Origin of the sequence: Eikenella sp. Marseille-P7795 (assembly GCF_916618725.1) — a bacterium.
GTDB lineage: Bacteria > Pseudomonadota > Gammaproteobacteria > Burkholderiales > Neisseriaceae > Eikenella > Eikenella longinqua.
Window position 1 is genome coordinate 283,560 of sequence record NZ_CAKAJZ010000002.1, and the last position, 109,106, is coordinate 392,665.

The window sequence follows — 109,106 nt, forward strand, 5'->3', positions numbered from 1 at the left end:
TGATTGAACGCCTGCAACAAATCCGCCGATTCGCGCAGCGGATTTTTCAGCTCAAACACCACCAGCGGCAAGCCGTTTACAAAGCCGATAATATCGGGAATCCGCTTGCCGCCTTTACGACTGCGGATTTCCAGCTGATTGACCATCACAAAGCGGTTGTTCGTTACACACTCAAAATCCACCAAACGCGCTACATCAAATTTCTGCTCACCGTTTTGCTGATATTCCACCTTTACGCCATCACGCAACAGCTGATAAAACGCCTGATTTCGCCCAACCAGCTCGCCGATTTCGCTTTTGGTCGCCAAAGCCACCACCGAATCCACCGCATTTTCAGGTAGCCTCGGGTTGAGCTTGCGCACCGCCGCACGCAGCTGCGCTACAAACACCACCCCGCCCAAATCGCCACGGGCAAAGTCGCCTTCGGCAACGGATAAGTCTTTGCCGTAGTGGTGTTCCCAGCCGAGTTTTTCTAAACGTTTTAACGTTAGTTGTTCAATATCGTTTTCGTTAATCATAGATATTCCTGTTAAATCTTTGACGTATTGCACACGCCCTGTTAAACACGTTCTATAAATCGTTATTTAATAATCTAGGCAACAATAAATCCCTTGTGTTTTGAAGATTGATATTTTCCAATCTGTTCAATACGATTTTTTCCAATAAATTTCCGATTGTGTTATTTGCTAATAACTCATCATTTGGCACAACACACATTGCGCCTGACAAATGCTCACGCTTAATATGTCCCATTGTTACCGCTTTATCGTAAGCGATACGTTGAAATTCGGCTAAATGATGTTTGGTGTAAAAATAATAGAACCATTTAGGGTATGTTTCAGATGTAACTTTAAATAAATGCTGATTTAAAGCCGCTTTACCGCCACACCAAATATCAACCAATAAACTGCCAGACCAAGAAAAAACAATATCGCCGTTATCAATAATACATTCAGGTTTAATACTTGCTTTGGCTTTTTCTTCACCGTCAGCATAGCCTTGTCTTAATTGGGTAATTTTCACAACAGGTAAAAATGGTTCATCACCCTCTGGGCGGAATTTTTGCAATGCCAAGCCATTTTGATAATTGGCAATTTCATCTAGGGATTTAACCTCCCACCCCCTCGGCACTTCCACCCCATCAACTTCCCCCATCTCATTCGGAAATGCTGCCGCAATCTCTGCCAATTCCGCATAACGTTCAGGCTCAAATGCGGTGAGTTCTTCCGCTGTTTTTCCGCTGATTGCCGACATTGCGGCAAGTTCTGCTTCGGCTTGGGTTTTGCCGTCACGAAGGGCGGCGGTTTTGGCGCGGACGGGGTCGAAATCCACAAACCAGCTTTTGAAAATCGCTTGGGCGATGTGTTCCAGGGTTTGGTTGATTTGGGTGTTGAGTTGGATTTTTGCATCAAGGCTACCAAGAATATTAGCTATTTCTTTCTCTTTATCTATACCTAAATCTGAAATTAGAATACTAGATAAATGATTTCGATTTAATGTGGGTACACCAGTTCCAACATTAAAACTTGTAAAATCAATACTTTTTAGTAAGTAATAGATAAATCTTGGATAATGTCCTTTAAAATCTTTTACATATAGCGTTGTATTTAATGGGAAAAAATCTTTTTCAATATATTGTCCACCTCCAATACTTCCGCTTCTTCCAATTACGACGCCTGGTGCTTTCACTTTTATCTCATTGTGATAACCAGCAATTCCTGTTGAAGCTACAACAGGAACATTTCCCGCAATTCTTTTGCTACTCGGTAAATCAAAACCACGTTGTAAAGTTATAAATTCATTTAATGGAATTTTACTCATACCCCAATCCCCCCAAATTCTTCTTAATCTCCGCTTCCAATTCCGCGCTTTTTGCAAACTGTTCTTTTAAAAGAGCGGTCAGATTTTGCATTTTTTCTGCAAATGGCACGCCGTCGTCTTCTTGTTCTGCTGTGCCGACGTATCTGCCCGGGGTTAGCACAAAATCGTTGCCTGCGATTTCTTCCAAGGTGGCGGATTTGCAGAAGGCGGGCTTGTCTTCATAGCTGTCGGATTTTTGCCATGCGTGGAAGGTGTTGGCGATTTGGGCGATGTCCTCAAGCGTGAAATCACGCAATACGCGGTCTTTCATATAGCCGATTTGGCGTGCATCGATAAACAGTACCTCTCCTTTGCGTGCTTTGTTGCGGTTTAAGAACCAGATGCACGCGGGGATTTGGGTGTTGGTGAAGAGCTGACCGGGCAGGGCGACCATGGCTTCTACAAGGTCGGCTTGCACGATGGCTTTGCGGATTTCGCCTTCGTTGTTGGTTTGGCTGCTCATCGAGCCGTTGGCGAGCAGGAGAGCCATTTTGCCGTTGGGCGAGAGGTGGTAAATCATATGTTGCAGCCACGCGAAGTTGGCGTTGCCTTTTGGCGGTGTGCCGTATGCCCAGCGCGGATCGTCGGCGAGGGATTCGCTCCACCAGTCGCTGCTGTTGAACGGCGGGTTCGCCATGATGAAGTCCATTTTTTTGTCGAGATGTTGCGGTTGGGCGAAGCTGTCGGCGTTGTGTTTGCCGAAGTCGTAATCAATGCCGCGAATTGCCATATTCATGGCGGCGAGTTTCCAAGTGGTCGGGTTGAACTCTTGCCCGTAGATGGAAACTTGGTTGATGTTGCCTTGGTGGGCGGTGATAAAGCGTTCGGTTTGCACGAAGAAGCCACCGCTGCCCATGGCGGGGTCGTACACGCGCCCTTTGTAGGGTTCGAGCATTTCGACGATGAGGGAAACGATAGATTTTGGGGTGAAATACTGCCCGCCGCGTTTGCCTTCCGCTTGGGCGAATCTGCCGAGGAAGTATTCGTAAACGTGCCCGAGTATGTCTTTCGCGCCTAAATGCACGGGTTCGCCGTTGTAGGTGGGCGCGGTGAAGTTGGTGTCGGAGAAGAGGATAATCAGCCCGCGCAAGGTGTCTTCATCCACCGCATAGCCGCTGATGCGTTGCAGTACGCCTTTGAGTTTTTCGTTGTCTTTTTCAATGGCGTCAAAGGCGTCGTCAATCAGCCGTGCCACGCCTGCGAATTTCCCGCCCCAAGGGAGTTCTGCGCCTGTGTTGAGAATCGAGACTTCCTGCAAGGCTTGCCAGCGCGCAGAGACAGGCACCCAGAACACGTTGTCGGCGGTGTAATAATCGCGGTTTTCCAGTTCAGCATTAAGGGCTTTTTGGTATTCCGTCTCGGTGTCGTAAAAAGTGCGGTCAAGATAAAGTGGATTTTCAGGATCAGTGAGTTCCGCCAAGATTTTGGCTTGCTGGGCGGTGAAGCTGTCGGAGATGTATTTTAAGAAGATAAGCCCGAGAACGATATGTTTATAGTTCGCGGCATCGAGCTGCTGACGGAGGCGGTCGGCGGATGACCAGAGTTTTTCGTCGAGGTCGTTAAGGAAGGCTTGTTGGATAGATACAATTTGTTTGTTTGATGTCTGCATCATATTGAAATCCTTAATAAATTTTATAAACCGATAGACTATGATTTTGTAAATTTTTGTTATATCAGGCGAATTATAGCCGTGCCTGATTGGACTGTCATTTTTCTACCCTAGAAAAAGGCTACCTGAAAACTCTTAGCTTTGCAGAAACTCATCCTTGCTTCGCAATACTTTATTTTCAGGTAGCCTTTCTAATTGTGCTTTGCCTAATACTAACGCTTCAGCCAAGCCCGTTTCAGCATCAGCCACCAATCTTTCGCGCCGAGCACGGGGCGGCGGGTGAACACGTCGTAGCGGTTGGCTTCCAGCTTGCGCAGGATGGTTTGCCCGCCGAGGATGATCAGGCGCAGCTCGAAGCCGATGCGGCCGGGCAGGGTTTTGCCCAGCGGGGAGCCGGCTTTGAGCATTTTGTGGACGCGCTCGCATTGGTGCGCCATCAGGCGTTGGAAGGCGGTGTCGGCCTGGCCGGCGGCGATTTGCGCTTCGCTCACGCGGAATTTTTGCAGGTCGTCTTGCGGTAGATACACGCGGCCTTTCTGCCAATCCACGGCCACGTCCTGCCAGAAGTTGATGAGCTGGAGGGCGGTGCAGATGCCGTCGCTTTGGGCGAGGCTGAGCGGGTCGGTGTGGCCGTAGAGGTGCAGCAGCAGGCGGCCGATTGGGTTGGCGCTGCGGCGGGCGTAGTCCACCAGCTCGCCGAAGTGCTGATAGCGGGTTTTCACCACGTCTTGGCTGAAGGCGGAGAGCAGATCGTAGAAGGGCTCGAGCGGGAGGCTGAAGGGCTGCACGGCTTCGTGCTGGAGCCGCTGCATGAGCTCGGTGTGCGGGCTTTGGCTGGCAGCGATGCGGCCGAGCTCGGCGCACAGGCTGTCGAGCCGGCGCAGGCGTTCTTCGTTGGGCAGGCTGCCTTCGTCGGCCATATCGTCGGCGGTGCGGGCGAAGGCGTAGATGGCGTGCACGGGGCGGCGCAGGCGGCGCGGCAGGGCCAGCGAGCCGACGGGGAAGTTTTCGTAGTGTCCGACCGACATAGGTGTCCTTGTGTGTGTCTAAATGATTTTCAGGTAGCCTCAAGCGGCTTGCCGGCGCTTATTTTTCAATCAGGAATAGGCCGTTAAACGTTTTCCGGGCGAAGAGCTCGGGCAAATCGGCCAGCGGGATGGAGGCGGGCTGGTGTTTGTCGGGGTTTAAATCGGCGTGATTATCGTTGATGAAGATAAACAGCACGGGCTGCACGCAGGGGTGGCGCAGGCGCTCGGCGATAAATTGCGATAGCTGCTGCGGCAATTCGGAACCGGGTCGATAAACGGCCGATGCCGCGCCCCAGCCAAATTCCCAAGCCGCGATGCTTTTCCCCTTGCGCCGCAACGTGATGGGCGAGGCTTCAAACGCTTCGGGAAGGCGGAAGCGGTTTACTTCGCCGTATCCGGCGTAATCGGCCGAGGGCCGGTTTTCTTCAAAATATAGGATGCTCACGCTCATGATGCAGGCCGATGCCGTGGCGGGAAGAGGCTACCTGAAAAATTTTGGCTGCGCAGAAACTCAGCTTGGGCTGCGCCCAAACCTCGTTTTAACTGCGTTGAAGCTTCGCTTTCAGGTAGCCTTTTGCCTGCCGCGCTATTTCTGCCAATAGGCTTTCACGTTCACAAATTCATACAGCCCGAATTCGGAAAGCTCGCGCCCGAAGCCGGAATCTTTCACGCCGCCGAAGGGCAGGCGCAAATCGCTGCTGGTGTGGCGGTTGATGAACACGCTGCCGGCTTCAATTTGCTGGCCGAGCTCCCAGGCTTTGTCGAGGTTGGCGGAGTAGATGCTGGCGCCGAGGCCGAAGGGGTTGTCGTTGGCCAGGCGCACGGCGTCGGCGGCATCGCGGGCGTGGAAGATGCCCACGGCGGGGCCGAACACTTCTTCGCGGTACATGCGGCAGGCGGGGGTGATGTTGTCCAGCACGGTGGCGGGGTAGAAGGTGGTATCGGCTTCGTTGGGCAGCTCGCCGCCGAGCAGGAGCTTGGCGCCGTGTTCGAGCGCGTCTTGCACTTGTTCGTGCACTTGCAGCTGGAGGTCTTTGCGGTGCAGCGGGGCGAGGGTGGTGTCGGGATCGAGCGGGTTGCCGCGGGTGAGGCGGCGGCAGTGTTCGAGGAAGAGATGGGTGAATTCGGCGGCGATGCCGCTGGTGAGGATGATGCGTTTGCCGGCGTTGCAGGATTGGCCGGCGTCGCGGAAGCGGGCGTAGCAGGCGTCGGCGGCGGCTTGGGCGATGTCGGCGTCGTCGAGCACAATGAAGGCGTTGCTGCCGCCGAGCTCCATCACGGATTTTTTCAGGTAGCCTCCGGCGTAGGCGGCAAGGCGGCGGCCGACATCGGCGGAGCCGGTGAAGGCGAGCGCGTTGGTGTGCGCGATGGCGTGCTCCACGTCTTCATGGGCGAGCCAGGCGGGGCGCCAGGGCAGCTCGCTGCCCACGGTGTCGAACAGGGCGGCGGTAACGCGGGCCACGCTGGGCGCGGGTTTCACCAGGCAGGCGTTGCCGGAGCAGAGGGCGGGCACGGCAAAGCGGATAATCTGCCACACGGGGTAGTTCCACGGCATCACGGCGAGCACCACGCCGAGCGGCTCGAAACGCACTTGGCTGAGGCTGGCCTGGGTGGCGATGGTTTGGTGTTGCAAAAGCTGCGGGGCGAGCTTCACATAATAGCGGATGAGGGAAACGGACTTTTCCATCTCGGCTTCGCACTCGCGCAGGCAGCGGCCGACTTCTTGGCAAATCATGCGGGCGAGGCGGGGTTTTTCGGCTTCGAGGCGGTCGGCGAAGGCGGCAAGCATGGCCACGCGCGCCTGCACGCCGGCGGCGGCAAAGCGGCGCTGGGCGGTGCGCATTTCGGCCAGGGATTGGCCGAAAGCGTCCATACTGTCGGCGGGGCGTTCGTATAGCAGGGTGTTGCTCACGACGTCGCGGCTGTAAAACATGGCGGGTTCCTTTCTCTATTGGCTTTGGATTAACTGGTTTGCAGGTGGCCTGCCATGCGGAAGGCTACCTGAAAATTGATGTGCGGGTTTTTGTTGTTTTAATTTTTGTTCCCTACCGGGATGGGGCTAGGCTTTTTCGGCCACGGCAAAGGCCACCACCGTGCCGTTGTCGTCGCTCAAGCTCAGGTGCACGCGGGCGATGCCCTGCTCATCCAGCCAGGCCTGCAAGGGCGGCTCGGCCACAAACTCGGGGCGGCCGAGCTTGTCGTGGGCGATGGAAATGTGGTGCAGCGTAACCGGCGCGCGCAGGCCGGTGTGCACGGCTTTGGCAAAGGCTTCTTTGGCGGCAAAACGCTTGGCCAGGAAGTTGGTTTTGTTGCCGGCGGTGCGCCATTCCAAAAGCTCGATGCGGCTGAGCAGGCGCTCGGCCAGCGCGTGGCCGTATTTGGCGTGCAGCTTTTCGATGCGGCTGATGGAGAGGATGTCGGTGCCGATGCCGTAGATCATGTGCGCTTCCGTGGGCGGGTGGTGGGTAGGGCGCATTGTAGCGCATTTTAGTGCGGCTCTTCATGGGGGAGCGGGCGGTTTGGGCGCGATGCCGTTGCGCCATATTTAAGAACAATGCTGCGCCGGCTCGCCTTGCCTCATCCTTAAATGGGAAACGGCTCATCAAACAGGCTCCCTGAAAAAACACAGCGCCGCGAAGTTTCTGCGCAGCCAGAATTTTCAGGTAGCCCGAAGCCTTCCCCGCCATTACACGATCAAACAAGCATATCCGCTATAGCGAACCAACTTAACTTTCGCTACGGCGTTAGCTCGCCTTGCCGTACTCCTGTACTGCCTGCGGCTCGCTGCCTTGTATCGAAAGCTAATTTGATTCGCTATATAATGCCGCTTTCCCCATTTTCCCGCCTGCCATGGACTACGCCGCCCAACTGGCCGCCCTCGCCGCCGCCCAAACCGCCACCATCGCCCGCCACACCCTCAGCAACGGCGAAACCGTGTGGCTGCGCAAAGCCGCCCCGCGCCAAGCCGCCTGGCGCTACAGCCTGCTCAACGGCCTAGGCAAAATCCTCCGCCTCGGCGTGCTCACCCCCGTGCCCAACCCCGGCGGCAACGCCGGTATCGCCATCGAAGCCGGCCGCCTGCGCGAGTTGGCCGCCGCCGGCATCACCGCGCCCCGGCTTCTCGCCGTGCAGGAAAACGCCCTTTTGATGAGCCATGTGGGCGAGCAAACCCTGCTCATCGCCATCGAAAAACAAATCGAAACCGGCAGCCTCGAAGGCTGGCTGCAAGGACTGCACGCCATCGAAGCCGTGCACCGCCAAGGGCAATACCTCAGCCAGGCCTTCGCCCGCAATATGGTGCTCACCGCAGAAGGCGGCATCGGCTTCATCGACTTTGAAGACAACCCCGCACTCGTGCTCAGCCTCCCGCTCTGCCAAGGCCGCGACTGGCTGTGCTACCTGCAATCCACCGCCGACAACCTCCGCCGCCAAGGCCTGCTTGACCAAGCCGCCGGCTTGTGCAAAACCTGCCTGAGCCGGCAAAACCCCGCTATAATCCGCACCTTGCAGCGCAGCGTGCGCCCCCTATCCTGGATGCGCGGCATCCAATCCGAACGCTGGGGCTGCGACACCCTGCGCCTGGCCGCCCTGGCCGACCTGTTTTACCGTATGGGCAAAATCTGAAGACAGGCTTCAGGCGGCCGCACCGCAAAAGGCTACCTGAAAGCGTAGCTTCAACGCAGTTAAAACGAGCAAAGCGAGTTTTGCTAAAACAGGCCAAACGCCGCACCGCCAAACTCAGCCAAACCGCCCGCCCATTTTCAGGTAGCCCGCCCCACCCGCAACAACACACCGAACCATGAACAACCCCCGCCTCCTCCTCTGCACCGGCACCCTCCTCGCCGCCGCCCAGTCTGCCGCCCAAACCGTGCCGCAGCCCGCCCTCGCCTGCACCCAAATCAGCGACCCCGCCGCCCGCCTCGCCTGCTACGACCGCACCCTCGGCGCCCAGCTACCCCCCACCCAAGCCCTGCCCGACTCCGCCGAAGCCAAACCCGCCATCGACTTGGAAAAAAGCATCGAGCAGAGCCAAGAGCAGCGCAGCCGCAAATCGTGCTCACCAATCCCCGCCGCCCCCACCCAGCCTCAAGCCTACACCCCCCTCAGCCTCGCCTACGACCTCGACGTCAACCACGAAACCGGCATCCTCACCGCCCGCGCCCACCGCCCCATGTACCTCCTGCCCGGCTGGTACAACAGCGCCCCCAACCGCAATCCGTCCTCCCCCGAGCACACCTCCGCCATCAAAGAGCAGCAAAACCAAAACCATATCGAAGCCAAGATGCAAATCTCCTTCAAAACCAAGCTGCTGCAAGACCTATTCGGCACCAACGCCGACCTCTGGTTCGGCTACACCCAAGTTTCCCACTGGCAGGTATACCAAGGCTCCATGTCCTCCCCCTTCCGCAACACCGACTACGAGCCCGAAATCTTCCTTACCCAGCCCGTGAAAGCCTCCCTGCCCGGCGGCGGCAGCCTACGCATGCTCGGCATCGGCGCCGTCCACCAATCCAACGGCCAGAGCGACCCCATCTCCCGATCCTGGAACCGCGTCTACGCCATGGCCGGCATGGAATGGGGCAAACTCACAGTCATCCCCCGCCTCTGGTGGCGGCTACCTGAAAAAAGCGGCGACGACGACAACTCCGACATCAACCGCTACATGGGCTACGGCGACCTCCAGCTGCACTACCGCCTCAACAACCGCCACAGCCTGGGCGCCCTCGCCCGCTACAACCCCTCCAGCGGCCGAGGCGGCCTCCAGCTCGACTACACCTTCCCCATTGCCGGCCGGCTCAAAGGCTACGTGCAAGGCTTCCACGGCTACGGCGAAAGCCTGCTCGACTACAACCACAAACACAACAGCATCGGCATCGGCGTCATGCTCAACGACTGGGACGGCCTGTAAGCCCGCCCGCCGCCCAAATTTTCAGGTAGCCTCCACCAGCATACAGGCTACCTGAAAATTTATAGCTGCCTGAAAACGCATCCCCAAGCATAGTGAAACCAACATCCAAAGAACACCCATTCCCGCCAAACACAAAACAGGAAAGGCCACCTGAAACCCTCCGATATTTTCAGGTAGCCTTTCCCACAAACCATATCGCCACATTTCACTCAACTCAGCTTAATTATCCCCACACCACCTGCAAGCCGCCGCCTGATTGGCACACAAGCCCATGCCCCACCGTCCTGTCGTATATTTAATTTCCGCTGCTCTTTCAGTCCGCTAGCCACCCGTTTTCACACTTACTTACAATCAAGAAAAAGCAGGTTAAATCATAGTATTAGCCTTGCCCACCCCCGCAAGCCCCCGTATAATTCGGCCTCGTTAGGTAGCCAGGAATGACTGCTTAACAAGTTTCTCCTCTATTTCTCCTTTGTAGATTTGGCGCATATTTTTATATGCGCCGCTTTTTTCGCCCCTTATCCGCCGGTTTTTGGCATTTTCAGCCACTCGGCCGCCCAATCCGGCTCGCCGGCAAAGTATAGTGAATTAAACTGCGTTGGCTCGCCTTGCCGTAACGCGTGCACTGCCTACGGCCCGCCGCCTTGTCCCATTCTTATTTTCATCCGCTATTAGTGCCGCAAACGCAGATTGGCTTATACTGCCGCCGTTTCCGATCAAACAAACCGATTCACCCATGTCCGCCCACACCGTTTTCTACGTTTTCCTCGCCTTCACCGCCCTATCCACCCTGCTGCAACTCTATTTGTCGCTGCGCCAAAGCCGCGCCGTACTGCTGCACCGCCACCGCGTGCCGCGCGATTTCAACGCGGTGGTTACGCTAGAAGAACACCAAAAAGCCGCCGACTACGCCCTGGCCAAACAGCGGCTTGCACGCTGGCAGATTCTCTACGACACCCTGCTCCTGCTGCTCTTCACCCTCGGCGGCGGGCTAAACCTGCTCGCGCAAGCCGCCGCCCGCCTCAGCGCTTCGCCGCTCACCCAAGGCGTGCTGCTGATTGTGCTGTTTTCGCTGGCCAGCAGCCTTCTGTCGCAACCCTTCGCGCTCTACCGCAGCTTCCGCTTGGAAGCCGCCTTCGGCTTCAACAAGATGACCTTGGCCACCTTCTTTGCCGACCAAATCAAAGGCCTGCTGCTGGGCGCGCTCATCGGCATCCCGCTGCTGTATGCCGTGATTTATCTGATGGGCGCGGCCGGCGCGCTGTGGTGGCTGTGGGTGTGGCTGCTGTGGCTGGGCTTTTCCCTGCTGATGCTGTGGGCGTTCCCCAAGTGGATTGCCCCGCTGTTCAACCGCTTCGAGCCGCTGGCCGACGAAGCGCTGCAACAGCGCATCACCAACCTGCTCTCGCGCACCGGCTTTGCCAGCAAAGGCATTTTCGTGATGGACGGCAGCAAGCGCAGCGGCCATGCCAACGCCTATTTTACCGGGCTGGGCCAAAACAAGCGCATCGTCTTCTTCGACACCCTGCTGCAAGGCATGCAGCCGCAGGAAGTGGAAGCCGTGCTGGCGCACGAGCTCGGCCATTTCAAACACCGCCACATCGTGAAGCAGATTGCCGTGCGCTTCCTACTCGCGCTGTTGGTGCTGTTTGCCCTCGGGCAAATCATCCACTTCGCCGCCGTGTATCACGGGCTGGGCGTGGCCTACCCCAGCCACGCCATGGCGCTGCTGCTGATGATGCTGGTGCTGCCCGTGTTTGCCTTCCCGTTCACGCCCTTGGGCAGCTTCTCCTCGCGCCGCAACGAATTCGAAGCCGACCGCTTCGCCGCCGCACACACCCACGCCGAAGACCTCGTTTCCGCCCTCATCAAGCTCTACCGCAGCAACACCGCCAGCCTGGTGAACGACCGCTGGTATGCCCGCTGGTACGACAGCCACCCCAACGCCCGCGAACGCATCGCCGCCCTGCGCCAAAGCCAAGTAGAGGCTACCTGAAAACGAAGTTTCTGCGAAGCTAAAACGCCCGCCAAGCCGCCGCATCATAAGAAGGCTACCTGAAAATCCCCGTTTTTCAGGTAGCCTTCTTCATCGAAACGCACCTTCCGCGCTGCCCATAAAAATTCCTTGCAAACAGAAATAGTTCGCATTAATATACCGCCCCATCATGCAAACCGAAAACCGCTTTTTCTCACCGGCCGTGTTGTTGTTCGTGATCGCCGCCCATGTCCTGCTGTATTGGCTGCTGGTCTCGATCAAACCGCCAGAACTGCCCGCCCAGCCGCCCGGGCTGAGCTTTGTCGATCTTGGCATGCTCGGCGGCGGCGGTGGCGGCGGCCAGGGCGGCGATGTGGTGGTGGAAGAAGAGCCCGCGCCCTCCTCCGGCCAGCCCGAGCAGCCGCCCGCCCCGCAAGCGCAGCCGAAGCCGGACACACCCAAGCCCGTTCAGCCCAAGCCCGCGCCAGAGCAGCGCGCCCAAATCAAGCCGGTGGAACGCAACGACCGCCCGGCCGACATCGTTCAGCCCAAACCTCAGCCCGAAGCCAAACCGGTGCGCCCCGAGCCCAAACCCGAGCCGCGCCCCGAAACCAAACCCGTGGCACCCACCAACCATCCGCCGGCCAACGCGCCGTCTAACACCGCCGGCGGCCACAATGCTGGTGGCAGCGGCGGCCAAGGCCACGGCGCGCCCTCTGCCGGTTCGGGCGGCGGCAGCGGTGGCGGCCAAGGCACAGGCGTCGGGCCCGGCCAAGGCAGCGGCCGCGGGCCGGGTTCCGGCTCCGGCGAAGGCGGCGGCCACGGCAGCGGTCGAGGCACGGGCAACGGCCCGGGTACGGGCGGCGGTGGCGGCGACAGCAACCCCTCCCACCTCGGCGGCTACCTGAACAACCCGAAACCGCCCTATCCGCCGCAGTTGGAAGAAGAAGGCATCAGCGGCACTGTGCGCCTGCGCGTGATGGTGGAAGCAAACGGCAAGCCCTCCAGCGTGGAAGTGCTGTCCGCCACCCATCCGCTGTTCGGCCGTTCTGCCGAGAAAACTGTGCGCGAGCGCTACACCTTTACCCCGGCCAAACGCAACGGCCAGCCGGTGCGCGCCAGCTACACCTTCACCCTCCGCTTTACCGCCCCCTAGGCGGCAGCCCGATTTCCCGCATTTATCATATAAACAACAGCATCATTTAGGAGCATCATGAACTTAGGACACGTTTTCGCCCAAGGCGACATAGTATTGATCAGCGTCTTCATCATCTTAGTGCTGATGAGCGTCGCCACCTGGTGGATCATCATCGTGCGCGGCATCCGCCTGCACCAAGTGCGCCACGCCAACCGCGGCACCATCGAAGCCGTGGCCACCGTCTCTTCCATGGAAGACATGCTGCGGCTGGCCAAAGCCCATCCTTCCCCGCTGAGCGAGCTCACCGAATCCGCCATCCGCGCCGCGCGCCAATACCGCGCCAACCCCGCCAGCCCGCTCACTACCATTCCGCTGGGCGACTACCTGGTGCAGCACATCCGCAACACCCTGAACATCGCCAAGCGCGGCCTCAACGGCGGGCTCACCATCCTCGCCTCCGTGGGCGCCACCGCCCCGTTTATCGGCCTGTTCGGCACGGTGTGGGGCATTTATCACGCGCTGGAAAACATCAGCCTGCAAGGCCAGGTAAACATCGCCACCGTGGCCGGCCCCATCGGCGAAGCGCTGGTGGCCACCGCCGTGGGCCTGTTTGCCGCCATCCCCGCCGTGCTTTCCTACAACTTCATCGTGCACGGCAACCGGCAAGTGGCGCAGGATATGGACGCCTACGCCTACGACCTGCACGTGAAAATCATGAACGACAAGGAGTAAGCCATGGCATTCGGCTCGATGAACAGCGGCGACGACGCCCCGATGGCCGACATTAACGTTACCCCGCTGGTGGACGTGATGCTCGTGCTGCTGATCGTATTCATGATCACCATGCCGGTGATGACCCACTCCATCCCGCTGGAGCTGCCCACCGCCTCGGCCAAACAGGTGGCGGAAAACGCCGCGCAGCCCAAAGACCCGCTACGCCTCTCCATCTCCGCCGACGGCAGCTACCACCTGGCCGAAGGCGAGCAGATTTCCCTGCAGGCGCTGGAAAGCCGGCTGCAAGAGCTGGCCAAAACCAACCCCGACCAGGTTATCGCCATCGCCGCCGACAAAAACGCCCAGTTCGACTACGTGGAGAAAGCCCTCAGCGCCGTGCGCGATGCCGGCCTGAGCAAAGTCGGCTTCGTAACCGAAGAGCCGGAGCGGCCGGCGCAGTAAACCCATCCGCCGCGCTTAAAGGCTACCTGAAACGCCATGCAGCTAAGTTTTCAGGTAGCCTTTCCCTTTGTGTTTCCATACGGCACACAGGCTACCGGAACACCAAAAGGCTACCTGAAACCGGCAATCCCGCTTTCAGGTAGCCTTTTGCGCCAAATCCTTATAAAATCGGCGGCTTGTTTTCCTTATCCTTCCAACCGCAGCGCAGGCCGTCTGACCCCGCCTGCCAAACCGAGACCACCATGACCGACTACTCCCAAACCGTAAACCTCTACGAATCCCCCTTCCCCATGCGCGGCAACCTTGCCAAGCGCGAGCCGGCATGGGTGAAGCAGTGGCAGGACGAAAAACGCTACCAGAAGCTGCGCCAAATCGCCGCCGGCCGCCCCAAATTCATCCTGCACGACGGCCCGCCCTATGCCAACGGCGACATCCACATCGGTCATGCGGTCAATAAGATTTTGAAAGACATCATCATCCGCAGCAAAACGCTGGCGGGTTTCGACGCGCCCTATGTGCCGGGCTGGGACTGCCACGGCCTACCGATTGAGGTGATGGTGGAAAAACTGCACGGCAAGGAAATGCCGCCTTCCAAATTCCGCGAGCTGTGCCGCCAGTATGCCGCCGAGCAGATTCTGCGCCAGAAAAAAGACTTCATCCGTTTGGGCGTTATCGGCGATTGGGACGACCCCTACCTCACCATGGACTACCAAACCGAAGCCGACACCGTGCGCACGCTGGGCGAGATTTACAAAGCAGGCTACCTGTATCGCGGCGCGAAGCCCGTGCAGTTCTGCTTGGACTGCGGCTCGTCGCTGGCCGAAGCCGAAGTGGAATACAAAGACAAAGTGTCGCCCGCCATCGACGTGGCCTACCGTTTTCAAGACAACGCTGCGCTGGCCAAGGCTTTCAGGCTGCCTGAAATTTCGGGCGACGCCTTTGCCGTGATTTGGACGACCACGCCGTGGACGCTGCCCGCCAGCCAGGCCATTTCCGCCGGCGCAGACATTGTGTACCAATTGATTGACACGCCGCGCGGCAAACTGGTTCTCGCCAAAGATTTGGCCGAAGCCGCACTGGAACGCTGCGGTTTTTCAGGTAGCCCCATCCTTGCCGAATGCACCGGCGCGGATTTGGAAAACCTGAAAGCCGAACACCCCTTTATCGAGCGCGACATCCCGATTCTGAACGGCAGCCACGTTACCACCGATGCCGGTACCGGCCTCGTGCATACCGCCCCCGCGCACGGTTTGGAAGACTACGCCGTCTGCAACCAATACGGCATCGAGCTCTACAACCCCGTGAACGCGCAGGGTAAATATATCGCCGAAGTGCCGCGCGTGGCCGGCATGAGCGTGTGGGAAGCCAACCCCGTGATTTTGGAATGGCTGCAAGAAAACGGCCGCCTGCTCGCCAGCGAAAAAATCACCCACAGCTACGCCCACTGCTGGCGGCACAAAACCCCGCTGATTTACCGCGCCACCGGCCAATGGTTTATCGGCATGGACAAAGCCGGCGCAGACGGCAAAACCCTGCGCGACAAAGCCCTCAAAGCCGTGGACGACACCGAATTCTTCCCCGCATGGGGACGCGCGCGGCTGGAAGCCATGATTGAAGGCCGCCCCGACTGGGTGGTGAGCCGCCAGCGTTTCTGGGGCACGCCGATGACCTTCTTCGCCCACAAGGAAACCGGCGAGCTGCACCCCGATTCCGCCGCGCTGCTGGAAAAAATCGCCCTGCTCATCGAGAAAAAAGGCATCAACGCCTGGTTCGAGCTCGACAAAGCCGAGCTGTTGTCGCCCGAAGACTGCGAACACTACGACAAACTGCCCGACACCATGGACGTGTGGTTCGATTCAGGCAGCACCCATTTTTCCGTGCTGAAACAACGCCCCGAGCTCGCCTGGCCGGCCGATTTGTATCTGGAAGGCAGCGACCAGCACCGAGGCTGGTTCCAATCCTCCATGCTCACCGGCTGCGCCACACTCGGCCGCGCGCCCTACAAACAACTGCTCACCCACGGCTTCGTGGTGGACCAAAACGGGCGCAAAATGTCCAAATCCATCGGCAACGTGGTCGCCCCGCAGGAGGTGTACAACGAATTCGGCGCGGACATCCTGCGCCTGTGGGCGGCCGCCACCGATTACAGCGGCGAATTGGCGATTTCCAAAGAAATCCTCAAACGCGTAACCGAAAGCTACCGCCGCATCCGCAACACGCTCAGCTTCCTGTTTGCCAACCTCAAAGACTTCAACCCGATTGAAGATGCCGTGCCGCAGGCCGATATGGTGGAAATCGACCGCTACGCCCTCGTGCTGGCGCGGCAGTTGCAGGAAAAGGTTTCAGGCAGCCACTACCCGCGCTACGCCTTCCACTTCGCCGTGCAGGACATCGTGCAGTTCTGCTCCGAAGACTTGGGCGCGTTCTATCTCGACATCCTGAAAGACCGCCTCTACACCACCAAAAAAGACGGCCACGCCCGCCGCAGCGCGCAAACCGCGCTCTACCACATCACCCGCAGCCTCGTGCTTTTGATGTCGCCCATCCTCTGCTTCACCGCCGAAGAAGCGTGGGACATCATCGGCGGCGGCGAAGAAGACAGCGTGCTCTACCACACCCTGCACGACTTCCCGCCCATCCCCGCCGCCAGCGAAGCCGCGCTGCTGGAAAAATGGACGGCCGTGCGCGAAGCCCGCGCCTTGGTGAACGCCGCCATCGAGCCGCTGCGCGCCGACAAAACCGTCGGATCGTCCCTGCAAGCCGAAGTCGATTTAAGGCTGCCTGAAAAGCTATACCGCCCCTGCGCCGCCTTGGGCAGCGAACTGCGCTTCGTGCTGCTCGTCTCGTCCGCCGCGCTGCAAAACGGCGGCGAAGCCGAAGCCCAAATCAGCGTGCGCCCCAGCCAATCCGCCAAATGCGAACGCTGCTGGCACTATGTGGACAGCGTAGGCAGCGTGGCGCACCACCCGACCCTGTGCGCCCGCTGTGCGGAGAATGTGGACGGCAAGGGCGAAGAGCGGGATTACGCTTAAGCCGGTTGAGGCTACTTGAAAACAAAGTTTCCACAGGAAGCGGAGTTTCTGCGAAGCTAAACCGTCAGCTTCAACGAAGTTAAAATATCCGCAGCAATAAGGTGGGCAATGATGCCCACCTTTTTTCAGGTAGCCTGGAAATACATAAGGATCAAACACATGACAAGCCTCTCTTATTTAGACCTGCAACAGGGCAATGTGGAAAGCTGTTGCATGATGGTGTCCAAAGCAGAAGTGCCGCAATGGTACAAGCAAGGCTGGCTGCCGTATTACGCCGTCGGCCTGTCGCGCCGCGAGGCCAACCGCGCCTATATGGTTTACGGCTTCATGCGCTTCAAGCGCGATGTGCTGCTGTTTAGCCGCCCCGAATATTTGGCAGCCAAATCCCCCATCGGACGCAAAATTGTTGGCTTCTGCACCCATCTGGGCACTTACGGCATGGGCGGCCCCGGCTTTTTCGGGCTGCTGTTGGACACAGACGAATACTTGGTTTACACAGCATGGCACGCAGGATACAACACGCTGCTAGACAACCGTGCAGTAGAAATTTACCCATGCGGCCACACCGCCGCACGCGGTTGGGTCGGCAGCTTGAACGGAGCCGAATGGGACGAACTCTCTCCCCTGCTCACCGGCTGCGAAATCACCGACTGCACCCTTACCGAGCACCGCTGCACCTTGCAGCTGCAAAAAGACGGCCAAACCCATTTATTGGAATTCGTGCGCCAAGACGAACGCATCCCGCGTACCCCTGATCAAGAATCCCGCCTGGCATACGAAGACGGGGAAATCGCCGACTATTTGATGTATCAGCATAAAAAGGCTTGGCTGGTAGTGTAGGTAGGCTTGTCTATGCGGCAAAAGGCTACCTGAAAACCATTTTTTAGTTTTCAGGTAGCCTCCCCATTTCCGACCATACTTGACACCGAGTTAAACAATTTTTACAATGCGCATCTTCCATTCGGGTCGTTAGCTCAGTTGGTAGAGCAGCGGACTCTTAATCCGTTGGTCGAGCGTTCGAGCCGCTCACGACCCACCAGAATAATCTAAACTAATCAGCAATTTAGATTAGATTATTTTACCCTCCAAGGTTTGCTTATTTGAGACTTTGACAAAACTTTGGAGTAAACCGATTCCGGGGGCAATACCGGAATCAATCAATCGGGCGTGTTGTGATAAGTGTTCCGGGGCGAGGTGGGCATACCTCTGCACCATTTCGACACTTTCCCAACCGCCCATTTCTTTTAGGGCTGCCAGGGGTGTGCCCTGCTGGACGAGCCAGCTTGCCCATGTGTGCCGCAGATCGTGCCAGCGAAAATCCGTTATCCCCGCTTTCTCCAACGCCTCACGCCACACACGGCTGCTGATGGATTTAACCCGTGCGCCTTTGCTATGCGTAAACACATAATCGCTGACGCGCGGCCTGTCCATCAATACCTGCATGGCGGTGTGGTTGAGCGGTACGCCTATCGCTTTCCCGGCTTTGGCTTGGTCGGGATATATCCAGGCCACCTGCCGCCGTAGGTCTATCTGCTCCCATTTGAGATTGAGCACGTTGGCTTGCCTCAATCCGGTGGCGAGCGAGAAGATGACCAAATGCTGCATATACGGCAGGCCGTCTAGGGCATTGACCAGCCGTTGTGCTTCTTCCGGATACAGCCACCTGATGCGTTTCTTCGGCTCTTTGTGGAGTTTGAGCTTAGGGGCTTTGTCCAGCCAGTCCCATTCGTTCACGCATTTGTTCAGGATGGCGCGTATCAGGGCGAAGTATCTGTTCTTGGTGCTGCTGGAACAGTTCTTCTGATTCACGACTTGATGGATAAAATCGCGGGTCAGGTCGCTAAGCAGTACGCCGCGCAATTCTGGCAATAGGCGGATTTTGTCTTTGTCTCCGTCTAAGCTTTTCTTGTCTTGGTTTTCCTGCAACCAGCGGACACATGCTTCATCCCACAGGTGCTGCGGCTTCTCCCCTAGGTTCTCATCACGCCAAAGCTCGTGCTTCAGTTTGTCGTGCAGCTCTTGCGCTGCCCGTTTGTCCCTCGTGCCAGTAGTGCGTCTAAGTCTTTTGCCGCCTGCTGAGCATATGGATATTTGCCATATCCCGTAGTCGTTGAGATAGATTGACATTTTTCTTTACTCCTTCTGCCAATCACCGCTTGCTCGCGTTCATTTTGCTTCGCGGCGATGTAGTTTTCAAGTGCGGACTCTGTAATGACCCACGCCCTACCCGCTTTGAATGCCATAATTTCCCCGGACTTGCACATCTGCCGGATGGAGACGGGGTGGCATTTCAAGATGCTGGCTGCCTCGTGGATGTTGTAGGTTTGCAGGATGTTCCCCTGCTTAAATAATAATCTTGATGATGGACTGTTCGCCGTCCACTTCTTCCAGCCCGTCCAAATCCTGTAGCCCTTGCATGGCTACCTCGTATAGGATCTGGCTAAGGTTCTCACGGGTTACGCCTTCGCTCGTTATCCTTGCTTCGCGGATTTCGTATTCAGGCTTGCCGTGTAGCTTCAGCCAAATCTCGAAGCGGTATTTGCGCGGCTTGTCGAAGATGCGCTTGCGTTTCACAGGGTCGGCAAAGTCGCCGAACATCTCCGCCGTTTCCTGAAACTCGCGGTAGGTATCTGCACCAACCAAGGGGAAGGTGCAGTACCCGCGATAGGGTTTGGACGGTTTCCGTTTTCGGTTTCGGCTCACGTCTCAATCTCCAAACTAAAGACCGCCCGAAGGCGGCCTAGTTAATCAATATCCCCACGGCAGATGTCGTACTGCGGTGGTTGCTTTATAACTTAGATAAATACTAAATCATGAAATCCACTCTGCGGATTCCTTTAATAAATAAAATCTTCTTTTTGTCTCGCTAAGTAAATAATAAACTGTCTCTTGGTAACTCTTCATTTTTATATCTTTCATATAAAAACTATTAAAAACAAAATACTTTAAAACCAAAAGTATCGGCCACAATATAGTGAGGCCACTTAACCAAGAAATAAAATGCAGCCCGATAAGTAATAACCTTATTAGAAAGAAAGCTGCATCCATCATCAGCAAAGGACTCACTAATAAAAATAACCAGAAATATACTGAAGGCTTTTTAAATTTCATACGCGAATCTTTCATTGTGTCTTTGCAGCATCAAGACTGCTAAAGCCGCATTACGCGGCGGGGTTTGTGGTGGGCGGGGCGGGGAACGGTTGCCAATGCGTGATTTCGTCAGTACGGCATACTCCTAACCACATCCCTCTTTCTACGCTGTAATAGGCAGTAACGATTTGCATGTAGAAAGAACTGAAGGTTAAATATCTTTTGCTGCTTTCAGGCAGCCTATCCTTCACACTTATCCATTCTGGTCGAGCTGCTTTGGCTTGCCAGCCTTCCCATTTGTACTGCGTGCCGAGGCGGCTGTATTCGTCGCCTACTCGTTCCGTCTGCGGATTGGTTGGATATAGCTCAGCCATCCATGCCTCAAACGCCTTGCGTTCTTCGATTCTTTCGGGTGTCATTGCACATCCTCCTCTTTCACGAATATGCCGTCTTTCATCACGCCGCGCCGGTCTTTGATTTCGTCATAGGCTTGGGCGATGCAGTCCTCAATTTTCAGGCCGTTCTGTGCCGCCAGGATAGTCAGCACGACTACGCAATCGCCGATGCTGTCAGCGATACGGCGGCGCGGGCGGCCACGGGAAATATCGGCGGCCAGTTCGCCGGTCTCTTCTACGAGCTTGGCCAGCTGTCGGAAACTGTCGCTGCCTGCGATAAGGTTGCGGGTTTCTGCCCATTCGCGGATTTGGGTAAATGTTTTCATGGTTGCTCCTTATGCAACGAATAAATCGCCCTGTTTGGATGCGTTGGCTAAATTCTGCACAGCTTGATTGAAATAGCTTTCTTTCAATTCCGCGCCGATAAACCTGCGCCCCATCTCTAAGGCTACAAAGCCTTCTGAACCAATGCCGACAAATGGGGATAGCACGATATCGCCGGGGTTTGTCCATAAGTCCACGCCCCTGCGGATTACGTCTAATTGCAGTGGGCAGATATGCCTTTCATCGTCATGCTCTCTTGCGCTGCGATATTGCAGCGTGTCAGATGGGTCAATGTCCATCCATATCGGGCTGGCGACTTTTTGCCATTTATCCACGGGGTATTGTTCTGGGTTGTGGATGACTTTATCGGTGATGTCGCCGGGGGTGCGCATGGTAATCAGATAATCAGGGATGCCTTGGCGGCACATGCTGGCATTCGTGCGCACGGTTTTATGCAGCAGCCCGAGTGCTTTAGTGCGCTGCATGGCGGTAACGGGGTCTTTCCAGATGACGACTTCGCTGGCATAGATAAAGCCGTGCTGTTGGAAGCAGCGGATTAACTCGCCTCGGAAGTCTTTCAACCCGATATAGCCATCCCGCTCCTTGCTGGTGGGGAGCTGCATGCAGTGGAATGACACGTTTCTGCCCGGCTTCATCACCCGCGCCAGCTCGGCTACGAGGTAGGAAAAATGCTCGAAGAACTCGGCATCGCTGCGGCAGTTGCCCATATCGCGCTGGCTGTTGCTGTAGGTGTAGAGGCTGGCAAACGGGGGGCTGAAAATCGAATAGTCGATGGATTGGCTCGGCAGCCCGCTGACTACCTCTACGCAGTCGCCGTTGTACAAGCTCCAGTTATCGCCTGATTGTTGTTTGATGATGTCCATGTTTGGTTCTCGCTGATTAACCAGCCCGGCAGCCGCATGGCTTCGTTGCGCTGGTATGGATTAAAAATTCGTTGTTGCCCGATGACGGATTCTTTCACCGCCTCTCCGGTGGCGGCTGAAAGCTCGTCTGCCATAGCTTTGGCATCGCGCTCTTTGCGCTTGATGTTGGCTACCACGCTGCCTTCTTCTTCGCTGGCGATGATGTGGACAAATACCTCTTTGCTTTGCCCAAAACGCCAACAGCGGCGCACGGATTGATAATAGGCTTCGTAGCTGTCGGTTACGCCGACAAATGCCATATTGCGGCAATGCTGCCAGTTCATGCCGAATCCGAAGATGCTGCCTTTGGATAACAGCACTTGGGTTTCGCCAAGCCGCCATGACTGCTCTAATTCCAGCCGCTCTTCTAGGTCGGTGCTGCCGCGAATCGATGCCACGCTGATACCGGCTTGCTGGAAAGCATCCTCAAGCGCGTCTTGCTCGGCGTTGAGGTCGCACCAAACCAGCCATTTTTCGCTCGATTCGGACACGAGCCGGACGCACTCGACTACGCGCTGGGTAATCGAACGGCGGCGGGCATCCCGCCTATCCTGCATTTCGGTGGCTTCCACCGGGAATAAAAAGCCACGCTCGTTGGCGTGGTCAATATCGGATAGCACGGTGTGCTGCTGGATGTGTAATGGCGGCAGGTTGTATGCGCCATCATCAAATCCTAAATCGGACGGCTTGCGAACCATTGCGCCCCATGATGACACCCATCGCCAAAATACTGCCTTGGCGTGGCCTTTCAATCTCCAGTCTTGCGTTTTGGCGGCATCATGCACGAAGTATTCCGCCAACATTTCGGCACGGGTGCAGATACCTAGAAACTCTGCATGTGTGCCTAGCTCGGTGTAATCGTTCGGGCTGGGGGTAGCGGTGGCGCATAGCTTGTAATCGCAATGGGCAAACGCTTCCGTTAGCTGGCTGAATGTTTTGGCGGTGTGGTGTTTGATGATACTGGATTCATCCAGCACCACGGCATCAAATTGTGCTGCGTCGAACTTGTGCAGCCGCTCGTAGTTGGTGATGTTAATGCCATCGGCTGCGTCTTGCGGCTCACGGCATAACGTGATGCTGATGCCGATACTTTTTGCCTCTTCTGCGGTTTGCACGGCAACAGAAAGCGGGGCAAGGATTAACACCCGGCAACCGACTGATTTAACCAGCGCATCAGCCCAAGCCAACTGCATACGGGTTTTGCCCAGCCCGGTATCGGCGAAGATGGCTGCCTTGCCACGGCGTAGCGCCCATTCTGCTAGTGCTTTTTGGTGTGGGTTTAGGTCGTAGCCGGACAAGTCCGCACGAATTCCTACTGGCAATCTTTGGGATAGTTTGGCATCAATGTATTGCTGGTATTGCATATCGATTCCCTTGTTATTCAGCCTCTGCCTCTTCCGCCTGCGCCCGCATGGCTGTATCGATTGCATCACGCAGGCTGTCATATTCGCCCAAGGACAAGCCTACGGGGATAAAGTTTCCTACGCTTGCTGCGGCGGCGAGCCAGTCTAGGCGCTCGGTGTCGGGGTGGGGAATGGGTTCTAGCCAAGAAACATTGATGTCTTCTACTATAAGATCATAATCAAACATCACGTTCACATAGCCGTATTCATCTACTTCTGATAGCACCACTCCTATCGATTCTGGCGTAGGAATACACTTCACGCGGTCGCCGAATTTAAATTGATGGGTCATGGTTGCTCCTAGAACGGGATATCCCCAGAATCGGCAGGCTCTGCGCTGTCGTTCGGCTTACTGTCTTTAGGCTTAACGGACAGGCTGAAAAACTTGTTGCCGTTGCTACTCTCTTTTACCCATGCGCTCAGCCAGTATTCTTTGCCGTCAATGTTGATGTTGCCGGTGTGGTCTGGCTGGTTGGGCTGCTCTTTTTTGTGGTTACGGAATAGGACACCACGGTTGGTATTGTCGTATTGGCTCATGCTGCTTGTTCCTCAAGTTGGCGGACAGTTTTGTCCAGTTCGGTTAAAAATTTGACGGCTTCTTCTTCCAGCTCGGCAATCAGCTTGTCATCACGCGGAATGCGGATGCAGCGATAAGCCAGCTTTTCAGGTAGCCTGTCGTCATAGCTGACAAAGTCGCACCATTGCCGCCCGGTGCAGGCCATCTGCCATTGCATCTGTAGTAGATACTCGTGTTTGGGTTTGTGGCTCTGCAAAAATTCCAAGTGGGTGGCGGTGTTGGGGCATTTGATTTCAATCAGCCCGTCTTCACCTACTAGGCCGTCAGGGGATGCGCCGCTCATGGCAATAGTCGGATGGGGGATAAAACCTGTTTCGGTTACGTCTGCGCCGGTCTCGAGCATGTACATGGCGCGGGCTGCCGGTTCGGTATCTGTGCCGTGCCGCATGGCGTCGGAAGTGAACTTTTCTTCCTGCTGCCCGGTCAGCCGCTGGCACAGCAGTTCGGCCATGTAGTTTTTACGCGCCGCGCCGTAGCCGCCGGATTTGGTTTTACCCACTACGTCGGCAATACGGCTGGCGGTAATCTTGCCTAGGCGTTCGGCGAACCATTCGGGGGTGCGCTGTTCGCTCATGATTGCGCTTCCTCTACAGTTGCCGGTTCGGCTTGGATGGTTTCCATGGCGATGGCTTTCAGCCGCTCATGTTCGTCCATGCCGATGATTTTGCGCTCTTCCGCGCTGATGCTAAGCCACCAGCCTTTGTATTCATCCAAGCCACGGATAGCCACGGTTTCGGCGGTTTGCAGCAGGTCGGCACGGTCGGGATTGTCGCGCTCCCCGGCAAACGGGCTGGCGGCATTGGTGGGGGCGTGGTCTTTGGCATCTTTGATGCGTTCGGCTTCGTCCTCGTCATAAATACCGGCGAAGCCAAATGCCAAGCGGGCGGCCTGTATCATGGCTTTGTGGCGAAGCATCCGGCGCGGGTGGGATTTCCACGGGGCGGTGTTGCGTTTGCATTCGTCCATGTATTCGGTAACGCTTACGGGATGGGCGCGGTCTTTGCGGTAGATGCGGCAGGTGCAGCTATCTTCGTCTTGCTCAAAGTCCATGCCGTCAAATTGGGCATTGCCGTTGATGATGCGCGCCCATCCATCTACGCCGACTACGGGAACGATGCCGCCTTGACTGGGGAAGGCGTAGATTTCGCTCGTCCATGGATTTAAGCGGTATTGGTTGGCCACAATCAGCAGCGCGGCCATTTGGTCGTCTGATACATTGCCTTTGAAGGCGGTGCGCTTGAGCGTGTCGAGCAAGCCTTCGCCGCTGCCCAAATCGAACTGGGCGGCAAGTTTGTTGGATAGGGTTGTCAGTTGGGTGTTTTGGGTCATAATTTAGCTCCGGTTATTGGATGGTCGGTGGGGCCGCTTCGGACAATCCAAGCTCGTTTGCTTTTTCGCTGGCCTTATCCAGTAGCGAGATGACTGCTGTAACGAATTTTAGAAAGTCATCTGCTTCAGTATCGCCCGCTTCGATTAGTTGCTTGGACTCCTGCACAATCGGCTTAATGAGTTGATAGGTGGGCGGGATGCCTTCGAGGGCAAACAGTTGGCTAAGTTTCCCGCTTGGCTCGGTTTCGTAAATGTGTATGGCAGCAGCGGCAAGGCCGGCAACCATGCCCAGAATATCGCCCGCGCTGACGGGGTGTTGCTTTGTAATCAATTCTTTGCTTTTGCTCATTGCTAATCTTTCCGTTTATTCCCTGTCCGTTTGATGGCGGCTGGGAGGTGGTTTAAATTGCGGCGGCCGGCTTCGATGCGTTCGCTCATCTGTTGGTAAAATTTGTTCTGGCAGTCGGTAATGGCGGCGGTTTCGGTGATGGGGAATATATACTCAGCGTATATAACTACGCCGCGCTTGGTCTTTAATCCCTTCCACTCGTGCGCCTCTTTCGTGGAGGGGCTGGTGAGAATGCGGCGATGCTCTAGGCTGATAGTTACTTTCCCAGGGCGGGGTTTGTTGTAGCGGGTGATGACTTGCATTACTTCCCCTCCGGCTCATACACCACGCCGCGCATGATTTCGCGGTCGTCCATCTCTTGATATTGCCGCGCCAGTTCGGCGGCCTCTTGTGAGGCTTGGCGGTCTAGCTTGGCTACCCGTTCGGCGGCAGTCTCTGTTTGGACTGTTTGTAAATACTGGTCTTGGCTGTCTAGGGTGGGCATGGCGACAAAGGCCGCGCCCATAAAAATAGCCGCTATCCAAGCGGCGATGCGGGTTTTCATTTTTTTGCTCCTTGGTATGGCTACCTGAAAAAAACAGGCAGCCATATTTCAGGCTGCCTGCGGATTTAACACTCGGCGGCAATCAGTTCCATGCCGGTTTCTTTGCTGATTTCGGCATGGATGGCGTTGAAAGCATCTTCAAACACGTCGTGTGGTCGAATTAGTTCGTACCACATTTCCAAGCTCTGCTCTTTGATGCGGTAGCGCAAGCGGGCTTCGATGGCGTAGCCAGTGCCGTTCAGGAATACGGGGATGCCGATTTTGAAGGTTTCGGGCACGGCCAGATTGCCGGACTTGGTGCTGCCTTTGATGTCTTCGTCGTAACTGAACTGGTGGCTGCCGTCACTCAAGCGGATGGCGCTACTGAAGCTGGCAGATTTTTTGGCAATCAGGCTGCGGGAGATTTCGAGCATCTCGGCGCTGACCGGCTCTACGATGTCCACAAGGTTTTGTTCGATGAAATGGGCGAACTGCTCTTGGCTCATCTTCACGCCGTCGTTTCTAGTCCATGTCTGCCACTCGTTGGATTTGGGGCAGGCGTAGCGGCAAACATGGTCGCGCCAACCGGTGCCGTCGCTGCTGTGGTCGTTGAATACAGCCTTAAATATGGCTTCTTCGCGGTCGGCGTAGATAACGGTTTCCTGCTCGTTGCGGTAGCGTTTGAACAGGGCAAGGAAGCCGGCCTGGTCTTGTACGTTGATTAGGCCGTGCCGGCGGGTCGGGCGAGGTAGGAGATGTTCCAAGCCTTCTACCCAGCTTTCTTCCGGCAGGGTGATAAACGGGGTTTCGCCGACTCTGCGCACCTCTAATGCCTGCGTAGTCAGTTGCGCTACTGTCTGTGCTTGGTTGTATTGTAATTCTTGCATGTCTGATTTCCTTTTTGATTTGGTTATTTAGCCATCTGCAACACTTTGGCCGGAGCTTCCTTGAGGTCAAGGTTTCGCTGGCGTGGGTCTTGTAGTTGCAGGTTGCCTTCAGGCGTGGCGAACATGAGGACGTTGCCACGGTCGTGCTCTGGCACGGCGGCTTTTACTACTGGGGTAATCTCTACCTGCCCGCTGTTGCCTTTGGTTTTGATTTTGAGGGTCAAAGCCAAACTGCCTTGCTTACCGGTCAGTTCGGCAGCTTTGACGACTTCTGACAGCTTCTCATCCAGTTCGGACAACAGTCCGCCCCGGTAGATATCGCTGAGGGTTTGGGCATAATTTGCCATTGGTCTTACTCCTATAGGTATTCCCCGGAAGCGCCCCGGGCGGCGTTTTTTAATCCAATCTGTAAAAAATATCGGCTTTTGTTTATTGGTGCGGGCTTCGCACCCGCTCGGCGGTTTTCACTCACCCAAACCGCTAAACCCTCCTGCTCCTCCTGAGCCTGTTTAACGTGCTTCCCCGCAAGCAGGTTAGGGGGTTCGACACGGGCGTTCCCCATCCTGAGATGGGCGGCACACAGGGCGGCCATGCCTCTGTGCTGTGGATTGCAGGCGCGCGGTAGTTAGAGGTGGGATTCCCCGTGTAGGAGTTCAGCCGCCGCCTGCTGCCGGTGTTTTGCCCCACCGCCGGCTGGGGGGATGCTCTCTCGCTGCCAGTTATTTTCAGGTAGCCCGCCGTTGGGTGGGCGTATCGTGTCAGGCGGCGCGTTGCCGCTCCCATCTCTCATCCTCGGCCTCATCCGCGAGTATGGCTTCGGCTCGTTTGAGCAGGATGCTGCGTATCTCGTTTTGGCTGTCTCGGCTGAGCTCGTTGATAATCTCGTCAAGCCGCGTTACTTCCAACAAGTCGGCGGCGCGTTGTACGATTGGAACGGCCTGTTCGAGGTCGCCGTCTATGCTGATGTTCATGCTGCTCTCCTAATAATCTTGGTAATCGCGCTCGAAGCGGGCTTCATCTTCGCGCTCGCGCCGTACTGCTTCGGCTTCGCGCTCGAGGATTTCTTCGGCCATCTCCAGCACGATTCGCCTTACTTCGTCTTGGGCGGCGAGGCTGAGGCGGGGCATGATGTCGCTGAGGATGCTCTCCTCTGTCATCTCGTCTGCCTTGCTCTCAATATCACTATCGCGGTCTAGGCTGGCGAGGTAGCTATTGAGCTGGGCGGCTTGGTGTTGGGCTAAGCTATACATTGCTCTCTCCTTCAATGATTGCTGAATATTTAATCGAGCCATCTCATTGAAATGGCTCTGTTAAAAATTCGCCTCGGCTTTTACTCGCCAATTTTGTTCTGCTGCCCGCTAGGGCTTATCGGCCTTGCCCCCAGCTTTCAAACTGGGCTTGCCCTCTTGTATCCCGCTAGGGCTTGGCTCGTGCGGTCTGTTTCGTATTTCGTTGGACGTAGTATAGAAAACTAAACATATTAAGTCAAGCGTGCTAAACAAATTTAGTATAGGAAACTATACTTTTCTTTGATTTAAAACAGAATTTATTTTTCACAGACAACAAAAAAGCCGCGCATGGCGGCAACAGTCAGCTACTGGTTTACAGTTGGATGTGGGTTGACGGGCAAAAGAAAAGCCCGCGCGGGGCGGGCTGGGGTAGAATTAGTTAAGCTACGAAAGCTTTAGCATGGGAAACCAATTTAGAAATATCGTTTTCTACTTCCATTTGGAAGGTGGCCTTTCCAGCTAGATTCTTTGAGAGTAGCCAATGGGTATCATCGATAGTATTATCAATATCCTGCATTACATCTGTCGGCAAACCATCTGGGCGATACACAAACAACCCTGCTGTTTTTTCTTCGCGCCTTGAATTAACTGCCATCTCAATATCATGTTTTGCATAAAATAAATGAGCATCCCTAACTATTGCTCTCGTATAGTCGGCAGAAACAAAAGAGGCAAAGCATATTTTACTGTTGGTGATGTTTGGTTCTGACCAAAGTTGCAAATGTTGTAACTGTTTTGGCGTCCCACCATTTGAACTTGATGGAAGAATGATGGGATTGTCCACATCATGCCAACTGTCTTCAACGAATTTTGCATTCTCCTTTTTTAGTAACCCATGAACTGTGTGCCGTAGGGTTTCGGTGCTGATATTACGTTCCTTTGGCGTCTCTTTTTTTCGGCACATTAAATCGAGGGATACCATGCTTGCATACAGGCGGTCTAGTATCTCTTGGATGCTGTCGCCCGCAACAAAATGGGCTTTACCCAACGAAACCTGCGGGGAAATATCAACAGACAAACTTTTTTGTCCGTCCAAATATTGTCCGATGATGCCGAGCAGGAAGCTGAAATTGTCGTTTCCAGCCCCGCCATATAGGGCTTCAAATGGGGCGGCACTCGGAAGGAGCTTGACATGGACTTTGCGGCGGTACAGCACGCAAACGCCAACGTTCAGTATTTCCCCGGTGGCAAGGTTTGGGGAAATACGGATTGGCGCCCATTTAGCCGTGATAGCCGGTTTGGTTGTTTTTGTGGCGATCGCCGACAAAACGGAAAAAATATCTGTGCCGGTCGCTAAATCAGCCGGTGGAACCTCCGTCGCAACAGACATGGTAAACCCTTTGTTCTATCTGTTAAAAATTGCCGGAACGCTGTAGATTCAGGCTTTTTCAGGAGCGCATTTAACCAAAAATCCAGCTCTTCTTCAATGTTTTTCAGCTTCTGTTCGTGTTGCTCGGCACAGACAATGGCTTTGTCTTGAAGCTGATTGTTGCTTGGCTTGGTGGTCGCTTTTCTTGCAACCATGGCTCTGAGCAGCCGGTTGTTGTAGAGCTGGTTGGCATCCAGCATTTCGCATCCCCATGTTTCGCTGGTGCCGTTAATCAGCCTGCCGTTGTCAATCAATGCGTATTTCTGCTTGGATAGCCGCAACAGATTATTAAAATGCCGGTCGGCGTGGGCGATGTTTTCATCTAGTGCAACGGCTGAGCTGTATTCCTCCCACTTGGCAATATCAGTTGCAATCTCTTGTTCCATAATTAGTTTTTCTATACCATTTTGTGAAAGCAAGTGGATGGCTGCGCTATGCCCGTCTAAGCGGGAAGTGCAAAAACACATTACGGTGTCGTCTGTTTTGTTTTGCATCCAAGCATTCTCTTTGCGGCGGGCAACGGCAGCAAAGCCAGGCAGGCTTTTAATGGGCAGCAGGGCAATAAACGCATGATGTGGTTGGCTGATGCCTAGGGCGTGAGCGGCCAGGAAGCCGATTATTTCGTTGATTAGCCCTTTCCCGGAGGTGTCATACAGCTTGCAAAACGCCTCAATATTCCCAGCCGGATGTTTGAACTCGCCAATGAAAACAGGGTTTAAATGACCATCTGTGTCATCCAGCCACTTAGTGAACCTGATAAAACTATCCGAGCTTAGAACAAGTATTAGTTTATTCATCATTTTTCAATCCAACACGCTCCACCAAAACACGCGGCCTATGATTTGAATATCGGCGGCATCTACTTCTTCGTCTGGGTGCTCCTCTTCGTTGTAGCTATGGATGCGGATTCTATTGCCTGGCAGTCGGTAAAGGATTTTGGTGCGTAGCCAGCCGTCATGATTGATGGCGTAAATCTTGCCGTCCTTAATGTGCTTTTGGCTGGTGTCCACACCAAGCGTAGCGCCGTCCGGGAATACCGGCTCCATGCTGTTGCCATCAGCGGATACACATACCACGTCTTTAGGGTTGATGCCTTTGCGGCGCAGGCTGGATTCGTGAAAGCGCAGTTTGTAGCCGTTGAAGTCGGATGCTTCAAATGCACCTGAACCGGCAGACAGCCGCACTTCTTTCAGGAACGGCACTTCACACTCTTCATCATTGAGCGGTGTGCCATCCTGCCATGTTTCTACCACGGCGAATGCGGTGGCGTTTGATTCTATCGGTTTGCCAGGAGAGGCTGATTGATATTTTTCGCCCGTACCATCTGCCAGCCATTGGGTAGAGAAGCGGGTTTTCTTTCCGAAGGCTAATAACGGCTTCGCGCCTAACCCGGTGCTTCCATTAAACCATTGTCCAACCAGTCCTTTTGATACTCCGGCAAAGTCTGCAAGCTGCTGCTGTGTGGTTAAACCATGCTCAGCCATCAGCTCTTCTAATCTGTCTTTAAGCGTATTCATTTCAATATCCTATCAAATCGTTTAGCAGTCTAAACGAAATATTGTTTAGGGTGCTTGACTTTTGTATGTTTAGTAACCTATACTTTAGTCAAGTTTTCTAAGGTGAAAGAAGAAAATGAAACATATTGAGTTTATTGAACTACTAGGCGGCACGTCCAAAGTGGCCGGCTTGTGCGGTATTTCCAAAGGGGCGGTATCCCAATGGAAAAAGAACGGTATCCCGTTGGCACAAAACAATTATCTGAAAACCAAATTCCCTAAAGAGTACAAGAAAATCTTTGGGGCTAGGCCATGACTGAATTATCGGTAGAAGTAATCACAAAGGCACACAAGCTGCAAACTGCTGTTTTGAGAATGCTTGCGGATAAATCACAACACGAAGTCGCGCTGCTGCTTGGTATGGATGATGCCACCGTGAGCCGCTGGAAATCCGATGAATGTGGGTTACTGCGGGCGGCGCTAATGATTGCGGCCTGTGGCGGCAAGGTGGTGGCTGAAGATGCTGTGGTTGTGAACGCTGAAGAATACCGGCTGATGTGCCGCATCTCGGCTGAATACTTCGCCAGCCGGGCGGACAGGTAAAAGCGCAAATATTTTTGAGAAAGGAAAGAAGATGAAAGAAAAACTGGAACTTGAAGTGGGTATCCGCGTGAAGGTCAAAGAACAGGCCGCCCTGTCGGATGAAGACAAGGCGGAAATTAAAAAAGTTTTGTTCGCGCTGGCAATCCAAGGATGCGCTGATGAATTGCCGATAGTCTCCCAGGCGTTACAAATAGAGCTGATGAAGCTTAACCAAGGGGAAAGAAGATGAGTACTTTTGAACAGGCCGTTTTAGGCTTGCTAATGTTCCAGACGGCCTTGATTCTGATGATGTTTATCTATCGAATCGTTCACGGTATTCATCAAGCGATGAAAAGAGCCCGACGTTCAATACAAGAAATACGCGACCGTCATCAACAGATATTTTCATCTCTCGATCACACACAACAAGCAAGCCCTGTGGCTCAGGAATATCAGCGATGGTTAGAACATCCCCGCATTGTATTGTCTCAATTCCGTCTAACTCGTGGGTTTTATTTTGAAAAAGTATGGGGATTGCGTGTTTTGCTGTCCCATAGCCATGAACTTTAAACCGCATGATTTTACCTTTCGTGGTTGGTTGTTGGGGAACAGCCATTTTACCACGGCAGACAAAGCGGAAAGACGCTTGGCAGCCCGGACAGACGGGCAAAAGGAAAGCCCGCTGGGCGGGCTGTGGAATCACGCTTCTTTAACCGGGGTGCCGGCTGTAGTGGATTTAACTAGGTCTATCGAATGGGAACAACTTTGTTTGGATGCGTAGCCTTCGGAGCTGACGGCGATGACTTCGTGATTACCGGCTTTCAACCGCCAGCGCCATTCATTACGGGCATCTCTATACATTTCGAAATACATAAAGGAACTCCTTATGGATTATGCAAAAAATGAATACACGTTCTCCTACCGTTTCAAAGGCAGGATGTGGTCATTAAGCATTTGGGCGGACAGCCCGGAGGAAGCTAGGGAAAAACTGAGGGCTGCGGCCACCGCGCGTTATGACGGGCAAATCATGCAACGGATTTATGTGCCGGTCAAGGTGGCTTGGTTACAGCGGCTCCGGAAGTGGTGGGGCGAATAAAGAAAAGCCCGCACGGGAATGCGGGCAAAGGATATTAACAAAATATAAAAGAGGCTTAATTATGGCAAATAAAACGACACAAAGCAATCAAATTTTGGAATACATGCGCCAAGGCAACAGCATCACGCCGCTGGAAGCATTAAACCTGTTCGGCTGTATGCGCTTGGGCGCGCGTATTTATGACTTATCGCAGGCAGGCCACGTTATCCACCGCGAGATGGTGCATGACCAAAGGACGGGCAAGAAATACGCCAGCTACCGACTATTGGAGGTAAATCATGCGTGAACGTTTTTGGAACTGGGCATTCTCCCGTGCTTTGGATTTAACTGAATTTTGTGAGCGCCGCTTGATGGCGGCGGTAAGGGGTAGAAGATGAGTATCAAACTGCAATCGAGAGTGTGGGATAGCACGCTGGAAACCGGCTTGAAAATAGTGTTGGGCATGGTGTGCGATGCAGCTAATGATGCTGGCGTGTGCTGGCCTAGCCAAGAGCGGCTGGCAGCCAAATGCAGCATGACCACCCGCACTCTCGGCAAACATCTGAACACTTTGGAAGCACTCGGTTTAATTACCCGCGCCCGTCGGCAGAAGAATGGGCGGCGGTCTTCGGATATGTACCAGGTGCATATCGAGCGACTGGATAGCTTACCCGAAAATTTTTCAGGTGAAAAAAGTTCAGGTGAAAAAAATTCACCTGAAAAAAACGACAGAGCGTACCCGAAAGTTTTTCCAGAGTTACCCGAAAACTTTTCTGGTTCCTTAAATGATGAACCATCAGAGAACCATCAGATAGAACCGTCATTAGTGGCGACGGGGATAAATCCCGCCGCTGCCGAACCTGAATTCCAACTGGCAGAAATCCAAACTGCCAAGCCTGCCAAACCCAAATCCGAACCCAATCCCGACAATGTAGCCACTTGGCAAGCTTACGCTAGGGCTTACCGCGAACGTTACGGGGTATTGCCTGCCTCGAATGCCAAAACACGCGGGCAGACAGCGCAACTGGTGCGCTTCGTTGGCAGGGAGATTGCCCCGCATCTGGCGGCCTACTTCGTTTCCCACAATAACCGCTGGTTTGTGCAATCCCGCCACGAAATCGGCTGCCTGCTTCGGGCTTATCAGCAGGTACTGACCGATATGCAGCGCGGCGAACAGATGACCCAAGCCAAAGCGCAGCAGGCCGAACGCACGCAAGGCAACTTGGATGCCGTGATGCAGTCCGACGACATGGCGGCGTGGGAGCGCTACCAACGCAAACAACAGGGAGCAGCAGCATGAACCAACAGGAATTTTTAGCCAAACGCGCCGAGCTGAAGCAGGCGCTGGCCGTTACCGCCGAACTGACCGGCACGGCGTTGAGCCCGACGGCGGTGGATGTGATGGTGGACGACTTGCAGACCTACGACACGGCAGCCGTGCTGTCCGCGCTCAACCGCTGCCGCCGCGAGCTGACTGGGCGCTTGAGCCTGGCCGCGATTTTGGAGCGCATCGATACCGGCCTGCCTTCCGCCGACGAGGCATTTGGCATGCTGACCGAGGGCTGGCGCAACGAAGCCCTGACCGTGGTTGTTCCCGCCATTGCTATGACCGCCGCCGGCAACGGGGCGTGGGAACTGTTTGCCGCCGGAGACAAAACCGGTGCGCGTATGGCTTTCCGCGACAGCTACGCCCGACTCTCCGCCGAACTGCTGGCTAATGGTGGAAAAGTGGAATGGTTTGTTAGCCGTGGCTACAACCGAGAACATCAAGCCACTGCCATCATGGATGCGGTACGCAAAGGCCGCTTGACTGCGGAACAGGCTTTGACCTGCCTGCCTTCCGAAGCGGCGGCAGAAAGGCATTTGCTGGAAACCGGCGAGCCGCTGCCCTCCCTACCGGACGGCAACCCGTTCCGTCCACAGATTACCGCGTTGCTTGAGCGGTTGACGATGGAGGCGTGATATGGACACCTGCCCCTGCTGCCCGCCAACCGGCTCTGTGCTGAACTTCCGCTGCCCGGTGTGCTGTGCCGAACAAATCCGCCGCTGCCGGCCAAGCAGGAAGCTGCAAGAGAAGATGCTGCACCAACTGACTGCCTTATCCGGTGCGCCGACCCGTGAAGAGATTTTGGAGAAAGTGAGGAAATGAAATGAAACAACGTGATGGATGGGATGGAAACGACCAACAAGAAGGCTGGGATTTCTGCGAGGGATGGGAGGTGTGAAATGCCCGAATACATCCCCAAAGGCGGCCTGTGCATGAATTGCGCAAACTTCCGCCGCGATTGCAGCCGATTGGATTTTACCAAGATGCACGTCATCAAGATTTATCCCGACGGCGTGAAGGCCGTGAAATGCACCGAATACCACAAAGGGAAACAACATGGAATCCATTGATGAATTTTTGAAACGCTACGAGCAGCGCAGATGGCTGTTCATCCTGACTTCGCCCGTGCTGCTGCCAGTGTTCTTCGTGTTGCTGTTCACGCTGATTGCTTTGGCTGGGGCGTTTATCTTCGCCACGGAGGCATGCGACGAATACGGCGAATACATCTTGAACTATCCGAAACGTTACTTGGCGATTTGGCGCGGGGTGGATGATGGCCAAGCGTAAATGCAAAGTATGCGGCAAGGTGTTTGAAAAGCAGAGGCCGTTGCAGTTTGTCTGCTCCCCAGCTTGCGGGATTGAGTATCAGCGCGAACAGAAGCGCAAGGCGGCCATCAAGTCGGAACAGGAAGCCAAGCGCAAGGAGCGGGCGAAGACAGCAGTGATGCGGCACAAGCTGGAAACCATCCCGGAGCTGACCAAGAAGGCGCAGCAGGCGTTCAATCGCTACATCCGGCTGCGGGACAGGGGCAAGCCTTGCATTAGCTGTGGTGCGCCGTGGAAGGATAATTTCCAAGCCTGCCACTATGTGCCGGCGGGCAGAAGCAACAAGCTGCGCTTTGATGAGGACAATGTGCATGGCGGTTGTGTGCGCTGCAATCTGTACGAGAGCGGCAATATCCGTGGCTATCGGCAAGGTTTGATTGAACGCATCGGTCAGGCGCGGGTGGAGGAGCTGGATGCCGACCATGAAGTGCGCCGCTGGACGAAAGAAGAACTGCGCGAATTAACTTCAAAATATAAGCAATTAGCTAAGGAGATTGAACGTGATTAAATTGTTGGATTTGAAAGTCTTTATTATCTATGCCCTGTTGTACTCCCTGACCATGTGCGTATTCCGCTGGTTCGGCAAGACCAACCTCACATATTGGGAATGCTTCCATCCATTTATCGGGTTGCTGGCAGTCTTAGGTTCTATTTTCGTCCTCATACTGTTTTGGAAAAATTGAGGCAGGCCATGCAATCCGTAACCTACCGCCTACAACTCCAAAATATGCGCCCGCTGATGACAACCATCTGGAACAACCTGCAAGGCTGGCTGCAAGAAAACCCGGACTTGGAAATCACTATCCGCCCGCACAAATCCAAACGTAGCACCGAACAAAACCGCCGCCTGTGGAAGATTTATCAAACATTGGCAGAGCAGGCATGGGTATCCGGCAAGCAGTTCAGTCAGGATGCGTGGCACGAATACTGCAAACGCCAATTTATCGGCTGCGAAGAGCTGCCGGACGGATCGCAAATCGGTATATCGACCACCACCCTCAACACCGGCGAAATGACCGACTACCAAAACCGCATCCAAGCATGGGCGGCGCAGGAATTTGGAATTATTTGGGGGTTCTGAATGGCACAAACCTACAAAGACCCGACCTTTGACGAAGTAGCCCGCCGTGAAGCTCAGCGGCAGCGCAAGGCAAAAATCCGGGCAAGCCGCTGGTATCGGGTAATGAAACGCCGCCGTATCAAAAAACTACTATCCAAACAGATGAACAGGAAATAGCATGTACCAGTCAGTAGAAGCAGCATTGAGCCACGCCTACCGCTTATCTTGTATGCGGATCGAGCCATTGAACAACACCGCACAAATTTGCCACTGGGTAGAGGATAAGGGCGTAAGCCGTGGTGGCGGACAAGGGATGACACAACATGACTGGCACGCAAACAGTGCGATGATACGGGCGCGGGTGGAACGGCTGCTGAACCATTTGGAGCTTTGCGCCGTAGAAGCCCAATACGGCAGCAATTTGAGCCGTATTGTGGATTTGAGCAGCTACATTCTAGATCAGCAGCAAGGCATTCCCTTGTTGCTTTGTGATGCCCTGCTGTCGCATATTTTTTCAGGTAGCCCCAAGCAGATGCAGATACAAGACAGATTTGATATTGGGCGCGTAACGTTGTGGCGGAAAAAGAAACAGGTTGGGGGAATCGTTGCCGGGCTGCTCAATAGCGCCATTTGCAAACTGGAGCCAGAGTTTAGGCAAACTAAGATTATTGGGTAAACAATTGTATTAGGAAATGATTATGAACATAATCGGCATGAGTTCAATATCCGCAAGTAATGACAAAATTATCGTTACTTGCGATAGGGTAGAGGCGAAGGGTATCATTCCTCCTCAATCGGCTTTGATAACAAGCGATAGCCCTCAACAAAGTAATGTGCCCTTGGCAACACCACGGGAGCATGACACTGAGGACAATTCAGATTGTTAAGGGTTATTTGGGAGGTCATTGAAACCTTTTCCGGCCAATCAATCTGAATTTCCATCCTATTCCCGCATTCGCAGGTATAGTCGGTTGTTACACGGATATATTGCTTGGCCGTCCAAGTATTGGTTGCTAGGTCGAGGCTGAATTTTGGCATAAAATCCCATTTGGGATAGTTGTTGGTCGAGCTTCAACTGTACCACAAGCGGGATTTTTTTTAGGAGATGAAAGATGAGTGATTCAAAGAAAAAGATTTTAAAGAAGATTTCAAAAATAAATCAAAATATTGCCGGTTGGCATGAAACGAATGCCCGGATTCTGTATAACGGCAATCATGAGCAAGTTGCGCAAAATTTCTTGGAGTTGGCAAACTTAAACCAAAAGCTGGCTCTTGAATTTGCCAAGCTGTCTGAACTATACCCGACTGAAGAAGGCGATTAAGGGGGCGCAAAATGCGTAGCATATTTTTCTTGGATTCTGTTTTATCCACTAAAATCATTACTTTAATTTACTGGCTGCTGCTATTGGTCAATAACCTGTTCGCCATCGGCTTGATGATGGGCGGGTTTGCCGGCGGGCAGTCGCAGATTGAGGCGCAGCAGGTCGGCGGTGTGATGGGGATATTCGCAGGTTTGGGCTTGCTGATATTCGGCAACCTGATTATTCGCTTGTGGGCTGAATTTACTGTGGTTATGTTCAAAATCCAACAGAACACCTATAAGACTGCCGAGAGAATCGGCTATTTGATTGAACAAAATAGGAAATATCCGCAACAGGGAGAGTAATGATGAAAAAGTGGTTATTTATAATGGCAGTTGCCACGCTTTCCAGTATGGCAATAGCGGAGACTGAGGCGGAGCGGTTTGGGCTGCAATATGTGGCTACCCCGCCGGGAACTAATTATAAAGTCTATAAAGGTGGCGAATTCATGTTCATCGACGCTAGGGCGACGGGCAGATTTGCTTCAATATCTATTCCAACCATCAGGCAGCAACAGAACGCCGGGTATGCGATCATTCCAGCTCGGAATTTTGACGAAATGAACCAGAACGGACAGTTTGCCCGAGGATACTCTGTTAATTGTGGAACTGACGTCGTCTATGATGACAATGGAAAAGGCAGCCGGGCGAGCGAACTAAACCAACTGCATCAAGCAGCGGCAAACTTGGCTTGCCTGATTCTGGATTCTGAATAACTGGGCATCCCGTCAAGGATGGATAAAACCCCCTTGCATTCGCAGGGGGTTTTGTTTATGATGGCTACACTACTAAATTGTCTAGCGGATATCCGCCCCGTCAGCGCGCATTTTTTGTGCCTATCGGTTTCGTTGCTCTCTCCTTGCATGAGATTAACGGCACAAAACGCCAAGTTTCTCTGGCGGGTCTATACGCAGAAATACAACACCTCCGGGGAATACTGCGAGCCGTCTAGACACGGTAGTTGAAGCCCGCCGCCCTATTCAGCGGCAATCACTAACTAATTGTCTAGGAGTTCATCATGAACGCAATCTCTGTAGCCAATGTGGCTATCCGTCAATTCGACAACCTTTATTCCATCAACGATTTACATAAAGCAGCAGGCGGCGAAAATCGCCACAAACCTAGCCTTTGGGCGAATAACAATCAAACACTTGATTTGATTTCAGAAATTGAGAAAGCAGGAATTCCTGCTATCCAAAAGAAACAAGGGCTTGGCACATTCGTTTGCAAAGAGCTTGTGGTTCACTACGGTATGTGGATTTCCCCGGCCTTCTCGCTGAAGGTTATCCGCGCGTTTCTCGATACGCAGGAAGATGTTTCAGGTAGCCCCAAGCTCGAAACCCAAACCACGATAGACGAGCGGCGCGGCTTGGTGGATGCGGTGAAGCTGCTGGTCGCTCGCTGCGGTATCGATTATTCGGCAGCCTACCGTATGGTGCATCAGCGCTTCGGTGTGGAGCATATCGACCAAATCGCCGCCCCGTTGTTGCCGTCTGCGGTAGCCTATGTTCACAGTTTGATGCTGCATGACGGCATCAGCGGCGAAGTGTTGGACAGGCTACCGCCCACGCTGCCGAATCTCGAACCGATGCTGTTCCATACTCTGTTCTGTGCGGAGTTCATCTATCATCATGATGCGGCATTCAGGTTATTCAATCGTTCGCTGGCGGCAGGTATCAGCGACCATGCCAAAGATGCGATGCGGCTTATCCGCGCCACCGCCCGCCATTTGGGCGTAAACTTGCCCGACCATCGATATTTCGACAGTTTCCCTTGGGCGGGGGATACGGTGGAGAAACAGCAGTATCACCGCCTCTGCTTTGATATTTGATTTCAGGTAGCCCAGCCCCGTGATGCGTTCGCGGGGTTAGGTTTGATATACTGTGATTAACTTTGGTTAGCAGATTATGTAACATCATGAATACAATAGAGGATTATGAATTAATCGCAGCTCAAGAAGAAGCGAAGGTGGATTTCGCCATCATGTTGAACAATATTCTTGATGAAAAAAATATCTCGCTTAGCGATCTAGCTAAACTGACAGGGAGCAGCAGCTCTCTGATTTCAAGAATTATGAGCGGCAGCGAAAACTTGACTATTGAAACAATGGTCTCTATGTTGTTCGCGTTAAATGAGAAGATTGTGATTACTAAAAAGGAATAAGTATGGGTAATGATGTTATTAATGTTCAGGGGACATCAATTAAAGTTACGACAGTTAATGATGAGGACTATATCAGCCTCACGGACATGGTTGGTAATTTTGAAGGAGGTAGTAGCTTAATCGAATCGTGGTTGAGAAATAAAAATACCATTGAATTTCTTGGGGTTTGGGAAAAGCTGAATAATCCAAGTTTTAATTCCCTCGAATTCGAGGGAATTAGAAATCAGGCAGGACTGACCGCGTGTTTTGGTGGAGCGTGTTGGATTGAAATGGATATTTAACTTATGGCTAAAGAGTTGATTTCAGCGCTGCTAGATTGTAAGAAAGTCAAAGATAGCCCACTGCATATCTATGAATTTATGCGGCCTGATTATATGGTCTGCATGGCGGCGTATATGTACAAGCATAAAGTGCCGCAGAATCATTTTGTAACGCAGCCTAAAGGTATGAGTTATCTGACTACGATAGGGTTTCTTGACCAATTATGGGGGACAGGATACCCAGTTAACCGGCCGAATTTAGGCAGAAACTACTCCATGCTAACAATGCTCGACTGTGAAGAATCTGTTGATAGTGCCACTACACAGATAGGCAGTTGTATTAATGCGATGGTGGAGGTAGAGAACAGGGCAGCCATCTCCCTTTTAATTGATGCTATTGGGGAAGTGCACGATAACGTGTGGTCGCACGGGAAATCTACTGGCTTCTCGATGGCGCAAAAATACAACGGTTTGATAGAGTTTGCCCTAGCTGACTGTGGAAGTGGATTTCTAAAAGAGTTAAATCGCGTTGGCATTCAAATAGATAATCATGCTGATGCTATTGAGTGGTGCATTCAAAAAGGTAACTCATCCAAGACTATCAGGCCACGAGACGACTGGGCACAACAATTGCCGCCAGACGTAATAGGTAATCCTATGGGAAGCCTTGCCAGATATAGCAGCGGCAATAATCATGCAGGCTTAGGGTTGTCTCGATTTATCGAGGTGGTGGAAAGTTTCGGCGGAGAGCTAACCATAATCACAGGTAATGCCGAGTTGTCAATATCAAATTTTCCGCATAGAATAAAACGCATCAGGCCCTGTTTCCAAGACCTATCTTGGGACGGGGTAATTATCCGGTGCAGATTGCAGACTAGTAATCTAAACCAAATCCCCACGCCGTCTGCCAATTCGGAAATTGCAGATATATTAGATACATTAACCGGTTAATTATAAGGAGGCTGACATGGAAAAAATTATCCGCTTGCCAAGTGGCAGCCTTGCTTCCCGCCGAACTGCCATCCCATTCCGCGACCAAATAATCGAAGCTTTTGAGAACCCTGCCATCAGCAGAATCATGATTGACCTGCAAGAAGTGGAAGTCATCTCCGGCTCTTTTGCTGATGAAAGTATTGCCATCTTGGTAAAAATCTACGGATGGGATAAAGTCAAAACCAAGCTACGCCTGCGTAATGGTAATGGCATCACCGAAAGGAATATTGCTGAAGCCATATTGATTCGCAGACAAACAGAGGAAGCGGAGCAGTGTAAACAAATACAGCAACCCGCTTTCGCATAATCGTTCATCCCCCAGCCCGCCTCGCGCGGGCTTTTCTTTTGCCCGTCAAATCCCATCCAATCCGATTCACAAACCAAATAGCGAATCAGATGTGATGCACAACCCCCAACTGTAAACCAGTAGCTGACTGTTGCTCCGTGGGCCGATATTCGTTTCCTAGTAAAATCAACCAATTGATTTCATTTTGTTTGTTTTGGATGGGGTATAGGGCCGACTGGATGCGGGAGTGAACTATTTCCAAAATGGAAACAGTTCGATTTGCTCAAAAAACGCTTGTATTTCAGACGGGAAAGGGGTATTATGCAGGTGTTCGTCTTACGGCGGCTTAGTCGTGGACGACAGATACAGAATTTCCAGCCCGAGTGCTTTAGTTGCATTCGGGCTGCTTTTGTTTTGCACTTGACAGCATGAAACACTTTTGATATAAAAGTGCTATATTTCGGAGAAAGTTGCGAATTGGTAATTTTCTCCTTTCTTTTTGGCTGCCTTTAGGCGGCCTTTAATTTAGGATAGCTCGATATGGCAAAGGCAAAACGCCCAGTCGGGCGACCGACAACATACAGTCAAGAAACGGCAGATAAAATCTGCGAACTGATCGCCCGTGGCATGAGCTTGCGGGCGATTTGTTCATCTGCGGATATGCCTGCGGGCGGCACAGTACACCGCTGGTTGGCAGAACACCAAGATTTTCAGGAGCAATACGCGCGTGCGCGCGAGGAACAGGCGGACGGTTTTGCCGACGAGATTATCGATATTGCCGATTCTGTCGCCCCTGAAACGGGTGAAGTGGCGAAAGCCAAGTTACAAATCGACGCCCGCAAATGGAAGGCCGCCAAGCTCGCGCCGAAGAAGTATGGCGAGAAGCTGGAATTAGATGCCGATATGCGCGTGAAGGTAGAGACCCGCTCGCTGGAAGATATTTTCAAGTAACCCTATGGCCAATCCGTATTTCAAGCCGCTTATCCGCAAGGCGCGTTACAAGGTGCTGTATGGCGGGCGCGGCAGCGGGAAATCGTATTTCCTGGCGGAATTGGCGGTGGAAGTGTCGCGCCGCATCGGTACGGTCATCCTGTGCACCCGTGAGTTTCAAGGTTCGTTGGGTGATTCGGTGTACCAGCTATTGATTGAGACCATCGATCGTTTGGGCTACGCGGATGAGTTTGACATCCTGAAATCCACCATCACCCATAAAGGCACGGGCGCAAAGTTTGTGTTTTACGGCATTAAAAACAACGTGACCAAAATCAAATCGATTCAGGGTGTCGGCGTGTGCTGGGTGGAAGAAGCCGAAGCGGTAACGAAAAATTCATGGGATGTTCTGATACCGTCCATCCGTGGCGATAAGAACGCGGAAATATGGATCAGTTTCAACCCGAAAAACATTCTGGACGACACCTATCAGCGGTTCATCGTCCACCCGCCCAAAGACAGCATTGTCTTAAAGGCAAACTACGACATCAACCCGCATTTTGCCGATACGCCGCTGCTGGCCGATATGCTCGAATGCAAAGAGCGGGATGAAGACCTTTACCGCCACATCTGGCTGGGCGAGCCGGTGGCCGATAGCGAACTGGCAATTATCAAACCAAGCTGGATTGAAGCCGCTATTGATGCGCATGAAAAACTGGGCTTCTCAGCCGCAGGCCGGCGCATCCTTGGTTTTGACGTGGCTGATGAAGGTGATGATGCCAACGCCACCGTATTGCGGCATGGCTCAGTCGTAACCGATATGCAGCAATGGCGCGGCCAAGACGTGATTTATTCCGCCGACAAGGTTTACCTGTACGCCCAAGAGCAGAATATTGACCGCATTGTGTACGACAATATCGGCGTAGGTGCTGGTGTGAAGGCACAGTTCCGGCGCAAGAACGGCAAGGTGCAGACGCTAGGCTTCAATGCCGGCGGTGCGGTGTACAAGCCTGATGCCAAATACACCGACGACAAGAAAAACCGCGATATGTTCTCCAACATTAAAGCACAGGCATGGTGGATGGTGCGCGACCGCTTCTACAAGACGTGGCGTGCCGTCCATCACGGGGATAGTTACCCCGAAGACCAACTTATCAGCCTTTCAGGCAGCCTGCACGAATTGGAATACCTGACTGCCGAACTGAGCCGCCCGCAAGTGGATTACGACCAAAACGGGCGTGTGAAGGCAGAGAGTAAGAAAGACATGAAAAAACGCGGCATCCCCAGCCCGAACCGTGCGGACGCGCTGGTCATGGCCTTTGCCCCCGTGCAGGGTGGGCTGAACATCAACCCCAAGATATTGAGCGGACTATGAGCAAAAAGAAAAAACACACAGACAAAGCCATGCGCCGCGCCCTGCAAAGGCTGCCTGAAAAGCAGCCTGCATCATACAGCTTGGATTTTCCCAGCCTGCCGGACGGCGTGAAGCCAAACGGCCTAGCGATGGATAGCAGCCCCTTAGGAAACTTCGGGGCTGATTGTTTTTTCGGCACCGGCTTTATCGGCTATCCGCGCTTGGCCGAGTTGGCGCAAATTTCCGAATACCGAAGCGTGAGCGAAACCACCGCCAACGAAATGACCCGCCAATGGCTAGAAATAAAATCCGTGGGCGAAGAAGACAACAGCGAGACCATTAAACAGATTGAGGAATGCTACGAGCGGCTGAACGTGCGCGATGTGTTCCGTAAGGCCATCGAAACAGACGGCCTGTTCGGGCGCGGCCAGATACTGGTGCAAATCAAAGACCACGACGGTAAATTGGCCAATCCGCTGCTCTTGACCGAAAAAACCATTGCCAAGGGCAGCCTGAAAGCCTTGGTGAATATCGAACCGATGTGGACAACCCCCGCGCCGTACAACGCCATCGACCCTACCCTGCCTGACTTCTACAAGCCGAAGGCATGGTATGTCATGGCACAGGAAATCCACGCCAGCCGACTATTCACCCTGATTTCCCGCCCTGTGCCGGATATGCTCAAGCCCGCCTACAACTTCGGCGGCGTGAGTATGACCCAGCTTATGATGCCCTATGTGGAACGCTGGCTGCGTACTGTGGATTCCGTCAGCGACCTGCTGCACAGCTTCTCCTTGTCAGGCATCAAAACCGACATGAGCGCGATATTGAGCGGTAGCGACGACGGCGACACCAACATCATGCTGCGCGCCGAACTGTACAACCGTTTGCGCGACAACCGCGGCCTGATGCTGTTGAGTAAAGACGACGAAGAGTTCTTCCAGTTCAACACCCCGCTGTCCGGCTTGGATGCGCTGCTTGCCCAATCTCAAGAGCAAATGGCCGCACCGAGCCATACGCCTCTGGTGAAGCTGCTCGGTATCACACCCAGCGGCCTGAATGCCAGTACAGAGGGCGAGATTGCCGTTTACTACGACCACATCCGCGCTATGCAGGAAAACCTGCTGCGCGACCCGCTGGACAAGCTGCTCAAGCTGGTGCAACTGCATCTGTTCGGGACGGTGAACGACAACATCACTTTCGACTTCGTGCCATTGCAGCAGATGAGCGAAACCGAGCTTTCTACCATCCGCAAATCCGACACCGATCGCGATGTGGCCTACATTCAGGCCGGCGTCGTATCGGCAGAGGAAGTGCGCGGACGGCTGGCGAGCGAGCCGGACAGCGGCTACAACGGCATCGACGTGGAAGATGTGCCTGAAATGCCCGATGACGGCTTTTCAGACGGCCTGAACGACGGCGAAGGGGAAGAAGGCGGAGCTACCGCCGACCCAAAGCCTGAACCTGCCCAAGATGCCGAATGGGATGAAAGCAAACACCCCCGCGCCGAGAACGGGCAGTTCGGGGAAGGTGGGGATACCAATGGCAGGCAGTCTGAAAGCGAAAACACAGCAGCACAACAGGCTGCCGTTTCTGTATCGGGCAGCGAATTGGGCAGCTTTGCCGAGACCAAAGACCTACGCAAAGCCGCTATGCAGTACGCCCGCGATAACTTTGTCGGCAAAAGCTACACCAACAAAGACAGCGGTCATGAGATACAGGTTACTTGGCAGGGGGTAAAGCACGCCACAGCCGGCGCAAATGCCGCAGAATTAACCGTTATGGCAAAACTTGACGAACTGCTTATTCATGCAAAAAAAGACGGTGAAGCCGTACCTGACTACAAGGGGCGGCCGCATATTCTTTCGGTGCAGAAATATCAGGCAACGGTGGATTTGAATGGGGAGCGTTTGAATATTGGGATTGTTACCTTGAAGAAACATTCGGGTCATGAACACTATGACCATTTCATTATCAAGGACGCATGAAAAAACCCTTAATCCGGTACATCTGGGATAGCTTGGATACCAAGCATTTAACCCAGCCTTCAAATTAAGGGTATGTCTTTATTGTATGCCACCCATCAGCCGAAAGCAAGCCATGAAGTTATCCGCCCCGTCCGATAAAGACATCATCCTCAAGCCGATACAGCCCAACCTGGGCGTAGAGGCCGCCTACCGCAAAAGCCTGAAAAAGCTGTTGCGTGAAATGCGCGCCGACGTTCAGGGTTTGCTTGAACAGCACTACCCGAAAGGCATTGCCCAAGACAGCCTGACGGACGGCTTGCAGGCTGCTTTGGCCGCCCTGTTGCGTTATTGGTTGGCACGGCTGGACAAGCTCGCCCCGCAAATCGCCGAGGTATTTGCCAATCAAAGCACAAGCCACACAGAGAGAGCCTTTCAGACGGCCTTGCGGGAGGCAGGCTTTACCGTCCGTTTTCGTGCCACAGCACAACAGCAAACCGCCTTGCAGGCCGTATTGGGTGGCAACGTATCGCTTATCCGCTCCATTGGCCAGCAATACCTGAACCGCGTGGAAGAAAGCGTATGGCGCAGCGTGAATGCAGGCTACGACATGGCGCAACTGACCCGCGAACTGCGCAAGGACTACGGCATTAGCGAACGCCGCGCCGCTTTTATTGCGCGAGACCAAACCAACAAAGCAAAAGCGGCCATTGAAAAGGCGCGGCGGCAGGAATTAGGCATCACGGAAGCCATATGGATGCACTCCCACGCAGGCAAAGAGCCGCGCCCGAGCCATGTTGCCGCCAACGGGAAACGGTTCGACGTGGGCAAAGGCATGTATCTGGACGGCAAATGGGTGCAGCCCGGAGAGGAAATTAACTGTTTTCCCGGTGATTCAGTAATCCAACATTTTGATGGAGTGAAACAACTTTGGCGTAGATTTTATTGCGGCAAATTGACCAAACTCATTACGCAGTCTGGTGAAATTATCAAAGCGACTCCTAATCACCCAATACTTACCAATCGGGGATGGGTTGCTATTAAGGATATTCACATTGGAGATTATGTAGTCAAAGTTGGCAGTAAGGTCTTCAATGGTTTTGAAGACGATATAGAGCGAAATAATCCCACTTTCGCGCAATTGTTTGATGCGGCCGCGTTTCTTATCGGAAGTAGCATTGGTAGCGGAGCCGCATTTAAGTTCCACGGCGACATTTCCTATGGCGAAGTCGATATTATAAACATCGAACGGTTTTTGCCATACGAAATCAACCCCGCTTTGCTCGAGAAGGTCTTTAAACTCTTTCTCGCCGATGCCAGTCATATTCTCGTAGGGCTGGAACAAAATTCCGTTAGCCCGTTTGCGTCTGCCATCGATATTTTGTTTGCGCCCGCGCAAAGCAATATTCGCAGCTTTGGCGCGTTGCTTGCGTTGCTCAGAGGTCATTTTCCTCATGCTGACGATATTTGCTTCCGATTGTCCTCTTATATGCACTCCGCCATTGAGAAGGCGGTTGCGAATAGCCCCTCTAGAGATATTGAAGCGCTTAGAAAGCTCAAATTCGCTAATACCGGATTCATACAGGGAAATGAGCAAATCATTGGAGAGGTCGTGGCGATAATTGGGAGGTTGTCTTCCTGTTTTCGGAATATCCAATCCCCTTCTGCGGATATGCTTGGACAAAGCATCCTTGCTCACTCCAACTTGCACGGCGGCATCCTTGAGCATCATGCCATCAGTGAATATCAATTTGATGGCGTGGTCAATAAGAGCATCTGCGATTTTTCTGGGCATGTTTATAACCTTGAAAACAAAAAGAATTGGTATAGTAATTATACCATAATTTCTCATAACTGCCGATGTACGAGCCGTAGCGTGATTAAAGGATTCAACACATGACAGAGAAAACCATACTCGCCCAAGACCGCTCCCTACGTTCCTACGACCAAGACGGCAGGCTGCACGTTGAAAGCTCCAATATCAGCAAGGCAACGGTAAATCCCTACTACGGCAGCGAAATCCCCAATTACCAACAACTGGGGCTTGAGCCGAAAAAGGTTTACTACCTGCTGCGAGACCCCGAAGAGTTGAAAAAGGCCGCGCCGACGTTCAACAACCTGCCTTTATTGAGCAAGCACATCCCCGTTTCCGCCGATGAGCCGCAGAAAGAAGTGATTGCCGGCACGACCGGCAGCGATACCGTGTTTGAAGACGGCTACCTGAAATGTTCGCTGGCCGTGTGGGATGCGGAGGCGATTGCCGGTATTGAGAGCGGCGAGCAGGTGGAGCTATCTAGTGCGTACCACTATACCGCCGATATGACCGCAGGCGAATTTGAAGGCAGGCATTACGATGGCGTGATGCGCGATATTGTCGGAAACCATGTAGCCCTTGTCGATGTGGGTCGGGCGGGGCGTGATGTTGTAGTAAGCGATGCAGACCCATTTCACGAAAGGAAAACCATGAAACTGAAAGCAGGCGCGAAAGCGCGTATTCAGGCAGCCGTGCAGCCTTTATTGGCGCAGGATGCCGAATTGAGCCCCGATGAACTGTTGCAGGTTATCGGCTCGCTCACCAACGAAGTGCAGACAGCTGAAGATGACGGCGAAGATTTGCCGCCCGAAAACGTCGAGAATGTCGGCACGGACGAAGACGAACCGGAGGACGGCGACACCAACACCGCTCCCGCCGAACCGGAAGAGCCCACCGAAGACGAAGAGCCGGAAGAACCCGAAGGCGGCGCACCCAAGCCCGCGCAAGACCGTGCCATTTCCAAAGTGGCAATGGATGCGGCCATCAAGCGTGCTGTGGAAGCCGAACGCCAACGTTCGCAAGCCTTGGCTACGGCACAGCGCGAAGTTGCGCCCATTGTCGGCGATGTAGCGATGGATAACGCGGCGGATGTGTACAAGTTCGCGCTTGAGCAGAGCGGTGTTGATGTAACCGGCGTACATCCTTCTGCCTACCGCGCCATGGTCGGTATGTTGGGCAAACCCAAACAGCCTATGGCGCAAGATGCGGCCAAAACCGCCGAAAAGTTCCCCGGTTTATCACGAATCAGAAAGGCTTAAACCATGTCATTCCAAAAAGCAGTTAAATCTTACCAAGCCCCCGCCGTTGCGGGGGATTTTGCTGCCCACAACCCGAACGCTTCCATGCTGGCGGGTGAAGGCACCCTCGTTAGCGGCACGGACGGCGTAACCGTTGGCGTGTTTGCTTGGGCGGATGCCGACGGCAAAGTGTCCAACAAGAAAACCGCCGGCGCGCGTATCGGCTTTGTCCACCGCGAACAGCAAGCCAGCATCACCGCCTATCTGGCGGAACACGGTAATCAAATCCTGCCCGGCCAAATCATCACGCTGGCTGTAGCAGGCGACTTCTGGGCGCACTTCCCCGCTGGTGCCGAAATTGGCCAGAACGTGTTTGCCAAAGACACCGACGGCACACTGAAAGCATCTGCCGCCGCCACCGAAACCGGCCACACCCTGACCCGCTTCAAGGTAGCTTCCAAAGCCGCAGCGGGCGAACTGGCCAAAATCACCACATGGGAGTAATTGAATGAATACCTTACAGCAATTAGAACGCGATGCCGGCATCGTCTTTATGGGCGGCGGCAAGAAGCTGATGAACGAACAGGTTCAGGCAGCTTTGGCAATGGACGCACAGCCTGCGCTAACCACTACCGGCAACAGCGGCATCCCCGCATGGATGCTGACCTATGTAGACCCGAAGCTGATTGAAGTCGCCCTGCAGCCGATGAAGGCCGCCGAAATCTTCGGCGAAGTGAAAAAGGGCGACTGGACGACCGAAACCGCTATGTTCATGCTGGTAGAGCCCACCGGCGAAGTCTCCAGCTACGGCGACTACAACAACAACGGCGTAAGCGGTGCCAACGTCAATTTCCCGCAACGCCAAAGCTACCATTACCAAGTGTTCACCCGATGGGGCGAGCGTGAAGTAGCACGCGCAGGCGAAGCGAAGATTGACTATGTGAACCGCGTCAATCAGGCCAGTGTGAACGCCTTGAACCGCTTCCAGAACAAATCCTATCTGTTCGGTATCAAAGGTTTGCAGAACTACGGCATCCTCAACGATCCGAGCCTGCCGGCCGCCACCGCTGCCGCCCAAACATGGGCAACCGCTACCGGCGAGCAAGTGTACGAATCCATCCGCAAGCTGTTCCAAAAACTGCTGCAGCAGACTGGCGGCCTGATTGATATGAACACGCCGCTCCTGCTGGTGTGCAGCCCGACTGCCAGCGTTGAACTAACCAAAACCAACCAGTACAACGTCAATGTTACCGACCAGCTGAAAAAGAACTTCCCCAACCTGCGCATCGAAACCGTGCCGGAATACTCCGCCGCATCGGGCGAAATGGTGCAGCTGATTGTGGAAGAGTTGGACGGCCAGCGCACGTTGGAATGCGGTTTCACCGAAAAACTGCGTGCGCACAACATGGTTCTGGAAGCCTCCAGCATCAAGCAGAAGAAATCGCAGGGCACATGGGGCGCGATTATCTACCGCCCGTTCTGCATTGCTTCCATGACGGTGAGCTAGGCAGCCTGCACAACAAGGCCGCCTGTTTCAGGCAGCCTTTTTCATGCCCGCACCTGCGGGCTTTTTTATTGGAGAACCCAAATGAATGAAAGGACATCCCATCCCATCCGTTGGCATAAACTCGCACAAGGCACGACAGGGTTGGCTAAGGCATTGATAGGAATCGGTCATACGGATAACGATACCACAGTACAGCGACTCAACCATTGTACAACTTGCCCAGCACTCATCCGGCATCGGCAAAATTCGCCCGAAAGTATTGTTCAAGGCATCGGCCTATTTGACCGATGCGGCGCATGCGGCTGCTTTGTCCGTGCCAAAACCCTATTGGCCGATCAAACCTGTCCATTGGGCAAATGGTAGCCGGAAATATTCCCGGCTGATTTTATATCTATTCTACTTAGAAAGGAGGTAGTCATGATTTAGATACCGAGTTCAATCTTAATTGTTCTTCTAACCAACCAAATATTTTTTATTGATTTTATCTTATTATTTTAGGAGTTTTATTATGGCAACATTACCTTGCAACAACGGAAAATGGTCTCTTGGACATTACAGCAGATTTGCAGGCGACTTTACCTACACGGGCAGTTACAACACAGCAGAGGAGGCCTGCGCGGCTGCCAAGCTGAAAGCATGGGCTTACGATCCAGTGAAAAAAGCATATGTTCCCTACAATTCGGCAATGCAGCTTTACCGTGTTGAATGTGCAGCCGAAAATAACAGCTATCTGATTGAGAATACCTACAACGTTGCCTTCCGGCACCGTCCATTGGAATTAATAGTATCAACTGGCAGCCAATATGCAAATTTTATTGAGATACTCCCTAATAATAAAGTAGAGATTTCAGCCAACCAATCTGTTACCTGGATTATTACTAACGGCAGTAGTTCAATCACCAATCTTCGAAAAAGCGGATCAGGTATGGTTTTTGAAACCAAGAACCTAAGTGGGATGGTTACCGTTACAGCCCAATCTATTTGTCATATAAAGAGCCTAACATTTCATATTAGAGATGTAAAAACCGAATATATTTCGGCTTTATGGCCTGCATTGGAAAAGGCCGGAATAACCAAAAACAAAAATGAGTTGGCTGCTTTTTTGGCAAGCTCGGATCACGAAACCAAAGGGGGCACCGATATGGCTGAGTTACCTCGATATAGTTTGAAAAGATGGAGGGAATTGGCCGGAGATCAAAGAAATATCAGGGAATGGTTAAATCAGCATCCAAACAATACCCAAGCAGAGTTTGACAAACTATCCGATAAAGACAAGCTCAATATTATGTATGCCGGTAAAAACGGTAATACTCAACCGGGTGATGGCTATCTATTCCGTGGGAGAGGTGGCTTACACATGACTGGACGGGATGCATATCAAAAATTTTCAACCTATATGCGTCGCCCAGATATCATGAGCAATCCTGATTTGGTAGCTACCGATCCCCAGTTGGCTGTGCAAAGTGCTATTTGGTTTTGGACAATTTATAAGCATAAGCCTAATCTTCGGAGGATTGCACAACAAGGTAACTGGGATGAGGTAAGGAACATAGTCAATGGTGGGTCTATTGGCATAGAAAAATATTGGCCTAAAGTCCAAGGTTACCTGAATGGCAAAGGCGCACTGATGAAGCCATAAATATTAGAGCCCTTGCCTCCTATCGGTGGTATAATTCGCCATTATCCGCAACCGGTAGGAGGCTTTGCCATGAAAACATTATTGTTCATTGTGTTATCTTCATTCGCCTGCGCTTCGGCTTATGCGAAGCCACCCGTAAAAACAATTTTTTCCTGCACCACCACCAACGGCAAACAGCTGACCGTGCAGCGGCAGGGTGCGGACTATGTGTACAGTTTCGGCCGCAAAGGACGTCCGGAATTGGTGTTCCGCAATTCAAAACGGCAGGTAGTTTCGCAAAGCTATACCAGCGAAATGCCGGCTGCACAAGGCCTAAGTGGGATGTGGAGTAACATAATTATGATCAATCGGGGCTACAAATATAATATTTTTTTTGTGGTGCTCAAAGATGAAGAAAACACGGTTAAGCGAGGTGTCGAAGTGAGCAAGCTAAGTCGGATAAATGATTTAACATACCGTCCCCGGGTTATCCTCTGTAATAAACGTTATCCTATCATTAGTAACCCAGAGCCTGAATTTATGCTTTAACCGATGATCATCCATCCCAATTTGCCGGCGGTATAATCCGCCATTATCCGCAACCGGTAGGAGGCTTTGCCATGAAAACGTTATTGTTCATTGTGTTATCTTCATTCGCCTGCGCTTCGGCTTATGCGAAGCCCCCTGTGAAAACGATTTTTTCCTGCACCACTACCAACGGCAAACAGCTGACCGTACAGCGGCAGGGTGCGGACTATGTTTACAGTTTCGGCCGCAAAGGACATCCGGAATTGGTGTTCCGCAATTCAAAGCGGCAGGTAGTCTCGCAAAGTTATACCAGCGCCAAGCCGTCCGAATTCGGCATAGGCGGGCTTTGGCGGGAAATCAATATGATTAATCGGGACTATCAATACAATATTTTTTTAGAATATCCCAAGATAAAGAGCACACGGTTACACAAGGTGTCGAGATAACCAAGCTGAGCCGGATAAATGATTTGACGTACTCCCCGCAGGTGATTCTTTGTGATGCCCGTTACCCCGTTATTGATAACCCGGAAGCCGAATTTATGCATTAACCGGTAAATTTATCACTTCAAATGCTGTCTGTTTTCAGGCAGCCTTTTTCATGCCCGCATCTGCGGGTTTTTTTATTGGAGATCACAAATGGCAAAACAAAAAACTGTAACCGTTGGCTGCAAACTGCCCAACGGACTGATTATTGAAGTCGGCGGCCAGTCGGTAGAACTGAACGGCGCCAATGCCTCAAACATCATCGGCGGCCACGGCATTACCTACGATGTGGACGCCGACCTGTTCAATGCCTGGATGGAAGCGCACCAAGACCGCGACATGGTGAAAAACGGCTTCGTTTTCGCCCACGAAGATGCAAAGAACACCAAGGCGGAGGCGCAGGAAAAGACCAACAATGAAACCAAGTTGGAAGCCATCAAGCCGGATGACAAGGCCAATGGTGTAAGCACCGCCAAGGAAGACTAACCATGCCCGCCGTCGTCTTTGATAAAGCACGGTTTCAGGCAGCCTATCCCGAAGTACAGGCCACGGATGCACAGCTTGAAATGTGGTTCACACAGGCCGAAAGCCTGCTGGACAACACCGACCACAGCATCGTGGAAAAGCTGGAAGAGCGCGAAATGCTGCTGTTCCTGCTGGTACGCCACTTTTCCGCGCTGGCTGAACGTGCCGCACAGGGCGGATTGGTGGGACGCATTGCTTCGGCTACCGAAGGCAGCGTTTCCGTGAGCGCGGATATGGGCGCGGTGGGCAGCAATGCCGCTTGGTATCTGCAAACGCCCTATGGCGCGACCTACTGGCAGCTTACCGCCAAATACCGCCGCTTCCGCTATGTGCAGGGAGGCTGCTATGCGCGGCGGCGATAAGTTCAGGCAGCGGTTGGCCGAACTGGTCGCGCAGGCAACAACGGCCAAGGTGCGTGTCGGCATCATCGAGCAGGCAAACTACGACGGCTCGGATGGCGAAAGCGTGGCACAAGTGGCCTTTTGGAATGAATACGGCACAGCAACCATTCCCCCGCGCCCATTTTTCCGCAATACCATTGCCGAGCATAAGGACGAATGGCCGAAGCAGGCTGCCGCACTAATGGAAGCCAACGGCGGCGATGTGCGGCAGACCTTGGAATTGATGGGCGAAGGCGTAAAGGGGCAGATTGTGGAAACTATCCAAGCATTCCGTGAACCGCCAAACGCCGCCGCGACCGTGAAGAAAAAAGGCTTTGATAAACCGTTGATTGACACGGGGACGTTGTGGCGCAGTATTGATTACGAGGTAGCCGATGAATCTTAGAGCCATCGCCAACGGTGCGATTACATCCGTCAATCCGAACCTGCCCGCCGTGTTGAAACTCAATGACGGCTACACTACCGATGCCACAGGGAAGCGGAAATCAGGTTACAGCGAGCATCCCGTAACCGTACAGACCCAAACCCTCAGCACGCAGGATTTATCCTTGTTTGAAGGATTGGCGCAGCAAGGAACGTTGCTTTATGCCTATGTCACCGGCCAATTCCACGGCTTGCGGCGGCAGATCGGCAAAGGTGCGGACAAGCTGGTGTTCGCGGCCTACGGCGAAACCGAAACGACAGAATGGCTGGTGAAACAGGTGGTGGAAAGCTGGCCGGATTGGTGCAAGGTGCTGTTATGGCGGCAACATTAGACGATATTTACACCGAAGTCCGGGCAATGCTGCTCGGGCTTTTTTCGTGCGAAGTGGTGCGCGGATACAGCAACAACGTACCGTTACCCAAGCCGCCGTTTGTGGTGATGAACATCCTGAACGAAGCCGCCGCTGCCACCAACGAACACGCTTACGCCGTGGCGGATGAAACCGCTGCCGTATCGCGCCAATCAGAAATACAGATGCAGCTTGATTTCTACGGCGAAGAGGCGGGGCAGATGGCGCAGAAAACCGTTTTGCTTTGGCGCGATTTCTACGCCTGCGAACGGCTGAAATCCTGCCAGCCGCTATATGCCGACCCCGCACGCTTCATGCCGCTCACCAACGAAGAGAGCGAATATGAAGAACGATGGATGACCACCGTTCATCTGGCCTACGCGCCACAGGCAGAACACCAGCAACAGTTTGTAAACGCTTTTGATTTAACCCTGATCCAACCGTAAAGGATATATCCATGTTCCAATCTATTCCGGCAAGTAAAATTGTCAGCGTAAACCCCGCCGTACTCAGTTCTGGCGGCTCTCCGCTGTCGATGAACACCGTCTTTTTGAGCAAAAACGAAAACCTACCCACCGGCAGGCATACCGCGTTCCCCGATGCTTCGGCAGTCGGCGAGTTTTTCGGCTTGGCCAGCGAAGAGTTTAAAGCCGCGCAGGTGTATTTTAAAGGCTTTGACAATTCGCACATCAAGCCCGGCACGCTGTATTTCTACCCCTACAACGTCGGCAAAGAAGCTGCCTATCTGCGCGGCGCAAGCGTGAAAAGCATGAGCCTTGCCGCCCTGAAAAAACTTTCGGGCAATCTGAAAGTGAATATCGACGGCAACGACAAGAGCGGCGACAACATCAGCTTGGCGGCCGCCACCAGCTTTTCAGATGCCGCCGACAAAATCGGCACAGCCATCAGTGCCACCGTGCAGTTTGACGAGCAGTTGCAGGCGTTTGAAATCGTCTCTGCCACCCAAGGCAGGGCTTCTGAAATCGGCTTTGCCACCGGCACGCTGGCCGAAGCCTTGAATCTGACCGAAGCCAAAGGCGCGGTGATTTCCAAGGGCAACGATGGCGACAGCGCGGAAACCGTGATGGAAGGCGTGATTCAGTCCACTTTGAATTTTGCCACCTTCACCACCGTGTTTGAACCCGAACTGACCGACAAGCTGGCCTTGGCCAAATGGAGTAACGCGCAGAATAACCGCTTCCTCTATGCCGCATGGGGTAAAGAAGCCGCCGCGCTGCAAACCGGCAACACTACCTGCTTGGGCGCGCAACTGAAAGCCGCCGCCTACGACGGCACCGCCCCGATTTATGGCGGACTGGACAAGGCTGCTTTCCTGTGTGGCGCGATTGCCTCCATTGATTTCACTGAAACACAAGGCCGCATCACGCTGGCGTTTAAAAACCAATCCGGCTTGAGCGTGGACGTGGACAACGCTGCCGATGCCGACAACCTGAAAGAGAACGGCTACAACTACTACGGCGCATGGGCGACCGCCAACGACCGCTTTACCTTCCTCTATCCCGGCCAAATGCCCGGTAAATGGAGATGGATTGATGCCTATGTGAATCAAATCCGCCTCAACAGCCAGTTGCAGCTTGCCCTGATGACCCTGCTCACCTCGGCCAAGGCCGTGCCGTACAACGCTGTCGGTATCGCCCTGCAACGCGCCGCCTGCCAAGACCCGATTAACGAGGCCTTGAACTTCGGCAGCATCCAGCCGGGCGTACCGTTGAGCGAACAGCAACGCGCCCTAATTAACAACGAGGCGCGTGTCGATGCCGCAGCGAAGATTGAAAGCACCGGCTATTTCCTGCTGATTCAAAACGCTTCGGCGCAGACGCGCGGCAACCGCCAGTCCATGCCGATGAAGCTGTGGTACACCGATGGCGGCAGCGTGCACAACATCAATCTTGGCTCAATCAACGTTCAGTAAACCCGTGCAGGCTGCCTGAACTGTCAGGTGGCCTCTTTGCAAAGGAAAATATATGCAAACCGTATCAGACCGCACCCTAACCGCCGCCAACAGCATCCTGCTGATGCGCGTGAAAGGCTTTAACGACAACTTCGTACAGATTGAAGGCTACGCCGCCGACAATGCCTTCGACTTCGGGCAAGGCAAAATCGGCGAAACCATGATGGGCGTGGACGGCCAACAGTCCGGCGGCTTCACGCCCTACGAAGTGGACTTCAACATCCAGCTTGCCCCCACCAGCAAATCGCGCGACTACTTCGACCAATTCACCAACGACATCCTGCAACGTCAGGAAACGCGCATGGTGGAATTTTCGGTTGAGATTTCCGCCGTGAAAAAACGTTACACTGCCACCGGCTTCTTGGTGGAAGTTCCGGGCGGCACAACCGCCAAGAAAACGCTGGAATCCGCCACTTACTCGTTCCGCATCGTGGTGAAACCGGAGGAAATCTGAAATGGCGTTGAAGAGCAAGCAAATCACGATTGAAAACGGGCGTGATAAAGGCCGCGTGTTCCTGATTACCGAAATGAGCGCCGCCCATGCCGACCACTGGGCGATGCGCGCCCTTTTGGCACTGGCCAACAGCGGTGTGGATTTAGGCGGCATCACCCCGCAGCAAGGGATGATCGGCATGGTGGGGGCGACGTTGGGCGCATTGGGCAAAGTGAAGCCTGAAGACGCTATCCCGCTGTTGAACGAGCTTTTGGACTGCGTGCAAATCATCCCCGAAGGCGGCCAGCCGCGCCCGTTGAATATGGAGTTCAACGATGTGGAAGACTTTACGACCCTGTGGCGGTTGCGGAAGGAGGTGTTTGCATTGCATACCGATTTTTTGCAACACGCCTTTGGCCTGACCTCGGCATCGGGCGGGGAAGAGGAAGCCGGCAACAAGGCTACCTGAACCTGACACAAACCATCGGGGCGCTGGTTTCCTCCCGTATATGCAGCCTGCACGAACTGCAAACCGTGTATGGTCTGGAAGATGCCTTTAACCTGCTCGAAATCGTCAATACCGATGCCTTCAACAAGGCACAACAGGCTACCTGATTTCAGGTAGCCTTTTTTAGGAATCGCTATGGCAACAGTAATTGATACCCTGTTTATGGAGTTGGGCATTGACTCGTCCAAATTCAGCCGACAGGTTGATGTAACGGAATCAGATAACAATCGGCTGCAAAAGTCGTTCAAGGATACCGAAAAAGCATCCAAAGAAGCCGCCAAAGCCGCGAAAAAAGAAGTTGATGAACTTAAGAAGGAAATCAAAGAGGCGAAGAAAGAGCGGGAAAAAGAAGAGAAGGAAGCCGAAAAAGCCCGTAAAAAGCAGGAAGCGGAGGAAAAGAAAGCCGAGAAAGAAGCTGCCGACCGGAAAAAGAAACAAATCGAGCTGCTGAAGAAACTCGCCAAGGGCTTTGCTTCTTTTGGCGCGCTGGTTATGGGAACCAGCGTGTTTACCAAATTCATCCGCGAAGCCGCTGAAGCCAACGTACAGCTGGATAATCTCTCTCGCAATATCGGCATGAACCGCAACCAGCTTCAGGCATGGGGCGGCATGGCGGCGATGGCGGGCGGTAATGCCGACGCCATGAAAGGCAGCCTGGCCGGATTGAGCATGAGCATCACCCGCCTGACCACCATGGGAGACACTTCCATGGTGCCGTTCTTCAACGCCTTCGGCGTGGCCTTGCTCAATGCCGACGGCAAAGCGCGCAACCTAGACAGCATCATGCTGGATCTGGCCGACCGCTTTTCCAAGATGGACAGGGTGCAGGCCTACAATCTGGCTAAAAGCATGGGTTTGGACGACGGCACCATCAACACCTTGCTGCTTGGGCGTGCCGAAATGGAAAAGATGCTGGCCTTACAAGACCGGCTCTATCGCTCCGGCGAGAAAGAACGGCAGCTCAGTAATGAATTGATGCGGGCTAGGGGCTACCTGAATCTGCAATGGGAAGCACTCAAACAGATGCTGGCCGATGCACTCGCCCCGCATCTTATCCGCATCATTAAACTGGTCAGCGACTTTGCAGATTACTTAATGCGCCACGAAAACACCATGAAGCATGTTTTCGAGGGATTGGCTTTTGTATTGGGCGTGGTGCTGATTCCGGTGCTGTGGTCGGCAGTAACGGCGCTGTATGCCTTTATCGCTCCGTTCGCGCTGGCTGCCGCTGCCGTGGCTGCTCTGGGTGCTGCGTTTGTGCTGCTCTATGACGACTACAAAACTTGGGCAGAGGGCGGAAAGAGCCTGTTCAACTGGGGCGCTTTTACCGGCTACATCAGAACATCGAAAGTATCAGTGGACAGCCTTACCAAAGGCTTCACCTACCTGCTCACCGGATACACATCATGGGCGGAAGCCGGGAAAGGCTTGTTTGATTGGTTGCGGTTGAAAGGATTCATCGACGAAAACGGGGTATCCCTACGCTCACTGGCTAACGGCTTTAAAAGCCTAGCCAACGACATCTACCAGTTCATCGCTCCCGCATTGGAAGACCTAGGCGAAATCTTCAATGCCCTGATGAACCGCGATTACAACCGCGCTTGGACAGCGGCAAAACGCTTAGCTATGCGCCCGGTAAATTTCGTGGCGGAGCAGGTACAGAGCGCCGCCGAACGGGTATCCGGCGCAGTTGATGTTGCTACTGGCCACACCCCCGGCGCGGCAGGTTCGGCGCAGGCGGCGGTACGAAGCCTAGGCTCGGGAGAACGTGTCGCCAAACAGATGTTTTCCCCAGGTGGCACGATTTACTTCGGTGATAGTATCGCTCACGGCTACCGTAGTGCGGTAAACGGCACAGGTTCAACTAGAGAGGGTGCTAATCCGCAGCAGGTATTGGGTTTCATCAACGGCTATTCCGGCAACTTGCAAGGCCAAACCGTGATTCTGTCGTCCGGTATGAGCAACGACCCGACCGATACCGACGGCATCCGAGCCCAAATCCGCGCATTGCGCGCTAGGGGGGCGAATGTGCGGCTGCTTGGGGTATCTAATACCTACAATCGAAAAGGCCAAACCGGCGCGAGAATGAACGCCCTACTGGGGCAAATCGCCCGTGAGGAACACGCCACCTTCCAAGGAGGCTTCCAAGCAGGCAGGGATAACATTCATCCTGCCAGCTACAGCTCGCAGCCGTGGTTGGGCGGCGGTTCGCGGCAAAACTCCGCAATGGCAGAAACGCTCGCCATGATTAGGAAGCATGAAGGTTTCTCCAGCCGTACCTATTGGGACGTGAATGCTTACCGCTTAGGCTACGGAACGGACACCATCACCGACCGCAACGGCAACGTCCGCAGAGTGCGACAGGGTGATACCGTTACCCGTGAGGATGCGGAGCGTGATTTGGCACGCAGGGTGCAGATATTCAGAAGCGAGGCACGGCAGAAAATCGGTACGGCGGAATTTGACCGCCTGCCAACCAAAGCGCAAGCCGCCATTACTTCGGTTGCCTACAACTACGGCAGCTTGGATAAATTGCCGTCTTTGGTAAGAGCTGCCCGCAGCGGCAATCTCCCAGCCCTCTCCCAAGCAATTGCTGCCCGCCAAGGTGACAACCGGGGCGTGAACAGAAGAAGGCGGCTGGATGAAGCCGCCGCAGTATTATCTGACCTGAACAGCCGCCCTGTCGGCGGACAAGCCGTTGCCGATAATGCCCAGCGCGGTTTGCAATCCATGCAGCAAGGCGCTGTTGCCCGCCAGCAGGCGCAGCAGATTACCAACAACAGCAATATGCAGCTCGCCATCAACGGCGGCATCCATGTGCAGTCTTCAGCCAGTACCATAGACGGCACAATGGCGGATGCCTCTGCCGCCGCCCGTAACAGGTTGGTGCAGATTATGCCAGCGATGGTGTGAGGCTACCTGAAAAAGCGAAACCCCGTGAAGCGGGCAACTTCACGGGGTTTCTGTTTGCAACCCTTACCAGACAAGGATTGAAATTGGATGAAGTATAGCATAAACAAAGAGGTGCGGAAAATGTTTGAATTATTTGCGAAGTATGCGGCGTTGCGGCGGATGTTCTACGCACTGCTGCTGATGGCGGCGTATTGGCGGCTGCCCGAGATACTGGCGGTTTTGAAATGACTTGCACAAAGCATGGGGTTTGTTTATGATGGAGCTTCCTAACAAACTTACAGCAGAAACGCGCCTGTTGCGCGATTTTTCGTATCTACTCCCATCATAATGTTTGCCGCATTTCGGTTTCCTTGGTTGCGACAGATTTCAAGTTATGGGGGTGCGGGTAGCAGCAATGCCCCGGACGCTACTGTAAGTGCGTTAGGACACCCCCGCCCAATCTGGGTATTCCTAGAACCTTTAAACTTACAGGAGTTCATCATGAACGCTCAAATCTCTCTGTCTTTCCGCGACGTAAGCTTTGATATTACCGACATTCACGGCCAGCCTTGGTTAAGGAGCTTCCAGATTGGAAGTGCCTTAGGTTATAAAAATCCATCATCAGATATGGCAAAACTTTATGACCGCAACGCCGACGAATTTACCGACAGCATGACCCAAGTCATCGAACTGCCCACCGCAGGCGGCAAACAGCAGGTGCGTGTATTCAGCCTCCGCGGCTGCCACCTGCTCGGCATGTTGGCACGCACCAAAGTAGCTAAAGAGTTTCGCCGCTGGGTGCTGGATGTGCTGGAGAAAGAAGTTTCAGGTAGCCCGAGCCCCAAAACCACCGTAGACGAGCGCACCGGATTACGCCAAGCCGTCTCCGCCCTGGTCGGCAAATGCGGCATCGACTACGGCAGCGCCTACAACATGGTACACCAACGCTTCGGCGTCGCCGCCATCGAAGACATCCCCGCCGAGCGGCTGAATGATGCCGTGCAATACGTCCACACCCTCACCCTGTATAGCGGATTGAACGGCGAGGTGCTGGATGCGCTGCCGCCGCAGATGCAGGACGGCGGTATCCTGTTGTCCGACCATGAAATCAGTCGTTTCGCTACGGTTACCTATTTTCTCGACTGGGCGACCCGCCAACTGTACGATTTGAGCGAACCCTTGAAACAACTGGGCGCACGCGACAAGGGCGTGGCGGCCTACACGCTGTGGAAGGAATCGCAAAGTTGGTTGAAACACTGCCGCCGCTCTTTGCAACGGGTGCAGCCCAACATGCGCGACGAGTATTTCCGCGAGCATGTGGCAGGCAGTCTGCGCCGTATGGATGCCCTGATGCTGAACTGATTTTCAGGTAGCCTTTACCGCCCCGTAATCTACGGGGCTTTTTCTTTGGGTAGACGAAGTAACCGATTAAAACTTGCGGATAATTCAATCAAAGAAACCCGAAAGCGACGCGGTCGCTGCCGGGCGGGGAATGGATTGGATGAGAGCAAGATAATGACTAAAAAGAATAATGGCATAAATTTCAGAGAGGTAAACACCATGCTGGAAAAGTATGAAAACTCTCCTCGCATACGCCTGCTGGTTTGGCTGGCTTTGGGTGCGGTGTATTTATTTGGTTTTGCGGCCTTAATCAATGCTGTCAAATGGTGGTAACTCATGGCTTGGAACTCTATCGGTATCCCGAACGTGCCCAAGTTGCCGCGAAACGTGGGCGGCGCACTGATTAAATTCGGCGGCGCGGCCTTAATCAATGCCGTTTTCGGCAACTATTGGGGCATTTTCGGACAAAACGGCATCCCGCTGCTGTTGTCGGATAACGTAACGTCAGTCAAACACCAAAACACATCCAAAGTGTCCAATGCACCTGTTGAACGCGGTTCGTTCGCCAGCTATAACAAGGTGGGCGACCCGTTCACGGTAACGGTGCAGATGAGCAAGGGTAGCGGCGGTGTGTTTGCACGCGGAGCGTTTCTCGGATTGTTGGATACACTAGCTAACAGCACGGATCTGTTTTTGGTCATCACGCCGGAAGCGGTGTACCCGAACATGGCGATAACGGGCTATGACTATGCCCGCGAGGCATCGGACGGGGCGCGGCTGTTGAAGGTCAATATTCATTTGGCCGAAGTGCGGCAGGTGGAAGTGAAATACACCAAAACCAAGCCGGACGGTGCGCAGGCACAACAGGACGGCGGCAAGGTGCAGCCCAAGCCGATACAAAACAACGAATCCATAGCTTCAAAATTGTACGGCGCGGCCAGCGAAGAATGGGATAAAGGCGTCAATGCCCTCAGAAAAGGCTTTGGACTGAAATAAAAAAGCGAAAACCCGCAGGGCGGCAACTCTGCGGGTTTTCTGTATTTAACCTTAGAATGAGTAAGGGAAAATCATAAAGTGAAGTATAAACGAAAACACAGATTAAAGGTAGGTGGCAAGATGAGCAAACACGGAGCGGACAAGGCGGGCTTGGTGCTGGCGTGGGATATTGCGCTGTCGGCGGTAATTTCGGCGGTGGCATTATTGATTTGGGCTTTGAAATAAGGCTGCCTGAAAATGATTTACCAAATCCCCATCAAGCCCGTCCCTGTGCAAAAAGTAAGCGCCACATTGGACGGGCAAGAAGTAACCGTATCGCTAGTACCGCGATTGGGCAAGCTGTATGCCACTGTGTCGGCAGATGGGCGCGTACTGATACGCGAACGGGTATGCCTGCACGGTATGCCGCTGGTGGGCGAGGCTTATCGCGGCTTTCGCGGCGAGCTTTATTTAGTCGATACCGCAGGCAGCCTAGACCCGCAATGGCAGGAACTGGGCAGCCGTTTTATTTTGGTGTACCGCGATGAGCATTAAAGAGAAAATCCTGCGTGTCAGCATCAAGTTAGGACAGGAAAAAGACGTATGGGATGCGAAAGGCAACGATACACTGGTTGTCGAAGGTTTGCGCACCTCCTGCCAAATCAACTACGGCAACGGCGCGGTGATGCCGTCTGCCCGCATCAAAGTGTACGGCTTGAAGCTGGACAGCATCATGAAGCTGCTCCGTGTGAAATGGAACACCGAGCAGGCAATGATGAATCTGGTGCAGGTGGAGGCAGGCGAGCAAGACGACCTGAGTGTGGTCTATACCGGCAATATCACGTTTGCCTACCCCGAAATGGGCGGGGCGCCGGATATTTGCCTGGTTATCGAGAGCCACACCGCCGTTTTGTGGCAACTCAAGCCTGCCGAAGCGGTCAGCCACGAAGGCGAAACCGATGTGGCACAGGCGATTGAAGCTATCTGCAAGCGCATGGGCAGGCGTTTTGAAAACAACGGCGTAAAGGCCAAAATCAGCAATCAATACCTACCGAACACCGAACTGGACAAAATCCGACATATTGCCGCCGCTGCCAATATAGACGTGTACATTGACAACGAAACCGTCGCCATCACACCCAAAGGGCAGCCGCGCATGATTGACGTACCTATTGTCAGTCCGAACACCGGCCTAATCGGCTACCCGATACCTGATTTGCAGGGTGTGAAGCTGCAATGCCTGTACGACAAAGCCCTGCGCTTCGGTGGACTGATTGAGGTTGTAGGCAGCCTGATTGAGCAATGCAACGGCAGATGGCGCGTATTCGGGCTGTCGCTGGATTTGGAAAGCCAAACGCCTGGCGGCAAATGGCTGGCCGACATCAAAGCCGCCAATGTGGAGGATACAAATGCCAAAGTCGCAACAAAATAATTGGGCGCAATACCGCCCCGAACAAACACAAGGCGGCGCGGGGGAAATCAGCGCAATCGTGTCGGGCATCGTCTCGCGCATCCAAACCGTAACGCTGGTGCGCGTGGTCAAAACCAAAGCAGCCGGGCTTGCCCCTGTAGGGCTGGTGGACGTGCAGCCATTGGTTGCCCAAATCAGCGGCGACGGCACGGTTACGCCGCACGGCATCATCTACAACGTGCCGTATTTCCGTCTGCAAGGCGGCGGCAACGCCGTGATTATCGACCCCGAGCCGGGTGACATCGGCATGTGCGGCTTTTGCAGCCGCGACATTTCCAGCGTCAAACAAAACAAAGCGCCGTCCGCTCCGCAAAGCAGGCGGCGTTTCGATTATTCGGACGGCCTGTATTTCGGCGGATTCTTGAATGGCACGCCCAGGCAGTATATCCATTTTAAGGACGGCGGCATCAAACTGTTCTCCCCCGGCGATATTGAGATGGAGGCGGCCAATATCCGCCTGAACGCCAAAGGCGGCGTGAGCAGTACCTCGCAAACCTTTCAGGCCAACACCCAAGCTGCGGCGCAATTCACGGGCGGCGGCGGGATTTCTGCCGACGGTGATATGACGGCGAATGGTGTCAGCCTGCTGCACCACGTCCACAACGGCGTGCAGCCCGGCGGCGGCAATACGGGAGAACCGCAATGAATACTCTCTATCTTAACCCGCAAAGCTGGGATTTGGTCTTGGATACGGCGGGCAATATCGCGCTGGCGAAAGACCCCTACGCCAAGGCGCAGGATGTGGCTTCGGCGTGCCGCCTGTTTGCGGGCGAACTGTATTACGACACAGAAAAGGGCATCCCCTATTTTGAAGAAATGCTGGGTAAAAAACAGTCGTTCGCGCTATACCGGCATCGGCTGGTGCAGGCTGCTTTGTCCGTCCCCGGCGTGGTAGCGGCAGACGTGGCCGCCGAACTGCGCGACGGGCGCGTGCTTTCAGGCAGCCTGCAATTTACCGACGACACCCAAAAACAATACGAGGTAACGCTATGAGCAGTCATGTTCCCCCAGTTCGCTTCACGCCGCAAGGCTTGCAGATTCCGACTGAAACCGAAGTGCTGAACGGCGTGCTGGCCGACTTCAACGATGCCTTCGGCGGCGGTCTGAACCTGAATTTGGAAACGCCGCAGGGACAGCTTGCTTCCTCGCTGGCCGCCGTGATTGCCGACAAGAACAATGTGATTGCCGAACTGGTCAATCAAATTCATCCGGAATATGCCGAAGGAGTGATGCAGGACGCGATCGCCCAAATCTACTTCCTGCAGCGCAAACCTGCTACCGATTCGGCGGTGGTGTGCGAGTTTGTCGGACTGCCCGGCACGCAGATTCCGCAGGGATTCATCGTACAGGATGCGGCAGGCAACCAATGGGCTTTGCAGCAGGAAATCGGCATCCCTATCGGCGGTAAAGTCAGCGGTACACTCATTGCCGCCGGACAGATTGAAGCCCCCGCCCACAGCGTAAACGTTATTTATCAAGCTTTGGTGGGGTTGGACAGGGTGGATAATCCGCGCCCTGCCATTCCCGGGCGGGCGGAAGAGAGCCGCGCCGAATTCGCTGAACGCAGACGGCGCAGCGTGGCCGTCAATGCCCACGGAACGCCGCAGGCGGTGTATGCCAACGTGTTTGCGCTGGACGGGGTACGCGATGTGTACGTCATTGACAACCCGAAAGGCCAAAGTGTGCAGGCCGGTGCGACCAACTACACACTCAAGCCGCACAGCATTTATGTGGCGGCGGTGGGCGGGGATGATACGGCGGTGGCCGAAACCGTGCTGCGCTACGCAGGCAGCGGCTGCGACTTCAACGGCAACACCGAAATCACGGTGTACGACCACAGCTACAACGACCCGAAGCCCGCCTATCAGGTAGCCTTTATGCGCCCCACCGAACTGCCGGTGTATTTCCGCATCAAAATCGAACGCGGCGCGGCGGTGGGCGCGGAAACGGCCATCAAGCAGGCCATCATCCGCGCTTTCAAGGGGCGCATCGGTGCAAACCTGTATGCCATCGGCTACGTCGCCCCCGTGGTGCAGGCCGTGCCGAACGTGCATGTGTTGGACGTGGAAATCGGTTTATCTGCGGGCAGCATGGGCAATTCCGTGGCGGTGGGTATTGACCAAACGCCGGTTGTCCGTGCCGAGAATATCGAAGTGGTGAGCGTATGATAACCGTTGGAGAAACCTTAATCAGCCAATATGCCAACAGCCCGGTCATCTGCCGCCTGATACGTCGGTTTGACGACTGCATCGACCCGCGCACCGACAAGCAGCGGTTCTACGACACCGTGTGGAACGTATCCACCGCACAAGGGTTCGGGCTGGATATTTGGGGCGCGATTGTCGGCATTGAGCGAGAAGTTATGATTAGCGCACAAGACGAATATATCGGCTTTGCGCAGGGCTTTACCTCGTTTGACAACGGCGTATGGAGTACCGGCGAAGGCTTGGAGCGGCGATACCGTTTGGACGACGACGCCTACCGACGCGTGATTATGCTTAAAGCGATGAGCAACATCATCTACGCCACCGCCCCGCATATCAACCGTCTGCTGCGTGAGATGTTCGGCAAACGCGGGAGGGCTTATTTCGTCAAAAACGGCACGATGGCTGCGCGCTATGTGTTTGAGTTCTATCTCCTGCCGGTAGAGCGCTCCATCATCCGCCAAAGCGACCTGTTGCCGCGCCCCAGCGGCGTACTGCTGGATTTTTACGAACCGGAGGCAGATAAAACCTTCGGCTACATCGAAGCCAATCTGGCACCCTTCGGCGAGGGTGCTTTTTTTATGGGAGTTTAAACCATGCCACAACCAAAATTGCTATCCAAGCCATGGGCAGCGGACGGACTGAAAAACAACATCCCCGCCGAACGCAACGGCGGGTTAGCTCAGGAAGCCGCTACCTATGCCGAAGGCTTCCCGAGCATCACCATGACCCCGATTTCCGTCGGTGGCAAACCGCCCAGCGGGAAAGATATGAACGGCGTGCTGAACGAAATTAGCGCACACACCGTTTGGCAAAACCAGGGCGGACGTTACCGCTTTGACCAAGCCTTTTGCGACGCCATCGGCGGCTACCCCAAAGGCGCAGTGCTCATCAACGATACGCTGGATACCGAATACATCAGCTTGGTAGATGCGAATACCCACAATCCGAACAGTGGCAACAACACAGGGAAATGGGCAATACACGCAGGCAAAGAGCTGAAAGCCAGCACCACGCAGGCGGGCATTGTGCAACTTTTATCCGCCGCCAACAGCGACCGTGAAGATATGGCCGCCACACCAAAGGCAGTAAAAATTGCCTATGACAAAGCCGAGGAATCCGCCGGCAAAGGCTTGCCTGTAGGTGCGGTAATCGGTTTCCCGCGCGCCGTCAGCAACCCTGAAGGCTACCTGAAAGCCGACGGCAGCACCTTTGCCCAGGCCACCTATCCCGACCTGCATCGTGTGCTGGGCGGCAACAAGCTGCCCAATATGACCAGCTCCGACGTCGGTATGACCTCTTATTTTCCGATTGAGGCCATCCCGGACGGCTGGATTAAATTTGACGACATCACCAGCAAGGTTACGCAGTCCACCTATCCCGAGCTGTACCGGCTGCTGGTGGCACAGTACGGCAGCATTGCCGCCGTACCCAAAGCCGAAGACCGCTTTATCCGCAATGCATCAGGCAGTCTCGCAGTGGGCACGCAACAGGGCGACGCCATCCGCAATATCACGGGCACACTAGACTCTGGGAGTAACGCAACTACGCAGTTATTTGACGCCATTGATGGGGACGGGAAAGGTGCGCTTTTTATTAGTCGAAAGCAGTTCAAGCAATGGGCATGGGAGAACGGCAGCGGTATAAACGATATGCCCGCAGCCTTTAGTTTTGACGCCTCTCGCGTGGTGCCGACCGCCGATGAAAACCGACCGAAAGCTATCGCAATGGTGCTGTGTATCAAAGCCCGCGATAGTCTGGATGACGTGGTGTTTTGGATTAAAGCCTACGGCACGGTTACCAACGCCGGCGCACTGGATGCCTCCACGCTGGCGGCGGATATACAGCGCAAAGCAAACCGCGACGAGGTAGCGCCCAAAACTCACACCCACCGCAGCAGCGAGATTATCGATTTAGCGCAGGCGGTGAGAAATCTGTTTGCCCACCAGTTCGGCGATTCAGGCTACCTGAAACTGCCCAATGGGCTGGTGCTGCAATGGGGATATGTCGCCCAAAAATGGGCTGGCGAAATACTGATACCAATTACCTTCCCGCTGACGTTTGCAAGTGCGCCGTTCGGCGTCTTTACCACCGCTGTCACGGAAGGGTCTACAGCCAACAACGTAGGAGGGGATATTACCCTCCCCATCCAAAATTTAACGGGTACTGGCTTCACCGCCATCATGAACACATGGGGACCCGCTACCGCCAGTCATATTAAGGGTTTCTATTGGTTTGCTATTGGCAGAGTATAGGAGGTGTCTGATGTCTATTTTTTACTCAAAAACCAGCGGCGGATTTTATGACAACCAAATCCATAACAGGCTACCTGAAGATGTTGTGGAGATTAGCCCGGAGCAGCACGCTGCCTTACTGGCCGGACAATCACAAGGCCAAGTCATCATGCCGGACAAAGACGGCAGGCCGGTGTTGGCCGATCCAGCGCCCAGTCACCTGCACCAATGGGACGGCACAGGATGGGTATTGGGCACCGGGGCATCGGCACAGCTATTGACCGAAGCCGTCGCCCGGGGTGTAGCCGCCATCAACGATATGGTGGACGGTGCTTACCGGCACGTTACCCGCTTCCAGCCGGAATACCTGCTGCGCGAGCAACAAGCACGCGACTACAAGGCCGGTGGCTGCAAAGGGGATGCACCCGTTCAGGTAACCGCTTTTGCCAAACCTGCCGGCAAAACCGCCTGCGAGGCGACCGACATCATCATCGCCCAAGCGGATAAGCTGCGGGCGGCAATGGGCAGGCTTGGTGTTTTGCGGATGCGCAAATTTGAGTTGGAGACACTCAAAACGGCAGCAGAGGTGGATAAGAGGGTGGCGGAAATCTTGACCGAAATCCAGCCGATTGCCAATGAATTATGCAAGGTGGGTAAAAATGATTAATCAGCAAATCTACCTCGCCCTGTATCGCGGGCGCCGCGACGGCACCGGGCTGAAGGTATGGCTCGCCCGCTTTTCGGATTGGCTGACCCGTGTCTTAACCAAGGGGCAATACTCGCATTGTGAGATTGCCATGAAGCTGCCGGAGACGGCGGAATACGAGTGCTACTCCGCCAGCCTGCGCGATGGCGGCGTGCGGGTGAAAACCATGCCGCTGCCGGAAACCAAGTGGGATTTGATTGCGCTGCCGGATGATGTGGGCGGGCGGCTGGAAACCTTGTGGGCGGAAACCCAAGGCCAAGGCTACGACCTGCCAGGGGCGTTCGGGGTGGTATTCGGGCTACCTGAAAACCGCCGCCGTTGGTTTTGCAGTGAGTGGGTGGGCGCGGCTTTGGGGTTGTCCGAGAGCTGGCGGTTTTCGCCAAACGATTTGGCAGCGATATTCAGAAGGGAGGGAAGATGATGACGTTTGAACCATCCAACGCATCCGGCCATGTGCTGCATGTGAGCGTGATTGGCTTATCCGGCACGCTGGCGGGCATGCCTTTGGAGGCGTTGGTATTGGGTGCGGTGGCTGGGGCGCTGCACCACGGGCTGAAAGAGCCGGGCAGCCGCAAGAACGGCATATTGGTGATGATTACCAGCATGATTCTGGCCGGGGCTTTGTCGCCGGTAATCATGGCTTATCTCTCGCTGCGGCTCGGGCTGGAGCGGGAGCTGTTTCAGGCCGCCGTGCCGGTGCTGATTGGCTTTGGCTGGTCATGGGCGGCGCCGCTGTTGAGTGATGGTTTACGCCGCTTGTGGGCGGGCTGGATTGATAAATGGGGAGGTAGGAAAAAATGAGGTCGGAACTGATTACCCACTTTTTGATTTTGGTAAACGTGGCGGCGATGGCGGCGATATTTGTTTACTCGGCCTGCTCGCTGTCGGTGCGGCAATGGACGCTACGCAATCCGGAGTATTGGATTCACGGATTCCTAGTGGGCGGCTCGATAGCGGTTATCGGCCACACGCTCAACAGTTGGCAGCCGCACCATTGGACGGAGATTTTATTCAACGTGGCAGCGGCGGGCTACTTCATGCTGCGCTCGCACCGTATCCATTTGCTGGCCGGGATTATGAAGCGCAAGGGTAAAGGCTACCTGAATATGGGAAAGGAAAGGAAATGACTGAACTGCCTTGGATTGAGGAGGCAAGGAAATACATCGGCATGCACGAAAGGGATGCTCGCGGCTTAAAGACCATCCCCTTGTGGGTACGGGCTTTGAAAGGCTGGTGGAGCGACACCAAAACGCCGTGGTGCGGAACGTTTGTCGGCCACTGTTTGCAGGCAGCCGGCAGGGATATTGCGAAAGAATGGTATCGGGCGAAAGCCTGGGTAAACGGCGCTACCCGTTTGGCGAAACCTGCGTATGGCTGCATTGTGGTATTCGAGCGGCAGGGCGGCGGGCATGTCGGCTTTGTCGTCGGGCAGGATAAGCAGGGCAACCTGATGGTGTTAGGTGGTAACCAGGGCGATGCGGTCAATATCAAACCGTTTGCCAAGAGCCGCGCGGTGGCCTACCTGTGGCCGAACAAAGGTGGCAAGCCTGCTTACCCCGCCGCAGAACGTTATGCGCTGCCGCTGTTGCAGAGCGACGGGAAGTTGAGCAGGAACGAGGCGTAAACAAAACCCCCTGCTTGTGCAAGGGGCTGCCTGAAACTATCCGGCCACATGGGCGGTCATGTTTATTTTTTATGAATTTTTAAAGGTATTTGCAGTATAGGTTGATGCCGTGTACATATCAAGTAAATGTGACTAAAAATAGTGACATATTAAACATATCATTGGTAATTATATGACTTATTTATACAAATACTGGAAACCACTTGCCCTTGCCGCGCTGTTGGCGGCGGTGGTAGGCGGGGAATATTGGTATGGTAGGCAACGCTATCAGGCGGGCTACGATGCGGCCACGTCGGCCATCACCGCCAAGATGATAGAGCAGCATCAGCAGCATCAAAAAACCGCCCGGGCGGCGAGTGTGGAATATCAACAAGGAAAGTCCGAACGGGACGAGAAAGCGAGAGTGCAGCGTGAAGTGGTTCAAAAGATTATCGAGCGGCCTGTGTATATTGACGATTGCACTGATGCTTCCGGGGTGTCAGTCCTCAACGCCGCCATTGCCGAGCGCCATTGAGCCGCCCGCAGACTTGGCTACGCCCTGCCCTAGGCTACCTGAATTGTCCGGCACCACGGGCAAGGTGATGCTGCCGTGGGCGTTGGAGGTGGTGCATCTGTATAACGACTGCGCGGCACGGCATGACGGGCTGATTAAGGCATGGCCAAGGTAGTCAAAAGCACTTTGACAAAACTTTGACAGTGTTTGGCTGTTTTAGCCTTTGTTTGGCATAGTTTGAGCAAGCAGAGATGTAGCAAAATCAAATAGTTAATATAAAAATATAGGACTCTTAATCCGTAGGTCGAGCGTTCGAGCCGCTCACGACCCACCAAACACAAAACCAGCCTAAGCAAGCACTTAAGCTGGTTTTTTGTTTGCCATACAACATAGCAGATTCCATCACTTTGGCAAAATCTTGCCACTTAATAAAACAGCATCCACAGCCCGCGCAACGCTGCAATCAGCAGCATCTTCTCCTTCGCCAGCAAACAGGCTACCTGAAAAAACAAACTCAGCAGCAGCACGCCCTGCAACTGCAAAGGACTGAAAAACCGCACCTCTTCCCGGCTCAGATAACGCCGGTGCAGCCACATCAGCAGCATCAGCAGCATCTGCCCCGCAATCCACAACACCGGCTGCAAAAAATACAGCGACAACAGCCCAGTGAGCATCGGCGCCGACATCCCCTGCGGATATTGCCAGATGACAATCAGCAGCAAAAACAGCAGCGTAATATGCTGCACCGCACCCGCCACCGCAAAATACGCCAAAAACGTGCCGCCGCCCTCCAGCTTCCAGCCCATCTGCCGCGCATCGTAGCGCCAGCCGTTGGCAAACAGAAACAGGCTGGCCAGCACAATATAGCCGTACACCGGATACACATTGGCAATATGCGTAATCCCCAGCACGCCCGGCATAATCCGCGCACTGATCAGGCCGAAGCCCAGCCACAGCAGCACGCTGCCCCACAGCCAGGAAAACTGCTGCCGCTGAAACGCCGCCGTAAGAAACAGCGTGATATACAGCGACAACACCCACAGCGTTAGGCTTTGCACCGCCATTACTGCCACCCGCCTGCTCTGGCCAGCGCCGCAGCCGTGCAGGCCGCCAGTTCGCGCACCCAATCCAGCGGCAAATCCGGCGTGAAGCGCGTTTCATCAGCATCGCCCGCCGCCAGCACGGCCACGGTTTGCCCGTTTACGCGCACCGGCAGCAGCAGGAAGCTCTCCAGCCCCTTGCCCTGCTGCGGCAAAGCCTTAATCAAGGCGGGCGAAATATGGTTGTCACACAGCGGCGCTTTCAGGGCGCGCAAAGCGGCATGGGCGGCATGATTTTCAGGTAGCCTGTATGCCCCGGCGGGCGCGCCTTTCTTCGGCGGCTCGGCCAGCAGCCACACGCAGCCCGAAGCCAGCCCGAAATCCTCGCGCAAGCCCGCTTCCGCCGCACGCAGCACCTGCAACAGCGTATTCGCCGCCAGCAAGCGGCGCACGAAGCCCAGCAGGCGGCCGAGGGTTTGGTGGTTGCTGTCGGCATCCTGCATGATTTGCGCCAGCTGGCCGGCCATCTTGGCCGCCTTTTCCTGCTGCGCCAGCCATTGCGCCTGCACGAAAGACTGTACCCTCCCTTGCGCGGGCTGCACGCCGAGTTCGGCGGCGTGGTTGAGCAAAAATTCCGGGTGTGCCTGCAAATAGGCCAATAATTTCTTTTCGTTCATCAGTAAGTTACCGTTCCTTCAAACACCGTGGCCGCCGGCCCGGTCATCAACACATGGTTATTTGCCGCCCACTCGATGCGCAAATCGCCGCCGGGCAGGCTCACTTTCACTTCGCCGTTGCGCTCGAGCAGCCCCAGCCGTATGCCCGCCACCACCGCCGCACACGAGCCGCTGCCGCAGGCCTGCGTTTCGCCCACGCTGCGCTCGAACACGCGCAGGCGGATATGGTGCGCGTCCAGCACCTGCATGAAGCCCACGTTCACCCGCTCGGGAAACTGCGGGTGCCGCTCTAGCCTGGCGCCCCAATCGGCCACCGGCGCGCCGTCCACATCGGCCACCGGCAGCACGGCGTGCGGGTTGCCCATGCTCACGCAGGCCAGGCGTACCGTTTCCTCGCCCAGGGCAACTTCGTGCAACAGCGCGTCTGCCGCCTCGCCCGGCGCGGGCACAAAGGGAATCTCGGCGGCGGCCAGGCGCGGCTCGCCCATGTCCACCGTTACCAGGCCGTCTGCCGTTAAGTGCAGCACAATCAGCCCTTTGGCGGTGAGCACTTTGATGTGGTCGTGCCGGCTCAGGCCTTTTTCGCGCACGAAGCGGGCGAAGCAGCGCGCGCCGTTGCCGCACTGCTCCACTTCGCTGCCGTCGGTGTTGAAAATGCGGTAGCGGAATTCGGCTTCCGGCAGCGGCGAGGCTTCCACCAGCAAAAGCTGGTCGAAACCGATGCCCCAATGGCGGTCGGCCCAGGCGGCAATCGGCGCGGCGGCCGGGTCGAAACGCTGGCTGATGCCGTCCACCACCATAAAGTCGTTGCCCAAACCGTGCATTTTGGTGAATTTGATCTCTGCCATTTCCGGCCTCCCGCCGGCTGTTGGAAAAAACGGCCTATCATACCCAATCCTCGCCGCGAGTTAAAGCCGCATCGAAAGCGGCGCCGGAGGCTACCTGAAATTCCGCAAGCCGCCGTAACCTGAACAGAAGTTTTTCAAGCAAAGAAAAAAATGATTGCCGGAAAATTTTTCAGGTAGCCTCTGGCTGCCGCAGGCAGGCTACCTGAAAAACAGCAAACCATTACGCCCATTCCTAACCCAATCCGTTTTTACTCTTCCTACCAAACCAAGTACAGGATATTTGGCACAAATGATTGAGCTACGCCCCGCTCTGCTGGCGCAGCCGAACGGAGCGCGGTTTTTCGGGGGAACAAGGGCACGCCTTGCTCGAAGCGGCGCAGCTGCAAATTCGGGCCCGCCCGAAAAACCGTGCGCAGTGAGGGAAGTTTGGCGAAGCCAAACCTGCGCCCTCAGTCGCCTTTCTTTGCTTCCTTTCTTTGGCGAAGCAAAGAAAGGAAGTGCCCGCGCCGGCATGAGGCGCAAGGGGGAACAGGAAACAAATGGCAAAGGCTACCTGAAATTCCGCAAGCCGCCGTAACCTGAACAGAAGTTTTTCAAACCAAGAAAAAATGATTGCCGGAAAATTTTTCAGGTAGCCTTTGGCCACCGCGGGCAGGCTATCTGAAAAACAGCAAACCATTGCGCCCATTCCTAACCCAATCCGTTTTTTCTTTACTTCCCGCTCGTTATTGCCGCCCGCCAGATGCGCTATAATGCGCCCTTTTGTTTCACCTGCGGTTCCCCTATGCTTATCCATCCCAATTTCGACCCCGCCATCTTCACGCTCGGCCCGCTGGCCGTCCGCTGGTATGCCGTCAGCTATATTGTCGGCTTTGCGCTGTTTATGTGGCTGGGGCGGCGGCGCATCCGCCAGGGCAACAGCGTGTTCACCAACCAAACACTGGATGATTTCCTCACTTGGGGCGTGGTGGGCGTGATTGCGGGCGGGCGGCTGGGCTATGTGCTGTTTTACCAGCATGCCTATTATTTTGCCCACCCGCTGGAGATTTTGAAGGTGTGGAACGGCGGGATGTCGTTTCACGGCGGCTTCCTCGGCGTGGTGATTGCCGGGCTTTTGTTTGCGCGAAAATATCAAATCAACCCGCTGAAGCTGGCGGATTCGATTGCGCCGTTGGCGCCGCTGGGCTTTGCGGCGGTGCGCCTGGGCGGCAATTTTATGAACGGCGAGCTCTGGGGGCGGGTAACGCGGCCGGATGCTTTCTGGGCGATGGGTTTCCCGCACGCACGCAGCGAAGATTTGAAGCTGGTGGCGGAGCAGCCGCAGGTATGGGGGGCGGTGTTTGAGCAATACGGCATGCTGCCGCGCCATCCTTCTCAGCTCTATCAGTTTGCGCTGGAAGGGATTTTGCTGTTTGTGGTGCTGTGGTGGTTTTCCAAAAAGCCGCGCCCGAGCGGGCAGGTGATGAGCCTGTTTCTACTGGGCTACGGCACGGCACGCTTTATTGCCGAATTCGCCCGCGAGCCGGACGAGTTTCTCGGCCTGCTGTATCTCAACCTTTCTATGGGGCAGTGGCTGAGCCTGCCGATGATGGTGTGCGGACTGCTGGGGATGGTGTATTTCGGGCGGCGCACACCCTTGCAGCCGAGTTAAAGGCTACCTGAAAACCTGAGGCTACCTGAAAACTGTTTTTCAGGTAGCCTTTCGTTCCCAAATCAAACGCAGCACCCGCCGCCCGCCCCCGTTTCGCGCTATACTCAACCCGCAGCGGCACCCCAACCCCAGCCGCCCCACCCACCCAAGGAGCCGCCATGAACATCGTCTTCCTCGACCGCGACACCTCCCCGCCCGTCCGCTCGTTTTCAACTTCCCGCACACCCTGCGCGAATACCCCGCCACCACCCCCGAAGAGCTCAACCAACGCCTTGCCGGCGCCCAAATCGCCATCACCAACAAAGTATCCATTTGCGCCGAACACCTCGCCGCCAACCCCCAGCTCAAGCTCATCGCCGTGGCCGCCACCGGCTTCGACCACATCGACGTGGCCGCCGCCAAAGCTGCCGGCGTTACCGTGTGCAACGTGCGCAACTACAGCAGCGAAAGCGTGGCCCAACACGCCTTCATGATGCTGCTCGCCCTCATCCGCCACCTGCCCGCCTGCATGCGCGACATCGCCGCCGGCGCCTGGCAGCAGTCCCCCCAATTCGTCCACTTCAACACCCCCATGCACGACCTCGGCGGCAAAACCCTCGCCATCTTCGGCCGCGGCAACATCGGCCGCACCCTCGCCGGCTACGCCCAAGCCTTCGGCATGCACATCCTCTGGGGAGAACACAAAAACGCCGCCGTGCGCGAAGGCTACACCCCCTTCCAAACCGCCCTCCAACAGGCCGACGTCGTATCCCTGCACTGCCCCATGACCCCCGACACCCGCCACATGATCGGCGAAGCCGAGCTGCGCCTGATGAAGCCCGGCGCCATCCTCCTCAACACCGGCCGCGGCGGCCTTGCCGACGAACAAGCCGTGTTCCAAGCCTTGCAGCAAGGCCGGCTCGGCGGCGCCGGCTTCGACGTGCTCAGCCAAGAGCCCCCGCGCCAAGGCAACCCCCTGCTCGCCCCGCTGCCCAACCTCATCGTCACCCCCCACATCGCCTGGACCAGCCAGGAAGCCCTGCTCAACATGACCGAAATCCTCGAAGCCAACATCAACGCCTTCGCCGCCGGTCAGCCGCAAAACGCTTTGTAACCGCAGGGATAAAATTTTCAGGTAGCCTGTTTGCGTTAAAACACAGGCTACCTGAAAATCAAACTTCAATATAGCCGCTGCCAAACTGGCACCACCTTGTCCACACATCCAAACCATGCCCGCCTCCCGCAAGCTCCAATACGCCCTCAGCTTCCTGCTCGGCGCCACCGCAGCCACAGCCACCCTCTTCATCCTCTCCGCCCACTATTCCGACTACCGCCGCCGTGCCGAAATCCAACGCGAAATCCAACTGCTGCAACCCCTGCAAACCCAGCTCGCCCAAGAGCTTGCCACCGGCGGCATCCGCAGCAACCTGCCAAGCATCCAACGGCAACACCCCGCTGTGCGTGCCGTAAGCCGCGACGGCTGGATACTGCTCGCCACCCCGCGCTTCGGCCAAAGCGTGCTGCTCATCCCGCAGCAGCAGAACGGCCAAACCGTTTGGCAACCGCACTACAACGACGTGGATCAGGTAATCAACAACAAGGCTTTGTGTTTCTAGCTCCGGGCGGCAAAAGGCTACCTGAAAACGATGTCTTGGCGCAGCCAAGGCTGAGTTTCTGCGAAGCTAAAACAGAATAATCGGTTTTCAGGTAGCCTTTAATCCACCCAAACAAAAGCCGGCAATACACAGCTTGTAGACATAAAAATTTCAGGTAGCCTATTTGCACCGCATCCAGGCTACCTGAAAAAACAGGGCAACCGTTTCCGGCTGCCCTGTTCATTCTTCCAAAATTCATTGGCGCAACGCTATTTTCCCTTGCGCTGCAACTGCCGCTGCAATTTGTGCGCCAGCATAAAAGCGATGTCGGCAGACTGGCCGGAGAGCACGGTGAAATGCCCCATTTTGCGGCCAGGGCGCGCGTCTTTTTTGCCGTAGAGGTGCAGGTGCACATCCGGGCGCTGCAAGAGCGGCTGCCAGTTTACCTTGCCGTCGGGCAGCCACACGTCGCCCAGGAGGTTGGCCATGCTGCAGCAGGAGAGCAGGCGCGTGTCGGCCGGCGGCAGGCCGCACATGATGCGCACCTGCTGCTCAAACTGGCTGCTGGCGCAGGCATCAAGCGTGTAGTGGCCGGAGTTGTGCGGCCGCGGCGCCATTTCGTTCACAATCAGCTCGTGGTCGGCGCCAATCACGAAAATCTCCACCGCCAGCACGCCGATGTAGTTGAGGGCGTCGGCCAGCTGGCAGGCCATGGCCTGGGCACGCTGCTGCACTTCGTCGGGCAGGCGGGCGGGCACGATGGAATAGGCGAGGATGCCGTCTTCGTGGCGGTTTTCGGCGGGCGGGAAGCATTTCACCTGCTGGTTGTTCAGGCGGCACACGATCACGGAAATTTCGGAATGCAGGTTGAGCATTTTTTCCAGCACGCAGGGGACTTTGCCCAGCTTCTCGAAGGCGGTGCGGGCTTCTTCGGGGGTGGACACGCGTATCTGGCCTTTGCCGTCGTAGCCGAGCATGGCGGTTTTCAGCACACCAGGCAGCAGCGGCTCCACGGCTTCGTCGGTGAGCTCTTCGGCGCGAGTAACGGGCAGGTAGGGCGCGGTTTTGAGGCCGGCTTTGGCAATCCAAGCTTTTTCCTGGATGCGGTTTTGGGTGATTTCCACGCAGTCACCGCTGGGGCAGACGCGGGTTTCCGAAGCCAGCGCGCGCATGGCTTGGGCGTTGACGTTTTCAAATTCAGTGGTGATGGCGGCGCAGGTGGAAAGGTCGGCCAGCGCGCCCAGGTCGTCGAAAGGGGCGCAGATGTGTTTGTCGGCCAGCGCGGCGGCGGGGGCGTGGGGATCGGGATCGAGCACGGTCACGCCGTAGCCCATCTGTTTGGCGGCCACGGTAAACATTCGCCCCAGCTGGCCGCCGCCCAAAATACCCAGCATGGCGGGCGGCAATATCGGCAATTTTTTCGCTTTGGTCATGATCTGCTTTCTGCGCTGCGGGCGCGGTCTGAGCCGGTAACAAACGCCAGCCTGTTTCGTTCTTTCTGACGAAAATCGCGGCAAAGGGCAAGAGCCTGCAGCGTTTTCCGGCCTCGTTCCGGCAAGGGCTGGCGGACGGCGTATTGTACTCAAATATCGCGGCCAAGCCTAGGGCGGCTGCGGGCGGGCGGAGCGAATCGGCTGTTTTCAAACAAACTCTGCGCCCGATAGAGGCTACCTGAAAAATCCTGCGGAGCATTCCCACTGCGCTTTCAGGCGCAGCCTTGCCGCGGCCCGATGATTTTCAGGTAGCCTCCTTTACCGCCGCCAAACATTCCCCGCCCGCCTTTTCCGCTATAATCCCGCCATCATCTTTCAGGATCACGCTATGCAAACCGCCCTGCCCCAAATCCCCCTCCACGGCTTCACCATCGCTAACAACCGACCCTTCGTGCTGTTCGGCGGCATGAACGTGCTGGAAAGCCGCGAGCTGGCGCTGGAAATCGCCGCCGCTTATGTGGACATCTGCTGCCGGCTCGACATCCCCTATGTGTTCAAAGCCAGCTTCGACAAAGCCAACCGCTCCAGCCTGCATTCCTTCCGCGGCCCCGGCTTGGAGCGCGGCCTGCAATGGCTGGCGGAAATCAAAGAAACCTATAATGTGCCGGTTATCACCGACGTGCACGAGCCCTATCAGGCCGCGCCGGTGGCTGAAGTGGCCGATATTTTGCAGCTGCCCGCCTTTTTGAGCCGCCAAACCGATTTGGTGTACGCCATCGCCCGCACCGGCGCCATCATCAACGTGAAAAAGGCGCAATTCCTCGCCCCGCACGAAATGCGCCACATCATCAACAAATGCCTGGAAGCCGGCAACGACAAAATCATCCTGTGCGAGCGCGGCTCCGCTTTCGGCTACAACAACCTGGTGGTGGATATGCTCGGCTTCGACAGCATGAAGCAGATGAACGTGCCCGTGTTTTTCGACGTTACCCACAGCCTCCAGCAGCCGGGCGCGCGCAGCGATTCGGCCGGCGGCCGCCGCGAGCAGATTGTTACCTTGGCGCGCGCCGGCATGGCGGTGGGCTTGGCCGGGCTGTTCCTCGAAGCCCACCCCGATCCCGAGCAGGCCAAGTGCGACGGCCCCTGCGCCCTGCGCCTGGGCCAGCTCGAGCCCTTCCTGCGCCAGCTCAAGCAAATCGACAGCCTGGTGAAAGGCTTTGCCGAGCTGGATACGCATTAACCCAAGAAAAGGAGTGCCCCCATGGATGCCCAACAACCTGATTCCGCCTACCCGCCGCCCAGCGTGATTTCGCCCACGCCCGAGCAGCGCAACTATATGTATGTGATCTACGGCCTATACGCGCTGGGGCTGCTCAGCTTCGCCCTGCCCACAATCGTCGGCGCCATCGTGGCCTACGTGAAGCGCGACGATATGCGCGGCACGATTTATTTCGACCACGTCCAATTCCTGCTGCGCACCTTCTGGGGCAGCCTGATCGGTTTGGCCGTGAGCGCCCTGCTGATCATCACGTTTATCGGCATGATTCTCGGCGTGCCGCTGTTTTTCTTGGTATGCCTGTGGTATCTCTTCCGCGTGGTGGCGGGCATCGTGCGCCTGATCGACAACAAGCCCGTTAGCGCCGAAAGCTGGCTGATATAAAGTAAAAGGCTACCTGAAAATACCCATTCCCATTTTTCAGGTAGCCTCACGATTTTCAGGTAGCCTCACAAACCACAAGGACGCATCATGCAAACCTGGCACCAAGCCATCGGCGCCGAAAAGCAGCAGCCCTATTTCCAGCACATCATCCGCAGCGTGCGCCAAGAGCGCGAGGCCGGGCAGATTGTCTATCCGCCCGCCGCCGACGTGTTCAACGCCTTCCGCGCCACCGAGTTTGACCAAGTGCGCGTGGTCATCCTCGGGCAAGACCCGTATCACGGCGCCAATCAGGCGCACGGGCTGGCCTTTTCCGTGCGCGAGGGCGTGGCCGTGCCGCCGTCTTTGGTGAACATCTACAAAGAACTGGCGCAAGACATCCCCGGCTTCGTTATCCCGCCGCACGGCTGCCTGCAACGCTGGGCCGAGCAGGGCGTGCTGCTGCTCAACACCGTGCTCACCGTGCGCGCCGGCCAAGCCCATTCCCACGCCGCATTGGGCTGGGAAACCTTCACCGACCACGTGATCAGCGTGCTGAACGAAGGGCGCGAGCATTTGGTGTTTATGCTGTGGGGCAGCCACGCGCAGAAAAAAGGCGCCATCATCAACCGCGCCCGCCATCTGGTGCTCACCGCGCCGCACCCCTCGCCGCTCTCCGCCCACCGCGGCTTCTTCGGCTGCCGCCACTTCTCGCAAGCCAACGCCTATCTGCAACAACACGGCCTGCCGCCGATTGATTGGCAGCCTTAAAGCGCAATGCCATGAATTTCCCCGCCCACTGGTTTCCTGCGCCCGCCCTGCTGGCTGCCAACGTATTGTGCCTGCTGCTGTTTGCCGCCACGCTGCGCCCCGCCCTGCCCGCTTTGAGACAACACGGCCGCACGGCGCTGCTCGGGCTCACGCTGGCGGCCTTGTGCTGGAGCCTGCGTGCCGCGCCTACCGGCGGGCTGCTGGAAGGCATCGGCTACCACCTTTTGGGCGTTTGCCTGCTTTCGCTGATGGTGGGCATACCGACGGCGTTTTGCCTGCTCGCGCTGCTGCTGCCGCCATATGTGTGGCTGTGGCAGGGCGCGGAACATCTGCCCGCAGTCGGCTTGCAGATGTTGGCGGGCGTGCTGCCGCCGCTGCTTGCCGCCGCGCTGGCGCGGCGTTTGGTGCAGAAGTTGCCGCGCAATCTGTTCATCTTTATTTTTGTGAACGGCTTTTTCGCTGCCGCCGCCGGCGTATTGCTGAGCGGGGCGGCCACCGGCCTGCTACTGTATGCGGCACATGCCTTCGCCGCGCCGATACTGCTGAGCTCGGTGCTCCCGGTATTTTTCCTCATCGCCTGGGGCGAAGCCTTCCTCACCGGCCTGCTCACCGCCATCTTCGTCGCCCTCGCCCCGCAGCTCATCACCACCTTCTCCGATGCAGACTATCTCCAGGCAAAGCCCCGGCAGATTTGGAAGTAGCGCGAGCATCCGCATCGAAGCCCGGGCTTAAGTACCGCTCAAAACGATAGCCCAAGGCTCAACCCGGCGGCGGCTCAGGCTACCTGAAAACCCAATTTTCAGGCAAAATATAGCCCTTCCAGACGCACCCCGTTTTTTTCAGGTAGCCTGTTTCCCCGCAAACCGGCTCCGCCCCAAACGCAAGCAGCACACCGCCCGCCCAATCGCCGGGCACGCCGTGCCGCTTCCCCATTCCCGCCGCAGCCGCCACACGGAGCACCTATGAACCCCTTCACCAACCTCGGGCTGTCGGCCGAAATCACCGCCGCCCTGGCCGAACAAGGCTACGAACAGCCCACCGCCATCCAAACCGCCGCCATTCCCAAAGTGCTGGCCGGCCACGATTTATTGGCCGCCGCCCAAACCGGCACCGGCAAAACCGCCGCCTTCATGCTGCCCAGCCTCGAACGCCTGCGCCGCTACGCCACCACTAGCACCTCCCCCGCCATGCACCCCGTGCGCATGCTCGTGCTTACCCCCACGCGCGAGCTGGCCGACCAAATCGACCAAAACACCGCCGCCTACATCAAACACCTGCCGCTGCGCCACACCGTATTGTTCGGCGGCATGAATATGGACAAACAAACCGCCGACCTGCGGCGCGGCTGCGAAATCGTCGTGGCCACCGTCGGCCGCCTGCTGGATCATGTGCAGCAGAAAAACATCCGGCTGGATAAAGTGGAAATCGTGGTGCTCGACGAAGCCGACCGCATGCTCGACATGGGCTTTATCGACGACATCCGCCGCATCATGCAAATGCTGCCCAAACAGCGCCAAACCCTGCTGTTTTCTGCCACCTTCTCCCCGCCCATCCGCAAGCTGGCGCAAGATTTCATGCACCAGCCCGAGCAGGTGCAAACCACCCCGCAAAACACCACCAGCGCCAGCGTCGAGCAGCACATCATCGCCATCGACACCATACAGAAGCGCAACCTGCTGGAACGGCTGATTGTGGATTTGCACATCAACCAGGTAATCGTGTTCTGCAAAACCAAGCAGAGCGTCGACCAGGTGGCGCGCGATTTGAAGCGGCGCGGCCTCAGCGTTGCCCCCATTCACGGCGACAAATCGCAGCAAACCCGCTTGGAAACGCTCAACGCCTTCAAAGCCGGCGAACTGCGCGTACTGGTGGCCACCGACGTGGCCGCACGCGGGCTCGACATCGCCGAACTGCCCTTCGTCATCAACTACGAAATGCCCACCCAGGCTGAAGATTACGTGCACCGCATCGGCCGCACCGGCCGCGCCGGCGCCGAAGGTGTGGCCATCTCCTTGATGGACGAAGACGAACAGAAAATGTTTGAAGCCATCAAAGAGCTGATCGGCAAAGACCTGCCGGTGGAGCGGATTGAAGGCTTCGAGCCGCGTTGGTGGCAGCGCCAGCAGGAAGACAGCCGCCCCGCCGCCGAGCGCGAACCCGCCCGCGAAGCGCGCGAACCGCGTGCCGGCCGCCGCAGCGGCGCCAAACCCGAAGCCGCCGAGCGCCGCAGCCGCAATGCCGAACGCGGCAGCCAAACCGACAGCCCCGCGCAAGAATGCGGCCGCATTCCCGGCCGCCGCCACCGCAGCCGCCGCCACCGCCCGGTGTGCGCGCTGGTGCAGCCGAACTACGGCGTACGCTAATCCGCACACGCACGCGATTCCGACAAAAGTGACGGGCTTTGTCAGTCTGCCGCCGCACGCACGCTTCAGGCTACCTGAAAAATGTTTTCCGCATCGGGCAACACATCTTTTCAGGTAGCCTGTTCCGATTAACCGAAGGCCTGCCGGCCAATGCGGCCGGTGCAATTCTTTCATACCGGGCAGCCGGTCGAAAACGGAACCAACAGCACGCCGCAGGAAGCAAAATGCCTGGGGCCATGCCGTTTCTCCACCGCGCCCACCACCACGCAAATACCTGTTTTCAGGTAGCCTCACACGCCATGGACAACTTAGACCAAACCAACGAAAACCTCGCCCTGCCCCCGCACTCTATGGAAGCCGAGCAGTCGGTGTTGGGCGGGCTGATGGTGGATTCCTCCGCCTGGGACCGCATCGCCGGCACCGTATCCGAAGAAGATTTCTACCGTTACGAACACCGCCTGATTTTCCGCGCCATCGCCCATCTGGCCGAGCGCAACCGCCCCGCCGACACCATCACCGTGGAAGAAGTGCTGCAACGCGAAGAAGTGCTGGAAGAAGCCGGCGGTTTCGGCTATCTGGTGGATTTGGCACAAAATACCGCCTCCGCCATCAACATCGCCCGCTACGCCGAAATCGTGCGCAGCCGTTCCATCATGCGCCAGCTCGCCCAAGCTGGCACAGAGATTGCTAGGAATGCTTATAATCCGCAAGGCAGAGACGTCAAACAAATGTTGGACGAGGCGGAAGCCAAAATCTTTAAAATCGCCGAAAGCACCAGCAGAATGCAACACGAATTTTTAGAGATGCCTGCCATGCTGAAAGAAGCCATCGCCAAAATCGACAAGGCTTACTCAAGGGAAAATAAAGACGATGTAACCGGCATTCCAACCGGATTCATCGATCTGGATAAAAAAATAGCCGGGTTGCACGGCGGCGATCTCATCATCGTGGCAGGGCGTCCGGCAATGGGGAAAACCGCATTTTCACTGAATATCGCGGAAAACGTCGCTATCAGTACGCACCTGCCCGTTGCCATCTTCTCGATGGAAATGGGTGGCGTGCAACTGGTAATGCGTATGCTCGGTTCGGTTGGGAGGCTGGACCAGAGCATACTCAAAACCGGTCAATTGCAAGACGAACATTGGGCTAGGCTCAACGAAGCCTTACACAAACTGTCGGATGCCCCCATTTTTATCGATGAAACCCCTGCCTTGACTTCGCTGGAAGTTCGCGCGCGCGTGCGCCGGCTGGCTCGAAGGAAAGGCAATTTGGGTTTGGTGGTGATCGACTACCTGCAGCTCATGAGCGGCAACGGCGGCCACAACAGCAGCAACCGCGCGGCGGAATTGGGAGAAATCTCCCGCTCGCTGAAATCGCTGGCCAGAGAATTAAATATTCCGATTATCGCCCTCTCCCAGCTGTCGCGTACCGTCGAATCACGCACCGACAAGCGCCCCATGATGTCCGACTTGCGGGAATCCGGCGCCATCGAACAGGATGCCGACCTGATTATGTTTATGTATCGCGACGAATACTACCATCCCGATACTGACAAAAAAGGCATGGCCGAATGCATCATCGGCAAACACCGTAACGGGCCCACCGGCAAGATTCCGCTGATCTTTACCGGCGAATTCAGCAAATTTGACAACGCCGTACACAGCGGGCATACTTATTTCACTGAAGAATAAGAACAATCCTTTCGGCTTGCCCACCTTTTCAGTGCCCTTATCCCATTAAAAGTGATGGCCATGAAGACACGACAAAACACCCAAGGTTTTACCCTGATAGAACTGATGATCACCATAACCCTGATCGGGATTATGGCTACCATTGCTATGCCAAGCATGAGTAATTTCATTGCCAACCAACGGCTGGGCAATAGGATCACTCAAGTTACCACGGCTTTCCGTTTCGCTCGAGCAGAAGCCGTGCGGAGAAATGAACCGGTTCTGATTTGCGGGGGGATTACCTTAAAATCCGATGGCAAACCAAATAATGGTTGTGATCAAAACGGCAACTCTTTGTTGGCCTTTGTAGATAAAAATAGCGACAATAACTATCAAAGCAGTATTACCCAAGGCAGCAATGGTGATATCGACTTGCGTTCTGTTTTAATAGATAGGGATAATATCCAAATTCACATATTGGATACTGCGTTAAATTTAAAACCTGTGCCGCCAACTAGCAAATTCCGCTTTATCTTCCAACCTAATGGATCTTTTGGAACGAACGACAACGGGGGAGCAGCTGCCTATGGTTATACGGATTCTTACGTTAGAATCTCTGCCAATGATGGTACACGAGTTCGCATGGCACTCATTGCACCAAGTGGTCGTGTGATTACCTGCAACGCCTCCATACCATCTACAGAGTTTAGCAACCTTCAAGCAAGCAGCTATAAAAACCTCTGTGCCCTCTAAAATTCACTTAAGGGATCTTCATGATGCTCCATAAAAACAAACCAACTCTGTTACCAGCACGCTCAATACGAGGAAGTACCCTTCTTGAGGTATTAATTTCTGTGTTTATCATGGCCTTCGGTATCATGGCATTGATGTTGGCTCAACTGAAATCCGTCAGCAATGTACGCGAAGCAGAAATGCAAACTCGTGTTGCACAAGCTGTCCAGAACCTCTCTGCCGGCATGCTAAGCAACCCAGATACTATCAGTAATATAGGTTCCCTTAATGCAGCCACGACCAAATTAAGCTATACCCGCTACAACACAGCTGCGCGTAATGTAAACGTGACCACCGCTCCGGTAGATATTGACGTATGTGGAATACCGGATAAAAATGGCGGTGTAAGCAATACAGAGTTAGCTGCATGTCATACCAAATCTTTTGCAACAGAACTACAAAACGCCCTACCTAACGCTACAGCTATCTCTTATAGCATTGAAAGCAAAAATGCTACAACAACCATTAAGGTTAACTGGACAGAAAGCAACGGAGACAACGACAGTTTCCAATATAGCTACAGCGCCGTTGTAGGAGACTAAATACTATGCAAATCCGTACTCAATCTCCAATATTCAAACAAAGAAATTTCCTGTCTGTAAGAAAGCCATCCGGTTTTACTCTAATTGAATTCATGGTGGCTAGTGCTTTAGCTCTTGTTGTATTACTGGCTATCGGTGTGACCTACGGTATTACCAGTAATATGCGCAATGCATCGGAAAATCGCTTGGCCGCACAACAGGACTTGCGTAATGCTGCCGAATTATTGCTACGCGATGCACAAATGGCTGGATCATTCGGCTGCTTTAATATGGGTAATTTGCTAAATAAACAAATGCCTGTATCACCTAATTCAAGCACAGGCTTTCACTCTGCTGCAACTGGCGTTCGACTGATACTTAACGACCCGGATTATAGTGGTATCAGCATCATGGATAATAATGATGCGAAACATGTTTTAAACGTAGCAGGGTTTCAGCCAACAGCCAACTCTCCTGTATTAGTGTTCTCTTATGGGCAAAATCTAACCCCCGTTACTGGGTCAGGGCCTCATACTGCTACTGGAGTAACACAGGAATTACTGAACACAGCCTCAAGCAATGGCCCAGTTGCACTATCTTCATGTGCACGTATGTATATTGGTAATGGCAGCGCCCTCAATGTAGATGCAGGGCGGCAGACTATCACTATTAATAATTCATTCGGTGGCTCTTTAGTTTCTAACTTTAGCTCTGCTGGCTCCTTCTATCTCCCGCAGACCACCTTATCACAGGTTCAAAGTGTTGCGTATGCTGTTGGCCGCATCCCTAATGCCAATACGGCCGATGCACTTTATCGTTTCACACTGACCCCCAATGGGACATGGGGAAACCCACAACTGATGGCAGCTAATATCCAGAGTATGCAGGTAAAGCAACTTTACGCTGGTTGTAATAACTCCAGTACAGATGTTACATTTTCCAACGACCGCTCTACTTTAGCCAACCTGCCTAATGTTACTCGTATCTCTATGCTGCCAGCGATTGTTGAAGTTCGACTGCAGCTTACCGAAAACCAAAAAACTTATGGTTCAGTTACTCAGTATTTAATCCGTGCCAATGTCCGGGGAGGAAACGTATGCGCCAATCAATCCTAAAAAAGAATCAAGGTTATACTTTATTTATTGTATTGATTATGATGCTGGTAATTGCAGTGATTGTGGTGGCCAGCATGCAATCTACCAATACGGAAATGCGGATCAGCTCAAACGAAGCTGATAGAAAATATGCATTCTCCCTTGCCGAGCAAGCGCTTAGGGCGGGCGAGCAACGCATCGTTGAAGTGAAGAACCAGGCTTTTGATAAAGTTACCAATAGCACAGAATGTAAGGATGGTATCTGTGGAGAGAAGGCTTCTGAGAATACACCTGTTTGGAAACGCACCGATACAGTAAACCTAAATGAAAATGGCAAAGGACGTCATTGCCTAAATACTGGCACGAAAAACATTAATAACGCCTGTTATATGGTGGAACGCTTAGGCGAAACAGCTGACTCTCGATATGCACATGTGTTCCGTGTAACTGCTCGTGCTTGGGGTGCTAATGAAAATACCGTAGTAACTCTGCAATCGTATGCAGAATATTCAGGTAAATAACAAACTGGATAAACCATGAAAACCCAAACCAGTGGATTCTCTTTATTAGAAGTTTTGGTTGTCGTGGCAATTGTCGGCATATTAGCTGCCATTGCCATGCCATCCTATCAATCGCATGTTGAAAAAACCCATTTAGCTGCTGCTAAAAATAATTTAGTGAATATAGTTTCGCAAATGCGGCGCAATAAGCTGCTCAATAATGGTAAATACAGTATTACTGGCTTAACTAGCTTAATTAACGCCCAAAATAGTGATACAAAAAGTAGATATACCTTTATTGCTGGCAACTCTAATATCAACGACTACTTTGTCTATGTTCAGCCACGCCAAAGTAACTTCACTAAATCGCTTTATATAACTGCCGCTGGCACTGTGTATGAATGTAAAAGCGTAGCTGCTGCTCGAAGCCGATCTTCTTCTGATTGCACATTATCCAGTCGCTAGGCTTTGAACAATATCGTAAACAAACTAAACGGGCTACTCTCTACTGAGTAGCCCGTTTCATCAACCAGTTAAACACTACCGCAGCTGCCCGCCTACAGCATGGGCTGCGGTAATGAGTTTCTCCACCACAGGCTCCACTGCATCATCCGTCAGCGTCTGCTCGGCATCCTGCAAGATTACCTTCACCGCCATACTCTTGCTATTTTCAGGTAGCCCTGCGCCGCGATACACGTCAAACAATGCAATCTCCCGAATCAGCGGGCTTCTTACTTCATGCAAGGCTGCCAGCAGTGCTTCATGCGTTACCGCTTCAGGCACCACGAACGCCAAATCGCGGCGTGCCGGCTGGAATTTCGATACCGCCTGATAGCGCGTTTTTTCGCGTTCCAACACGGCTGCCATGTCGATTTCAAAAACCAGCGGTGCTTGCGGCAGGTCGTATTTTTGCAGCCATTTCGGATGCAGTTCGCCGACAAAACCGATGACTTGGCCGTCTGAAACGATATTGGCAGCACGGCCGGGATGCAGGGCGGGATGTTCGGCTGTGACGAACTCAACCGCTTTGTTTTTCAATAGATTTTCCACATCAGCCTTGATGTCGTAAAAATCCACGTTGCGCGTTTTCTCGCCCCACTGTTCGGGCATCGCCGCGCCGTACCACAGGCCGCCGATGCGCTCGTTTTGGACAAACAGGTCGTCTGAATCTTTGCTGAACACGCGGGCGATTTCAAACACGCGCACGCGGTTTTGCTTGCGGTTCAGATTGTTTTGCAGAATTTCCACCAAGCCGCCGATGAGCGTTGAACGCATCACGGCATATTGCGCTGCCAGCGGATTTTGCAGGCGGATGGGGTTGGCGTTGGCGGCAAAATCGAGTTCCCACTGCTCGTCAACGAAGGCATAGCTGACCACTTCGCGGTAGCCGCGCGCCGCCATTTCGTTGTAAACGGCAAAACGCGGACGGCGGATTTCGGGCAGTGCCAGCATTTTCAGACGACCTGAAGTGTAATCGTCGGGGATGTTTTCATAGCCGTACACGCGGCCGACTTCTTCAATCAAATCGGCTTCGATTTCAATGTCGAAACGGAAGCTCGGCGCAGTAACGCGGAAACCGTCCGCCGTTTTTTCAGGCTGCAAACCCAAATGCTGCAAAATGGTTTCCACCTGTTCGGCAGGAATGTCCACGCCCAACACGGTTTTCAGACGACCCAAACGCAATTCGACCTGCTTCGCTTCAGGCAATTCGCCCTGCGCTTCCACCATTTCGCCTGCCTCACCGCCACAGATTTGCAAAACCAATTCGGTGGCGCGTTCGATGGCATCCGCCTGCAAACGGTAATCCACGCCGCGCTCGAAGCGGAACGATGAATCCGAACCGAATCCGTATTGGCGCGATTTGCCGGCGATGATTTCAGGCGCAAACCAAGCCGCTTCCAACACGATATTTTGCGTGTCATCTGAAACCGCGCTCGCCTCTCCGCCCATCAGACCTGCAAGGCTCAACGCGCCTTTTTCATCAGCAACCACAAGCGTGTTATCCGCAAGCGTTACGGTTTTCTCGTTCAGGCATTCCAAGGTCTCGCCATTCAGCGCGCGACGGACAATCAAGCTTCCCGACAGCTTGTCGGCATCGAAAACGTGCATGGGCTGACCGATTTCCAGCATCACATAATTGCCGATGTCCACCAACACGGAAATGCTGCGGATACCGCTGCGCTCCAAACGCTGCTTCATCCAATCCGGCGTAGCCGCGCGCGCGTTCACGTTTTCAATCACGCGGCTGATAAAGCGGCCACAGTCGGCAGGTGCGTCAATGCGGACGGCCTGTTTTTTGGTGCTGCTTACAGGGGTCGTCTGAATCGCAACGGGCGAGAATGCGCACTGCGTCAGCGCAGACACTTCGCGCGCAATGCCTTTGATGCTCAGGCAGTCGGCACGGTTCGGCGTGATTTTCAGCGTGAAGACCGTGTCGTCCAAATCCAGATATTCGCGGATGTTTGCGCCGACAGGAGCGTCTTCAGGCAGAATGTGCAACCCGTCCACGCCGTCATCAGGCAAACCCAATTCATTGGTGGAACACAACATCCCGTTCGACACCACACCGCGCATCTTGGTCGGTTTGATTTTGAAATTGCCCGGCAACACCGCACCCGGCAGCGAACACGGCACTTTGATGCCCACTTTCACATTCGGCGCACCGCACACAATCTGCAACAACTCGCCCGTACCCGCATCGACTTGGGTAACGTTCAAACGGTCGGCATCCGGATGCTTTTCAACGGATTTCACTTCGGCAACCACCACGCCCGTAAACGCAGGCGCGGCAGTTTCCGCTTCTTCCACTTCCAAGCCGGACATGGTCAATAAATGTTCCAGCTTATCGGCGGAAAGTTCGGTATCGGCTTGGGTTTTCAGCCATGAGTAGGAGAATTGCATGTTATGTTCTCAATCAACTAATTAACTTTTGTTTTATCGGGTTTTGTTTTCAGACGGTTTGTTTAAGGCTACCTGAAAATGTGCAGGCTGCTTTTGGGGTTTCGGATAGCCTTTGGTCAAACTTATTCTATTCTTGCAGCAACCCGCGCTATTTAAGGGAAGAATTAAACAGGTAATGACTTTTTATTTGTGCATTTCCACTATATTTTTTAATACTAGAACAGAATGAAAAATATGATTTTTCGGAAAACCATTACTTTCATAGTCTTTTTGTTCATCTGCTTCAAGGTAATCTACAACTAATTTTAAATGCTTCATATATTCATCAGGTAAAACAACTTTTGATATTAGGCTATTTGCAGGAAAAAAATCTTGAAAACTAAAATCATCAGCATCTAGAACTATTTCTTCACCGTTATATCTCTCTTTTGCCACACTAAGTGCATCGGTTAAGGTTTCTGCTTCAATAATGACATTACGGCTAAGAATTTCTCTAACTTCAATCTCAAAAAATGCCATATTTAGCTTTCCTTTCATTAAATAGCAATTTTTCGATACTGTCCGCGTGCGGTAAACTCAATCACATTTTGGTCGCGCAAAATCTGCAACTGCTGGCGGATTTTATCCTTAATATGGTTATTTTCAGGAAATTGAATCGCCAATTGCTGTTCAAATTCGTACATCTGTTTCAAATCAAATTTTTCAGGCAATCTTTCAATACACTTCATAACAGCCAGCAACCATCCTTTGGCTGCTGTTTGCTGTTGCCGCAAAAATAGATTGGCTCTCCATTGTTCGCGCACCTGTTCGGGTTCTATTATTTGCGCTTTATCGACCAACAGAATTTTGCCACTTTCGGGCAAGCTACCAATATTAATAGTACAGCCAACCCAACCTGCACGTTTCGCCGTTTCCGGTAAAGGATTACGGCGGATAATCATATCAGCGGTTATAAAATGTTTGGGCACAAGCATCAGTTGCTGCACAGAATAATCGGCTTTCCGATAGGACAGAAAAAAGAAATTGGGATTATCGTCAGCCTGAATGCGCTCAATCATGGTTTGATAAGCACCGTCATTAACCACTTTCCCTGCCGATTTTCCATTTTTACTTTTTAACTCAAACTGTTCTCCGCATTGCGGACATAAAAAATCCTGTACGGGACGGTTATTCGGTGCTTTTCCTATCGGCTTGCAACCGCAACTTGGACAATAAATATTCTCTCCCATCCAGCCTTCAGTCAGTACCCGCACAATTTGCGAAGCACTTTTATAACCTTCTGCCAGACTTGTGTTAAAACGAAGGTTCATTGCATTTGGTCCTTGGCGTACGCAGTAAACGAAGCCGTTTCACTCAAAGGCACATAGGGCGGATCGCAATACACCATATCGTCCGCATCTGCCCGGTTCAAGGCCGTCTGAAAATCACCGCACATCAATTCGATACGGTCGGATTTGTCAATAAATCCCTGCATTTCTGTTTCAGGGAAATACGGCGCGGTATAACGCCCGAACGGCACATTGAATGCGCCTTTATTGTTATACCTACACAACCCGTTAAAAGCGTGGCGGTTCAAATAAACAAACAGTGCCGAACGCTCGATCACATTTCGACTGCTATTAAACTGTTCACGCAATTCGTAAAAACGGCTTTCACAATTGTTTTTAGCGGCAAAAAACGTTCGTACATAATCAATAAACGACTGCCTTTCCTGTTTCAGCGTTTGAAACAGACCGATAAGGTCGGAATTGGTATCGTTTAACAAATAAGCATCAAATTCCAATGCTAAGGACAAGGCCGCCGAACCCGCAAACGGCTCAATCAAGCGTTTGCGCGTACGCGTGGGAAAATTTTCTTGAATGAACGGCACCAGCTTTGCTTTACCGCCTGCCCATTTTAAAAAAGGTTTGTTGGTCATGAAATTAGTTTACCGGTTTGGTTTTTCAGACGGCCTACCAAATCTATGGTGCAGGCTACTTTTTCGTTTCAGGCAGCCTGCACAATCATTTCGCAAACTGCTTCAAAAACCCCAAATCGTTATCGAAAAACAGCCGCAAATCGTTCACGCCGTAACGCAGCATGGCGAAACGGTCGAGGCCGATACCGAAGGCGAAACCGGTGTATTTTTCGGGGTCGATATTCACGTTTTTCAACACGTTGGGATGTACCATGCCGCAGCCGCCGACTTCCAGCCATTTGCCGTTTTCGCCCATGATGTCGATTTCGGCGGACGGCTCGGTAAACGGGAAGAAAGACGGACGGAAACGTACCTGCAAATCATCTCGTTCAAAAAAACAGCGGATAAAATCGGTGAACACGGCTTTCAAATCAGCGAAAGTTACGCCCTCTTCCACCCACAGACCTTCGGCCTGGTGAAACATGGGCGAGTGTGTGGCATCGCTGTCCACGCGGTAAACGCGACCGGGAGCAATGATGCGGATGGGCGGCTCTTTTTTGTCGAGCATATAGCGGATTTGAATCGGGGAAGTGTGCGTACGCAAAACATCGCCGTTTTCAACGTAGAACGTATCCTGCATGGCGCGGGCAGGGTGGTTTGCGGGAATATTCAGGGCTTGGAAGTTGTGGAAATCGTCTTCGATTTCCGGGCCGTCTGCCACTTCAAAACCCATGCCGTGAAAGAGTTCGACCACGCGTTGCAAGGTCAGGGTTACGGGATGCAGACCGCCAGTTTCTTCGCCACGGCCGGGCAAGGTAACATCCAGCGCTTCGGCGGCAAGCTGGGCTTGAAGTTTGGCTTCGGCCAGCTCGGTGCGTTTGGCATCGTAGGCTACCTGAAAACGCTGTTTGCATTCGTTGATGTGGGCGCCCACGGTTTTGCGCTCTTCGGGCGGCATTTTGCCAAGCTGTTTGAGCAGGGCGTTGAGTTCGCCGGTTTTGCCAAGGTATTGGGCTTTCACCAGCTCGAGCGCCTGCTGGTCGGCGGCCTTCACGGCGGCAATGCCGGCGGCGGCGATTTGTTCTGCGTTTTGCATATTGAGAATAGAGAATGAGGCCGCTGCGGATTAGGCTACCTGAAAACCCGCGGCAGCGGTTGAAAGAAAAGCGGCATTTTAGCCGAAAACGCGCTGTTTTTAAACGGTGGCGGGCAAGGCTGCCGGCTGTTATTGTACCAAGCGGATTTTTGTTTCCTAAGCGGCAGGCTTAAGTGTGGAAACCAGACACGGCCAACAGCCTAGGCTTTGCCCTGCATTTTGTGGTATTCAAGCTGAAAGCCGCTTTGGCGGTAGGCGCTGAAACGTTGGCGCGCGGCGGCCAGCTGCGGCTCGCTGGCGCCCACAATTTCCAAAATGCGCGCGGGCACTTGCGGCGCTTGGCTCCAAAACGCTGCCGACAAATTGAGCACCACCCAATCGGCAGCGATAGCTGGCAGCTCGTCGCCGTCGGACAGCAGCACGGCCGGCTCGGGCGGCACGGGCGTATCGGGCAGCCAGATTTCGTGAGGCAGGAAACTTTCCGGCTCAAACGACCACAGCAGCTTGTCCAGCGCCTCAGTCTGCGCCGCGCTGCCCGACCACACCAGCACCCGGCAGCCGGCTTCGACGGCGCGTTTGCTCAGGCGGCAGGCGAATTGCTCCAAATCGGCAACGTGGGTGTAGAAAGTAACGGTGGGCATGAGGCTACCTGAAAATTGGCGCGGAATAATGGAAATGCGTGAAACGGGTTGAGTTGCCCTGCTGTCGGATAACAGGCTACCTGAAAACCAAAATGCTTTTTCAGGTAGCCTGCTTGGCGGCTTGGCGGTTTACAGGCCTTGGCGGTCGAGCCAGCGTTCGGCGTCGAGCGCGGCTTGGCAGCCGGAGGCGGCGCTGGTGATGGCTTGGCGGTAGGTGTGGTCTTTCACGTCGCCGGCGGCCCAGATGCCTTCGATGTTGGTGGCACCCACGTTGTCGCCGCTGCCGCCTTTGGTTTTCAGGTAGCCTGCGGCGTCCATGTCGAGCTGGCCTTGGAAAATATCGGTGTTCGGCTTGTGGCCGATGGCGATGAACACGCCGTGCACGGCGATGTCTTCGCTGCTGCCGTCTGCGTGTTTCAGGCGGGCACCGCTCACGCCGTTGTCGTCGCCCAAAATTTCATCCAGCGTGCTGTTGAGCTTGAGGATGATTTTGCCCTCGGCCACGCGCTGCATGAGCTTGTCTACCATGATTTTTTCGGCACGGAAGCTGTCGCGGCGGTGGATGAGGGTAACGGTGTTGGCGATGTTGGCCAGATACAGCGCTTCTTCCACGGCAGTGTTGCCGCCGCCCACCACGGCGACATCTTGTTTTTTATAGAAAAAGCCGTCACAAGTGGCGCAGGCAGACACACCTTTTCCGGCAAACGCGGTTTCGCTGGGCAGGCCGAGGTATTTGGCGGAAGCGCCGGTGGCCACAATCATCGCGTCGCAGGTGTATTCGCCGGCGTCGCCAATGAGCTTGAACGGGCGTTGTTGCAGCTGGGCGGTGTGGATGTGGTCGAAGATGATTTCGGTGCCGAAGCGTTCGGCGTGCGCTAGGAAGCGTGCCATCAGCTCGGGGCCTTGCACGCCGTCGGCATCGGCCGGCCAGTTGTCCACTTCGGTGGTGGTCATGAGCTGGCCGCCCTGCTCCAGGCCGGTAATGATCACGGGCTTGAGGTTGGCGCGGGCGGCGTAAACGGCGGCGGTGTAGCCGGCGGGGCCGGAGCCGAGGATGATGAGTTTGCGGTGTTGGGACATGGTATTTTCTTTCAAAGGGAATGGCGGGTATTGTACCTGTATTTTTCTGCCGGAAACACCGCCGGGCTGGCTAGGCTTTGGCGGCATTTGCTATTTTCAATCGGGCTTGGGTTGGATGGCATCCGCCTTTATTTACGGCAGGATGGCCTGCAGTATTTTCAGGTAGCCTCTGCGGCCAGCTGCAACATTTCGGCGGCGTGGCGGCGGGTGGTATCGGTGATGGTTTCGCCGCCGAGCATGCGGGCGATTTCTTCCACCCGCGCTGTGTTGTCCAGCTCACGGATGCTGCTCACGGTTTGCCCGTTGGCGCTGCGTTTGCTCACCTGCCAATGCTGCTCGCCGCAGGCGGCCACTTGCGGCAGGTGGGTAACCGCCAGCACCTGATGGCGCTGCCCCAGCGTGCGCAGTGCACGGCCCACGGTTTCGGCCACGCCGCCGCCGATGCCGCTGTCCACTTCGTCGAAAATCAGCGTGGGGATTTGCGTGTATTGGCTGGCGGTGACCTGCAAAGCCAGGCTGATGCGCGCCAACTCGCCGCCGGACGCCACTTTGTTTAGCGGGCGCAGCGGGCTGCCTTGGTTGGCGGCTACCTGAAACTGCACCTGCTCCAGCCCGTAGGACTGTGCTTCGTGCGGCAGCAGTTCGATGTGGAAACGCGCGCCCTGCATGGAAAGCTGCTGCATGTGGGCGGTGGTTTCCTCGGCCAGCTTGACGGCGGCCTGCCGGCGTTGCGCGGAAAGCGCCTGCGCGGGCTGCATATAGTTTGCTTCGGCCTGCCGCACCTGTTCTTGCAAGGCTTCGATGTCGGCGGCGGCTTCGGAGTCGGCCAGCGCCTGCTGCATTTGCGCCCACTTTTCCGGCAGCTCGGCCGGCTCGATGCGGTGGCGGCGGGCGGCCGACATCAAATCGGCCATGCGCTCTTCCTGCGCGGCGAGTTCGGCCGGGTCGATTTCGGCGCGGGAGGCCACGCTGTGCATCTGGCTGCTAATCTCGCCCAGCTCGGCCTCGATGCTGTCGAGCATTTCTAGGCTTTCGGCAAAACGTGGTTCGATGCCGGAAAGGCCTTCCAATTGGCGGCGGCAGCGGCCGGCCAGGCTGTGCAAGCCGTCGTCGCCGTCGATGCAGGCGGCCACTTCTTCGGCGGCCTGTAAAAGCTCGGCGGCATGCGCCAAACTATCGTAGCTTTGCGACAGCTGCTCCCATTCGCCTTCCAGCGGCGCCAGTTTTTCCATCTCGCCCACCTGCCAAGCCAGCCGTTCGCGTTCTTCCTGCAGTCGTTCGCTTTCCTGCTGCGCGGTTTCCAGCGCCTCGATGGCCTGCCGCCATTGCTGGTAGGCGGCTTTCACTTGCGCGGCCAAGGGTTGGCTGCCGGTAAAGGCATCGAGCAAATCGCGCTGCACAGCTTCGCTGTTGAGCGAATGGTGCGCGCTTTGGCCGTGGATATCCACCAGCCGGCTGCCGATTTGGCGCAGCTGGGCGAGCGTGGCGGCTTGGTTGTTGATGAAGCTGCGGCTGCGGCCTTTGGTGTCGATGATGCGGCGGATGGCCAATTCGCTGTCGTCTTCGCCCAGCAGGCCTTGCTGCTGCAATTCGGTGCGCAATTCGGGCAGGCCGAACACATCAAACAGGGCGGAGAGCTGCGCTTCGTTTTTGCCGTGGCGGATTCGGCTGTAGTCGGCTTTGCCGCCGAGCAGCAGGTTGAGCGCGTCGAGGGTGATGGATTTGCCGGCGCCGGTTTCGCCGGTGAGCACGGTGAAGCCGGTTTGGAAATCGAGATGGAGTTGCTCCACAATCACAAAATCGCGCAGGGATAGGGCAAGCAGCATGGCTGTTCTCAAAAACGTTAGACGATGGCGGATTATATAACAGGCTACCTGAAAAGTTTTCAGGTAGCCTTTGGGCTTGTTTGAATTAAGTGCAAATGGTTCAGGCGCTGCCGCGTGATTGGCAGGCTACCTGAAAATGGTGGCACGGAAGCGCGGGTTTCCGCCAAGCCAAAATATTTTTCAGGTAGCCTTTCTTTGCGAAACGGCGGAAGGCTTACAGCAAGGCATCCACAAATTCGCGGGCGTTGAACGGGCGCAAATCGTCGATACCCTCGCCCACGCCGATGAAGCGCACGGGCACCGGCCGACGGCTGGCCAAAGCCGCCAGCACGCCGCCTTTGGCCGTACCGTCGAGCTTGGTCACAATCAGGCCGGTGAGCCCCAGCGCGTCGTCGAACGCGATCACCTGGTTGATGGCGTTTTGGCCGATGTTGGCATCGAGCACCACCACGATTTCGTGCGGCGCATCGGGCATGGCCTTCTGCAACACACGTTTCACTTTCTTGATTTCTTCCATCAAATGCGTCTGCGTGGGCAGGCGGCCGGCGGTGTCGGCCAGCACGATGTCGATGCCGCGCGCTTTGGCAGCTTCCACCGCATCGAAGCAGACGGCGGCAGAATCGCCCGAAGCCTGGGCAATCACGGTAACGCCGTTGCGCTCGCCCCACTCGGCCAGCTGCTCGCGCGCGGCAGCGCGGAAGGTGTCGCCTGCCGCCAGCAGCACGGATTTGCCCTGCGCTTGGAAATATTTGGCCAGCTTGCCGATAGAGGTGGTTTTGCCCGCGCCGTTGATGCCGGCCAGCATCATCACAAACGGTTGTTTACCCTCCGGAATATTCAACGGCTGCTCCAGCGGCTTGATCAGCTCGTACACCGCCTCCTTCAGCGCGCCGCGCAATTCCTCGCCGTCTTTCAAGCCGCGCAGGCTGACGCGCTTGCGTACTTCCTCCATCAAATGCTCGGTGGCCTCGATGCCCATATCGCTGGTGAGCAACACGGTTTCGAGCTCTTCATACAGGTCTTCGTCTATCTTGCCGCCGCCAAACACGCCGGCCAGCGATTTGGCCATCTGCTGGCGCGATTTGCTCAAGCCCTGTTTCAAACGGGCAGCCCAGCCCAGCGCGGGCGGCTGATCATCTTGCTGCTCCGCATGGGCGGTGTTCTCAGCTTCAGGCTGTTTTGCGGCTGGCTCGGCCGCTTCTGCTGCCGGGATTTCCCCTGTTTCGGCTGGAGCGTTTTCCGGCACTTCGGGAGCAGGTTCATCGGTCACTACCGCATCTTCAGACACATCGGCAGCTTGAGGCGTGTCAAGCTCCGGCTGTTGTTCGGCAGGTTGCGTTTTCTGTTTTCTAAAAAATCCAAATACCATCTTGTCGGAAACTCCGTTAGCCGGCCGATTGGCAGCCCGGCAATGGAACAAAGGCTACCTGAAACAGATTGGCTGTATTTTCAGGTAGCCTGATGACTTTACTGCATCGTGCTGGATAGACTTAGCTGCTTTCCAAATCCACGATGTTGCGGGCGGCGCGGCGCGCATCCAGCAGGATCAAGCCCAGTTTGGCGCTTTCGCGGGCGGTTACCACCAAAACGGTGTCTTCGCCGGCCTGAATCAACAGGATGTAGCCATCGGTGCCTTTGACGATTACCTGCTCCAATTCGCCGCACAGCAGCTCTTTGGTGGTGCGGTTGCCCAAGGCCAGCAAGGCGGCAGACATGGCACCCACGCGGTCCGGGTCAATATTGGACTGGAGCATGGAGGCAATCGGCAGGCCGTCGCTGGAAATAACGGCGGAAGCGGTAATATCAACAGAAGAACTGTTTAAATCGCTCAGTACGGAAGAGACTAATTGTTGTTGCATATCGTGTTTTCCCAATAATTTAATCAGAATGTTTCAATTTGGTTGGCAGAATCAACAATTTGATACAAGGCACGCACTAAGGACACAAACTCGTCTTTGTGCAATTGCGGCACCCCGCCGGTAACCAGAATAAATTTCAAATCACCAATATACAGCGGGAAGAAGGTCAGCTCGCTTTGGCCGGACGGATCGCAAATGCCCACTGCGTTGTGGTAAATATTCAAATTGTTTTTAATCAACAGGCTGTGCTGCTCATACAGGCGTACCGCTTCGCTGGCCAATACGGCGATTTCTTCCGCTGCCTCATGGTTGAAGCCTGAGCTGGAAAAATAGAAACCGTCCTGATCCACCAGCAGGGCTTTCTGTACATCGGAAAGGTGCATCAGGATATTAGGCAAACCGGTACCGCTCAGCAAATCGGTTTTCTTATCCGGCTCGTCTTCGCCATACAGAAATTCCAAGCGCTGCATCCGATACAGTAGGTTCAATGCGGCATCAATGTCGTTGGTTTGCGCCCAACGCAACACGTTCTCCCGGCTAACCGTTTCTTTCTCGCCGGCCTGCAAAATACCGCCCAGCAAGGTGCGGCTGGCACTTTGTCCCTTATTAGACACCGCATAGTAAGCGCCGGCCGGCGTTACTCGCGGATACAGATTAGGCTGCAAAAGTAGTGTTGAATCCATTTTTATACCTCTAAACCGGGATCAATTGAATACAGCATCGCAGTAACCAGCTGTTTGACATCATTTTCGTTGCGGGCATCCACCTCAAACACCGGCACGTTCATGCCGTATTGCAACAGGTATTTCTGATACACCTCGATACCGGGCGTGGCTTTCAAATCCATCTTGGTTACGCCCACCACTACCGGTGCGGTCTTGAGCAAATCACTGAACGAATCCAAGAAGAATTTCAAATCCTTCAAAGGATTGGAGCGCGTATTATCCAACAGCAACACCAAACCCATACTGCCTTGGCTCAAAATATCCCACATAAAGTCAAAACGTTCTTGACCCGGCGTGCCATACAGATGCACTTTGGTATGTTCATCCAAATGAATCACGCCATAATCCATCGCAACCGTGGTGTGGCTTTTCATGGAGGTGGTCATATCGGATGCACGGGCATCAGTTTTAATGGGCGGGTCGTCTGATAGTGCGGCAATAGCAGTGGTTTTCCCCACTCCGACAGGGCCTGTAAAAATAATCTTATTTTCTGCCATGTTATATTCCTTTATCGGCCAATAATTTTATTCATCAAACGTTGCAGCAATCCACGCTGCCTTGGCTCATGCTCATCCGAATCGTCATGCTGTCTAACCTGCGCACTCTCCAGACGCTGTACGGCTTGCTGCGCAGTCTGCCTTGCCCGGCCTGCACCTGCTACCGATTGTTCTGCCTGATCGGCAGTTTCCACCACCAAATGGTCGGTAACATAAACGGCAGTCAGATAATCAGCCAAATCCCTGTTATCAATCAGCATCAGCTTGTGCAAAATCGGCAGGCTACCTGAAGCCTTGGTCAGGAAAGCCGACAAACGCATAGACTCGGCCAACGGCGCCAACCGAGTCAGATTGGGCCAGCTTTTTACTCTGAAAACTGTATTTTTATTGATAACTTTGGGGAAACGGCCGTTACCAGTCCAAATTGCCAGCTGCCACAAACAGGCACTGATGGAAAGTTTGGCTTTGGCCTTGAGATGCTCTTCTGTAACCACCCGGGTCTGCAAATCTACAAACTTCTGTTCACACAGAGATTTGAGCGTTTCCGAGTCAGTTGCCAGCAGAACTTTTTGAATAGACGGGAATACCAATAATACCGGTTTCCCGTTATGCATGACTGCGACATCCGCTTCCTGTTTCGCCGCCCTCCGGACTTCGCCGAGCAGCCCTTCATCTTCATCGAAATGCTCTAGGGAAACGACCGCAGTCTGAGATTGTTGCGGCGCATGTACTTTTTCCACCTCATGCTTAACCTGCTTAGAGGCAGGTCCAGGCCTGCTGCCACTAACAACCCAAATACCATTGCCTTGCTGAAGGTTTTTCAGGCTTAAAAACAAGGTATCGAATTTAATCGGCTTGGCCAAATAAGGAGCGGTAACCGACGGTGGGGAGCTGGAAAAATACACCACCTTTGCATCAGGAAATTGGCTTTTTGCATCTTTCCAAATCTGCACATCGGTGTCTGCATCAGCCAGCACCATATCCGGCTGAATACCCTGCTCTACCGTAACCAATTCATAATTAGTGATACCGTGCATTTTAAAGGCCATGCGGAACATCGCATATTGGCGCTCATCCATGCCCAGCAGCATAATATGGACTGTTTTCACTTGGGGGATTGCGTTATTAGTCATTTATTATGTCCGAACAGAACCGTAGTTGATTTTTTGCAGCAGCTGGCTCATAGCCAACACCACTTCCTCTGGCGGATGCTGAATATTGGCACGTATTTTATGCAACACCTGCTCCAAGCGCTCCCATTCTTCCGCTCGTTCGCAAATATCGAATAGCGTGATATACAGCTGCGACTCGCTGGGATATTCCAAAATGGATTCTTCCAGCAAATTCATCGCTTCATCAAGCTGGCCATACATCAGCAAAGATTCGACATCGCGTAATACTTTTTCCGCAGGCGTTTGTTTAATGCTCACATCATCAGTACGCGTTCTGATTAACGGCTTGCGGTGTGCTTTTTGGGTGCTGCTACCCCGCTCGAGGAAGCCGTAGGCAATCCCCATATCTCTCAACTGCGCTTCATTCGGATTGGCTTCCAACTGGGTAAAGATAGGATGTTCACCCAAATTTAAGCCCCAACCCAGCATTCTTTCCTTAACTTGGCGGCCATATTGACCAAGCGTGTAATACAACTGCCACAGATGCTGAGCAAAACGATCGATATTCCGATTCTTATAATCCAAACTCAGCGCATCGATAATCAAGGCAGCTGGCTTATTAGCCTGACGGATAGCTTTATTTGCATAGCTAACCGCAGCATCATAAGCCAAACGGTCCTTCATTAGACGGTAACCGGATTCAGGCTGCATAAAGCCCATCAAAGCAGCTTTTTCCTCATCATGCACTAAAATAGCGCCGGCATATTTGGAATTGGTAACCAATTCTTTGCGGGTTTTGGCAACAGACAGCTCTGCAACTTCCTGCTCTGCACCAGCATCAGCCGGCGCAACAGTACGACGGCTTTTCTGTTTAGCTTGAGCCGGCGCATCCAAACCGGTGCGCTCGCCGATCTCTGCCGAAGTCTGTTGCACACCCCAGCCCAACACCTCTTCTGCCAACACACGCAGATTGAGGTTGTTTTTATCAATCGCCAAGCCTTGCTTGATATAGTCTTCAACTTGGGCTTTGGTTAGTACGCTGCCGAATTGGCGCAGCGTTTCCGCCAATTCATCAGGCTTTTTCGCATCCAGCCAAAGCTGCACCAGCTCATTAACCAAGGTGCTGCGCATGCCTTCGCTGATTGATGTCGAGCTGGAAGTCAGGTATTGCGACAAAGATTCGGCTGCTTTTTCGTGATAACCGAACTGCTTATACACTTTATATTCGGTCAGCGCGTCCACTTCCCGAGATACAGTAGCGGCTTCTTCCACTTCCACATCCGGCACAGCTTCCCAGCCCCAGTCTTCGCCCACAGTCACATCCGGCTCAGACTCCACCGCTGCGGCTTGGCGCTCGGCGACAGGGGCCGCACGTTTGACAGCAGCAGCTTTAGCCGGTGACCGCTTGCCTTTACCACGGCCTTTTTTCTCAGCCTCGGCACTAGCCTGCGCCTGTTGCTTCTGGCGGCGCTGGACAAAAATCAAGCCGGCCAACACCACCAATAGCGGAATCAGAATCATCAGATCCATTTATCCCACCCTCCCTAAACATAATTGAATGAAAATATTCATCCTTCTTCTCTTTGCGTCTTTCCAATTTCTAAACACAAATGTTGAAATTTAGCCTAAAGTATATATTAATTTACACGTTTACTTCAAACGGATTCATCAAGCTATACGCTTTTAGGCAGGATACCCGGCCAGATTGCACCTTTTTCGCCATCAGGCAGCCGGATATTTCAGTCCGTTTCAACTTTAATCACCATTATGGCAGCACTCCATTCGGCAGCAGCTGCCACACATAACCGGTCTGCTTCATGCGCCCGGCCACCCTGCCGGCTTCGTCGCCGTAACCCCAGAAAAAATCTACCCGCACTGCGCCGTTGATGGCGCTGCCGGTATCTTGCGCCATCATTAAGCGGTTGAGCGCACGGCCGGTTTCCGGATGGGCGGTCGCCAAGAACATCGGTGCGCCCAAAGTGATGAAGCGCTTGTCCACCGCGCCGGAATAGCCGCCGGTGAGCGGCACGCCGAGCGAGCCGATCGGCCCGTCGTTGCTGTCGGGCAGTTGGCGGAAAAACACATAACTGGGGTTTTTCCCCAACACTTCGGCCAATTTATCGGGATAGGCACGCAGCCAATCACGGATTTTCGGCATGCTGGTTTGCGCCAGCGGCAGATAGCCTTTATCGGCCATATAGCGACCAATCGACACATACGGATGGTCGTTTTTATCGGCAAAACCCAAGCGAATAAAGCGCCCGTCCGGTGTACGTAGCCGGCCGGAGCCTTGGATATGCAGGAAGAACAGTTCAACCGGATCGTTGGCATAAGCCAACACCGGAGCCTTGCTATTTAAAGCGCCGGCATTGATTTCGGCACGGGTATGGTACGGCACGAGGCGGCTACCTGAAATTCTACCTTTCAAGGTGCGGCTTTTCTCGCGGCCGGGGAAATCGGCCAAATTGGCCGTGTATTCGCCGTTGGCGGCAATCTGTCCGCTATTGGGGCCGGTGAGTCGGATGCGCACCGTGCCCGATTGCGGCGCGCCCACCAGCGGCACGCTTACCAAATCCGCCGGCACGCCGTAAATCGGGAAACGTGCCTGCGCCGTCTGCTGCGCACTGCCTTGCAGCACCGGCTCGTAGTAGCCGGTAATCGTGCCACCCAGCTGGCCGTTGTGGCTCACTTCCCAGGGCGTGAAATAAGTTTCGAAAAACTGCCGGGCTGCGTGGCGGCCGGTGGCATTGGCCTGCGTGCACACATTCTGCCACTGCGGCCGGTTTTTCAGCGACAAACAACTTTTGCGGAACGCCTCCAAGCCAGCGCCGAAATCCTGCTGCGCCCACTGCGGCAAAGCGGCAAACGACACCGCCTTATACCCCGCGGGGCTACCTGAAACCCGATGCTGATACCCTTCCGCATAACGCTGCCCCGGCGGCAAAGCCGAAACCGCGCCGCCGCCGGACGGTTTGTGCGGGTGGAAAAAACAGCCGCCCAGCAGCAATGCCGGCAAAACCAGCCAGCCCTTGCGAAGAGAAAGAAATTTTCCTGCCATCTCGTTTATCTTCCCATAATCGTGAATTTATACCGCTGAAAGAAATTGACAAATAATATTGCCCGCTGCCGCCGTGCCGGCTGCCGTTTCCGGCACATCCCTGCCCAAACTGCCCCTTTACGGCGGCTGCAGGCGCAAACGGGCAGGATTTAACCACCCGCCCCAGCCGCCGGGCAAATCATTTTACAAGCACAAACATTTCGCCCGCTGCCGCATCGGCTACAATACCGTCTTTCGCATTTCCATTTTTCAGGTAGCCTTCATGAGCCGCAAAAGCGCCGTTTCACCCATGATGCAGCAATATCTCGACATCAAAGCGCAGCACGCCGACAAACTGCTGTTCTACCGCATGGGCGACTTCTACGAACTCTTCTTCACCGACGCCGAAGAAGCCGCCCGCCTGCTCGACATCACGCTCACCACCCGCGGCCAACTCAACGGCGAGCCCGTGAAAATGGCCGGCGTGCCGCACCACGCCGCCGAGCAATACCTGGCCAAACTGGTGAAACTCGGCCGCAGCGTGGCCATTTGCGAGCAAGTGGGCGAAGTGGGCGCCGGCAAAGGCCCCGTGGCGCGCGAAGTGGTGCGCATCGTCACCCCCGGCACCCTCACCGACGCCGCCCTTCTCGAAGACAAAGAAACCAACCGCATCGCCGCCGTAGCTTGGAGCGGCAAAGCCAAACAGCCCGTCGGCCTTGCCTGGGCTTCACTGCAAAGCGGCGAATTCAAAGCCAAAATCATCCCCCCCGCCCAGCTGGCCGACGAGCTCGCCCGCCTGCAAGCCGCCGAAGTCTTGCTGCCCGACCAAGCCGCCGCCCAACTGAGGCTACCTGAAAACTGCCAGCCCACCCGCCTGCACGACTGGCAATTCGCCCCCGACAGCGCCTACACCCTGCTCACCGATTACTTCGGCAGCCAAGACCTGCTCGGCTTCGGCCTCCAAGCCGGCGAACACGACCCTGCCATCGGCGCCGCCGGCGCCCTGCTCAACTACATCCGCCACACCCAATCCCGCCTGCCCCGCCACCTCGACAACCTCAGCCTCGAAACCGAGCAGCAGCACATCGGCATGGACGCCGCCACCCGCCGCAACCTCGAAATCACCGCCACCCTGGGCGGCAAAAAAGAACCCACCCTCTTCTCCACCCTCGATTGCTGCGCCAGTAACATGGGCAGCCGCCTGCTTGCCCAATGGCTGCACAACCCCCTGCGCAACCGCGAACACATCCGCGCCCGCCAAGAAGCAGTAGCCGCTCTGCAAACCGACTACCCCGCCCTGCAAGGCTACCTGAAAAACATCGCCGACATCGAACGCATCGCCGCCCGCATCGCCGTCGGCTCCGCCCGCCCCCGCGACCTCGCCGGCCTGCGCGACAGTCTGTTCACCCTCGCCCAGCTCAGGCTACCTGAAAGCAGTCTGCTCAACACCCTAACCGACATCTTCCCCCAAGGCGCCGCCATCGCCGAGCGCCTGCAAGCAGCCATCCTGCCCGAGCCCGCCGTATGGCTGCGCGACGGCGGCGTGATCAACCACGGCTTCTCCCCCGAACTCGACGAACTGCGCCGCATCCAACACCACGGCAGCGACTTCCTGCTCGAACTCGAAACCCGCGAACGCGAGCGCACCGGCCTCTCCACCCTCAAAGTCGAATACAACCGCGTGCACGGCTTCTACATCGAGCTCTCCAAAATCCAAGCCGCCGACGCCCCCGCCGACTACCAACGCCGCCAAACCCTGAAAAACGCTGAACGCTTCATCACCCCCGAGCTCAAAACCTTCGAAGACAAAGTGCTCAACGCCCAAGAGCGTGCCCTCTCCCTCGAAAAACGCCTCTACGACACCCTGTTGCAAGAGTTGCAACAGCAGCTGCCCCTCCTCCAGCGCAGCGCCAAAGCCGCCGCCGCGCTCGACGTACTCTGCTGCTTTGCCCTCTTTGCCGCCGAACACGGCTACCGCGCCCCTCAGTTCACCGACTACCCCGGCATCGAAATCGACAACGGCCGCCACCCCGTGGTCGAACGCCAAGTGTCGCATTTCACCCCCAACCACACCCGCCTCGACCACAAACACCGCCTCATGCTGCTCACCGGCCCCAATATGGGCGGCAAATCCACCTACATGCGCCAGGTTGCCCACATCGTATTGCTCGCCCACACCGGCAGTTTCGTGCCCGCCGAAGCCGCCCGCATCGGCCCCATCGACCAAATCTTCACCCGCATCGGTGCCTCCGACGACCTCGCCGCCAACCGCTCCACCTTCATGGTAGAAATGAGTGAAACCGCCTACATCCTGCGCCACGCCACCGAGCAATCCCTCGTGCTCATGGACGAAATCGGCCGCGGCACCTCCACCTTCGACGGCCTCGCGCTGGCCCAAGCCGTGGCCGAACATCTTATCCAGAAAAACCGCTCCTTCAGCCTCTTCGCCACCCACTATTTCGAGCTCACCCGCCTGCCCGAGCAGCACGGTGCCGCCGTTAATATGCACCTCTCCGCCCTCGAAGAAGGCCGCGACATCGTCTTCCTGCACCACATCGAGCCCGGCCCCGCCGCCAAAAGCTACGGCATCGCCGTGGCCAAACTCGCCGGCCTGCCCGCCCCCGCCCTCAAAGCCGCGCAGAAACACCTCGAAGAGCTCGAAGCCCAAGCCGCTGCCCGCCGCCCGCAGATGGACATGTTCAGCCTGCCCGAAGATACCGAGCCCCAACACCAGCCCGCCGAGCCCGAACCCAGCCCCACAACCCACCCCCTGTTGCAAAAAATCGCCGCTCTACACCCCGACGAGCTCACCCCCCGCCAAGCCCTTGACCTGCTCTACCAACTGCAACAACAAGCCACCGCCGCGCAAGAGGCTAGCTGAAAACCCAGGCCCAACATGGCAAACAACAAGCTGCAAACAGCCGCACCATTTTTTCAGGTAGCCCACCAAAAAAGGCTACCTGAAAATCAAAACAGACCACCGCCCCAACAGGCTACCTAAAAACACCGCTATTCAAACCGTAAAAATTTGTCTATTTCCCGTAAACCAGCGATAATATAGCCGTGTGTAAAGCACGAAAGCCTCAACCCAGTTTTGTTTAACCATAAAGGACTTCCTCATGAAACAACGCTTACTTGCTCTTGCCCTCATTTCCGTATTGGCAGCCTGCGGCGGCCAGAACAACGGCTCCGCACCCGCCGCCTCCGCACCTGCCCAGCCGGCCGAAGCCAGCGCCGCCGTTTCACAGCCTGCCGCTCCGGCTGCTGCTGCCGACCTGGATCCGATCCTGGCCGAACCCCAAGTGGGCGACCTCTACGCCGCCAAACTCAGCGACTTCTCCGCAGCCGACTTCGGCGACAACAAAACAGTGTCCTACGGCTTGATGAAAGTGGTGCAAGTACAACCCGACCGTATCATCGTCATCACCGAAGATGCTGCTTGGGAAAACCCGCGCGGTGCCAGAAACGACCTGAACGGCGACCTGGCCGACATCTCTTGGGACGAATCCGAGCAGATCCCGATCAAACGTGCCGACTTGGCCAAACTGGTGGCTGACGGCAGCATCCTCGAAACCCGCCGCCTCGATAAATAATCCGGCAGCATCCTGAATAAAGGCTACCTGAAAACCCCATACTCGGTTTTCAGGTAGCCTTTTCATTCACACCATCCGCCAACCCCATCCCGCATTAGCGTTATAATGCACCATTCCCGCCACACATCAGCGGCGGCTTTACCCCACACCAAACCAACAAGATAAAGGCATCCCCATGACCCCCAACCTCAGCAAAATCACCTGCATCGCCGACCTGCAACGGGTAGCCCGCCGCAAAGTGCCCAAAATGTTCTACGACTACGCCGACACCGGCTCCTGGACCGAATCCACCTACCGCGCCAACGAAGCCGATTTCCAATCCATCCTCTTCCGCCAAAAAGTGCTGGTAGACATGGAAAACCGCAGCCTCGCCACCCAAATGATCGGGCAAGACGTGAAAATGCCGCTCGCCCTCGCCCCCGTCGGCCTCACCGGCATGCAGCACGCCGACGGCGAAATCCTCGCCGCCCGCGCCGCCGCCAAATTCGGCGTGCCCTACACCCTCTCAACCATGAGCATCTGCTCCATCGAAGACGTGGCCGCCAACAGCCCTGCTCCCTTCTGGTTTCAGCTTTATGTGATGCGCGACCGCGAATTCATGAGCGACCTCATCCGCCGCGCCAAAGCCGCCCAATGCTCCGCCCTCGTGCTCACCGCCGATTTGCAAGTGCTCGGCCAGCGCCACAAAGACATCAAAAACGGCCTCTCCACCCCGCCCAAGCCCACCCTGCTCAACCTGCTCAACCTCGCCACCAAACCCGAATGGGGCCTAGGCATGCTCAACACCAACCGCCGCGGCTTCGGCAACATTGAAGGCCACGTGAAAGGCGTGAGCGACATGAGCTCCCTCTCCGCCTGGACGGCCGAGCAGTTCGATCCGAGCCTGAGCTGGAGCGACGTGGCCCGCATCAAAGACGAATGGGGCGGCAAGCTCATCATCAAAGGCATCATGCTGCCCAAAGACGCCGAAGCCGCCGTGCAAAGCGGCGCCGACGCCATTGTCGTATCCAACCACGGCGGCCGCCAGCTCGACGGCGCCCCCTCCTCCATCCGCGCCCTGCCCGACGTGGTATCCGCCGTCGGTTCAAACATCGAAGTGTGGATGGACGGCGGCATCCGCAGCGGGCAAGACATCCTGCGCGCCTGGGCGCTGGGCGCGCGCGGCGTGCT

General features: G+C 54.9%; 131 protein-coding genes, 1 tRNA gene and 2 pseudogenes (2 of these 134 cut by a window edge). 85 read left to right on the plus strand and 49 right to left on the minus strand.

Annotation, left to right across the window (positions count from 1 at the left end):
- The 7 genes from LG371_RS04790 to acpS all read right to left on the minus strand — a co-directional run.
- Positions 1 to 518, minus strand: the beginning of a protein-coding gene (locus LG371_RS04790) for a type I restriction endonuclease subunit R (protein ID WP_225747861.1). The gene continues 2,647 nt to the left of window position 1, outside the view; 518 of the gene's 3,165 nt are visible here — the first part of the coding sequence; the start codon lies at positions 516 to 518; its stop codon lies beyond the left edge, outside the window.
- A 52-nt stretch (positions 519 to 570) separates the two neighbouring features.
- Positions 571 to 1,821 (minus strand): restriction endonuclease subunit S, encoded by a 1,251-nt coding sequence (locus LG371_RS04795; protein ID WP_225747862.1) that lies wholly within the window; start codon positions 1,819 to 1,821, stop codon positions 571 to 573.
- Positions 1,814 to 3,472 carry a type I restriction-modification system subunit M gene (locus LG371_RS04800; protein WP_225747863.1) on the minus strand — a complete coding sequence of 553 codons (1,659 nt, stop codon included), beginning with the start codon at positions 3,470 to 3,472 and terminating at the stop codon, positions 1,814 to 1,816. Before LG371_RS04800 ends, LG371_RS04795 begins: the two co-directional genes overlap by 8 nt.
- Positions 3,473 to 3,681: 209 nt before the next feature.
- On the minus strand, positions 3,682 to 4,497 hold the full coding sequence (gene hpnC, locus LG371_RS04805; protein WP_225747864.1) for a squalene synthase HpnC: 816 nt from the start codon (positions 4,495 to 4,497) through the stop codon (positions 3,682 to 3,684).
- 58 nt (positions 4,498 to 4,555) lie between these two features.
- Positions 4,556 to 4,948, minus strand: coding sequence for a hypothetical protein (locus tag LG371_RS04810; RefSeq protein ID WP_067590009.1), 393 nt, complete (start codon positions 4,946 to 4,948; stop codon positions 4,556 to 4,558).
- A gap of 135 nt (positions 4,949 to 5,083) precedes the next feature.
- On the minus strand, positions 5,084 to 6,430 hold the full coding sequence (locus LG371_RS04815; protein ID WP_067590012.1) for an aldehyde dehydrogenase family protein: 1,347 nt from the start codon (positions 6,428 to 6,430) through the stop codon (positions 5,084 to 5,086).
- Positions 6,431 to 6,556: 126 nt separating this feature from the next.
- On the minus strand, positions 6,557 to 6,937 hold the full coding sequence (acpS, locus tag LG371_RS04820) for a holo-ACP synthase (protein ID WP_067590015.1): 381 nt from the start codon (positions 6,935 to 6,937) through the stop codon (positions 6,557 to 6,559).
- 410 nt (positions 6,938 to 7,347) lie between these two features.
- Between acpS and LG371_RS04825 the strand changes: the two genes are divergently transcribed.
- From LG371_RS04825 to LG371_RS04865, 9 genes are all read left to right on the plus strand, one after another.
- Positions 7,348 to 8,121 carry a hypothetical protein gene (locus LG371_RS04825; protein WP_225747865.1) on the plus strand — a complete coding sequence of 258 codons (774 nt, stop codon included), beginning with the start codon at positions 7,348 to 7,350 and terminating at the stop codon, positions 8,119 to 8,121.
- A gap of 175 nt (positions 8,122 to 8,296) precedes the next feature.
- Positions 8,297 to 9,406: a phospholipase A gene (locus LG371_RS04830; RefSeq protein WP_225747866.1), complete on the plus strand. Its 1,110-nt coding sequence runs from the start codon at positions 8,297 to 8,299 to the stop codon at positions 9,404 to 9,406.
- 736 nt (positions 9,407 to 10,142) lie between these two features.
- Entirely contained in the window at positions 10,143 to 11,402 is a 1,260-nt protein-coding gene (locus LG371_RS04835; protein WP_225747867.1) for a M48 family metallopeptidase, read from the plus strand.
- Between the two features lie 169 nt (positions 11,403 to 11,571).
- A complete protein-coding gene (locus LG371_RS04840) occupies positions 11,572 to 12,537 on the plus strand; it encodes an energy transducer TonB (RefSeq protein ID WP_225747868.1) in 966 nt (321 codons plus the stop codon).
- A 57-nt stretch (positions 12,538 to 12,594) separates the two neighbouring features.
- The gene (locus LG371_RS04845) at positions 12,595 to 13,251 is read left to right on the plus strand and encodes a MotA/TolQ/ExbB proton channel family protein (RefSeq protein WP_067590026.1); all 657 of its coding nucleotides are present in this window, start codon (positions 12,595 to 12,597) and stop codon (positions 13,249 to 13,251) included.
- A 3-nt stretch (positions 13,252 to 13,254) separates the two neighbouring features.
- Positions 13,255 to 13,695 carry a biopolymer transporter ExbD gene (locus LG371_RS04850; RefSeq protein WP_067590033.1) on the plus strand — a complete coding sequence of 147 codons (441 nt, stop codon included), beginning with the start codon at positions 13,255 to 13,257 and terminating at the stop codon, positions 13,693 to 13,695.
- A 242-nt stretch (positions 13,696 to 13,937) separates the two neighbouring features.
- Complete coding sequence (ileS, locus tag LG371_RS04855) at positions 13,938 to 16,727, plus strand: isoleucine--tRNA ligase (RefSeq protein WP_225747869.1); 2,790 nt, start codon at positions 13,938 to 13,940, stop codon at positions 16,725 to 16,727.
- A 159-nt stretch (positions 16,728 to 16,886) separates the two neighbouring features.
- Positions 16,887 to 17,567, plus strand: coding sequence for a hypothetical protein (locus LG371_RS04860; RefSeq protein WP_067590356.1), 681 nt, complete (start codon positions 16,887 to 16,889; stop codon positions 17,565 to 17,567).
- A gap of 123 nt (positions 17,568 to 17,690) precedes the next feature.
- Positions 17,691 to 17,766 (plus strand) — tRNA-Lys (locus LG371_RS04865).
- 29 nt (positions 17,767 to 17,795) lie between these two features.
- Here the strand turns inward: LG371_RS04865 and LG371_RS04870 are convergent.
- From LG371_RS04870 to LG371_RS04970, 21 genes are all read right to left on the minus strand, one after another.
- Entirely contained in the window at positions 17,796 to 18,827 is a 1,032-nt protein-coding gene (locus tag LG371_RS04870; RefSeq protein WP_225748049.1) for a site-specific integrase, read from the minus strand.
- The gene (locus LG371_RS12380; protein ID WP_370632664.1) at positions 18,728 to 19,129 is read right to left on the minus strand and encodes a helix-turn-helix domain-containing protein; all 402 of its coding nucleotides are present in this window, start codon (positions 19,127 to 19,129) and stop codon (positions 18,728 to 18,730) included. The genes LG371_RS04870 and LG371_RS12380 overlap by 100 nt, the downstream gene beginning before the upstream one ends.
- Positions 19,071 to 19,370 carry a hypothetical protein gene (locus LG371_RS04880; protein ID WP_225747870.1) on the minus strand — a complete coding sequence of 100 codons (300 nt, stop codon included), beginning with the start codon at positions 19,368 to 19,370 and terminating at the stop codon, positions 19,071 to 19,073. Before LG371_RS04880 ends, LG371_RS12380 begins: the two co-directional genes overlap by 59 nt.
- Positions 19,371 to 19,888: 518 nt before the next feature.
- Complete coding sequence (locus LG371_RS04885) at positions 19,889 to 20,236, minus strand: DUF551 domain-containing protein (protein WP_225747871.1); 348 nt, start codon at positions 20,234 to 20,236, stop codon at positions 19,889 to 19,891.
- Positions 20,233 to 20,538 carry a MazG-like family protein gene (locus LG371_RS04890; protein ID WP_225747872.1) on the minus strand — a complete coding sequence of 102 codons (306 nt, stop codon included), beginning with the start codon at positions 20,536 to 20,538 and terminating at the stop codon, positions 20,233 to 20,235. Before LG371_RS04890 ends, LG371_RS04885 begins: the two co-directional genes overlap by 4 nt.
- Before the next feature lie 9 nt (positions 20,539 to 20,547).
- Positions 20,548 to 21,420 (minus strand): DNA methyltransferase, encoded by an 873-nt coding sequence (locus tag LG371_RS04895; protein ID WP_225747873.1) that lies wholly within the window; start codon positions 21,418 to 21,420, stop codon positions 20,548 to 20,550.
- Positions 21,360 to 22,823, minus strand: a complete 1,464-nt coding sequence (locus tag LG371_RS04900) for a helicase-related protein (RefSeq protein WP_225747874.1) — start codon at positions 22,821 to 22,823, stop codon at positions 21,360 to 21,362. The genes LG371_RS04895 and LG371_RS04900 overlap by 61 nt, the downstream gene beginning before the upstream one ends.
- A gap of 13 nt (positions 22,824 to 22,836) precedes the next feature.
- On the minus strand, positions 22,837 to 23,154 hold the full coding sequence (locus LG371_RS04905) for a hypothetical protein (RefSeq protein ID WP_225747875.1): 318 nt from the start codon (positions 23,152 to 23,154) through the stop codon (positions 22,837 to 22,839).
- An 8-nt stretch (positions 23,155 to 23,162) separates the two neighbouring features.
- Positions 23,163 to 23,399, minus strand: coding sequence for a hypothetical protein (locus LG371_RS04910; protein WP_225747876.1), 237 nt, complete (start codon positions 23,397 to 23,399; stop codon positions 23,163 to 23,165).
- A complete protein-coding gene (locus LG371_RS04915) occupies positions 23,396 to 24,013 on the minus strand; it encodes a lambda exonuclease family protein (RefSeq protein WP_225747877.1) in 618 nt (205 codons plus the stop codon). The genes LG371_RS04910 and LG371_RS04915 overlap by 4 nt, the downstream gene beginning before the upstream one ends.
- Positions 24,010 to 24,768: a phage recombination protein Bet gene (bet, locus tag LG371_RS04920; RefSeq protein WP_225747878.1), complete on the minus strand. Its 759-nt coding sequence runs from the start codon at positions 24,766 to 24,768 to the stop codon at positions 24,010 to 24,012. The genes LG371_RS04915 and bet overlap by 4 nt, the downstream gene beginning before the upstream one ends.
- Before the next feature lie 13 nt (positions 24,769 to 24,781).
- Positions 24,782 to 25,117 carry a hypothetical protein gene (locus LG371_RS04925; RefSeq protein WP_225747879.1) on the minus strand — a complete coding sequence of 112 codons (336 nt, stop codon included), beginning with the start codon at positions 25,115 to 25,117 and terminating at the stop codon, positions 24,782 to 24,784.
- 2 nt (positions 25,118 to 25,119) lie between these two features.
- Positions 25,120 to 25,419, minus strand: coding sequence for a hypothetical protein (locus LG371_RS04930; protein WP_067589377.1), 300 nt, complete (start codon positions 25,417 to 25,419; stop codon positions 25,120 to 25,122).
- Positions 25,419 to 25,661 carry a hypothetical protein gene (locus LG371_RS04935; RefSeq protein WP_225747880.1) on the minus strand — a complete coding sequence of 81 codons (243 nt, stop codon included), beginning with the start codon at positions 25,659 to 25,661 and terminating at the stop codon, positions 25,419 to 25,421. The genes LG371_RS04930 and LG371_RS04935 overlap by 1 nt, the downstream gene beginning before the upstream one ends.
- Positions 25,662 to 25,726: 65 nt before the next feature.
- Positions 25,727 to 26,527, minus strand: a complete 801-nt coding sequence (locus LG371_RS04940; protein ID WP_225747881.1) for a DUF2303 family protein — start codon at positions 26,525 to 26,527, stop codon at positions 25,727 to 25,729.
- A 23-nt stretch (positions 26,528 to 26,550) separates the two neighbouring features.
- Entirely contained in the window at positions 26,551 to 26,874 is a 324-nt protein-coding gene (locus LG371_RS04945; protein WP_153705589.1) for a hypothetical protein, read from the minus strand.
- A 411-nt stretch (positions 26,875 to 27,285) separates the two neighbouring features.
- Positions 27,286 to 27,498 carry a hypothetical protein gene (locus LG371_RS04950; RefSeq protein ID WP_067589371.1) on the minus strand — a complete coding sequence of 71 codons (213 nt, stop codon included), beginning with the start codon at positions 27,496 to 27,498 and terminating at the stop codon, positions 27,286 to 27,288.
- Positions 27,499 to 27,507: 9 nt separating this feature from the next.
- Complete coding sequence (locus tag LG371_RS04955; RefSeq protein ID WP_225747882.1) at positions 27,508 to 27,777, minus strand: hypothetical protein; 270 nt, start codon at positions 27,775 to 27,777, stop codon at positions 27,508 to 27,510.
- Positions 27,778 to 28,195: 418 nt separating this feature from the next.
- Positions 28,196 to 29,146 (minus strand): hypothetical protein, encoded by a 951-nt coding sequence (locus LG371_RS04960; RefSeq protein WP_225747883.1) that lies wholly within the window; start codon positions 29,144 to 29,146, stop codon positions 28,196 to 28,198.
- Complete coding sequence (locus LG371_RS04965; protein ID WP_225747884.1) at positions 29,110 to 29,985, minus strand: hypothetical protein; 876 nt, start codon at positions 29,983 to 29,985, stop codon at positions 29,110 to 29,112. Before LG371_RS04965 ends, LG371_RS04960 begins: the two co-directional genes overlap by 37 nt.
- Positions 29,986 to 29,988: 3 nt before the next feature.
- The gene (locus tag LG371_RS04970) at positions 29,989 to 30,702 is read right to left on the minus strand and encodes a helix-turn-helix transcriptional regulator (protein WP_225747885.1); all 714 of its coding nucleotides are present in this window, start codon (positions 30,700 to 30,702) and stop codon (positions 29,989 to 29,991) included.
- 115 nt (positions 30,703 to 30,817) lie between these two features.
- Between LG371_RS04970 and LG371_RS04975 the strand changes: the two genes are divergently transcribed.
- From LG371_RS04975 to LG371_RS04990, 4 genes are read left to right on the plus strand one after another with little or no spacing between them, the layout of a single operon-like run.
- Entirely contained in the window at positions 30,818 to 30,997 is a 180-nt protein-coding gene (locus LG371_RS04975) for a Cro/CI family transcriptional regulator (RefSeq protein ID WP_064084449.1), read from the plus strand.
- Positions 30,994 to 31,284 (plus strand): CII family transcriptional regulator, encoded by a 291-nt coding sequence (locus tag LG371_RS04980; RefSeq protein WP_225747886.1) that lies wholly within the window; start codon positions 30,994 to 30,996, stop codon positions 31,282 to 31,284. Before LG371_RS04975 ends, LG371_RS04980 begins: the two co-directional genes overlap by 4 nt.
- 31 nt (positions 31,285 to 31,315) lie before the next feature.
- The gene (locus tag LG371_RS04985) at positions 31,316 to 31,513 is read left to right on the plus strand and encodes a hypothetical protein (RefSeq protein WP_143336524.1); all 198 of its coding nucleotides are present in this window, start codon (positions 31,316 to 31,318) and stop codon (positions 31,511 to 31,513) included.
- Positions 31,510 to 31,833: a hypothetical protein gene (locus LG371_RS04990; protein WP_225747887.1), complete on the plus strand. Its 324-nt coding sequence runs from the start codon at positions 31,510 to 31,512 to the stop codon at positions 31,831 to 31,833. Before LG371_RS04985 ends, LG371_RS04990 begins: the two co-directional genes overlap by 4 nt.
- Positions 31,834 to 31,962: 129 nt before the next feature.
- Here the strand turns inward: LG371_RS04990 and LG371_RS04995 are convergent, their stop codons facing one another.
- Positions 31,963 to 32,136 (minus strand): DUF1508 domain-containing protein, encoded by a 174-nt coding sequence (locus LG371_RS04995; protein WP_225747888.1) that lies wholly within the window; start codon positions 32,134 to 32,136, stop codon positions 31,963 to 31,965.
- A gap of 13 nt (positions 32,137 to 32,149) precedes the next feature.
- Between LG371_RS04995 and LG371_RS05000 the strand changes: the two genes are divergently transcribed.
- From LG371_RS05000 to LG371_RS05270, 55 genes are all read left to right on the plus strand, one after another.
- On the plus strand, positions 32,150 to 32,359 hold the full coding sequence (locus tag LG371_RS05000) for a hypothetical protein (RefSeq protein WP_064084453.1): 210 nt from the start codon (positions 32,150 to 32,152) through the stop codon (positions 32,357 to 32,359).
- Between the two features lie 61 nt (positions 32,360 to 32,420).
- Positions 32,421 to 32,645: a helix-turn-helix domain-containing protein gene (locus LG371_RS05005; RefSeq protein WP_225747889.1), complete on the plus strand. Its 225-nt coding sequence runs from the start codon at positions 32,421 to 32,423 to the stop codon at positions 32,643 to 32,645.
- An 87-nt stretch (positions 32,646 to 32,732) separates the two neighbouring features.
- Positions 32,733 to 33,638: a helix-turn-helix domain-containing protein gene (locus tag LG371_RS05010; RefSeq protein ID WP_225747890.1), complete on the plus strand. Its 906-nt coding sequence runs from the start codon at positions 32,733 to 32,735 to the stop codon at positions 33,636 to 33,638.
- Positions 33,635 to 34,300, plus strand: a complete 666-nt coding sequence (locus LG371_RS05015; RefSeq protein ID WP_225747891.1) for a hypothetical protein — start codon at positions 33,635 to 33,637, stop codon at positions 34,298 to 34,300. Before LG371_RS05010 ends, LG371_RS05015 begins: the two co-directional genes overlap by 4 nt.
- A gap of 1 nt (position 34,301) precedes the next feature.
- Positions 34,302 to 34,487: a hypothetical protein gene (locus LG371_RS05020; protein WP_225747892.1), complete on the plus strand. Its 186-nt coding sequence runs from the start codon at positions 34,302 to 34,304 to the stop codon at positions 34,485 to 34,487.
- A 77-nt stretch (positions 34,488 to 34,564) separates the two neighbouring features.
- On the plus strand, positions 34,565 to 34,735 hold the full coding sequence (locus tag LG371_RS05025; RefSeq protein WP_225747893.1) for a hypothetical protein: 171 nt from the start codon (positions 34,565 to 34,567) through the stop codon (positions 34,733 to 34,735).
- Complete coding sequence (locus LG371_RS05030; protein ID WP_225747894.1) at positions 34,722 to 34,952, plus strand: hypothetical protein; 231 nt, start codon at positions 34,722 to 34,724, stop codon at positions 34,950 to 34,952. The genes LG371_RS05025 and LG371_RS05030 overlap by 14 nt, the downstream gene beginning before the upstream one ends.
- Positions 34,936 to 35,499, plus strand: coding sequence for a recombination protein NinG (locus LG371_RS05035; protein WP_225747895.1), 564 nt, complete (start codon positions 34,936 to 34,938; stop codon positions 35,497 to 35,499). Before LG371_RS05030 ends, LG371_RS05035 begins: the two co-directional genes overlap by 17 nt.
- A gap of 183 nt (positions 35,500 to 35,682) precedes the next feature.
- Complete coding sequence (locus LG371_RS05040; protein WP_225747896.1) at positions 35,683 to 36,072, plus strand: recombination protein NinB; 390 nt, start codon at positions 35,683 to 35,685, stop codon at positions 36,070 to 36,072.
- A complete protein-coding gene (locus tag LG371_RS05045; RefSeq protein ID WP_153716962.1) occupies positions 36,073 to 36,228 on the plus strand; it encodes a hypothetical protein in 156 nt (51 codons plus the stop codon).
- Position 36,229: 1 nt separating this feature from the next.
- On the plus strand, positions 36,230 to 36,727 hold the full coding sequence (locus LG371_RS05050) for a hypothetical protein (protein WP_225747897.1): 498 nt from the start codon (positions 36,230 to 36,232) through the stop codon (positions 36,725 to 36,727).
- A gap of 436 nt (positions 36,728 to 37,163) precedes the next feature.
- Entirely contained in the window at positions 37,164 to 37,373 is a 210-nt protein-coding gene (locus LG371_RS05055) for a hypothetical protein (RefSeq protein WP_225747898.1), read from the plus strand.
- Between the two features lie 11 nt (positions 37,374 to 37,384).
- Entirely contained in the window at positions 37,385 to 37,717 is a 333-nt protein-coding gene (locus LG371_RS05060; RefSeq protein ID WP_225747899.1) for a DUF4282 domain-containing protein, read from the plus strand.
- Entirely contained in the window at positions 37,717 to 38,127 is a 411-nt protein-coding gene (locus LG371_RS05065; protein WP_225747900.1) for a hypothetical protein, read from the plus strand. The genes LG371_RS05060 and LG371_RS05065 overlap by 1 nt, the downstream gene beginning before the upstream one ends.
- A 302-nt stretch (positions 38,128 to 38,429) precedes the next feature.
- A complete protein-coding gene (locus tag LG371_RS05070; RefSeq protein WP_225747901.1) occupies positions 38,430 to 39,242 on the plus strand; it encodes a KilA-N domain-containing protein in 813 nt (270 codons plus the stop codon).
- Positions 39,243 to 39,328: 86 nt separating this feature from the next.
- A complete protein-coding gene (locus LG371_RS05075) occupies positions 39,329 to 39,574 on the plus strand; it encodes a helix-turn-helix transcriptional regulator (protein WP_225747902.1) in 246 nt (81 codons plus the stop codon).
- Between the two features lie 2 nt (positions 39,575 to 39,576).
- The gene (locus LG371_RS05080; protein WP_225747903.1) at positions 39,577 to 39,855 is read left to right on the plus strand and encodes a KilA-N domain-containing protein; all 279 of its coding nucleotides are present in this window, start codon (positions 39,577 to 39,579) and stop codon (positions 39,853 to 39,855) included.
- A 3-nt stretch (positions 39,856 to 39,858) separates the two neighbouring features.
- Complete coding sequence (locus LG371_RS05085) at positions 39,859 to 40,785, plus strand: hypothetical protein (RefSeq protein WP_225747904.1); 927 nt, start codon at positions 39,859 to 39,861, stop codon at positions 40,783 to 40,785.
- Between the two features lie 16 nt (positions 40,786 to 40,801).
- Positions 40,802 to 41,134, plus strand: a complete 333-nt coding sequence (locus tag LG371_RS05090) for an STAS-like domain-containing protein (protein WP_225747905.1) — start codon at positions 40,802 to 40,804, stop codon at positions 41,132 to 41,134.
- A 519-nt stretch (positions 41,135 to 41,653) separates the two neighbouring features.
- A complete protein-coding gene (locus LG371_RS05095; protein WP_225747906.1) occupies positions 41,654 to 42,064 on the plus strand; it encodes a hypothetical protein in 411 nt (136 codons plus the stop codon).
- A gap of 4 nt (positions 42,065 to 42,068) precedes the next feature.
- Positions 42,069 to 43,418: a PBSX family phage terminase large subunit gene (locus LG371_RS05100; protein ID WP_225747907.1), complete on the plus strand. Its 1,350-nt coding sequence runs from the start codon at positions 42,069 to 42,071 to the stop codon at positions 43,416 to 43,418.
- Positions 43,415 to 45,385 carry an anti-CBASS protein Acb1 family protein gene (locus LG371_RS05105; protein WP_225747908.1) on the plus strand — a complete coding sequence of 657 codons (1,971 nt, stop codon included), beginning with the start codon at positions 43,415 to 43,417 and terminating at the stop codon, positions 45,383 to 45,385. Before LG371_RS05100 ends, LG371_RS05105 begins: the two co-directional genes overlap by 4 nt.
- Positions 45,386 to 45,497: 112 nt before the next feature.
- Complete coding sequence (locus LG371_RS05110; protein WP_225747909.1) at positions 45,498 to 47,261, plus strand: phage minor head protein; 1,764 nt, start codon at positions 45,498 to 45,500, stop codon at positions 47,259 to 47,261.
- Positions 47,258 to 48,433: a DUF2213 domain-containing protein gene (locus LG371_RS05115; RefSeq protein ID WP_225747910.1), complete on the plus strand. Its 1,176-nt coding sequence runs from the start codon at positions 47,258 to 47,260 to the stop codon at positions 48,431 to 48,433. Before LG371_RS05110 ends, LG371_RS05115 begins: the two co-directional genes overlap by 4 nt.
- Positions 48,434 to 48,436: 3 nt before the next feature.
- Positions 48,437 to 48,916: a hypothetical protein gene (locus tag LG371_RS05120; protein WP_225747911.1), complete on the plus strand. Its 480-nt coding sequence runs from the start codon at positions 48,437 to 48,439 to the stop codon at positions 48,914 to 48,916.
- A gap of 4 nt (positions 48,917 to 48,920) precedes the next feature.
- Positions 48,921 to 49,919: a major capsid family protein gene (locus tag LG371_RS05125; protein WP_114921915.1), complete on the plus strand. Its 999-nt coding sequence runs from the start codon at positions 48,921 to 48,923 to the stop codon at positions 49,917 to 49,919.
- A gap of 508 nt (positions 49,920 to 50,427) precedes the next feature.
- Positions 50,428 to 51,558, plus strand: coding sequence for a glycoside hydrolase family 19 protein (locus LG371_RS05130; protein WP_225747912.1), 1,131 nt, complete (start codon positions 50,428 to 50,430; stop codon positions 51,556 to 51,558).
- A 69-nt stretch (positions 51,559 to 51,627) separates the two neighbouring features.
- The gene (locus tag LG371_RS05135; RefSeq protein ID WP_225747913.1) at positions 51,628 to 52,086 is read left to right on the plus strand and encodes a hypothetical protein; all 459 of its coding nucleotides are present in this window, start codon (positions 51,628 to 51,630) and stop codon (positions 52,084 to 52,086) included.
- Between the two features lie 71 nt (positions 52,087 to 52,157).
- The gene (locus tag LG371_RS05140) at positions 52,158 to 52,511 is read left to right on the plus strand and encodes a hypothetical protein (RefSeq protein ID WP_225747914.1); all 354 of its coding nucleotides are present in this window, start codon (positions 52,158 to 52,160) and stop codon (positions 52,509 to 52,511) included.
- Positions 52,512 to 52,703: 192 nt separating this feature from the next.
- Positions 52,704 to 53,036, plus strand: coding sequence for a hypothetical protein (locus LG371_RS05145; RefSeq protein WP_225747915.1), 333 nt, complete (start codon positions 52,704 to 52,706; stop codon positions 53,034 to 53,036).
- A 2-nt stretch (positions 53,037 to 53,038) separates the two neighbouring features.
- On the plus strand, positions 53,039 to 53,437 hold the full coding sequence (locus LG371_RS05150) for a DUF4054 domain-containing protein (protein WP_225747916.1): 399 nt from the start codon (positions 53,039 to 53,041) through the stop codon (positions 53,435 to 53,437).
- A complete protein-coding gene (locus LG371_RS05155; RefSeq protein WP_225747917.1) occupies positions 53,421 to 53,861 on the plus strand; it encodes a hypothetical protein in 441 nt (146 codons plus the stop codon). Before LG371_RS05150 ends, LG371_RS05155 begins: the two co-directional genes overlap by 17 nt.
- Positions 53,851 to 54,231, plus strand: a complete 381-nt coding sequence (locus LG371_RS05160) for a hypothetical protein (RefSeq protein ID WP_225747918.1) — start codon at positions 53,851 to 53,853, stop codon at positions 54,229 to 54,231. Before LG371_RS05155 ends, LG371_RS05160 begins: the two co-directional genes overlap by 11 nt.
- Positions 54,216 to 54,695 carry a hypothetical protein gene (locus LG371_RS05165; RefSeq protein WP_225747919.1) on the plus strand — a complete coding sequence of 160 codons (480 nt, stop codon included), beginning with the start codon at positions 54,216 to 54,218 and terminating at the stop codon, positions 54,693 to 54,695. Before LG371_RS05160 ends, LG371_RS05165 begins: the two co-directional genes overlap by 16 nt.
- An 11-nt stretch (positions 54,696 to 54,706) precedes the next feature.
- On the plus strand, positions 54,707 to 56,182 hold the full coding sequence (locus LG371_RS05170) for a DUF3383 domain-containing protein (RefSeq protein ID WP_225747920.1): 1,476 nt from the start codon (positions 54,707 to 54,709) through the stop codon (positions 56,180 to 56,182).
- Positions 56,183 to 56,234: 52 nt separating this feature from the next.
- Positions 56,235 to 56,675 carry a hypothetical protein gene (locus tag LG371_RS05175; protein WP_225747921.1) on the plus strand — a complete coding sequence of 147 codons (441 nt, stop codon included), beginning with the start codon at positions 56,235 to 56,237 and terminating at the stop codon, positions 56,673 to 56,675.
- Between the two features lies 1 nt (position 56,676).
- The gene (locus tag LG371_RS05180; RefSeq protein WP_225747922.1) at positions 56,677 to 57,123 is read left to right on the plus strand and encodes a hypothetical protein; all 447 of its coding nucleotides are present in this window, start codon (positions 56,677 to 56,679) and stop codon (positions 57,121 to 57,123) included.
- 174 nt (positions 57,124 to 57,297) lie between these two features.
- On the plus strand, positions 57,298 to 60,075 hold the full coding sequence (locus LG371_RS05185) for a hypothetical protein (RefSeq protein ID WP_225747923.1): 2,778 nt from the start codon (positions 57,298 to 57,300) through the stop codon (positions 60,073 to 60,075).
- A 480-nt stretch (positions 60,076 to 60,555) separates the two neighbouring features.
- Positions 60,556 to 61,416, plus strand: a complete 861-nt coding sequence (locus LG371_RS05190) for a Bro-N domain-containing protein (protein WP_225747924.1) — start codon at positions 60,556 to 60,558, stop codon at positions 61,414 to 61,416.
- A 153-nt stretch (positions 61,417 to 61,569) separates the two neighbouring features.
- Complete coding sequence (locus LG371_RS05195) at positions 61,570 to 61,728, plus strand: hypothetical protein (protein WP_225747925.1); 159 nt, start codon at positions 61,570 to 61,572, stop codon at positions 61,726 to 61,728.
- 33 nt (positions 61,729 to 61,761) lie between these two features.
- The gene (locus tag LG371_RS05200; RefSeq protein WP_225747926.1) at positions 61,762 to 62,391 is read left to right on the plus strand and encodes a phage baseplate protein; all 630 of its coding nucleotides are present in this window, start codon (positions 61,762 to 61,764) and stop codon (positions 62,389 to 62,391) included.
- A gap of 237 nt (positions 62,392 to 62,628) precedes the next feature.
- A complete protein-coding gene (locus LG371_RS05205; protein ID WP_153716943.1) occupies positions 62,629 to 62,925 on the plus strand; it encodes a hypothetical protein in 297 nt (98 codons plus the stop codon).
- The gene (locus LG371_RS05210; RefSeq protein WP_225747927.1) at positions 62,915 to 63,802 is read left to right on the plus strand and encodes a hypothetical protein; all 888 of its coding nucleotides are present in this window, start codon (positions 62,915 to 62,917) and stop codon (positions 63,800 to 63,802) included. Before LG371_RS05205 ends, LG371_RS05210 begins: the two co-directional genes overlap by 11 nt.
- Positions 63,780 to 64,487, plus strand: a complete 708-nt coding sequence (locus tag LG371_RS05215; RefSeq protein ID WP_225747928.1) for a Gp138 family membrane-puncturing spike protein — start codon at positions 63,780 to 63,782, stop codon at positions 64,485 to 64,487. The genes LG371_RS05210 and LG371_RS05215 overlap by 23 nt, the downstream gene beginning before the upstream one ends.
- Positions 64,484 to 64,834, plus strand: coding sequence for a hypothetical protein (locus LG371_RS05220; RefSeq protein WP_225747929.1), 351 nt, complete (start codon positions 64,484 to 64,486; stop codon positions 64,832 to 64,834). The genes LG371_RS05215 and LG371_RS05220 overlap by 4 nt, the downstream gene beginning before the upstream one ends.
- The gene (locus tag LG371_RS05225) at positions 64,831 to 66,009 is read left to right on the plus strand and encodes a baseplate J/gp47 family protein (protein ID WP_225747930.1); all 1,179 of its coding nucleotides are present in this window, start codon (positions 64,831 to 64,833) and stop codon (positions 66,007 to 66,009) included. Before LG371_RS05220 ends, LG371_RS05225 begins: the two co-directional genes overlap by 4 nt.
- Positions 66,006 to 66,638, plus strand: a complete 633-nt coding sequence (locus LG371_RS05230) for a DUF2612 domain-containing protein (protein WP_064103107.1) — start codon at positions 66,006 to 66,008, stop codon at positions 66,636 to 66,638. The genes LG371_RS05225 and LG371_RS05230 overlap by 4 nt, the downstream gene beginning before the upstream one ends.
- A gap of 3 nt (positions 66,639 to 66,641) precedes the next feature.
- Positions 66,642 to 68,300, plus strand: a complete 1,659-nt coding sequence (locus LG371_RS05235) for a tail fiber protein (RefSeq protein WP_225747931.1) — start codon at positions 66,642 to 66,644, stop codon at positions 68,298 to 68,300.
- A 10-nt stretch (positions 68,301 to 68,310) separates the two neighbouring features.
- On the plus strand, positions 68,311 to 68,946 hold the full coding sequence (locus LG371_RS05240) for a hypothetical protein (protein ID WP_225747932.1): 636 nt from the start codon (positions 68,311 to 68,313) through the stop codon (positions 68,944 to 68,946).
- On the plus strand, positions 68,939 to 69,406 hold the full coding sequence (locus LG371_RS05245; RefSeq protein ID WP_225747933.1) for a hypothetical protein: 468 nt from the start codon (positions 68,939 to 68,941) through the stop codon (positions 69,404 to 69,406). Before LG371_RS05240 ends, LG371_RS05245 begins: the two co-directional genes overlap by 8 nt.
- Complete coding sequence (locus LG371_RS05250) at positions 69,403 to 69,786, plus strand: hypothetical protein (protein ID WP_067593108.1); 384 nt, start codon at positions 69,403 to 69,405, stop codon at positions 69,784 to 69,786. The genes LG371_RS05245 and LG371_RS05250 overlap by 4 nt, the downstream gene beginning before the upstream one ends.
- The gene (locus LG371_RS05255; protein ID WP_225747934.1) at positions 69,783 to 70,112 is read left to right on the plus strand and encodes a hypothetical protein; all 330 of its coding nucleotides are present in this window, start codon (positions 69,783 to 69,785) and stop codon (positions 70,110 to 70,112) included. The genes LG371_RS05250 and LG371_RS05255 overlap by 4 nt, the downstream gene beginning before the upstream one ends.
- A complete protein-coding gene (locus LG371_RS05260) occupies positions 70,109 to 70,609 on the plus strand; it encodes a TIGR02594 family protein (protein ID WP_225747935.1) in 501 nt (166 codons plus the stop codon). The genes LG371_RS05255 and LG371_RS05260 overlap by 4 nt, the downstream gene beginning before the upstream one ends.
- A gap of 172 nt (positions 70,610 to 70,781) precedes the next feature.
- Positions 70,782 to 71,123 carry a hypothetical protein gene (locus LG371_RS05265; RefSeq protein WP_225747936.1) on the plus strand — a complete coding sequence of 114 codons (342 nt, stop codon included), beginning with the start codon at positions 70,782 to 70,784 and terminating at the stop codon, positions 71,121 to 71,123.
- Positions 71,107 to 71,277 (plus strand): hypothetical protein, encoded by a 171-nt coding sequence (locus LG371_RS05270; RefSeq protein ID WP_225747937.1) that lies wholly within the window; start codon positions 71,107 to 71,109, stop codon positions 71,275 to 71,277. The genes LG371_RS05265 and LG371_RS05270 overlap by 17 nt, the downstream gene beginning before the upstream one ends.
- A 250-nt stretch (positions 71,278 to 71,527) precedes the next feature.
- Here LG371_RS05270 and LG371_RS05275 read toward each other — a convergent pair whose 3' ends face one another.
- The 4 genes from LG371_RS05275 to LG371_RS05290 all read right to left on the minus strand — a co-directional run bounded on the left by LG371_RS05275 (position 71,528) and on the right by LG371_RS05290 (position 74,463).
- Entirely contained in the window at positions 71,528 to 72,166 is a 639-nt protein-coding gene (locus LG371_RS05275; RefSeq protein WP_225747938.1) for a hypothetical protein, read from the minus strand.
- On the minus strand, positions 72,166 to 72,819 hold the full coding sequence (locus LG371_RS05280; RefSeq protein WP_225747939.1) for a DUF484 family protein: 654 nt from the start codon (positions 72,817 to 72,819) through the stop codon (positions 72,166 to 72,168). Before LG371_RS05280 ends, LG371_RS05275 begins: the two co-directional genes overlap by 1 nt.
- A complete protein-coding gene (gene dapF / locus LG371_RS05285) occupies positions 72,819 to 73,667 on the minus strand; it encodes a diaminopimelate epimerase (protein ID WP_067590042.1) in 849 nt (282 codons plus the stop codon). The genes LG371_RS05280 and dapF overlap by 1 nt, the downstream gene beginning before the upstream one ends.
- 298 nt (positions 73,668 to 73,965) lie before the next feature.
- Complete coding sequence (locus tag LG371_RS05290) at positions 73,966 to 74,463, minus strand: hypothetical protein (protein WP_225747940.1); 498 nt, start codon at positions 74,461 to 74,463, stop codon at positions 73,966 to 73,968.
- Between LG371_RS05290 and lgt the strand changes: the two genes are divergently transcribed.
- From lgt to LG371_RS05305, 3 genes and pseudogenes are all read left to right on the plus strand, one after another.
- On the plus strand, positions 74,452 to 75,318 hold the full coding sequence (gene lgt, locus LG371_RS05295; RefSeq protein WP_225747941.1) for a prolipoprotein diacylglyceryl transferase: 867 nt from the start codon (positions 74,452 to 74,454) through the stop codon (positions 75,316 to 75,318). The two genes, LG371_RS05290 and lgt, sit on opposite strands and share 12 nt — an antisense overlap.
- A 158-nt stretch (positions 75,319 to 75,476) precedes the next feature.
- Positions 75,477 to 76,411, plus strand: a pseudogene (locus LG371_RS05300) (D-2-hydroxyacid dehydrogenase).
- A gap of 115 nt (positions 76,412 to 76,526) precedes the next feature.
- Positions 76,527 to 76,913, plus strand: coding sequence for a hypothetical protein (locus LG371_RS05305; RefSeq protein WP_067590052.1), 387 nt, complete (start codon positions 76,527 to 76,529; stop codon positions 76,911 to 76,913).
- Between the two features lie 248 nt (positions 76,914 to 77,161).
- Here the strand turns inward: LG371_RS05305 and LG371_RS05310 are convergent, their stop codons facing one another.
- Complete coding sequence (locus LG371_RS05310) at positions 77,162 to 78,325, minus strand: 5-(carboxyamino)imidazole ribonucleotide synthase (protein ID WP_067590055.1); 1,164 nt, start codon at positions 78,323 to 78,325, stop codon at positions 77,162 to 77,164.
- 388 nt (positions 78,326 to 78,713) lie between these two features.
- Here LG371_RS05310 and kdsA point away from each other — a divergent pair, with 388 nt between their 5' ends.
- The 11 genes from kdsA (at position 78,714) to LG371_RS05375 (ending at position 88,137) form a co-directional block, all read left to right on the plus strand.
- Positions 78,714 to 79,565 (plus strand): 3-deoxy-8-phosphooctulonate synthase, encoded by an 852-nt coding sequence (kdsA, locus tag LG371_RS05315; RefSeq protein ID WP_225747942.1) that lies wholly within the window; start codon positions 78,714 to 78,716, stop codon positions 79,563 to 79,565.
- 21 nt (positions 79,566 to 79,586) lie between these two features.
- Entirely contained in the window at positions 79,587 to 79,985 is a 399-nt protein-coding gene (locus tag LG371_RS05320) for a hypothetical protein (RefSeq protein WP_082890666.1), read from the plus strand.
- An 87-nt stretch (positions 79,986 to 80,072) separates the two neighbouring features.
- Positions 80,073 to 80,732 (plus strand): uracil-DNA glycosylase, encoded by a 660-nt coding sequence (gene ung / locus LG371_RS05325; RefSeq protein WP_067590061.1) that lies wholly within the window; start codon positions 80,073 to 80,075, stop codon positions 80,730 to 80,732.
- A gap of 11 nt (positions 80,733 to 80,743) precedes the next feature.
- Positions 80,744 to 81,433 (plus strand): energy-coupling factor ABC transporter permease, encoded by a 690-nt coding sequence (locus LG371_RS05330; protein ID WP_225747943.1) that lies wholly within the window; start codon positions 80,744 to 80,746, stop codon positions 81,431 to 81,433.
- 261 nt (positions 81,434 to 81,694) lie between these two features.
- Positions 81,695 to 83,095, plus strand: coding sequence for a DEAD/DEAH box helicase (locus tag LG371_RS05335; RefSeq protein WP_067590067.1), 1,401 nt, complete (start codon positions 81,695 to 81,697; stop codon positions 83,093 to 83,095).
- Positions 83,096 to 83,394: 299 nt separating this feature from the next.
- A complete protein-coding gene (dnaB, locus tag LG371_RS05340; protein WP_225748051.1) occupies positions 83,395 to 84,786 on the plus strand; it encodes a replicative DNA helicase in 1,392 nt (463 codons plus the stop codon).
- 60 nt (positions 84,787 to 84,846) lie between these two features.
- Positions 84,847 to 85,518, plus strand: a complete 672-nt coding sequence (locus LG371_RS05350) for a GspH/FimT family pseudopilin (RefSeq protein ID WP_305054840.1) — start codon at positions 84,847 to 84,849, stop codon at positions 85,516 to 85,518.
- A gap of 20 nt (positions 85,519 to 85,538) precedes the next feature.
- Positions 85,539 to 86,099 carry a type IV pilus modification protein PilV gene (pilV, locus tag LG371_RS05355; RefSeq protein ID WP_082890668.1) on the plus strand — a complete coding sequence of 187 codons (561 nt, stop codon included), beginning with the start codon at positions 85,539 to 85,541 and terminating at the stop codon, positions 86,097 to 86,099.
- Positions 86,100 to 86,104: 5 nt separating this feature from the next.
- A complete protein-coding gene (locus tag LG371_RS05360; RefSeq protein ID WP_225747944.1) occupies positions 86,105 to 87,193 on the plus strand; it encodes a PilW family protein in 1,089 nt (362 codons plus the stop codon).
- Positions 87,175 to 87,693, plus strand: coding sequence for a PilX N-terminal domain-containing pilus assembly protein (locus tag LG371_RS05365; RefSeq protein WP_067590072.1), 519 nt, complete (start codon positions 87,175 to 87,177; stop codon positions 87,691 to 87,693). The genes LG371_RS05360 and LG371_RS05365 overlap by 19 nt, the downstream gene beginning before the upstream one ends.
- Before the next feature lie 15 nt (positions 87,694 to 87,708).
- Complete coding sequence (locus tag LG371_RS05375) at positions 87,709 to 88,137, plus strand: type IV pilin protein (protein ID WP_082890681.1); 429 nt, start codon at positions 87,709 to 87,711, stop codon at positions 88,135 to 88,137.
- Positions 88,138 to 88,212: 75 nt separating this feature from the next.
- On the opposite strand, the gene pheT is transcribed toward LG371_RS05375, so the two are convergent.
- The 15 genes and pseudogenes from pheT to LG371_RS05450 all read right to left on the minus strand — a co-directional run bounded on the left by pheT (position 88,213) and on the right by LG371_RS05450 (position 104,364).
- Entirely contained in the window at positions 88,213 to 90,573 is a 2,361-nt protein-coding gene (pheT, locus tag LG371_RS05380) for a phenylalanine--tRNA ligase subunit beta (RefSeq protein WP_225747945.1), read from the minus strand.
- A 183-nt stretch (positions 90,574 to 90,756) separates the two neighbouring features.
- A complete protein-coding gene (locus LG371_RS05385) occupies positions 90,757 to 91,092 on the minus strand; it encodes a DpnD/PcfM family protein (protein ID WP_067590076.1) in 336 nt (111 codons plus the stop codon).
- Positions 91,093 to 91,109: 17 nt separating this feature from the next.
- Entirely contained in the window at positions 91,110 to 91,883 is a 774-nt protein-coding gene (locus tag LG371_RS05390; protein ID WP_225747946.1) for a DpnI domain-containing protein, read from the minus strand.
- Positions 91,884 to 91,891: 8 nt separating this feature from the next.
- Positions 91,892 to 92,491, minus strand: a pseudogene (locus tag LG371_RS05395) (DNA adenine methylase); the annotation flags it as partial.
- Between the two features lie 85 nt (positions 92,492 to 92,576).
- On the minus strand, positions 92,577 to 93,566 hold the full coding sequence (gene pheS, locus LG371_RS05400; RefSeq protein WP_225747948.1) for a phenylalanine--tRNA ligase subunit alpha: 990 nt from the start codon (positions 93,564 to 93,566) through the stop codon (positions 92,577 to 92,579).
- 200 nt (positions 93,567 to 93,766) lie between these two features.
- The gene (locus tag LG371_RS05405; protein ID WP_067590082.1) at positions 93,767 to 94,207 is read right to left on the minus strand and encodes a DNA polymerase III subunit chi; all 441 of its coding nucleotides are present in this window, start codon (positions 94,205 to 94,207) and stop codon (positions 93,767 to 93,769) included.
- A 129-nt stretch (positions 94,208 to 94,336) separates the two neighbouring features.
- The gene (gene trxB, locus LG371_RS05410) at positions 94,337 to 95,287 is read right to left on the minus strand and encodes a thioredoxin-disulfide reductase (protein ID WP_067590085.1); all 951 of its coding nucleotides are present in this window, start codon (positions 95,285 to 95,287) and stop codon (positions 94,337 to 94,339) included.
- Positions 95,288 to 95,445: 158 nt separating this feature from the next.
- On the minus strand, positions 95,446 to 97,113 hold the full coding sequence (gene recN, locus LG371_RS05415) for a DNA repair protein RecN (protein WP_225747949.1): 1,668 nt from the start codon (positions 97,111 to 97,113) through the stop codon (positions 95,446 to 95,448).
- A gap of 214 nt (positions 97,114 to 97,327) precedes the next feature.
- The gene (ftsY, locus tag LG371_RS05420) at positions 97,328 to 98,482 is read right to left on the minus strand and encodes a signal recognition particle-docking protein FtsY (protein WP_067590091.1); all 1,155 of its coding nucleotides are present in this window, start codon (positions 98,480 to 98,482) and stop codon (positions 97,328 to 97,330) included.
- A 121-nt stretch (positions 98,483 to 98,603) separates the two neighbouring features.
- A complete protein-coding gene (locus LG371_RS05425) occupies positions 98,604 to 98,972 on the minus strand; it encodes a roadblock/LC7 domain-containing protein (protein WP_067590094.1) in 369 nt (122 codons plus the stop codon).
- 23 nt (positions 98,973 to 98,995) lie between these two features.
- Positions 98,996 to 99,655: a roadblock/LC7 domain-containing protein gene (locus LG371_RS05430; RefSeq protein ID WP_067590097.1), complete on the minus strand. Its 660-nt coding sequence runs from the start codon at positions 99,653 to 99,655 to the stop codon at positions 98,996 to 98,998.
- A gap of 2 nt (positions 99,656 to 99,657) precedes the next feature.
- Positions 99,658 to 100,194: an ATP/GTP-binding protein gene (locus tag LG371_RS05435; protein ID WP_067590100.1), complete on the minus strand. Its 537-nt coding sequence runs from the start codon at positions 100,192 to 100,194 to the stop codon at positions 99,658 to 99,660.
- 11 nt (positions 100,195 to 100,205) lie between these two features.
- Positions 100,206 to 101,327: a hypothetical protein gene (locus LG371_RS05440; RefSeq protein ID WP_067590103.1), complete on the minus strand. Its 1,122-nt coding sequence runs from the start codon at positions 101,325 to 101,327 to the stop codon at positions 100,206 to 100,208.
- A 3-nt stretch (positions 101,328 to 101,330) separates the two neighbouring features.
- On the minus strand, positions 101,331 to 102,836 hold the full coding sequence (locus tag LG371_RS05445; RefSeq protein ID WP_225747950.1) for a hypothetical protein: 1,506 nt from the start codon (positions 102,834 to 102,836) through the stop codon (positions 101,331 to 101,333).
- A gap of 235 nt (positions 102,837 to 103,071) precedes the next feature.
- Entirely contained in the window at positions 103,072 to 104,364 is a 1,293-nt protein-coding gene (locus LG371_RS05450) for a murein transglycosylase A (protein WP_225747951.1), read from the minus strand.
- 262 nt (positions 104,365 to 104,626) lie between these two features.
- Between LG371_RS05450 and mutS the strand changes: the two genes are divergently transcribed.
- The 3 genes from mutS to LG371_RS05465 form a co-directional block, all read left to right on the plus strand.
- Complete coding sequence (gene mutS, locus LG371_RS05455) at positions 104,627 to 107,224, plus strand: DNA mismatch repair protein MutS (RefSeq protein WP_067590365.1); 2,598 nt, start codon at positions 104,627 to 104,629, stop codon at positions 107,222 to 107,224.
- A 238-nt stretch (positions 107,225 to 107,462) separates the two neighbouring features.
- Positions 107,463 to 107,936, plus strand: a complete 474-nt coding sequence (locus LG371_RS05460; RefSeq protein ID WP_067590112.1) for a hypothetical protein — start codon at positions 107,463 to 107,465, stop codon at positions 107,934 to 107,936.
- Between the two features lie 175 nt (positions 107,937 to 108,111).
- Positions 108,112 to 109,106, plus strand: the 5' portion of a protein-coding gene (locus tag LG371_RS05465; protein WP_225747952.1) for an alpha-hydroxy acid oxidase. It continues 163 nt past the right edge of the window; only the first 995 of its 1,158 coding nucleotides appear in the window; its start codon is at positions 108,112 to 108,114; the stop codon falls past the right edge of the window.

Bases quoted from the DNA above. Each gene is read 5' to 3' on its own strand.
- ftsY (WP_067590091.1), bottom strand. From the start codon at position 98,482: ATGGTATTTGGATTTTTTAGAAAACAGAAAACGCAACCTGCCGAACAA.
- LG371_RS05145 (WP_225747915.1), top strand. From the start codon at position 52,704: ATGGCAAAACAAAAAACTGTAACCGTTGGCTGCAAACTGCCCAACGGA.
- LG371_RS05125 (WP_114921915.1), top strand. From the start codon at position 48,921: ATGAATACCTTACAGCAATTAGAACGCGATGCCGGCATCGTCTTTATG.
- LG371_RS04810 (WP_067590009.1), bottom strand. From the start codon at position 4,948: ATGAGCGTGAGCATCCTATATTTTGAAGAAAACCGGCCCTCGGCCGAT.
- LG371_RS05235 (WP_225747931.1), top strand. From the start codon at position 66,642: ATGCCACAACCAAAATTGCTATCCAAGCCATGGGCAGCGGACGGACTG.
- LG371_RS04860 (WP_067590356.1), top strand. From the start codon at position 16,887: ATGACAAGCCTCTCTTATTTAGACCTGCAACAGGGCAATGTGGAAAGC.
- LG371_RS04930 (WP_067589377.1), bottom strand. From the start codon at position 25,419: ATGCAAGTCATCACCCGCTACAACAAACCCCGCCCTGGGAAAGTAACT.
- LG371_RS05245 (WP_225747933.1), top strand. From the start codon at position 68,939: ATGATTAATCAGCAAATCTACCTCGCCCTGTATCGCGGGCGCCGCGAC.
- LG371_RS05065 (WP_225747900.1), top strand. From the start codon at position 37,717: ATGATGAAAAAGTGGTTATTTATAATGGCAGTTGCCACGCTTTCCAGT.
- LG371_RS05320 (WP_082890666.1), top strand. From the start codon at position 79,587: ATGGATGCCCAACAACCTGATTCCGCCTACCCGCCGCCCAGCGTGATT.
- LG371_RS05195 (WP_225747925.1), top strand. From the start codon at position 61,570: ATGACTAAAAAGAATAATGGCATAAATTTCAGAGAGGTAAACACCATG.
- LG371_RS05205 (WP_153716943.1), top strand. From the start codon at position 62,629: ATGATTTACCAAATCCCCATCAAGCCCGTCCCTGTGCAAAAAGTAAGC.
- LG371_RS04970 (WP_225747885.1), bottom strand. From the start codon at position 30,702: ATGAATACGCTTAAAGACAGATTAGAAGAGCTGATGGCTGAGCATGGT.
- LG371_RS04980 (WP_225747886.1), top strand. From the start codon at position 30,994: ATGACTGAATTATCGGTAGAAGTAATCACAAAGGCACACAAGCTGCAA.
- LG371_RS05375 (WP_082890681.1), top strand. From the start codon at position 87,709: ATGAAAACCCAAACCAGTGGATTCTCTTTATTAGAAGTTTTGGTTGTC.
- LG371_RS05280 (WP_225747939.1), bottom strand. From the start codon at position 72,819: ATGAACGAAAAGAAATTATTGGCCTATTTGCAGGCACACCCGGAATTT.
- LG371_RS04925 (WP_225747879.1), bottom strand. From the start codon at position 25,117: ATGAGCAAAAGCAAAGAATTGATTACAAAGCAACACCCCGTCAGCGCG.
- LG371_RS05115 (WP_225747910.1), top strand. From the start codon at position 47,258: ATGACAGAGAAAACCATACTCGCCCAAGACCGCTCCCTACGTTCCTAC.
- LG371_RS05350 (WP_305054840.1), top strand. From the start codon at position 84,847: ATGAAGACACGACAAAACACCCAAGGTTTTACCCTGATAGAACTGATG.
- LG371_RS05110 (WP_225747909.1), top strand. From the start codon at position 45,498: ATGAAGTTATCCGCCCCGTCCGATAAAGACATCATCCTCAAGCCGATA.
- LG371_RS04850 (WP_067590033.1), top strand. From the start codon at position 13,255: ATGGCATTCGGCTCGATGAACAGCGGCGACGACGCCCCGATGGCCGAC.
- LG371_RS04910 (WP_225747876.1), bottom strand. From the start codon at position 23,399: ATGAGCCAATACGACAATACCAACCGTGGTGTCCTATTCCGTAACCAC.
- LG371_RS04940 (WP_225747881.1), bottom strand. From the start codon at position 26,527: ATGCAAGAATTACAATACAACCAAGCACAGACAGTAGCGCAACTGACT.
- LG371_RS05180 (WP_225747922.1), top strand. From the start codon at position 56,677: ATGGCGTTGAAGAGCAAGCAAATCACGATTGAAAACGGGCGTGATAAA.
- LG371_RS04895 (WP_225747873.1), bottom strand. From the start codon at position 21,420: ATGGACATCATCAAACAACAATCAGGCGATAACTGGAGCTTGTACAAC.
- LG371_RS05020 (WP_225747892.1), top strand. From the start codon at position 34,302: ATGGACACCTGCCCCTGCTGCCCGCCAACCGGCTCTGTGCTGAACTTC.
- pheT (WP_225747945.1), bottom strand. From the start codon at position 90,573: ATGCAATTCTCCTACTCATGGCTGAAAACCCAAGCCGATACCGAACTT.
- LG371_RS05230 (WP_064103107.1), top strand. From the start codon at position 66,006: ATGATAACCGTTGGAGAAACCTTAATCAGCCAATATGCCAACAGCCCG.
- pilV (WP_082890668.1), top strand. From the start codon at position 85,539: ATGATGCTCCATAAAAACAAACCAACTCTGTTACCAGCACGCTCAATA.
- LG371_RS04830 (WP_225747866.1), top strand. From the start codon at position 8,297: ATGAACAACCCCCGCCTCCTCCTCTGCACCGGCACCCTCCTCGCCGCC.
- hpnC (WP_225747864.1), bottom strand. From the start codon at position 4,497: ATGTCGGTCGGACACTACGAAAACTTCCCCGTCGGCTCGCTGGCCCTG.
- LG371_RS04835 (WP_225747867.1), top strand. From the start codon at position 10,143: ATGTCCGCCCACACCGTTTTCTACGTTTTCCTCGCCTTCACCGCCCTA.
- LG371_RS05385 (WP_067590076.1), bottom strand. From the start codon at position 91,092: ATGGCATTTTTTGAGATTGAAGTTAGAGAAATTCTTAGCCGTAATGTC.
- LG371_RS04905 (WP_225747875.1), bottom strand. From the start codon at position 23,154: ATGACCCATCAATTTAAATTCGGCGACCGCGTGAAGTGTATTCCTACG.
- LG371_RS05155 (WP_225747917.1), top strand. From the start codon at position 53,421: ATGCGCGGCGGCGATAAGTTCAGGCAGCGGTTGGCCGAACTGGTCGCG.
- LG371_RS05000 (WP_064084453.1), top strand. From the start codon at position 32,150: ATGGATTATGCAAAAAATGAATACACGTTCTCCTACCGTTTCAAAGGC.
- LG371_RS05330 (WP_225747943.1), top strand. From the start codon at position 80,744: ATGAATTTCCCCGCCCACTGGTTTCCTGCGCCCGCCCTGCTGGCTGCC.
- LG371_RS05365 (WP_067590072.1), top strand. From the start codon at position 87,175: ATGCGCCAATCAATCCTAAAAAAGAATCAAGGTTATACTTTATTTATT.
- recN (WP_225747949.1), bottom strand. From the start codon at position 97,113: ATGCTGCTTGCCCTATCCCTGCGCGATTTTGTGATTGTGGAGCAACTC.
- LG371_RS05305 (WP_067590052.1), top strand. From the start codon at position 76,527: ATGCCCGCCTCCCGCAAGCTCCAATACGCCCTCAGCTTCCTGCTCGGC.
- LG371_RS05405 (WP_067590082.1), bottom strand. From the start codon at position 94,207: ATGCCCACCGTTACTTTCTACACCCACGTTGCCGATTTGGAGCAATTC.
- LG371_RS05170 (WP_225747920.1), top strand. From the start codon at position 54,707: ATGTTCCAATCTATTCCGGCAAGTAAAATTGTCAGCGTAAACCCCGCC.
- LG371_RS05165 (WP_225747919.1), top strand. From the start codon at position 54,216: ATGGCGGCAACATTAGACGATATTTACACCGAAGTCCGGGCAATGCTG.
- LG371_RS05220 (WP_225747929.1), top strand. From the start codon at position 64,484: ATGAATACTCTCTATCTTAACCCGCAAAGCTGGGATTTGGTCTTGGAT.
- LG371_RS05440 (WP_067590103.1), bottom strand. From the start codon at position 101,327: ATGACTAATAACGCAATCCCCCAAGTGAAAACAGTCCATATTATGCTG.
- LG371_RS05045 (WP_153716962.1), top strand. From the start codon at position 36,073: ATGGCACAAACCTACAAAGACCCGACCTTTGACGAAGTAGCCCGCCGT.
- LG371_RS05175 (WP_225747921.1), top strand. From the start codon at position 56,235: ATGCAAACCGTATCAGACCGCACCCTAACCGCCGCCAACAGCATCCTG.
- ung (WP_067590061.1), top strand. From the start codon at position 80,073: ATGCAAACCTGGCACCAAGCCATCGGCGCCGAAAAGCAGCAGCCCTAT.
- LG371_RS04935 (WP_225747880.1), bottom strand. From the start codon at position 25,661: ATGAAAACCCGCATCGCCGCTTGGATAGCGGCTATTTTTATGGGCGCG.
- LG371_RS05150 (WP_225747916.1), top strand. From the start codon at position 53,039: ATGCCCGCCGTCGTCTTTGATAAAGCACGGTTTCAGGCAGCCTATCCC.
- LG371_RS05135 (WP_225747913.1), top strand. From the start codon at position 51,628: ATGAAAACATTATTGTTCATTGTGTTATCTTCATTCGCCTGCGCTTCG.
- LG371_RS05090 (WP_225747905.1), top strand. From the start codon at position 40,802: ATGGAAAAAATTATCCGCTTGCCAAGTGGCAGCCTTGCTTCCCGCCGA.
- bet (WP_225747878.1), bottom strand. From the start codon at position 24,768: ATGACCCAAAACACCCAACTGACAACCCTATCCAACAAACTTGCCGCC.
- LG371_RS05080 (WP_225747903.1), top strand. From the start codon at position 39,577: ATGGGTAATGATGTTATTAATGTTCAGGGGACATCAATTAAAGTTACG.
- LG371_RS05100 (WP_225747907.1), top strand. From the start codon at position 42,069: ATGGCCAATCCGTATTTCAAGCCGCTTATCCGCAAGGCGCGTTACAAG.
- pheS (WP_225747948.1), bottom strand. From the start codon at position 93,566: ATGCAAAACGCAGAACAAATCGCCGCCGCCGGCATTGCCGCCGTGAAG.
- LG371_RS05035 (WP_225747895.1), top strand. From the start codon at position 34,936: ATGATGGCCAAGCGTAAATGCAAAGTATGCGGCAAGGTGTTTGAAAAG.
- LG371_RS04985 (WP_143336524.1), top strand. From the start codon at position 31,316: ATGAAAGAAAAACTGGAACTTGAAGTGGGTATCCGCGTGAAGGTCAAA.
- LG371_RS05030 (WP_225747894.1), top strand. From the start codon at position 34,722: ATGGAATCCATTGATGAATTTTTGAAACGCTACGAGCAGCGCAGATGG.
- LG371_RS05010 (WP_225747890.1), top strand. From the start codon at position 32,733: ATGAGTATCAAACTGCAATCGAGAGTGTGGGATAGCACGCTGGAAACC.
- LG371_RS04890 (WP_225747872.1), bottom strand. From the start codon at position 20,538: ATGAAAACATTTACCCAAATCCGCGAATGGGCAGAAACCCGCAACCTT.
- LG371_RS05160 (WP_225747918.1), top strand. From the start codon at position 53,851: ATGAATCTTAGAGCCATCGCCAACGGTGCGATTACATCCGTCAATCCG.
- LG371_RS05070 (WP_225747901.1), top strand. From the start codon at position 38,430: ATGAACGCAATCTCTGTAGCCAATGTGGCTATCCGTCAATTCGACAAC.
- LG371_RS05275 (WP_225747938.1), bottom strand. From the start codon at position 72,166: ATGGCGGTGCAAAGCCTAACGCTGTGGGTGTTGTCGCTGTATATCACG.
- LG371_RS05005 (WP_225747889.1), top strand. From the start codon at position 32,421: ATGGCAAATAAAACGACACAAAGCAATCAAATTTTGGAATACATGCGC.
- kdsA (WP_225747942.1), top strand. From the start codon at position 78,714: ATGCAAACCGCCCTGCCCCAAATCCCCCTCCACGGCTTCACCATCGCT.
- LG371_RS05050 (WP_225747897.1), top strand. From the start codon at position 36,230: ATGTACCAGTCAGTAGAAGCAGCATTGAGCCACGCCTACCGCTTATCT.
- LG371_RS04950 (WP_067589371.1), bottom strand. From the start codon at position 27,498: ATGAACATCAGCATAGACGGCGACCTCGAACAGGCCGTTCCAATCGTA.
- LG371_RS04955 (WP_225747882.1), bottom strand. From the start codon at position 27,777: ATGTATAGCTTAGCCCAACACCAAGCCGCCCAGCTCAATAGCTACCTC.
- LG371_RS05015 (WP_225747891.1), top strand. From the start codon at position 33,635: ATGAACCAACAGGAATTTTTAGCCAAACGCGCCGAGCTGAAGCAGGCG.
- LG371_RS04815 (WP_067590012.1), bottom strand. From the start codon at position 6,430: ATGTTTTACAGCCGCGACGTCGTGAGCAACACCCTGCTATACGAACGC.
- LG371_RS05185 (WP_225747923.1), top strand. From the start codon at position 57,298: ATGGCAACAGTAATTGATACCCTGTTTATGGAGTTGGGCATTGACTCG.
- LG371_RS05040 (WP_225747896.1), top strand. From the start codon at position 35,683: ATGCAATCCGTAACCTACCGCCTACAACTCCAAAATATGCGCCCGCTG.
- LG371_RS05250 (WP_067593108.1), top strand. From the start codon at position 69,403: ATGATGACGTTTGAACCATCCAACGCATCCGGCCATGTGCTGCATGTG.
- LG371_RS05215 (WP_225747928.1), top strand. From the start codon at position 63,780: ATGCCAAAGTCGCAACAAAATAATTGGGCGCAATACCGCCCCGAACAA.
- LG371_RS04915 (WP_225747877.1), bottom strand. From the start codon at position 24,013: ATGAGCGAACAGCGCACCCCCGAATGGTTCGCCGAACGCCTAGGCAAG.
- LG371_RS04795 (WP_225747862.1), bottom strand. From the start codon at position 1,821: ATGAGTAAAATTCCATTAAATGAATTTATAACTTTACAACGTGGTTTT.
- LG371_RS05055 (WP_225747898.1), top strand. From the start codon at position 37,164: ATGAGTGATTCAAAGAAAAAGATTTTAAAGAAGATTTCAAAAATAAAT.
- LG371_RS04840 (WP_225747868.1), top strand. From the start codon at position 11,572: ATGCAAACCGAAAACCGCTTTTTCTCACCGGCCGTGTTGTTGTTCGTG.
- LG371_RS05105 (WP_225747908.1), top strand. From the start codon at position 43,415: ATGAGCAAAAAGAAAAAACACACAGACAAAGCCATGCGCCGCGCCCTG.
- LG371_RS05390 (WP_225747946.1), bottom strand. From the start codon at position 91,883: ATGAACCTTCGTTTTAACACAAGTCTGGCAGAAGGTTATAAAAGTGCT.
- LG371_RS05140 (WP_225747914.1), top strand. From the start codon at position 52,158: ATGAAAACGTTATTGTTCATTGTGTTATCTTCATTCGCCTGCGCTTCG.
- LG371_RS04995 (WP_225747888.1), bottom strand. From the start codon at position 32,136: ATGTATTTCGAAATGTATAGAGATGCCCGTAATGAATGGCGCTGGCGG.
- mutS (WP_067590365.1), top strand. From the start codon at position 104,627: ATGAGCCGCAAAAGCGCCGTTTCACCCATGATGCAGCAATATCTCGAC.
- trxB (WP_067590085.1), bottom strand. From the start codon at position 95,287: ATGTCCCAACACCGCAAACTCATCATCCTCGGCTCCGGCCCCGCCGGC.
- LG371_RS05310 (WP_067590055.1), bottom strand. From the start codon at position 78,325: ATGACCAAAGCGAAAAAATTGCCGATATTGCCGCCCGCCATGCTGGGT.
- LG371_RS05095 (WP_225747906.1), top strand. From the start codon at position 41,654: ATGGCAAAGGCAAAACGCCCAGTCGGGCGACCGACAACATACAGTCAA.
- LG371_RS04885 (WP_225747871.1), bottom strand. From the start codon at position 20,236: ATGACACCCGAAAGAATCGAAGAACGCAAGGCGTTTGAGGCATGGATG.
- acpS (WP_067590015.1), bottom strand. From the start codon at position 6,937: ATGATCTACGGCATCGGCACCGACATCCTCTCCATCAGCCGCATCGAA.
- ileS (WP_225747869.1), top strand. From the start codon at position 13,938: ATGACCGACTACTCCCAAACCGTAAACCTCTACGAATCCCCCTTCCCC.
- LG371_RS05085 (WP_225747904.1), top strand. From the start codon at position 39,859: ATGGCTAAAGAGTTGATTTCAGCGCTGCTAGATTGTAAGAAAGTCAAA.
- LG371_RS05335 (WP_067590067.1), top strand. From the start codon at position 81,695: ATGAACCCCTTCACCAACCTCGGGCTGTCGGCCGAAATCACCGCCGCC.
- LG371_RS05435 (WP_067590100.1), bottom strand. From the start codon at position 100,194: ATGGCAGAAAATAAGATTATTTTTACAGGCCCTGTCGGAGTGGGGAAA.
- LG371_RS04845 (WP_067590026.1), top strand. From the start codon at position 12,595: ATGAACTTAGGACACGTTTTCGCCCAAGGCGACATAGTATTGATCAGC.
- LG371_RS05210 (WP_225747927.1), top strand. From the start codon at position 62,915: ATGAGCATTAAAGAGAAAATCCTGCGTGTCAGCATCAAGTTAGGACAG.
- LG371_RS05190 (WP_225747924.1), top strand. From the start codon at position 60,556: ATGAACGCTCAAATCTCTCTGTCTTTCCGCGACGTAAGCTTTGATATT.
- LG371_RS05060 (WP_225747899.1), top strand. From the start codon at position 37,385: ATGCGTAGCATATTTTTCTTGGATTCTGTTTTATCCACTAAAATCATT.
- LG371_RS05075 (WP_225747902.1), top strand. From the start codon at position 39,329: ATGAATACAATAGAGGATTATGAATTAATCGCAGCTCAAGAAGAAGCG.
- LG371_RS05260 (WP_225747935.1), top strand. From the start codon at position 70,109: ATGACTGAACTGCCTTGGATTGAGGAGGCAAGGAAATACATCGGCATG.
- LG371_RS05265 (WP_225747936.1), top strand. From the start codon at position 70,782: ATGACTTATTTATACAAATACTGGAAACCACTTGCCCTTGCCGCGCTG.
- LG371_RS05450 (WP_225747951.1), bottom strand. From the start codon at position 104,364: ATGGCAGGAAAATTTCTTTCTCTTCGCAAGGGCTGGCTGGTTTTGCCG.
- LG371_RS04960 (WP_225747883.1), bottom strand. From the start codon at position 29,146: ATGTCTGTTGCGACGGAGGTTCCACCGGCTGATTTAGCGACCGGCACA.
- LG371_RS05460 (WP_067590112.1), top strand. From the start codon at position 107,463: ATGAAACAACGCTTACTTGCTCTTGCCCTCATTTCCGTATTGGCAGCC.
- LG371_RS04965 (WP_225747884.1), bottom strand. From the start codon at position 29,985: ATGATGAATAAACTAATACTTGTTCTAAGCTCGGATAGTTTTATCAGG.
- LG371_RS05025 (WP_225747893.1), top strand. From the start codon at position 34,565: ATGCCCGAATACATCCCCAAAGGCGGCCTGTGCATGAATTGCGCAAAC.
- LG371_RS05120 (WP_225747911.1), top strand. From the start codon at position 48,437: ATGTCATTCCAAAAAGCAGTTAAATCTTACCAAGCCCCCGCCGTTGCG.
- LG371_RS05360 (WP_225747944.1), top strand. From the start codon at position 86,105: ATGCAAATCCGTACTCAATCTCCAATATTCAAACAAAGAAATTTCCTG.
- LG371_RS04975 (WP_064084449.1), top strand. From the start codon at position 30,818: ATGAAACATATTGAGTTTATTGAACTACTAGGCGGCACGTCCAAAGTG.
- LG371_RS04900 (WP_225747874.1), bottom strand. From the start codon at position 22,823: ATGCAATACCAGCAATACATTGATGCCAAACTATCCCAAAGATTGCCA.
- LG371_RS05290 (WP_225747940.1), bottom strand. From the start codon at position 74,463: ATGGATAAGCATAGGGGAACCGCAGGTGAAACAAAAGGGCGCATTATA.
- LG371_RS04945 (WP_153705589.1), bottom strand. From the start codon at position 26,874: ATGGCAAATTATGCCCAAACCCTCAGCGATATCTACCGGGGCGGACTG.
- LG371_RS05130 (WP_225747912.1), top strand. From the start codon at position 50,428: ATGGCAACATTACCTTGCAACAACGGAAAATGGTCTCTTGGACATTAC.
- lgt (WP_225747941.1), top strand. From the start codon at position 74,452: ATGCTTATCCATCCCAATTTCGACCCCGCCATCTTCACGCTCGGCCCG.
- LG371_RS05225 (WP_225747930.1), top strand. From the start codon at position 64,831: ATGAGCAGTCATGTTCCCCCAGTTCGCTTCACGCCGCAAGGCTTGCAG.
- LG371_RS04800 (WP_225747863.1), bottom strand. From the start codon at position 3,472: ATGATGCAGACATCAAACAAACAAATTGTATCTATCCAACAAGCCTTC.
- dapF (WP_067590042.1), bottom strand. From the start codon at position 73,667: ATGGCAGAGATCAAATTCACCAAAATGCACGGTTTGGGCAACGACTTT.
- LG371_RS05445 (WP_225747950.1), bottom strand. From the start codon at position 102,836: ATGGATCTGATGATTCTGATTCCGCTATTGGTGGTGTTGGCCGGCTTG.
- LG371_RS05430 (WP_067590097.1), bottom strand. From the start codon at position 99,655: ATGGATTCAACACTACTTTTGCAGCCTAATCTGTATCCGCGAGTAACG.
- LG371_RS05240 (WP_225747932.1), top strand. From the start codon at position 68,311: ATGTCTATTTTTTACTCAAAAACCAGCGGCGGATTTTATGACAACCAA.
- dnaB (WP_225748051.1), top strand. From the start codon at position 83,395: ATGGACAACTTAGACCAAACCAACGAAAACCTCGCCCTGCCCCCGCAC.
- LG371_RS04825 (WP_225747865.1), top strand. From the start codon at position 7,348: ATGGACTACGCCGCCCAACTGGCCGCCCTCGCCGCCGCCCAAACCGCC.
- LG371_RS05425 (WP_067590094.1), bottom strand. From the start codon at position 98,972: ATGCAACAACAATTAGTCTCTTCCGTACTGAGCGATTTAAACAGTTCT.
- LG371_RS04990 (WP_225747887.1), top strand. From the start codon at position 31,510: ATGAGTACTTTTGAACAGGCCGTTTTAGGCTTGCTAATGTTCCAGACG.
- LG371_RS05255 (WP_225747934.1), top strand. From the start codon at position 69,783: ATGAGGTCGGAACTGATTACCCACTTTTTGATTTTGGTAAACGTGGCG.